Consider the following 115343-nt stretch of genomic DNA (forward strand, 5'->3'; position numbering starts at 1 on the left):
CGCACCTCGGAGGCCGACAGCTTCGCGCCGTCCGTGGCGGCGGCGTTCGCGGGCTTGTCGCCCTCGTCCTTCTTGGCCTCGGAGCCGTAGCCGCAGGCGGTGAGCAGCAGGGGAAGCGTCGCGGTGACGGCGATGGCGCGCAGGGTGGTGAGCGGTCTTGCGGCAGACACGGAGGTGTCCTTTCACGGGAGGGTGTTCAAGGGGGTACGGAGAAGGGCGACGCGAGGCCGTCGACGCACACGGAACCGACGCCCGGCGGTGAGCGGTGGGCGACGGGGTTGCGGTCGCGAGCCCGAGGAACGCAGGGGTGTCGGACACCTCGGGGACGGAAGTCGAGCCCCTACGGCGCGTGCCCGCGCTCGACTCCACGCGGTACGGCGTGGGCGGCCGAGGGGGCCCGTCCGACGGTGCTCAGCGGTGACTACACGGGGAGCGGGGCCCGGCGCATGGTGTCAGCCGGACTGACAGCGGGACTGACAGATGGCGCTGGACGTGCGGAGCAGGTCGATGTGCCGGCGGGAGGTCAGAGGCAGCATCCGGCCTGCGTGATGCAGTGTTCGCACGGCCCGCCTCCTGGATTCCTAGTTTTCCCACCTGGTTGGTAGGCATATTGGCAGAGGCGGACACCCGCCCCAAGAGGGTGACCGAATGCTGGACGTCAGGATCTCGCTATGTGAGAACGTGCAGGTGGGGCAGGGGTCAGGGATTGGTCCAGGCGCCGGGGGTGTCGGCCAGGGCCGACACGTCCGCGGGCAGGTCGGCCGCTGCGACGTCGGCGAGGCTCACGCCGTCGAGGATCTCGCGGACATTGGCGCGCAGCGCGATCCACAGGGGGAGCAGGGCCTGGGCGGGGCCGGTGTAGGACAGGTCCGGTGGGCGGACCCCGCGCACCGAGACGAGCGGTCCGTCCACGACGCGGATCACGTCCGCGATGCTGATGGACCGGGCGGGCTTGGCCAGCCGGTAGCCGCCGTTGCCGCCGCGCTGGCTGAGGACGAGACCACCCCGGCGCATGTCGTTCAGGATGCCCTCGAGGAACTTGTGCGGGATGTCCTGGGCGTCCGCGATGGCCTCCGCCTTCACGGGCCCGTCGTCCTGGGACGCGGCAAGCTGCAGTGCGGCACGTACCGCGTAGTCCGCCCTGGCTGAGATCCGCATACGGACATTATCTTGCATCGATACGGCCGGTGTCCCCTCGCGGGTGGCCGGCGGCCGCCGGGCGGGTGCTCGGGCTCGCGTCAGCGGAACGCCGCCACCACGGGGTGGGAGCCGTTGAGGTAGTGCTCGCCGATGGAACGCAGGCGGTGGGCGGCCGGACGGTGGGCCGTCAGGACGCGGGCGTTGCGCCAGAACCGGTCCAAGCCGGGCGCGTCGGCGAGTTCCAGCACCCGGGCCGTGATGCGCAGGGCCGCCTTCGACGTCACGGTCTCGGCCGTGGCGACCAGGGCCGCGACGCCCGCGGCTCCCTCCGCGTCGAGGTGCGGACCCGTGTCGAGGGCCCGCGCCATCACCTCCGTCGCCCGGTCGACCACGGCGGTGGCCGTCTGGGCGGCCGAGGCGAGCTCCCCGTACGTCAGGAAGAGGTCCGGATCCTCACCGGGCAGCCGGTGCGCGCGGCCGCCCCTGCTGAGGTCGCGCGCCTCGGTGAGGGCGCCCTCCGCGATGCCGAGGCCGACGTGACAGAGGGCGAGCCGGAGCGCGGGCTCCGCGAGCGCGGTGAAGGGCGCGGTCGACTCCTCGTCGTGCGGCAGCCGCCCCAGCACCTGTTCGGGCGTGAGGGCGACCCGGTCCAGGACGACCTCGCCCGCGCCGGCGACGCGCTGCCCGAGGCGGTCGTGGGCGGACTCGACGCTCACGCCCCGTGCGCCCGGTGGGATCCGTACGACCAGGACGTCACCGGTGGCCGCGCACACCGCGTCGACCACGATCTGGTCGGCCGCGGCCGCCGCCGTGTCCACGGACCGGCGCCCGCTGAGCACGTAGCCGGGGGTGCGCCGCCTCAGCGTGAGCCCCGGCTCGTCGCCGTCGTCGTGGGGTACGGGAGGGCGGACCGCACCGGTCCACAGCCACTGCTCGCCCACCGACTCCTCCTCGAGGGCGGTCGCGTGGTCATGACCGGCGTAGAAGCGTCCGCTCCAGGTGTGTACGTAGTGGCGGGCGAGCACGTCGCCGACGGAGCTGTCCGCCGCGGCGATCTCGCGTATGACGGCGCATCCGGTGCGCCAGTCCGCCCCGCGGTCGGGCCCGGGCGGGGTCAGGGCCGCCGGCAGGCCCGCCTCGCGCAGCCGGGCGGTCTCGTCGGCCGGCGGCTTGCCCGCCTGGTCGCGGGCGATGGCGTCCGCGGCGAGGTCGTCCGCCACGTCGCGGGCGGTGCGCAGGAGCGTGCGGCGCTGCTCGTCGGCGGATCGGCGGCCGGTGGTGCCACGGGGGATGGCGGTGGTCATGTCGGCTACTCCGGAACGTTGTTGGGTGGTGCCGGCCGGCCGCTTCACCGAATCCCCACCTTTCCCATCGGATTGATAGGGATACTCGCCCGAAGCCGCCCGCCCGGCAAGAGCGTGACCGAATGGCGGACGATGTGATCTCGAGATGAGAGACCGCGCAGGTCAGAGCCATTTCCTAGTCAATCGGTAGGGAAGTATTGACGCGCACCCGCCACGCACCTCACGATGTGACCATGTCCCCGTCGCAGCCGTTGCTCGTACGCCGCAGGCACGTTGACCTCCGTCGCGTCGCCAGCGCCGTCTGCCGACCCGTCTAGGGCTTCTTCGACCGGGCATTTCCTCGACGCGTGCCGGTGTTCCGGCCGTCGCTCCTGTCCGTGCGCCGCACTTCCCCGTGACCCCGGCCCCCGAGCCGTGGCCGTACGGGTCTGCCCGACGTGCGGCGGTCCGGCTCTCCCGTCGGATCCGTCACGGAACCCCTGCCCCGTCGTCGCCCAACACCCGGCGTCCGTACCTCGTTTCGAGCAGCCGAAGGGGCTCACCGTGACCACCGCACTTCCCGCACCGGTACCCACCACCGCCGTCCGCCGTCCCCCGGCCCCACGCCTCCAACTGGTCGGAGACCACCCGTCCGCCGCCCCCGCGGGCGGGATCGGCGTCGACCGCGTCGGATACCTCGTGTTCCTGCCGGCGGACGTCGACCCGGTCGCGGTGATGACCGCGCACGGCATCCGCCCGGAGATCCTTCCCCTCGACGCCAGGACGCTCCCGGCGCCCGAGCCGGCACCGGCAGCCCCGCACCCCGCCACCGTCCGGCCGGGCGATGCCATCCGGATCGACGGCGCACGTCGGCTCGCCGAGGTCGACGGACGCGAACTCGACCTCACCTACCTGGAGTTCGACCTCCTGGCCCACCTGGTGGCCCATCCGTACACGGTCCACAGGCGTGACGCCCTCATCACGGACATCTGGGGATACGGACACATCGGCGACGGCCGTACGGTCGACGTCCACGTGGCCAGGCTGCGCCGCAAGCTCGGTCCCGCCCACCGGGGCCGCATCACCACCGTGCGCCGCGTCGGCTACAAGTACGTTCCCGACCACCAGTAGCCCCGGAACCGGGCCGGTGCAACAGCCCGAACATTTCACCGGAAGGCGTTGTGTGTACGGCGGATGAAATTGCCGCACGCTTCCGCGGATATCGATATCGGGACCGTTGACAGCCCTTCTCCGGGCTGCCTAGCTTACGCCGCAGAAAACGACATCAGCGGCCTCTTTCTTTCCGGCATGACGGCTGCTTTTCGATTCTTCGACTTGTCGAATGCTGCTGGAGTGTCCTTGACCGAATCGCTTGTCCTCACCGCGCCCCCGGGACCGCCGGCGCCGGTCGAGCGGGTCCTCCCGCTCCGCCGGCCCGGGCGGTGGGTCGCCACCGCCCTCGTGCTGGTGCTGCTCTCCCAGGCCGCCCACGGGCTGCTGACCAATCCCTTCTACCAATGGGACCGGTTCACCTACTGGTTCGTCCGGCCGGCCGTCCTGGACGGCCTGCTCATCACCCTCCAGGTGGCCGCGTACAGCGCGGTCCTCGGCCTCGCGGGCGGCATCCTGCTCGCCCTCGGCAGGCTTTCCGCGAACCCCGTACTGCGCTCGGTGAGCTGGGCGTACATCTGGCTGCTGCGCTCGGTACCGCTGATCGTGGTCCTGCTCTTCCTCTACAACCTCAGCGCCCTCTACCCCGCCCTCAGCATCGGGGTGCCCTTCGGACCCGCCTTCTTCACCTTCGACGAGTCGAGGCTGGCCACCGACATCGTCGTCGCGGTCGTGGGCCTGAGCCTGAGCGAAGCGGCGTACGCGGCCGAAGTGGTACGGGCCGGTGTGCTCTCCGTCGACCAGGGCCAGCACGAGGCGGCGGCCGCGCTGGGACTGCCCAAGCGCTACCAGTTCGCCCGGATCGTCTTCCCGCAGGCGCTGCGCTCCATCGTCCCCGCCTACGTCAACCAGCTGATCGGGCTGGTCAAGGCCACCTCGCTGGTCTTCTACGTATCGCTGCTCGACCTGTTCGGCACGGTGCAGAGCCTCGGCAGCACCTACTCCGGCGACATCGTGCCGCTGCTGCTGGTGGCCACCTTCTGGTACGTGGTCCTCACCAGCGTCCTCTCGGTCGTCCAGTTCTACGTCGAGCGGTACTACGCGCGCGGCGCGCTGCGCACCATGCCGCCCACCCCCTTGCAGCGGGCCCGGACGGGCCTGCGCGAACTCCGGAACCGCCTCCCGGACCGCCTCCCGGACATCTCCCGGAAGGAGACGGCGCGATGACCACCGCCGCGCGGCCCGCCGCGATCGAGGTCCACGGCGTGCACAAGTCGTTCGGCGGCCGGCAGGTCCTGGACGGGGTGAGCCTGCGGCTCCGGCCGGGCACGGTCACCGCGGTCCTGGGCCGCTCCGGCTCCGGCAAGTCCACCCTGCTGAGGGTCATCAACCACCTGGAGAAGCCCGAGGCCGGATACGTCAGCGTCGGCGGCGAGCTGATCGGCGTACAGCGGCACGGCGGACGGCTGAAGGAGCTGAGCGAGCGGGCGATCCTCGCCCAGCGCGGCCGCATCGGATTCGTCTTCCAGAACTTCAACCTCTTCCCGCACCTGACCGTGCTGGACAACGTCGCGGCCGCCCCGGTGGCCACCGGCAGGCTGCCTCGGCCGCAGGCCCGGGCCCTGGCACGCGAACTCCTCGAACGCGTCGGGCTCGGCGAGCGGACCGGCGCCTATCCGCGGCAGCTGTCCGGCGGCCAGCAGCAGCGCGTGGCCATCGCCCGGGCCCTCGCGCTGCGGCCCGGCGTCATCCTCTTCGACGAACCCACCTCGGCGCTCGACCCCGAACTCGTCGGCGAGGTGCTGTCCGTGATCAAGGACCTCGCCACCGGCGGCACCACGCTCGTCATCGTCACCCACGAGATCGGCTTCGCCCGCGAGGTCGCCGACGAGGTCGTCTTCCTCGACGGCGGCCGCATCGTCGAACAGGGCCCGCCCGAGCAGGTGCTGGACCGGCCCGCCCACCCCCGTACGCGGGAGTTCCTGAGCAAGGTGCTCTGACCCGCCCCTCCCGACCCGAAAGGCAACACCATGCAACGCCGACACTCCCTGCGCGCCAGACTCACCCGCGGCCTCGGAGCCGCCACCGCCACCGTGGCGCTCGCCTCCGGCCTCACCGCGTGCGGCGGTGACGCCGAGGCCACCGGACCGGACTCCGGCAAGGTCACCGTCGGCGCGGTGTCCAACGGCGCCGCCCGGGAGACCGAGCTGTCCGTCCCCGCGGTCGAGTCCCTGCGCGCCCAGCTGCCCGCCGACGTGCGCGAGCGCGGCGAACTCGTCATCGGGGTCGGCGCGCTGCCCGCCGGCTACCCGCCCCTGGCGTACGCGGGCACCGACCAGAAGACCCTGACCGGCGCCGAACCGGACCTCGGCCGCCTGGTGGCCGCGACGCTCGGGCTCAAACCGGTCGTGAAGAACTCCACCTGGGAGAACCTCTTCGTCGGCATCGACAGCGGCAAGGTGGACGTGGCCTTCACGAACGTCACGGTCACGGAGGAGCGCAAGAAGAAGTACGAGTTCGCCTCCTACCGGCAGGACAACCTGGCCTTCGAGACGCTGAAGGACAACCCCTGGAACTACGGCGGCGACTACCGCAACCTCGCGGGCAGGACGGTCGCGGTCGGCTCGGGCACCAACCAGGAGAAGATCCTGCTGGAGTGGCAGAAGAAGCTCCAGGCCGAGGGCAAGGACATCACCGTCAAGTACTTCCCCGATGCCAACAGCACCTACCTGGCCCTCAGCGGCAAGAAGATCGACATCAATTTCGGCCCGAACCCGTCCATCGCCTACCACATCACCCAGACGGCGAGCGGCACCGCCCCCACCCGCAACGCGGGTTCCTTCTCCGGCGCGGGCGAGTCGCTCCAGGGCCTGATCGCCGCGACCGCGAAGAAGGACAGCGGGCTCGCCAAGCCGGTGTCCGAAGCCATCAACCATCTCATCAAGAACGGCCAGTACGCGCAGCTGCTCGCCGCCTGGAACCTGTCCAACGAGGCCGTCACCACCTCGGAGGTTGACCCGCCGGGCCTGCCGGTGACCAACTCCTGAATCCCCGGCCCCCGGGCCGCGCCACGGACGGAGAGCCCGCCGCATGACCACGAACGCAGGCCCCACCACGCACGTCCTCGACAACCCGGCCTGGGCCTCCCTGTCCGGCGCGCACGCCGCCCTCGCCGAGCGGGCCGCCCGTCCCGAGGCCCACCCCTGCGCCGTCCCCCGCGCCGCCCGCTACCCGTCGGACGTCTCGCCCTTCGCCGCCCTCGCGGACCCGGCCGACCCGGACTCCTGGGCCGACCTGCGCAGACTGGTCGGTGACGGCGGGACCGCCGCGCTCGCCGGCGTGTTCACCCCACCCGACGGCTGGGAGACCGTCGGCTCGGTCGCCGGCGTGCAGCTGGTCGACACCTCGCTGCGCGCCGAACCCGCCCCCGAGGCGGTCAGGCTCGGCCCCCGCGACGTACCCGAGATCCTCGGCCTGATCGAGCTCACGAAGCCCGGTCCGTTCCTGCCCCGCACCATCGAGCTGGGCACGTACCTCGGCATCCGGCACCGGGGCCGGCTGATCGCCATGGCCGGAGAGCGGCTGCGGCCACCCGGCTGGACCGAGATCAGCGCGGTGTGCACCCACCCCGACCACCGGGGCGGCGGGCTGGCGACGCGGCTGGTCCGCGCCGTCGCCGCGGGCATCCGGGAGCGCGGCGACGTACCGTTCCTCCACACCGCCGCGAGCAACACGACGGCGATCCGGCTGTACGAGTCGATCGGCTTCACCCTGCGCCGCCGCCCGTCCTTCACGGCGGTCCGCGCGCCCGGCAACACCGCTGCCAACTTCTCTTAATATGCGAGTCATTGTATGGCACCGCTATAGGGCATAGCGTTTCGAAGAGATATTGATGGCGGGCCTCACGGGCCTCTTTTCCGCCCTCTCGTACGCCCTCACATTCGCGACGCACATCGGCCTTTTCCTCGCCCGGCCGATCAGGAAGGCGTAATCCGACGTGTCCTCATCCCCGCCCGCATCCGTATTTCCCCTCGCATCGGAATCCTCCGCACCACTGCACCTGGCCGTCGCGCTCGACGGCGCGGGCCGGCACCCGGCCGCCTGGCGCGAGCCGGGCGCCCGGCCCGGTGAGATCTTCACGGCCCGCTACTGGGCCGACGCCGTGGCCGAGGCCGAAGCCGGACTGCTCGACTTCGTCTCCATCGAGGACTCCCTCACCCTCCAGTCCTCCTCGGCCGACGGGCCCGACGGACGCACGGACCGGGTCCGGGGGCGGCTGGACGCGGTGCTCACCGCCGCCCGCGTCGCACCGCTGACCCGGCACATCGGGCTGGTCCCGGCGGTGACGGCCACCCACACCGAGCCCTTCCACATCTCCAAGGCGATCGCCACCCTCGACCACGTGAGCCGCGGCCGGGCCGGCCTGTGGATCCAGGTGTCCGGACTCCTCCACGAGACACGGCACTTCGGCCGCCGGCCGGTCCCGCTCCCGGAGGCGGAGTCCTACGCCGAGGCCGCCGACCACATCGAGGTCGTCCGGCGGCTGTGGGACAGCTGGGAGGACGACGCGGAGATCCGGGACGTGGCCACGGGCCGGTTCGTCGACCGCGACAAGCTGCACTACATCGACTTCGAGGGCCGGCACTTCAGTGTGCGGGGGCCTTCGATCACCCCGCGCCCGCCGCAGGGACAGCCCGTGGTCGGCGCGTCCGGCGACGGCGAAGCCTCGTACGCGCTCGTCGCCCGGTCCACGGACATCGGGTACGTGGCCGCGCACGACCCGGACGGTACGAGGGCCGCCGTCGAGGCGATCCGGCGGGCCCGGGAGACCACCGGGCTCGCGGCGCAGCCACTGCACCTGTTCGGGGACCTCACCGTGTTCCTGGACGAGGACGCCCCGGCCGCCGTCGCCCGTCTGGAGCGCCTGGACGCGCTCTCGGGTACCTCGTACGCCGACGGGGGCGCGGTCTTCGCCGGGAGCCCCGGGCAGCTGGCGGACCTGCTGCTGGAGCGCCGGGAGGCGGGCCTGTCGGGCTTCCTGCTGCGGCCCGGGGCGATCGCCCACGACCTGCCCGCGATCACCCGCGGCCTGGTACCGGAACTCCAGCGGCGCGGGGTCTTCCGCCGGGCGTACGAGGCGGACACCCTGCGCGGACTGCTGGGCCTGGAACGCCCGGCAAGCCGCTACGCCGCCCACCCCGCCGCCTGATCCCGGACCCGGAAGGCCCCGTCATGAGCAGCAAGCCGCTCAAGCAGATCCATCTCGCAGCCCACTTCCCGGGCGTCAACAACACCACCGTGTGGAGTGACCCGGCGGCCGGCAGCCACATCGACTTCGACTCGTTCGTCCACTTCGCGCGCACCGCCGAACGCGCCAAGTTCGACTTCCTCTTCCTCGCGGAGGGACTGAGACTGAGGGAACAGGGCGGCCAGATCTACGACTTGGACGTCGTCGGCCGCCCCGACACCTTCACGGTGCTGGCCGCGCTCGCGGCGGTCACCTCGCGCCTCGGACTGACCGGCACCATCAACTCCACCTTCAACGAGCCCTACGAGGTGGCCCGCCAGTTCGCCTCGCTCGACCACCTGTCCGAGGGCCGGGCCGCCTGGAACGTCGTCACCTCCTGGGACGCCTTCACCGGCGAGAACTTCCGGCGCGGCGGGTTCCTGCCGCGCGAGGAGCGCTACTCCCGGGCTCAGGAGTTCCTGGCCACCGCCAACGAGCTGTTCGACTCCTGGGACGGCTCCGAGATCCTCGCCGACGCCGGATCGGGCGCCTTCCTGCGGGACGCGCGGGCCGGCTCCTTCGCCCACCGGGGACAGCACTTCGACATCGAGGGCCACTTCAACGTGCCGCGCAGCCCGCAGGGCCGGCCGGTGATCTTCCAGGCGGGCGACTCCGACGAGGGGCGCGAGTTCGCCGCCGCCGGCGCCGACGCGATCTTCGGCCGGTACGGGACGCTCGACGCGGGCCGGGAGTTCTACGCCGACGTCAAGGGCCGCCTCGCCAAGTACGGCCGCACCCCGGACCAGTTGAAGATCCTGCCCGCAGCCACCTTCGTCCTCGGCGACACCGACGCCGAGGCCCGCGAGGCGGCTCACGAGGTGCGCCGCCTCCAGGTCAGCGGGCAGACCGCGATCAAGTTCCTGGAGCACGTCTGGAACCGGGACCTGTCCGGCTACGACCCCGATGGCCCGCTGCCCGACATCGACCCCGAGGTCGGGGAGAACACCATCGCCCTCGGACGGGCGAGCGTACGGGAGTACCGTGACCAGCTCGCCACCGCACGGCAGTGGCGCGCGCTCGCCGAAGCCAAGAACCTGTCGATCCGCGAACTCGTCATCTCCACCACGGCCGACCAGACCTTCGTCGGCTCCGCCGCCACCGTCGCCGCGCAGATCGACACGCTGGTGCAGGCGGACGCCGCCGACGGATTCATCCTCGTCCCCCACATCACCCCGGGCGGCCTGGACGTCTTCGCCGACACCGTCGTCCCGCTGCTCCAGGAGCGGGGGGTCTTCCGCACCGAGTACGCGGGCACCACCCTGCGCGACCACCTCGGGCTCGCGGTGCCGCAGACGGCTTCCGACCCGCTGGCCGCGCGCTCGTGAAGTTCCTGGCCATCACCCTCATCACGGACTCCGCGGATCCGGTGACGGGCGCCCTCACCCCCACCCGTGAGCGGTTCCGCGAGGTGGTCGACGCCGCACTGCTCGCGGAGGAGCTCGGCTTCGACGGCTTCGGGGTCGGCGAGCGCCACGAGCGGCCCTTCCTGTCGTCCTCGCCGCCCGTGGTCCTCAGCCACATCGCCGCCCTGACCCGCCGGATCCGGCTGTTCACGGCCGTGACCACCCTGAGCCTGCTCGACCCGGTGCGGGCGTACGAGGACTACGCGACGCTCGACCACCTCTGCGACGGCCGCCTGGAGCTGATGATCGGCAAGGGCAACGGCACCGCCCAGCGCGAGCTGTTCCACGTGACCCCCGAGGACCAGTGGGAGCGCAACGCCGAGGCCTACGAGCTGTTCCGGCGGATCTGGCGCGAGGACAAGGTGAGCGCCGAGCCGCGCTTCCGCCCCGCCCTGGCCGGCGCCGAGGTGCTGCCGAGGCCCTTCCAGCCGGCCCTGCGGGTCTGGCACGGCAGCGCGACCAGCCGGGAGTCCGTCGATCTCGCGGCGCGCTACGGGGACCCGCTCTTCTCGGCGAACGTCACCCACCCGATCGGCCCGTACGCCGAGCTGGTGCGCCACTACCGCGAGCGCTGGGAGCACTACGGGCACGACCCCGCGCACGCCGTCGTCGGCGCGGGGACGGCCGGCTACCACGCGGCCCCCACCTCGCAGCAGGCGGTGGCGGCGTACCGGCCCGCCTTCGCCCGGTACCTCGCCTTCCACGCACAACAGGGGCTGGCTCCGGCCTTCCCGACGCTGGAGGACTTCGTCGAGCGGAGCTCGGCACTGGTCGGCAGCCCCCAACAGGTGATCGAGAAGGTCCACCGCTACCACGAGGCCCTCGGCCACACCGCCCTGCACCTCCAGGCGGAGCCGGGCGGGCTCACCCCCGCGGAGCACCGGGCCTCCCTCGAGCTCTTCCAGTCGCAGATCGCCCCGGTGCTGCGCCGCGAGATCCCCGACCCTCCCTTTCCCGACCTGTAAGGAGCCCGGCCATGTCCGGCATCCCCCTCGGGGTCCTCGACCTCGTCCCGGTCCCGTCCGGTTCCACGGCGGCCGAGGCCCTGCACCACAGCATCGACCTGGCCCGGCAGACGGAGGCCTTCGGCTACGCCCGCTACTGGTTCGCCGAGCACCACCTCAACCCGGGGGTCGCCGGGACCTCACCGGCGGTCGTACTCGCGCTGACCGCCTCCGCGACCTCGACCATCCGGATCGGCTCCGGCGCCGTCCAGCTCGGGCACCGCACCGCCCTGTCCACGGTCGAGGAGTTCGGCCTGATCGACGCGCTGCACCCCGGGCGCCTCGACCTGGGCCTGGGGCGCTCGGCGGGCCGGCCGCAGCCGGGAGCCGCGCAGGACCCTCCGTTCGAGGGGTACGCCCCGAACGGACTGCGCATCCCCGCCCGGTTCTCCTTCGCGCATCTGCTGGGGCATCCGCGGGTCGCGCTCCAGCAGAAGCTGCTGAACCTGCCCGGTGCCCAGCCCCAGGACTACGCCGAGCAGATCGACGACGTCCTCGCGCTGCTCCGGGGCGATTACCGCTCCCCGGAGGGGGTGGAGGCACATGCCGTCCCCGGGGAGGGGGCCGACGTACAGGTGTGGATCCTGGGCAGCAGCGGGGGAGTCAGTGCGGAGACCGCGGGTCGCAACGGGCTGCGGTTCGCGGCCAATTACCACGTCAGCCCGGCTTCGGTGCTGGAGGCGGCCGAGGGCTACCGGGCCGCCTTCAAGCCCTCGGCCGAGCTGGACCGGCCGTACCTGACGGTCTCCGCCGACGTCGTCGTCGCCGAGGACGACGCGACCGCCCGCGAACTGGCCACCGGGTACGCGCCCTGGGTGCGCAGCATCCGTACCGCCGAGGGCGCCATCCCCTTCCCCACGCCCGCCGAGGCGCGCGCCCTGCCCTGGACGGAGGCGGACCGGGAACTCGTCGCGGACCGGGTGGAGACCCAGTTCGTCGGCTCGGCGCGGACCGTCGCCGATCACCTGGAGCGGCTCCAGGAGGCCACCGGCGCCGACGAGTTGCTGATCACCACCATCACGCACGACCACGCGGACCGGGTCCGTTCCTACCGGCTGCTGGCCGAGGAGTGGCGCAGTCGCTGACGGAGCCCCCGGCGGTCGGCTCAGTGCCCGAAGTCGAACCAGTTGACGTTCACGAAGTCGGCGGGCTGGCCGCTGGTGAAGGTCAGGTAGACGTCGTGCGTGCCCGTGACCGCGGTGATGTTCGCCGGTACCGTGCGCCAGCTCTGCCACCCGCCGGTGCCCGCGATCGAGAAGCTGCCGACCGGCGCCGAGGTACGGCTGTCCAGGCGCACCTCGACGAGCCCGCTGACCCCGCCGGCCGCGCCGCTCGCCACCCGTCCGTGGAACTGCCTCGCCGGGGTGGAGCCGAAGTCGACGCCCCTGAACAGGGCCCAGTCGCCGTTGCCCAGCGACGCGAGGTTCTCGCCGCCGCCGGAGTCCGTGGTGGCCTCCTTGGCGACCCCCGCCTGGCCGTCGTACGACTCGGCCTGGATCGCGGAGTACGCGTCACGGTTGCCGGCCGGCGGGGTGGTCGGGGGAGTGGTGGGCGGGGTCGTGCCCCCGGTCGAGCGGAGGACGGACACGTAGTCGACGACCATGGCGTGACCGGGCTGGGTGCCCGCGTCGGGTCCGCCGCCGAAGGCATCGGGGAAACCGCCGCCCATGGCGACGTTCAGGATGATGAAGTAGCCGTGGTTCGTGGCGTTGGTCCAGGTGGTCGCGTCCACCTGGTTCGCCCGTACGGTGTGGAAGTTGACCCCGTCGACGTAGAAGCGCATCTCCTCGACCGCGGTCGCGCGGTCCCACTCCACGGCGTAGGTGTGGAAGCCGCCCTGGCAGCTCGTACCCGGGCACACGTGCTGGCCGCCGATGCCGGACGTCTCGTTGCACGGTCCGCCGGGGCTCGTGCCGCAGTGCACGGTGGCCCAGACGTTGTTGATGCCCTGGACGTTCTCCAGGATGTCGATCTCACCGATGCCCGGCCAGTTCCACCAGTTGCCGCGGTACGGGGCTCCGAGCATCCAGAAGGCCGGCCAGTAGCCCTTGGCCGCCGGACCCGTGACGTTCGGCATCTGGATGCGCGCCTCGGTGCGGAGCGTGCCGCCGGCCGGAGGCTGGAAGTCGGACCGCTTGGTCTCGATCCGGCCGGACGTCCAGTTGCCCGCCGCGTCGCGCCTCGGCGTGATGCGCAGGTTGCCCGTGCCGTCGAGGGAGACGTTGGAGGGGTCGGCGGTCATCGTCTCGATCTCACCGGTACCGAAGTTGGCGGGTCCGCCGGGATAACTGGTGCCGGTGGTGTACTGCCAGTCGGCGGTGTTCACGCCGGACCCCGCGGGTCCGTCGAAGTCGTCCAGGAACACCCGCGACCAGCCGGTCGGGGTGGGGGGAGCGGCGGCGCTCGCGGGCAGCACCACGCCCGCGGCGGTCGCCGCGACCAGGCCGATCGTGCCGAGCGCGGCCAGGACGGCCCGCCGGACCGTCGGTCGTGTCCTGCCGGATGTCTCACGCATGGGTGCCCTCTCTGAAGCGCGATGAGGCGCGGTGCGGGGGGAAGAGCGTGGCCACCGTTTTGAGAGCGCTCTCAGAACGGCGCCGCTGGACACTGTGCTCCCCGCCCTCACGGCCGTCAAGAGATTGAACCGGGAAAGCGCTTGCGTGCAGAGGGAGTTCAAAGAGTGAACGCATGCCTCGTCGACGGCCGCCGCTGGGCCGCCGGCGGTGCATGCGGCGTACGGAGCTCACCCGTGCGGCTCAACCCGCCCCGCTCAGAAGGGCGGACCGAGCACCTCCTCCGCCCCCGGCAGGTCGTGGACGTCGACCGCCGTCCCGGTCAGGGGCAACAGCCCGGCCAGCGGGCACTCCCCGGGCATCTCGTGGTCGACCTCCCACTGGCCGGCGGTGTTCCCGCCGGAGTGGTCCGTGATGCAGACGGCGTACAGCCGGCCGGCGCAGCCCCGGCACAACAGGGGCCCGTGGCCGGTCACGACCGGCCCCGCGGCGGCGCCGCTGCCGCGCGGGCGGCGCGGGCGGCCGGCCCCGGACGGCACGTGCCCGGACCGCACGTGTCCGGACCGCTCGTGCGCCGACTGCACGCCACCGGACCGCGCGTTCCCGGAGTGCCGGGTCCGCCGCGCGCTTGTAGCGTCGGTCGGGACAGGACTCCTGGTGATCCGGCAGGAGTCCGCAGGCCGGTTCGCACCCGCGGAACACGTCCCGTCAGCGCACCGAGCCACCCGTGTGCCGCCCGTGTCGGCGCCGATCCGGTCCGCCCCTCGTGCCGCGGCCGGGCGCACGCGCAGCCCCCGTGAGAGAGGCCGTGCCGATGTCGAACGATGTCCCGATAGCGAGCCTGCTGCGTGTGGAGAGGGGCGTTGCCGCCCCGGAGGAACTGGCCGCGCTCGCGGTCGTCATCGCGTGTTACGCGCACCGCAACTCCCTTGACCGTGACCGGGACACAGGCCGGGCCCGCGCCCGCGCCCGCGGTGCGGCGGGCGGAGGCATCGGCGCCGAAGCGGGCCGCCGGCGTGGCGTGCGGCCCGACCCCGGCTGCTGGGCGGGTTGCTGGGCCTGCCGCTGAACCCCTTCCGCCGGCCGCGTGCACGGCCGGCGGGAGGGGGGACGAGGTGGTCACGCCCGGCGCAGCACCGTCGAGAGGACCTCGTGCAGCGTCGCCCGGGGGTCGGCGACCGCGCCCTCCGAGCGCCAGGCCACGAACCCGTCCGGCCGTACGAGCACCGCGCCCTCGGCGCTCATCGCGTGGACCTCGCTCCAGTCGGAGCCGCCGCCCTCCTGGATCAGGTCGGCGGCCGGCCCGGAGCCGATGGTGTAGGCGTCCAGCCGTACCGGGAGCTCCGCGGCGACCTGCTCCGCGGCCGTCCGCCACGGCGAGCCGACGCCGCTGAGCAGCACGAAGGAGCGCTCGTAGAGGTCCAGCGTGGAGATCCGCTCACCCGCCCGGGTCAGCCACATGTGCGGGGCCCGGGTCCCGGTGTCCCCGACCATGCGCAACCTCTCGGGGATGACGGGCCGGCCGGGCTCGCCGCCGACGAGCGCGCCGCTCGGGTAGCAGTAGCCCATGGCCGTGGTGAGCACCCCGCTGCCGGGCCCGCCGCCCATGGTGGGCGGCGGCGCGTACCCGGGGTGGCTGTGCTCCGCCGAACGGGCCGAGGCCCGCTCGCTGGTGGCCCTGGCCACCGGCAGCCGCTCGGCCTCGTACGTCTCGAGCAGCCCCATGCCCGCCGAACCGTCCAGCACCGCGGCGATCTTCCACGCCAGGTTGTGCGCGTCCTGGATGCCGGTGTTGGAGCCGAAGGCGCCGGTGGGGGACATCTCGTGGGCCGCGTCGCCGGCGAGGAACACCCGACCGGACGAGTACCGCTCGGCCACCCGTTCGGCGGCATGCCAGGGCGCCTTGCCGCCGATCTCCACGTCCAGGTCGGGTACGCCGATCGCGTCCCGGATCTGGTCCACGCACCGCTCGTCGGTGAAGTCCTCCAGGGTCTCGCCCTGCTCCGGGTGCCACGGGGCGTGGAAGACCCACTGGGTCTGGTTGTCCACCGGCAGCAGGGCCCCGTCCGCCCCCGGGCGCATCAGATAGCAGACGATGAACCGCAGGTCGCCCAGCACCTGGACCAGCCGCTCCGAGCGGAAGGTGACGCTGACGTTGTGGAACAGCTCGCCGTTACCCGTCTGGGGGATCCGCAGCTGTTCCCTCACGGGGCTGCGCGGCCCGTCGGCCGCGATCAAGAAGTCCGCGCGCACGGTGCTGTGCTCGCCCGTCAACCGGTCCTTCACCACGGCGTTCACTCCGGTGGCGTCCTGGTCGAAGCTCATCAGCTCGGTGGAGAACCGCACGTCCGCGCCCTGCGCACGGCTCTGTGCGGCCAGTACCGGCTCGATGTTGTTCTGGCTGCACAGGCACCAGCCGGTCGGGCTGAAACGGGCGATGGCCCCCGACGGATCGATCGACTTGATCAGCCAGTTGTGGTCGCTGCGGTCGGTCAGCGACCGCGCCTGCAGAATGCCCTGAATGCCCTCCAGTACGGACGCCGCCTGGCGGATCGCGCGCTCCGCCCCTGCCGTGCGGAACAGCTCCATCGTCCGGGCGTTGATCCCGCGGCCGCGCGGGTGCGGGGACGTACCGGAGTGCTTCTCGACGAGCAGGTGCCTCACTCCGTGGCGGCTCAGGAAAAGCGAGGTGGACAGGCCCACGAGGGAGCCGCCCACGACGAGAACCGGTACGCGAACATCGGCGTTGTCTTCCATCAGCTGCGGGCTCCTGTTTTCTGTGTGGGGGAGTGGAGTCTTTATGCCCCCGATCCGGGATCAGGCCCAGTTGATTCGCCGGTTGTCACCCGCTTGATCCGGACATGTAGCGGTACGTCGCCACCCGGATGACGATGAGCGACAGCGGCTCCCCCTGAGACGCGCCGGCCTGCCCGTTCCCCACGGGGGCGGCCGCCGGCCCGGGCGGACGCCACCGGTGACGGACGAGGAATCCGTACGCGATGGATCTCCACCCCCTCATGAAGGAGTGAGTAGATGACAACCACCCTGTCCGAACGGGTGTCGCAGTCAGCCTTCGACGGCTCCATGCTCCGGGTCGTCCTGCTGATGGATCTCCACGAGGGGACCCAGCAGCAGTTCTTCGAGGCGTACGAACAGCTCCGCCACGACATCGCGTCGGTCCCGGGCCACATCAGCGACCAGCTGTGCCAATCCTTCGAGGACCCCTCGCAATGGCTCATCACCAGTGAGTGGGAGAGCGCCCCGCAGTACCTCGCATGGGTCAACAGCGAGCACCACGCCGAACAGGTCAAGCCGCTCGGCGCCTGCGCGCGCAACATGCGCCCGCTCAAGTTCACCGTCCTGCGGGAGACCGGCCGCGGCTACGACCAGGCGGCCCGCCCGACCACGGCGCGCCTGCAGACCACACCCCGGCTGGGCGCCGGAATCGTGCGCCACGCCCTCACCTTCACCGTCAAGCCGGGCAGCGAGAAGGAGGTCGCGGCCATCCTCGCCAGCTACGCCTCCCCGGCGGCCCGCGTCGACGCCCACACCCGCCTGTGCCGCACCTCGCTCTTCATGCACGGCAACCGGGTCGTCCGCACGGTGGAGGTCCAAGGCGACCTGGTCACGGCCCTGCGCCACGTCTCGGAGCAGCCCGAGGTGCGCGCCGTGGAGGAGGCGATCAACCCCTACCTCGAACAGGACCGGAACCTGAACGACCCGGAATCCGCGCGCATGTTCTTCATGCGCGCGGCGCTCCCGGCGGTCCACCACATCGCCGCGACGGAGGCCGACCCCGCCGACGTACAGCGGCACGCGCTGTTCTACCCGGCCAAGCCCGGCTGCGGCGCGGCGCTCGCCAAGTTCCTCGCCCGGCAGGACGAGGCGGCCGCGCACCACCCCGAGAGCCCCGTACGGAGCAGCAGCATCTTCCAGCGTGACGACATCGTCGTCCGCCTCATCGACGTGCGCGGCCCGCTCGACGCCCAGCCCGACATCACCTCCGGCGTCTCGGGCCCGCGCAAGGCGGCCGTGCTCGCCCGGCTGACGGCCGCGCCCGGCGGGCGCGTTCGCCCCACGCACCACACCATGAACCTGATCACCGACCGCCGGGCACCCGCGCAGTCCTGATCCCCGCCGGGGAATCCATCCGGAGCACCACCCCTCACCACCCCTCGCTCCACCCCCGTCTCGACCCCCATCCCCGTCCAGGCTCTCCCCACACGCCAGGAGGCACCCGCCATGACCAGACAGCGCCCACGCATCGTGGACCTCAGCGAGACGCCGCCCAACCGCCGGCGCGGCGGCGACCTGAGGGCCGTGCTCACCCCGACGTCGGTGGGCTCCACCAGCGGCTTCATGGGTATGGCGATCATGGCCCCCGGGGAGTCCATCGCCGAGCACTACCACCCGTACTCCGAGGAGTTCGTGTACGTGGTCGCCGGCCGCCTGGAGGTCGACCTCGACGGCGAGGCCCACCCCCTGCGCACCGACCAGGGCCTGCTCGTCCCCCTCAACGTGCGCCACCGGTTCCGCAACGTCGGGGACGTCGAGGCCCGCATGGTCTTCCACCTCGGCCCGCTCGCCCCGCGTCCCGAACTGGGCCACGTCGACACCGAGGAGGCCCCGCACCCGGAGAGCACCGCCTGGGAGCAGCCTCCGGACCGATCGGGAGTGGTCTCGTGACCCCCCGGCGGGTGGCCGTCACCGGAGTCGGCGTCGTCGCGCCCGGCGGGATCGGCGTCCGCGACTTCTGGGACCTGCTGTCCAACGGCCGGACGGCGACACGGGGCATCAGCCTTTTCGACCCGACCGGGTTCCGCTCCCGGATAGCCGCCGAGGTCGACTTCGACCCCGCCGCGCACGGCCTCGGGGAGGATGAAACGGCCCGGGCGGACCGGTACATCCAGTTCGCCCTGGTCGCCGCCCGCGAGGCCGTACGCGACGCGGCACTCGACCTGGACACGGACGAGGCCTGGCGCACCGGCGTCTCCCTCGGCACGGCCGTCGGAGGCACCACCCGGCTGGAGCACGACTACGTCGCCGTGAGCCAGTCCGGCTCCTGGTGGGACGTGGACCACAAGCTGTCCGGCCCGTACCTCCACCGCGCGTTCACCCCCGCCACCCTCGCCTCCGCCGTCGCGGAGGAGGTCGGGGCGCGGGGCCCGGTGCAGACGGTCTCCACCGGCTGCACCTCGGGACTCGACGCCATCGGGTACGCCGTCCACTCCATCGCGGAGGGCCGGATGGACGTCTGCATCGCAGGCGCCTCCGACTCGCCCATATCGCCCATCACCGTGGCCTGCTTCGACGCCATCAAGGCCACCTCGCCGAACAACGACGACCCGGCCCACGCCTCCCGGCCGTTCGACGCCGACCGGGACGGGTTCGTGCTCGGCGAAGGCGGCGCCGTCCTCGTGCTCGAAGAGCTGGAACACGCCCGCGCCCGCGGTGCGACCGTCTACTGCGAGATCGGCGGCTACGCCACCTTCGGCAACGCCCACCACATGACGGGCCTGACCGCCGAGGGCCTGGAGATGGCCCGGGCCATCGAAACCGCCCTGGCCCAGGCCGGAGTCGCCGCCGACGAGATCGACTACGTCAACGCGCACGGCTCCGGGACCAAGCAGAACGACCGCCACGAGACCGCGGCGGTCAAGCGGGTCCTGGGCGACCACGCCTACAAGACGCCGATGACCTCCATCAAATCCATGGTGGGTCACTCCCTCGGAGCCATCGGCGCCATCGAACTCGCGGCCTGCGTACTCGCCATGACCCACCAGGTGGTACCGCCGACCGCGAACTACGAGACGCCCGACCCCGAGTGCGACCTGGACTACGTGCCCAAGGTCGCCCGAGGCCGGAAACTGCGCAACGTGCTCTCCGTGGGCAGCGGCTTCGGCGGCTTCCAGTCCGCCGTCGTCATGACCCGGCCGAAGGAGGAAGTCTCGTGACCAGCCGTACGGTCATCACGGGCATCGGGGTCATCGCCCCCAACGGCGTGGGCGCGGCCGCCTTCTGGAAGGCGACCCAGTCCGGACTCAGCGTGCTCGACCGCGTCACCCGGGCCGGCTGCGAGCACCTGCCGCTGCGCGTGGCGGGCGAGGTCCGGGGCTTCGACCCCGGCGCCATGGTCGAGGACCGCTTCCTCGTCCAGACCGACCGCTTCACCCACCACGCCCTGGCCGCCGCCGACCTCGCCCTGGAGGACGCCCGGCTCGGCCGGGCCGACTACGAGGGCGATCCCTTCTCCGTCGGCGTCGTCACCGCCGCCGGCTCCGGCGGCGGCGAGTTCGGCCAGCGCGAGCTCCAGCACCTCTGGGAGCAGGGGCCGCGGTTCGTGGGCCCGTACCAGTCGATCGCCTGGTTCTACGCCGCCAGCACCGGCCAGATCTCCATCCGCCGAGGGCTGAAGGGCCCCTGCGGGGTCGTGTGCAGCGACGAGGCGGGCGGGCTGGACGCCTTCGCGCACGCCGCCCGCGCGATCCGCCAGGGCAGCCGGGCCATGCTGGTCGGGGCGACGGAGGCGCCGCTGGCGCCGTACTCCATCGTCTGCCAGCTGGAGTACGAGGGGCTGAGCACCTCGGACGACCCCGAGCGCGCCTACCGGCCGTTCACCGACAAGGCCTGCGGATTCGTCCCCGCCGAGGGCGGCGCGATGTTCGTCGTCGAGGACGAGGAGGAGGCCGGCCGCCGCGGCGCCACCGTCCGGGCCGTTCTGGCCGGTCACGCCGCCACCTTCACCGGCACCCGGCGGCGGGACGACTCCGGCGAGGGACTGGCCCACGCCATCCGGGGCGCGCTCCGGGAGGCCGACTGCGCGCCGGAGGAGATCGACGTGGTCTTCGCCGACGCCCTGGGCACCGCGGAGGCGGACGCGGCCGAGGCCGCGGCCCTCACCGCCGCCCTCGGCGCGTACGGCCGGAAGGTGCCGGTCACGGCCCCCAAGTCCGGTACGGGCCGGGCGTACTGCGCCGCCCCCGCCCTCGACACCGCGGCCGCGGTGCTGGCCCTGGAGCACGACGTCGTCCCGCCGACCCCGAACGTCTACGACGTGTGCCACGACCTCGACGTGGTGACCGGCAGCGCCCGCCCCGCGGAGCTGCGCACCGCGCTCGTGCTGAGCCGCGGCCGGATGGGGTCGAACTCCGCGCTCGTCCTGCGCAAGGGCGCGTCGGCGACCGCGTAGCCGCCTCGTAGGAAGAGAGAACCGAGATGTCCGACCGACTGACCATGGAGGAGCTGGCGGTGCTGATGAAGACCGCCGGAATCACCGTCGATCCCGCCGAGATGGCACGCCGTCCGGACTCCGCCTTCGACGAGTACGGCCTCGATTCGCTGGGCCTGCTCGGCATCGTCGGCGAACTGGAGAACCGGCGCGGGCGGGCCCTGCCCGCCGACGCCGACCGCTGCAAGACCCCCGGGGAATTCCTCGACCTCGTCAACAACAGCCTGATGACCGGAGCCTGATATGCCAGGACACACCGAGAACGAGATCACCGTCAACGCGCCCGTGGACGTCGTGTGGGAGATGACCAACGACCTCCCGAACTGGCCGCAGCTGTTCAGCGAGTACGCCTCGCTGGAGATCCTCGACCAGCAGGGCGACACCACGCGGTTCCGCCTGACCATGCACCCCGACGAGAACGGCAAGGTCTGGAGCTGGGTCTCGGAGCGCACCGTCGACCGCAAGAACCTCACGGTCCGGGCCCGACGCGTGGAAACGGGTCCCTTCGCGCACATGGACATCCACTGGCAGTACTTCAAGGTGCCCGGCGGCACCCGGATGAAGTGGACCCAGGACTTCGCGATGAAGCCGGACGCACCCGTCGACGACGCGTGGATGACCGACAACATCAACCGCAACTCCCCGATCCAGATGGCCCTCATCCGGGACAAGATCGAGCAGCGCGAGCGCGAGAACCGCACTCCTGCCGTCAGCCGTCTCTGAAACGAAAGGCAGGCACCCGGATGAACCAGCCGCACCGCGCCCTCATCGTGGCCCGCATGGCACCGGGGTCGGCGCCCGACATCGCCGAGCTCTTCGCGGGCTCCGACGCGGGCGAACTGCCGCACCTCGTAGGGGTCACGCGCCGCAGCCTCTTCCAGTTCGGCGACGTCTACCTGCACCTGATCGAGTCGGACCGGCCGCCCGGCCCGGCCATCGCGAAGGTCACCGACCACCCCGAGTTCCGGGACCTCAGCGACCGGCTCACGGCCTACATCAGCCCGCACAACCCGGAGACCTGGCGCAGCCCGAAGGACGCGATGGCCCACGAGTTCTACCGCTGGGAGAACCCCCGCGCGAAGTGACCCGGCGGTCCGGACGGGACCCGCACACCCGTGTGTGCGGGTCCCGCCGCGCGTGGCCGGTCCACGCGTCCGTTCCGGCGTCGGAGCAGCCGACCGCGCCGACAGAGCCGACAACGCCGACAACAGGGAGAGGGCATGAACCCGACAGACACCGACCGCTTCCCGGCGGACCCGGCCCGCCCGCACGAGGACGCGTTCTCCCGTTCCTCACTGCGCGTGCTCGTGCTGTCCGGGTCGTCTCGCACCGGCTCGGTCAACGCCCGGCTCGCGTCCCTGGCCGCCGCCCTCGTGACCAGGGCCGGCGCCGTCGCGGACGCCGCCACGCTCGCCGACTTCCCCATGCCGCTGTACGACGGCGACGTGGAGGCCGACGAGGGCGTGCCGCCGGGCGCCCTGGCCCTGTGCGATCGGCTCGACGCCGCGCAGGCGCTGGTGATCGCCTCGCCCGAGTACAACGCCTCCTTCCCGGGCACGCTGAAGAACGCCGTCGACTGGGTCTCGCGCCGCCGCCCGCAGCCCTTCAAGGACAAGCAGACCCTGCTCCTCTCGGCCTCACCCTCGATGGTCGGCGGCAACCGCGGGCTGTGGGCCCTGCGGGTCCCGCTGGAGCACCTCGGCGCCCGCGTCTACCCCGACATGTTCAGCCTGGCAGGCGCCCACCACGCGTTCTCCGAGAACGGCGCCCTCGCCGACCGGGACCTCGCCGAGCGGCTGACCTCGACGATCGGCTCCTTCCTCGCCCTCACCGAGGCGGACACCCGCTACGTGCACCTGCGGCACTGCTGGTACGAGTTCCTCGGCGACCGCACCGACGCCCCGGTCACCGCCCGGGCCGAGGACTGATCATCTACGGCCACGGGGCGTGAGCTATGTTGGAACGCGAGTGACGTGAGAAGGAGGCCCTCCGGTGTCATCGGGGCAGCAGGCACGGGCGCAGGCGGCCGCAATCAAGCCGAGCGGCCAGTCGTCGGAAGAGGTCCGCCCGCCGGCCGACCGGCTCCTCGCCCTGTTCGACGGCCGGCGCCTCTCGCCGGGCCAGCGCCGCATCGCCCAGTACCTGATCGACCACCTCACCGAGGCCGCGTTCCTGTCGATCACCGAGCTCGCCGAGCGGGTGGGCGTGAGCCAGCCCTCCGTGACCCGCTTCGCCTCCTCCCTCGGCTTCAGCGGCTACCCCGCCCTGCGCGACGTGCTCCAGCCGATCGCGCTCAGCGCGGTCGCCGGCGTCACGGACACCCGCGAGCAGATCCGCCGCAACGAACTGCAGGCGGCCGTGGACGCCGAGATCGAGAACCTGGAGAACGTGCGCCGGCTGCTCGCCGACACCAACCAGGTGCTGGACATCGGCCGTGAGCTGGCCGCCTCGGTGCCGCTGACCGTCCTCGGGCTGCGCATCTCGGTCTCCCTGGCGGAGTACTTCGCGTACGCGGCCCGGCGCATCCACCCCGACGTCCGGCTGGTGACCCGAGGCGGCAGCGTCGCCTTCGACGCGCTGCTCCAGTCCAGGGCGGCCGGCGGCACCTGGGTCCTCGCCTTCGCCATGCCGCGGCACGCCAAGGAGACCCTGGCTGCCATCCGGGCCGCCCGCAGTACGGGGCTGCGCGTGGTCCTGATCACGGACCCCACCCTGGGGCCGCTGGTGGACGAGGCGGACGTGGCCCTGACCGCCGGGACCGGCTCCCGCCTGGTCTTCGACTCGTACGCGGCGCCCGGCATGCTCTCGGCGGCCCTGCTGCAGTCGATGGCCGACGCGGACCCCGAGCGGACGCAGGCGCGTCTGGAGGACTACGAGCAGGTCGCCCACCACCACGGTTTCTTCCTGTAGGGCGGTTCGTCCCGATTGGGTGCCCGCTGGCCCGCTCCACCAGGGGATATTCAGCCTTGGGCATGCATGAAATTTTTCATACTCTTGCTTACTCGACGGTATATATGTTTACTGACGACGGCGCTCCGGATCCACCAGATGCCAAGGAGGGCGACCCCACGTCCTCTCGAACGCACGCACGGCACGACGAACCTCCTCACGTCGCGGCCGCGCGGTCGAGTCCAGGCTTTCGGATCCCGCAGAGCGCCCATGGCGGCCTCGGTCAACCCCTGGGCCGAGGCCGCCCCCAGAACGTCTCGATCAGAGCTTCGACACCATTCGGAAGTGACGAGAATGCCCCAGACGGCCACGTTTACGCTCAGCCCGGACTGGCCCTTGCAGGTCAAGGCGCCCGGAACGCACGACTGGGAGCGCACGGCCACGCGCTGGCTGCGGGACCTGCTTCCGGCCCGCTACGGCGGATACCTCACGCTCACCCGCCACCACGCGCTCCTCGCCCGCCACGTCCAGCTCCAGCTGCAGCACGAGATGCGCGCCGTACGCGCGGCCCTGCAGACCAGCCGGGCCGAGCTGCCCACGATGGGCATAGCCGAGACGGTCATCGAGAACTCGATCAGGATGTACGCCCTGGAGCTCGAGCAGCTGAGCCGGCTCGCCCGCGGCGCGCGCCTGGTCTCCGACGCCCTCCTCGTGGGCACGCCCGCCCAGCGCAGGCGCTGACGGCCCCGCCCGGGGTCAGGCGGGCTGCCAGGACCTCAGCCGCGCCGCCACGTCGTAGACGCTCACCCGGAGCGTGCGGATGTCGGTGATCAGGTCGCGCCACTGCTCGTAGGAGGCCTCCACGGCCTTGCCGGAGGCCTCGATGTACGCGACGGCGACCCCGTAGGCGAAGTACTCGTTGGAGTCGGGCAGCGGCCGGAGCAGGACGATCGCGTCGAGCAGCGCGGCCGCGCGCCAGTAGGCGTCGGGGTCGTCCACTTCCAGGCTGGGCGTGTTCACCCGGTGCCGGGCGACGGCGGCGACCAGGGCGGAGTGGTCGGCCACCTCCACGTACTTGAACAGCGCCTCCTGCCGCTCCAGCAGCCAGCGGTGATCGATGTGCAGTTCCACGCGTCCGAGTATCCCCGCCCGGAGCCCGGCCGTGGGGCTTTTCGGGACGGGCGGGGACGTGCTCCGGTTACGGCTTGGGCAGCAGGCAGCCGGGGCGGCTCAGGTCGATCTTGTTGCCGGGGGCGATGCAGGGGACGATGATGTACGTCTCCTGGGCGTAGTTGATGCCCTGGCGGACCGTCACGGTGCCGTTCTCGTCCACCTCGCACGGGTTGTTCACGGTGCAGCGCCCGCCGTCCTCATTGCCCGTGTTGTTGACGGCGACGACCTTGCCGGTCGTCGTGTCGATGACCGGCGAGCCGGAGGTGCCGCCGATGGTGTTGCACGACGAGGTGTAGCGGACCGAGTCCTTCCAGGTCCAGTCGCCCTCCTTGAGGCGGTAGGCGAAGCCGTCCACGTTGCAGCTGTAGATCCGCTTCCAGTAGCCGGAGACCACCTTGATCGCCGAACCCTGCGCCGGGCGCGTGTCGTTCAGGGTCAGCGCGGTGATGCCGTACTGGCTCTGGATCTGGGCGTAGGTCTTGGTGAGCTGGTAGATCGAGACGTCCGTGTCGGTCATCGTCCCGTACGCGATCTTGCTGGCCCGCAGGGTCGCGACCTTCGAACCCGACGCGTTGAGCAGGGAGAAGGAGCGCGAGGACGGCCGGTCCTTGACGACCTCGCCGGCGGCCGGGAACCCGGTCTCCAGGCAGTGCCCGTTGGACAGGACGAGCGCGGGGTCGTTCGGCTGGGAGGCGGGCGCGCGGACGACGGAGCCGGAACAGTTGCTGAGCGCCACGGTGCCGGCGTAGTTGACGGCGACGGCGGTCGCCGGGGGCGCCGCCTGGGTGTTCGGCGCGGCGACGGCCGGGGCGACCGCTGCTCCCATCAGGAACAGCGAGAGTAAGGCGCCGGCGAGAGGCTTCTTCATGTGGGGGTTCCCCTCTGATGACAATGCGACCGAAGATCCTTCGGTTGTCATGTGCATTGTTGAGACACTTGCCTCAAGTCACAAGAGGGCATGGAGAGTTGGAGCCACGGCCGGGGGAGGGGCCCCGAGGGGCTCCGGAGGCTTCCGGATCTGACCGCCGCACGGGTGTTCCGCAGCGGACGCTTTGCCTCCTACGGTCTGTGCACCATGGGTTCCGGATCGGGAGGCAGCGTGAAGCGCGAGATCGACATCGACCAGCTGGTGACGGCGATGAAGGCGGTCGACGAGGCGGGGCGGCTCTTCGAGGAGGCGCGCGCCGTGTACGAGGCGCGCGGCCTCAAGCGGAACAGCGACGACTTCAAGGTCGCGGGCGGCTCCGTGCAGACACTGCAGGGCGCCGAGGAGATGGCCCTCGGCACCCGGAGGTTCCTCACCGAGCTGGCGCTGGTCGTCGGCTACGCGACCGCCGGCTTCGAGGAACGCGTGGGCGGGAGATCGGCGACGGCCCGCACCGGCTTCTCCGGCATCTCCGGCGGCGGTGCCCGGATGGCCCGCCCGCTGCTCGACCCGACCGTGCGGGGGCTGCGGCTGCTGCTGGACGTCGACTTCTTCGAGCCCGTCTTCAGGGCCGAGATAGAAGAGGTCCTCCTGGCCGAAAAGGCGACCTACCCCGATCCCTCGATGTTCCGCATCCCCGCGGCGGCGGACGGCGCCGCCCCGGTCGGCCGTACGTCCTGAGCCCCCGGGGTGCCGGGCCGCCGCCCGGGGGCGAGGCTGGGGGTATGCGTCATGCGCCCGTCGTCGTACACCGGATCTTCCCGTCGGGAGGCCGGCAGGTGACCCTGCGGACCGCGAGCGGAGAGCAGTCCCTCGGGCTGGCCCACTCGGACGAGGACGTCATCGAGTTCCTGAGGCGGGCCGGCATGCCGGACCCCGACGAGGTGGTCCTCGGCGGCACCGAACTGGTGGAGTGGGCCGCGGACACCCCCCACGTCTACGAGGCCGACCCCCCGACGGAGGACCTCCCGTAAGGCAGCCCTCCCCCTTGGCCGCAGCCGCACCGCGCGGCGGAGGCCGAACGGCGCGCCTCAAAGCCCGGGGCTCCGCCCCGCACCCCGCTCCTCAATCGCCGGAGGGGCTGAATGGGTGCGGCGGAGGCCGGATGGTGCGGCGTGCCCAGCTGGAAGGTGCGGCTCAAAGATCGGGGCTCCGCCCCGCACCCCGCTCCTCAATCGCCGGAGGGGCTGAATTTGGCGCGGCGTAGCCGAAGGGTGCGGCTCGGCTGCCGCTGCGGCTCAAGGATCGGGGCTCCGCCCCGGACCCCGCTCCTCAAACGCCGGAGGGGCTGGATTTGTGCGGCGGAGGCTGGATGGTGCGGCACGGCTGGCCGGTGCGGCACGGCTGGCCGGTGCGGCGTAGCCGAAGGGGGCGGGGGTTGGGGGTAGCAGCCGGGTCGGTTGGGGTGGGGGTGGGTGTGTGTCGGGGTGATCCCCGCAGGGTGCCGAACGCACTGCCGCCGAGCTGTCCGACCTCCCGTCACGTTCGGCGCCCGAGGAGACGCCCCGGCGCGCGCCCGCCCCCACCCCAACCGACCCCCACACCCGCTCGGCCGCGCCACGACAGGCCCCCCACACCGCCCCAAGCGGCGCAGCCAACCCGCCCGAGCGGCGCAGCCAATCTCACGCCCCCGGCGGTGAACGGCGTCCAGTGCGGCCACCTCCTCCGGGGCCAAGCGCACCGCGCCCGCCGCCACGTTCGCCTCCAGGTGCGCCCGGTTGCCCGTGCCGGGGATGGTCAGGACGTGGGGCCCCTGCCGCAGGGTCCATGCCAGCCGCACCTGCGCCGGGCTCGCGCCGTGCGCCCGGGCGACGGCGCGTACCTCCTCGTGCTCGGTGCCGCTCGCGCCCGCCTCCCGCCCGTCGCCGGCGATGGAGTAGAAGGGGACGAAGGCGACCCCCAGTTCGCCGCAGGTGCGCAGGAACGCGTCGTGGTCGGGCCGCACCCCGATGCCATACATGTTCTGCACGCAGACGACCGGCGCGATGGCCCGCGCCTCCTCCAGGTGTTCGGGGGTGACGTTGGAGATGCCCAGGTGGCGGATGAGCCCCGCCTCGCGCAGCTCGGCGAGTGCTCCGAACCGCTCGGCGATGGAATCGCTCCCGACGACCCGCAGGTTCACCACGTCGAGGTGGTCGCGGCCCAGCTGGCGCAGGTTCTCCTCGACCTGGCCGCGCAGCTGCCGGGCCGTGGCATGGGGGATCCACGCCCCGGACGGATCCCGGCCGGGACCGACCTTGGTGGTGATGACGAGGTCTTCCGGGTAGGGGGCCAGCGCCCGGTTGATCAGTTCGTTGGCGGAGCGCAGCGGCGAGAAGTAGAACGCGGCGGTGTCTATGTGGTTCACCCCGAGCTCGACGGCCCGGCGCAGCACGCCGATCGCCCGGCCCCGGTCGCTGGGCACGGCACCGTCCGCGAACGCCTCCCCGCTCTGCGTCAGCCGCATCGCGCCGAAACCGATCCGGTTGATCTCCAGGTCGCCGAGTGTCCAGGTTCCCGCGGCCGCCGCCGTGATCGTCTGTGAGGTCATGGCCGGATGCTCTCCGCTGTGTATGCTGCCGGGCCATTGATTAAGGCATGTGTGAATCCTCGGGGGAGGCCGGCCGTGCGGGCGGAGCTGACGTTCTCGGTGGGCGATCTGGCGCAGATGCGGTTCGCCGTCTCGCCGATGTGGGAGGTCGGCCCGAGCTTCCGGTTGCTGCGCTCCGGCGCCGCGTCCCCCGTGCACGGGCCGTGGGCCGCGCAGGTGAGGCCGCGACTGGCGGCCGCCGGTCTCGACCGGGGCTGGCTGGCCGAACTGATCCCACCCTCGGGATACGTACCCGACTTCCTCAATCCGGCGCCGAGCGGCCCGGCTCCCGCCCTGACGGAGGAACTGGCCGGGATCCGGGCCTCTCCCGCCGACCGGGTCCGCCGGGACCTCGACCGCCTGCGGCACGAACAAGGGGGCCTCGGCCCCCGGACGCGGAGCCTGTACGCCGAACCGCGGGCCCGGCTGGAGCGGGTCGCGGAGGAGATCGAGACCTACTGGGAGCTGGCGCTGGCGCCGTACTGGGCGCGGATCCGCGCCGTACTCGACGCCGATGTGTTCCACCGGGCCCGGCACGTCGCCGAGCACGGCGCGGGCCGGCTCTTCAACGATCTGCACCCGTCGGTGAGCTGGGACGACAACGCGCTCCGGCTGGCGCGCCGGCACCGGCCCCTGTCCCGCCGAACCGCGGGCGCGGGGCTGCTGCTGATCCCCTCGGTCTTCACCGGGCCGGTCCCGTTCACCCGTGTCACGCCTCCGGAACCGCCGCAGCTCGCCTATCCGGCGCGCGGCACGGGTGCGCTGTGGGAATCCCGGCCCGTCCCCCGGAGCGAGGCCCTGGCCGCCGTGCTCGGCCGCTCCCGGACGCTGCTGCTGACCGAACTGGACTCACCGGCCTCCACCACCGAACTGGCCCGGCGCACCGGCCTCTCGGCCGCCGGGGTGTCCCAGAACCTGACCGCCCTGCGCGCCGCGGGTCTGGTCAGCGCCCACCGGGCCGGCCGCTCGGTGCTGTACGCCCGCACCGCGGTCGCCGACTCCGTCCTCCGCGCACCCTCCGAGCAGGGGCCTCCGCGGGCGTGCCCACCCCACTCGTCCGGGTGATCACCTTTCGCCACCCTCGATCCGTGCGGGGACATGTCGCTATAAAGGGGGCCGTCATGTTGATCAACTGATGGGCACTCACCATGCTGAAGGCCGCCCTGCGGGTCCTCGCCGCCGCTTCGCTCGCCTCCGCCGCCGCCATCTCCCCGGCCGCCGCCGCACCTACCCTCCCCGCGCCCGCCCCGGACACCGGCCCCTGCGGGCCCGTTTCCGAGTTCGACTCGTGGGACTGGTTCAGCACCACCACCAACCCCTTCATCGCCTACGCCGTGGAGGCCGCCGCGAAGGCCGAGAACTGGCACTGGCGCGTCGACGACAACACCCTGTGGCGCGGCGACACCCGCGAGAACGTCGAGGAGCTCTTCCAGACGGGCTTCACTCCGCGCGGAGACCAACTGACCCCGCTGGCCGAGTACATCGTCAAGGGCGGCGGGCAGACCAGCGCCCACCTCAGCACCAGCTGCGAGAAGTGGGTGGCCGAGAAGTTCGCCACCTACGGCGCGGCCAAGACGGGATGGGTCTACGAGATCGAGGCGCCGGGCGGCATCGACGTGAACTCCACCGCCTGGGCCAACAACTACGAGTCCCCCTACCTGTGGAACAAGGAGATCGACTTCCCCGGCGGGGTCGAGGGGCGGTTCATCAAGCAGGCCTGCAAGATCCGCCTGGTCGGCACCGACCCGGTGACCAAGGTCAACACCTACGAGAACCTCGGCTGCAAGGACAACCGGCGGTTCGCACCCTTCCGCACCGTCGAGGAACCGGCGCTCAGCCGCTGACGCCCGGCGTCCGGCGTCCGGCGTCCGGGAGTTCGTGACGGTGGTGGGACCACCTCGGGTGGTCCCACCGACGACCGGCCACCGACCGCGCTCGCGGTCAGAGCGGGCCGTCCTTGAGGGAGCGGCCGAACTGCTCGTCCAGGACGGACAGTCGCCGCCAGTACTCGTCCTCGTCGATCTCGCCCGACGCGAAGCGTCGCCCCAGGACGGCGATCGGCGAGTGTTCGCCGTACGCCGCGGCCCGGTTCTGCCACGGCGCACGGCGGCCGCGCCACACGGTGCGGCGCAGGACGGTCACGACGCCGATGACGACCGCCGCCCAGATCAGCGGGAAGAACAGGACCCAGGGTCCCGGCCCGTCGTAGGCGAGGGTGGTGAAGGTGTTCATCTCGGTTCAGCTCCTCGGGATCGTGGACTTTTCGTCTCGCTCCGAGGGTGGCTCCGGGAGGGGTGCCGGGTCGTCGTACGGCCGGCTGCACCGTGGGTACTTCAGCGGGAGTACGGCCCCGGGCGCACGGCCGGACCGGCTCAGCCGAGCCAGCCGGGCCGGACCAGCCCCGACTCGTAGGCCAGGACGACGAGCTGCGCGCGGTCCCGGGCGCCGAGCTTGACCATGGTCCGGCTGACGTGCGTCTTCGCGGTGAGCGGGCTGACGACGAGCCGACGGGCGATCTCCTCATTGGACAGGCCCAGGCCGACCAGCGCCATCACCTCCCGCTCCCGCTCGGTGAGCCGGCCCAGGTCCGCCGCCGCGGCGGGCTGCTTCGAACGCACCGCGAACTCCGCGATCAGGCGGCGCGTGACCCCGGGAGACAGCAGGGCGTCGCCCCCGACCACGGCCCGCACCGCACGCAGCAGTTCCTCCGGCTCGGTGTCCTTGACCAGGAAGCCGGAGGCACCGGACCGGATCGCCTCGAAGACGTACTCGTCAAGCTCGAAGGTGGTCAGCATGACCACCCGCACGGCCGTCAGGCCCCCGTCCTCGGTGATCCTGCGGGTGGCCTCGAGCCCGTCCAGCACCGGCATCCGGATGTCCATGAGCACGACGTCGGGCCGCAGCTCCCGCGCCAGCCGCACGGCCTCCTCGCCGTTCGCGGCCTCGCCCGCCACCTCGATGTCGGGCTGGGCGTCGAGCAGCGCCCGGAACCCGGCCCGGACGAGCAGCTGGTCGTCGGCCAGCAGCACCCGGATCACGGATCCCCCTCGGCGGCCGCGGCCGTCAGCGGGAGCCGCGCGACCACCCGGAAACCACCGTCAGCACGTGGTCCGGCCTCGATGCCGCCGCCCAGGGCCGAGGCCCGCTCCCGCATCCCGACGAGACCCTTGCCACTGCCGTCCGAGGCTCCGCCCGTGGCCGGGCCGTCGTCGTCCACCCGGAGCTCCAGGGCGCCCGGAAGCCAGGCCAGCCGGATACGGGCCGTGCGCGCACCGGAGTGCCGTACGACATTGGTCAGCGCCTCCTGCAGGATCCGGAAGGCGGCCAGGTCCACTCCGGGCGCCAGCGCCCGGGCCTCTCCCTCGTCCGTGACCTCCACGGTGAGCCCCGCGGCCGCCGCCTGCTCCACGAGCTCGCCGAGCCGGTCGAGGCCCGGAGCCGGGGTGCGCGGCGCCTCGCCGGGGGCGCGCAGGGTGTCGAGGACCTGCCGGACCTCGCCCAGGGCCTCCTTGCTCGCCGCCTTGATGGTGGTCAGCGCCGTACGCGCCTGCTCGGGGTCGGAGTCGAGCAGGGCCAGCCCCACCCCCGCCTGGACATTGATCACCGAGATGCTGTGGGCGAGGACGTCGTGCAGCTCGCGGGCGATCCGCAGCCGCTCCTCGTCCACCCGGCGTCTCTCCGCCGCCCTGCGCTCGTCCCGCTCACGGGCCCACTGCTCCCGGCGCATCCGGACCAGCTCGGAGACGGCGAGGATCGCGAGGACCCACGCGGTGACGGCCAGCTCCTGTGACCAGGGCGCAGGCCCGTCCCCGGCGGGCGGGAGCCATCGGTACAGCCAGTGACCGATCAGCAGGTGCCCGGCCCAGAGCAGGCCGACGGCCCCCCACGCGGCCCGCCGGCGGCCCGCGACCACGGCGGCGAAGCACGCCACCGCCAGGCTGAGGAAGACGGGGCCGTAGGGGTACCCGGCGCCGACGTAGACCAGGGTCACCGCACTGACCGCGTACACCACGGCCACCGGATGGCGGTGCCGCGCCACGAGGAGCGCGGGCCCGAGCAGCAGCAGGAGCCGCGCGAAGCCGTCCAGGGCCACCCGCCCGCTCTGCGCGTGCGCGGCCCATCCGGCGCCGACCTGCGCGAAGACGGCGACGAGCAGCGCGGAGCGCCAGGCCGGGCCCCGCCCGGTCCGCTCCACCCATCTGCGCCACGGGGGACCCGGGCGCTCGCGCAGCTCGTCCATACGGCCACGCTAGACGGCGCCCGCTCTCACCCGCGTCACCCCGGCGTAGCGTCTCCGGCGTACTCCCCAGGTAGTACGCCGACCAGGCCCTCGCGGTGCCCCCGCAGCCGGTACGCGCACCGCACCCCCGCCCCGTCCGCCTCCCGGCCCTGCGGATGCGAGGCTCGCCCGGATGGGGGAAGCTGGGCATGATCTCGGCGCCGAAGCCGGGACCGACGGGCGAGGAGGACGTCGTGGACGCATCAGGAGACGGCCGGCGCGTCCGAGGCCCCTGGGCCAGGATGCGGACCGCCACTCTGCTCTGTGCGGCCGCGGCGCTTGCGGCGGGCACCGTACCGGCCTCGGCGCAGCCCCGGGCCGTGCCGGTTCCCGCGCCGGATCCGGTGGTGGTCGTCGACTGCTTCTCGAAGCCCCAGGTGCGCCCCGAGGAGTACCTGCTGGCCTGCGGCGACGGCAACAACCGTCTCGTGAGGCTCCGATGGGACACGTGGGGCCCGCGGACCGCGACGGCCACGGGCACCGACATGGTGAACGACTGCAAGCCCTACTGCGCGGCGGGCCGTTTCCGGTCCTACCCGGTGACGGTGACCCTGAGCAGCCCGGAACCCTGGCCGGACCGTCCCGACGTCCAGCGCTTCACGATGATCAGGCTCCTCTACACGGACACCGCCCCGGCGCCGGTTGCCAAGGACGTGAGCTACAAGCTCGTGTACTGACGCGGTCAGCCCGGTCAGCCCGGTCAGCCCGGTCCCCGGCCCCCGGTCAGCCCAGGCAGTCCGCGACGAGCTCGGCGAAGGCCTCCGGGGTGAGGACCGTGACCCCCAGCTCCGCCGCCTTCACCGCCTTGGAGCTCGGCTTCCCGTTCGCGGACGGCGCGCAGACCAGGTAGGTGGTCTTGGAGTTGACGCTGCTGCCCGCCCGGCCGCCGGCCTTCTCGACCAGCGCGTTCATCTCCGAGCGCCCCATGTCCGCCAGCGGGCCGCTCATCTTGCCGGTGACGACGACCGTCCGGCCCGCCAGCGGGCCCTGCGCGGCAGCCTGGGGCTGCCGCGGCTCCGTCATCCCGACCCCGGCGGCCGCCAGTTTGTCGATGACCCGGGCCAGCGAGGCCACCTGCTCCACGATCACCGGGGCCTTCTCCGGCCCGATGCCCTCGACTTCCTGCATCGCGGAGGCGTCGGCCCGCCGGATGGCGTCCATGGTCCCGAAGTGCGCCGCGATGCGGCGGGACATGCTGCGCCCCGTGCCGAGCACGCCCAGGGCGCAGAAGACGCGGCTGAGCGGGCGGGACCTGGCGGCGGCGATCTGCTCGGCCAGCTTCGCCCCCCGCTTGGCACTGCCGGAGGCGGCGGTGAGCTGCTCCTCGGTGAGGGTGAACAGATCGGCGACGTCGGTGACGTCACCGGACTCGATCAGGGCGTTGACGTACGTCCTGCCCAGGCCGTCGATGTCGAGCATGTCGCGGCCGGCGGCGTACTCGATCAGCGCGGGCAGCGCGCACCCGGTGCCCTTCGCGCAGCGCCACCGCTCCTGGTCCTTGTTGATCTCCCCGCCGCAGTTCGGACACGCCGTGGGCAGTGGCACCTCCTGCGCCCCGGCCGGCCGGAGCCCGATGACCGCGGCCTGGACGCGGGGGATGATGTCGCCCGCCTTGTAGACGGTCACGGTGTCGCCGATGTGGAGGTCGCGGCGGCGGATGTCCGCGGGGTTGTGCAGCGTGGCCCTGGTGACCGTGGATCCGTCGATGTCCACCGGTTCGAGTACGGCCGTCGGGGCCAGTACGCCGGTCCGGCCCACGTCCCAGACCACCTCCTTCAGCACCGTCTGCCGCTCGACCGCCGGGAGCTTGAAGGCGATCGCCCAGTACGGGAACCTGCTGCCGAATCCGGCCGCGGCCTGCTCGGCCGCGTCGTTCGCCTTGATCACCACCCCGTCGATGCCGAACGGCAGGGCGGGCCGCAGCGCGGCGATCGCGTCGACCTTCCGCTGCGCCTCGGCGAGGGTCGCGACCACGTGCAGACCGGCGGGGGTGCCGGCCGTCGTCTGGACTCCGGCCTCTTCGACCGCGGCCAGGACCTCGGCGTGCGTGGCCCCCGAGGGGACGAAGGCGACCCCGTCGAGCTCGACCGCCCCGTACGCCCAGAACGACATCGCGAGCCGGTACGGACGGTCCTTCGCGCGCAGGGTGCCGGCCGTGCCGTTGCGCGGGTTCGCGAAGACCTGCGCGCCGTGCGCACTGCGGACCTCGTTCGCGGTCTCGAACTGCGCCTGGGTGAACAGGACTTCGCCGCGCACCTCGAACGTGGCCGGCACGGGCAGCCGCTCGGGCAGGCCCTCGATGGTGCCGATGACGTGGCTGACGTCCTCGCCGTGCGTGCCGTTGCCGCGGGTGATGATCTGCTTCAGCCGCCCGGCGCGGTACCGGGCGGCGACGGCCGCTCCGTCCATCTTCGGCTCGACCGTGAACCCGCCGGCGGCCGGACGCCCCAGGCGGCGCTGGAGCGAGGCCTCCCAGGCCACCAGGCCGGCCGGGTCGAAGACGTTGTCGAGGCTGAGCAGCCGGGTGGTGTGCGCGATGTCGCCGACCGGGGCGGCGCCGTCACCGACCAGACCCGTCGGGGATTCCTGGTCGGCCTCGTCCGGGTGCTCCGCCTCCCACGCGAGCACGGACAGCCGCAGCCGGTCGTAAGCGGCGTCGTCCAGCGGGGTGTTCTCGCCGCCGTAGTAGGCGTGGGACGCCTCGCGCAACTGCCGTATCGCGGCACGGTAGCCGGCATGGCCGGACAGGCCGGACACATCGGAGATACCGGGCGTGCTGGGCACGTTGGGCATGCTGGACAACGCCTCGTCGGCGGGAAGGATCGTCATGAGAATGATCCTCTCGCAGGGGTCTGACAACGCCCCTCGGCCGGGACCGCGGGCCTTGCAAGGGCGGGCGAAGCCGCCCGAAACCGACGGGCCGACGACGGAATCAACGGGTCCGCCTCTGGGGTGACGGCGCGGACAGGCTAGATTGCACCGGGCCGGGAGCCGCCCCGGACGTCCGCCGCCGGCGGCGACAGGACGGCGCCCTGCCGTGGATTGCCCCACGCTCGCAGGACCGAGCCGGGCAAATGGGACGAGAACGGGCAGGAGTGGGCTGGACATGGCGCGACGCGAACGCGCGGAAACGGGCCGGGGTGTCACCTCCGCCACGCCCGCGGTTCCGGGCTCCGAGATAGCCGCGGCGGCCGACGGCGGGCTCGCGGCCCGGAACTGGCTCCGCCTCGGGCGGGACGGCCGGCTGACCGCCTACGCGAGCTGCGCCGAGGGCCTGGTGCGCTGGACCGAGTCGGCCCCCGGCTCGGACGAATGGCACGGGCCCGACCTGTTCCCCGTGGAGGGATGGGCCGGCCGGCTCACGCTGGCCCAGGACGCGGGCGGTTTCGTCTGGTTCGCCGGCACCCGCTACCGCGACGACGCGCCGGGCGGCCGCGAACTGGTCATCGCCGCCCAGTACCAGACCGGCCGCCCGCTCAGCGACTGGCGCGGTCTGGGCAATCCGTTCCCGGAGCGGGAGCGGGAGGGCGAGCCCCCGGCGCCGACGGGAGACCCGATGGTGCTGCCGGACGGCGCCGGATCGCTCCACGTCGTCGCCACCCGGTTCGGGGTCGGTGTACGGGGCCGCACCCGGGGCGCCGACGGCAAATGGGGCACTTGGGCGGACTATCAGGGCAAATGGGCACGAGGTGCCGTCGTCCCCCTGGTCACGGCCCAGGGAAGGGCCGAGTTCCTGGCGCCCTTCCGGGGCGGGGCCTCGTACTGGGGTCAGGACGGGCCCGGCCACGGCTTCCGGTGGCTCGGGCGCATGCAGGCCGATGCCATCGAAGGGACGTTCAGCGCTCACGAGACGGGCCCCGGCACCGGCACGTACTTCTGGCGCCATCCGGCGGACGGCGGCGTGATCGCCTACCGCCCGATGGCCCCCGCCGGAGCGTCCCGCGTGCCGATGTCGCTGGGCGGGGCGGGCGGCGCCGGCCCGGTGGGCATCGCCCGTACGCGCATCAACGGCTACGACTGCACCGTACTGCTGCAGCGGGGTGCCGAGGGATGCCCCGAGATCGCCGCCTATCCCACGGAGGGTGAGCAGTACGGCGCCTGGTGGGCCCCCGTGGGAGACCGGTGTGCCGGGTTGCCGGCCATCGCCCTCGACGCCCGTGGTGCGGTCACGATCGCGATGATCGACACGAACGGCGCGCTGCGGATCGCCCGCCAGGACCTCATGGACGCGGGTCTCGCCTTCCATTCCTGGTGTCGCGTGGGGTGACCTAGCTCACCGGGCGCGCGGGCGTTCCGGCCGGTAACGATCCGCGTCTCCACGCGTCGCCCCGAACCGGAGGGGAGTTGGCCCGTTCGGCGCGCTTTGCGTACCGCTGCTCCTTCGCAAGCGTGAAGCTTCGGACGGCTTGCGCGCTTGTGAATACTTGCTCGCCGTTGCGCAGTTGCCCTACGCTGCGCACACCCTGTGAGGGTCGCATAAGTGTGCGGGTCGAGGGGTGGGGAGGGCGAGTGCGTGGGGAGCGGTGGGTGACCAGATTCAGGGGCGGGTCTGGCAGCGCGCCGTTGCGATTCCCGGCGCGCTGTGAGAAGTGTGTCTACCGAGGAGTTTTCTGAGTGGCAGGTATGCCCCGCCTGAGCGTCGTCGTGCCCTTCCAGGACGTCGAGATCTACCTCGAGGAGTGCCTCGAGTCGATAGCCAGGCAGACGTTCCGCGACCTTGAAGTGATCATGGTCGACGACGGCTCGACCGACTCCTCGACCGCGATCGCCGCGGACTTCGCCCGCCGGGACCCGCGGTTCCGGCTGCTGCGGCAGGAGTCGATGGGACCGGGCCACGCCAGGAACGTCGGCATCCGCGCCGCCCACCCCCAGGCGGAGTTCCTCGCGTTCGTCGACGGTGACGACGTGATACCCGAGTACGCCTACGAGTTGCTCGTGCGGACCCTCGAATCCTCCGGCTCCGACTTCGTCTCCGGCAACGTGCAGATGATGAACTCCACCAAGAGGTGGCAGTCCCCGCTGCACAAGGCGCCCATGCGCAGCAGCAAGCGCGGCACGCACATCACCAAGCTGCCCGACCTCATCTATGACCGCACGGTGTGGAACAAGGTGTTCCGGCGGTCTTTCTGGGACTACCACTACATCGCGTTCCCCGAGGGCGTGATGTACGAGGACTCCTGGGTCAACATGTTCGCCCACTTCCGGGCCGCCAAGGTCGACATCCTCACGGACATCGTCTACTTCTGGCGCCGGCGCGAGGGTGGCGCCGCGCCCTCCATCACCCAGCGGCACACGGAGTTCAGCAACCTCCAAGACCGTGTCGCCGCGGTGCAGTCGGTCAGCCGCTTCCTCGCCGGACACCGTGCCCGCTCCTACTCCGACCACAAGCGCAAGTACGATCTCGCCTGTCTGAAGTCGGACTTGATGCTGCATCTGAAAGTGCTGCCGGACGCCGACGAGGAGTACCGCGAGGCCTTCATGCAGTGGGCGAACGAGTTCCTGGACGAGGCCGACGCCGACATCATCCACGAACTGCCCGCCGACGCCCGCGTGAAGTGGCTCCTGGTACGCGAGGGGCGGCTCAAAGAGCTGCTCGACGTCGTCGAGTTCGAGCGCAAGGGCGGCCCCCTGCCCGTGCAGCGGCGCTTCCACCGTTACCTCAACTATCCCTACCTCGGCGACCGTTCGATCGGGATAGACAAGAGCGCCTATCGGCTCGACAAGGAACTCTCGCTGCACGGCTCGCTGTCGTCCGCGCGCTGGGACGACTCCGACCACCTGACCCTCGAAGGGTCCGCGTACGTCCGATTCATCAACGTGCACAAGCGGCACATGTCGATGAAGGCGATCGCGCTGCGGAACAAGAAGCAGGGCCGGGTGGTCGTCGCCAAGGCGAAGAGCACCTACTACCCGCAGGCCACGGAGTACTCCCAGCAGAACCGCTACTGCTACGACTGGTCCGGATTCCAGGTCCGCTTCGACGTGTCCCGCCTCAAGCGCAAGGGCGAGTGGGTGGAGGGGACGTGGGATGTCGCGGCCGGCGTCCTGAGCCGCGGACTCTTCCGCTACAAGGGCATAGCCCGGGGCGGGGCGGGCAGTGCGGCCAATCCGCCCTATCGGTATGTGGACAAGAACATCCGGGTGGTTCCGCTCTTCCTGCAGGGAAAGCTCAAGCTCCGCGTGGAGACCGTGCGTTGCCGCATCACCCGGCACCGCATGGTCGGCGACAACCTGGAACTCGGAGGGGTCTACCTCGGTCCGAAGCTCCCCGAGTGGGGCAAGTTCCGGGTCACCAGCCTGGCCGGCGCCGGCCGGCACGACGCGTGGGTCAACTTTCAGCCGGGCGGCGAGGGCTGGTACACCTTTGTCACCCGCATTCCGGCCAAGGCGCTCGTTCCCGGCCACCGCACCAACGGTTCGGAGGGAGTGCCGGAGTCCTGGAACACCGGCGCAAACGGCTGGAAGACCACCCTGCACGTCGAGGGGCGCAAGGCGGCCATCTACCCCGTCATGGCGGAGGACGCCACCGACGGCCACTACCGGATGCCGGCCGGACTGCAGACCGAGCGCGGGGACCGCGAGGTCTTCGTGCACCGCAACGGCTCCGGCTACGTCGTGCTGTTCGAGCGCGACACCCTGCCGCTGGCCAAGTCCGCCACCTGGCGCCCCGACGGCTCCCTGGAGGTCGTCGTCGGCTACGCCGCGCAGGACAGGCTCGACTCCGCCGAGTTCGCCGCCGCGCACATCGTCGTACGCTCCCGGGCCCACGGCGCGGAGCGAACGGTCCCCATCACCTGGTCCGGCGAGGAGTTCCGTTTCGTCGTCACCCCCGCGGCGATGCGCAACCTGGCCGGAGAGGTTCCGCTGGCCGCCGGCCGCTGGGACTTCTTCTTGCGTCGCCAGGACCCGTCCGCCGTCACCGCGGAGAACCGTTCCAACGACCTCATGGTCAAGATGACACAGGAGCTGATCCCCGCCCTCCCCAGTGAGATGACCAGCAACGAGCGGCGCTACGAGCTCCAGGCGGAGGCCTACGACAGGCTCTCGCTCCTGGTCCACTCGGCGATGCCGGAGGAGGCCCGCGGCCCGTACCGGCAGAAGCTGATGCGCACCAAGACGTACCCGGAGGCTCGCCGCAAGTCCGTAAGGCCGGCGGTGCTGTTCGACGCCTTCAAGGGGACCCAGTACTCCGACAGCCCCCGCGCCCTGCACGAGGAGATGGTCCGCCGCGGCGTGGACCTCGAGCACCTGTGGGTGGTGCGCGACGACCAGGTGGCCGTACCGCCCACCGCACGCCCCGTCCGCATGTGGTCCCCCGACTGGTACGAGGCCCTGGGCCGCGCTCGGTACATCGTCGCCAACAACCACCTGCCCGACTGGTTCCAGAAGCGTGACGGCCAGATCGTCGTGCAGACCTGGCACGGCACCCCGCTCAAGCGCATCGGCCACGACATCGAAGCCGTGCACTTCGCGGACAAGCGGTACCTGGAACGCGTGGAGAAGGAGGTGCAGAACTGGGACATGCTGGTGTCCCCGAACAGCTTCAGCACCCCGATCCTCAAGCGGGCCTTCCAGTTCCCGGGCGAGATGGTCGAGAGCGGCTATCCGCGCAACGACGTCCTGCGCCGGGCGGACTCCGGCCACCGGGCGGCGGAGGTGCGCCGCCGCATCGGGCTCCCGCCGGGCAAGAAGGTCATCATGTACGCGCCGACCTGGCGCGACGACCAGTTCTACGCACCCGGAAAGTACAAGCTCGACTTCCGCATCGACCTCGACGATGCCAAGGCGCAGCTGAGCCACGACCACGTCCTGCTCGTGCGGCGCCACCCCAACGTGGTGGACCCGGTGCCCGGCGCCGGCGACGGCTTCGTCTACGACGTGTCCGACTACCCGGACATGGCGGACCTCTCGCTCATCACCGACGTGATGATCACGGACTACTCCTCCCTGATGTTCGACTTCGTCAACACCGGGCGGCCGATCCTCTTCTTCACGTACGACCTGGACCACTACCGGGACACCCTGCGCGGCTTCTACTTCGACTTCGAGCAGTCCGCACCCGGCCCGCTCGTGTACACCTCCCCGGAGCTGATCGGGGCGATCCGCAACATCGACCGCATCCAGCACGGCTACGCCGCCCGCTACCGCTGGTTCCAGCAGGAGTTCTGCGATCTGGACGACGGCTACGCCTCGGCCAGGCTGACCGACCGCATCCTGATCGCCGGAGGAGACCTCGACCCCGCGCGGGCCCAGGCACCGGCCGTCGGCGCGGCGGGCGGCCGGGCCGCAGGCGCGGCGGGCCATGCGGGTCAGCCAGGCCCTTGGAACGGAGGCACCCTCGGCCAGGTGCCGCGCCAGCCGGTGAGAAGAATGGATTCCGAGCATGTCTAAGGCAGCAGCCCAGAACGCGCGCCGCGTCTTCACCGGCGTGGACACCTCCGGGGCGGTGCCCATCGAGTACAAGTTCTCCCACGCCCGGAAGGGCAACCGTCACCTGGTCGTGGTCTTCGCGAACCGTTACGCGCCCGGTGAGTGGGGCTGGGCGACCGGAAAGCTCGACCTGCTCCGGTCGAACATCCTGTGGGTCCGCGACCTCTTCGACGGCGCGAACACCTACTACCTCTGCAAGGGGATGGACTTCTCCCTGGAGCAGTCCGTCGCGGGGCTCATCTCCCGTGTCATGCACGCCCTCTCCCTCTCGCCGAACGAAGTGACCATGTTCGGCAGCTCGAAGGGCGGCAGCGCGGCCCTCTTCTTCGGGCTGAAGTACGGCTTCAGGAACATCGTGGCCAGCGTGCCGCAGTTCCAGATCGGAACCCGCGTCAAAGAGGGCAACCCCGACGCGGTCCGGGTGATGATGGGTGAGGCGACGGAGCAGAACGTCCACATCCTCGACTCGATCCTCCCGGACCTGGTGCGCAGCGGCGCCAATCCCTCGGCGAACATCTACGTGATCACCTCGCCCCAGGACGAGCAATACGCACGTCAAGTGGAACCGTTCATCCCGTTGTTCCAGGGGCGCGAGAGCTTCAACTTCGTCTACAACGACTCTCCCCTCATCACCGACCACGGGAAGGTCACGCTGCGCAACCTCCCCACCCTGATCGGCCTGCTGAACCTCCTGGTCGAGGGGATCGCCCCACGGTTCGGCATGGTCCGCAACGGCTACGAACAGCCGGAGCGCGATACGTCGGCCATCGACGCGTACCTCGCGCAGACCTCCCTGGTCCAGAGCAGCGACGCCTTCCCCAAGCCGGTGGTGCTGTCGCCGAGGTCGGAGGACCGGGTCCCCGCGAACGCCGTTCGCTTCTCCGGAACCGCCGCGGGCGCCGTCCGCGTCAGCTTCTGGCAGGACGGCAAGCACAAGGGCTCCGCGCCCGTCGCCGCCGACGGCACCTGGGTCTGGGAGCGCACCAGCCCGTGGCCCAAGGGCCGGCACGTCGTCAGGCTCTTCGGCGCGGACGCGAACAACTACCAGACCGAGCGCACCGAAGTGGTCTTCACCGCCGTGGAGCACGCTTCCGAGCCCCTGCCCGAGTACGTACCGGCGCCTGCGCCGCCGCCGAGGCCCGCCCAGCCCCTCGCGCTCACGGTGACGGCCCCGGCCGCGCACCAGCAGGTGCAGGGCCCCGCCGTCGGCTTCGCAGGCTACGCCCCCGGCGCCGTGCGCGTGGACTTCCAGGAGGGCGGCGTGACCCTGGGCACCTGCGAGGTGCGGGCCGACGGCAGCTGGGTGTGGGAGTCGGGCTGGGCCTGGAACGAGGGCGACCACTTCGTCGAGGCCATCGCGGTGGACGCCGTCGGCAACGCCTCCCCGTGGACGGCCGTCCCCTTCACCTCGGTGAACGGCTACTCCGTCCCCGCGCAGCAGGGCAACTACTTCAACTCGCGCTACTGACGCCGGGACCGGCCGAGGGAGCGGAGGGCGTGGGCGACTGATCGGCGGCGGGGCGGCTCACCCGCATCACCAGCGGCCGGTGGTCGGAGGCCTTGGTCTCCACCACCTCGCAGCCGGTGCGGGGCAGCTGCGTGAAGAGGTAGTCGATCTTCGTGCCGTCCTTGTGCGTGGCGCGCCCCTTGCGGGAGTCGCCCTTCTGATCGCACTCCCGGTAGGTGTCGTAGGCCTCCGACGGCCAGATCCAGGCGGAGGTGTTCCGGCCGCCCACCGGCGGCGGAGCGTTGAAGTCCCCGCCGAAGACCGTACGGACGTCGGTCGCCGCGGTGGCGACCAGCGAGCTCAGCTGGTCGTCGCGGAAGTCCCAGTCGGGGTGCTCGCCGTCGCTCTCCCGCAGCGAGAGGTGCGCGTTGCACACCCGCAGCCCCTGGGCGGGCACCCGCGCGCACAGGATCCCGCGGTGCAGGCCCACCGTCGGCTGCTCGGTCGGGACGACCTCCACATCGGTGAGCCGGGAGGCGGCCAGCAGCCCGTAGCCGGCCTGTCCGCGCCCCTGCCCGGTGCAGTCGACGGAGGTGCGCCGGCCCGCCGCGTCCACGTCGGCGTACGGTTCGAAGACCGAGTGCCACTCCGGGCCCAGGCGCACGGCCGAGGACAGCAGGTCCTCCGAGCACACCTCCTGCAGGAGCAGGACGCGTACGCCGGAGTCGCCGACCAGGTCGCGCAGCTGCTGGAACTTGTCCTTCGGGCTGCCGGTCTCCTCGCAGCTCCACTGCCGCACCCCGCACATGTTCCAGGTGGCCACGGAGACCTGGTCCCCGCTCGCGGCGCCCGGAACCGGAGCCGGAGCCTGCGCGGACGTGCACGCCACCGCCGAGGTCAGCAGGCTCAGGGTCGCCACCGCGCGGCCGAACCGGCGGCCGGACGACCGCCCGGTCTCCATATGTCTTTCCATGCGGACATCATTGAGTATCCGCCGGTCAGACCGTGCATCGGCCCGGGTGTGAAGGGCTCCGGGGCGCGGAGAGCTCGCGCACCGTGGACATGTCGCTGAAGGGGAGCAGCTCCTCGCCCACGATCTGGTACGGCTCGCTGCCCTTCCCGGCGATCAGGACGACGTCGTCGGGACCCGCGGCCGACAGGGCGAACTCGATCGCCCGGCGGCGGTCGGCGAAGCGCTCGAAGGGGGTGCCGGTCGCCACGAGGCCCGGGGCGACCTCGTCAAGGATGGCCTCGGGGTCTTCGTTGCGGGGGTTGTCCGAGGTGAGGACGCACAGGTCGGAGTGGGTTCCGGCGATCCTCCCCATGTCGGCCCGCTTGGTGGTGTCGCGGTCCCCGCCACAGCCGAAGACGGTGACGACCCGGCCCCGCGCGAAGCCGCGGATGGTGGTCAGGACCTTGTCCAGGGAATCCGGCGAGTGGGCGTAGTCCACGATCACGGAGGTGCCGAGCGGGGTCCGGAAGCGTTCGAACCGGCCTGGTACGGGAGGCATCCGGTCGAGCGCGTCGACCAGGGCGCCCAGGTCGTGGCCCAGGACGTGACAGGCGGCCACGGTGGCCAGCGCGTTGGCCACCGAGAACTTCCCGGGAACGGGGATCGACGCCGGATACGCCCGCCCGCCGTGGTGGAGGGTGAACCGCGTGCCGGAAGCGCTCACGGCCAGTCCGGTGGCCCGGTAGTCCGCCGGGGCGTCGATCGCGTAGGTGGTCACGGCCCCGGGCATCATCGACCGGATGCCGGCGCCCACGGGATCGTCCGCATTGACGACCGCGTGCCGGCACAGGCCCTGGAACAGGCGGAGCTTGGCGTCCCGGTAGTTCTCCATCGTGCCGTGGTCGTCGAGATGGTCCTGCGTCAGGTTGGTGAAGACGCCGACGTCGATGAAGGTCTGGTCGACGCGATGGGTCAGCAGGGCCATCGAGGTGGCCTCCAGCACCACGCTGCCGGCGCCGCGGTCGCGCATGCACCCCAGCAGGTACTGGAGGTCCGGCGACTCCGGAGTGGTCAGCACCGAACGCGGCATCGGGATCAGCTCGTCGCCGATGCGGCTGCCGGCGGTCCCGATGACCCCCACCTTCGCGCCCTCGGAGATCCGCAGGGCGGACTCGACCATGTACGACACGGACGTCTTGCCGTTGGTACCGGTGATCGCGACCATGTCCATCTGCCGTCCGGGCTCGCCGAAGTAGCGCGAGGTCACGACCGCGGCCGCCGTCCGGGTGTCGGGGACCCTGACGGCGCAGGCGCCCGGCGGCCACACCGACGGCGGAAGGGCCGGTTCCCGGCCGTCGACGAGCACCGCGGCCGCGCCGCGGGCGAGTGCGGGCGACACGGCGTCCGGCCCGCCCTCCCGGTGCCCCGGGACGGCGATGAACAGCGAGCCCGGCATCACCCGATCCGCGTCGAACGTCGTCGCCGCGGTGATCGACGTCGTCTCCGGGTCACCCCGGAGTACGTGGTGCTCCTGCCCGGCCAGCAACTCGCTCAGCTTCACAATGATCCCTTCGAGGGGGCTCGGCCCGGGCGTGCGGCCGTAGCCAGGCGGCAGCGCCGGCGGCATGCCGGAAAGCTGCGGTGGTGACGTGGAGCGGGGCGGGCGATCGTCCGACGACCACAGGACGACGAGGTGGCTCGGCCCGGCAGGAGAGCCACGGCCACCGCGTGGAGCAGTGGCACGCCGGGCGGAGGAGGGTGGAAGGGAGGCGAGCGCTAGCCGTGGCCGTGCAGGGCGACCCGAAGGGGCTCGGGCGCCTCGACGCCGGCCGCGGCGGCGGTGTGCCGTGCGCACCGCCCCGTCGAACCCGTGTGACCCATGGCCCGAGTGTACGGCCGATCGGACGGCGCGAAGCCCACGTAGGACACGCCTGGACGAGGGCCTAGGGTGGGGGAGTGGTGACGGACGGGAGTGCGGGCGTGAGCGGTGACCGGGTGCTGTACGGGTGCATGGGCCTCGGCGGGAGCTGGGAGCCGGGTGCGTACGGGCCCGGCGACATCGACGCCGCCGAGGCGGCGATCTCCGCCGCGCTCGACAGCGGGATCACCGCCTTCGACCACGCCGACATCTACCGGCACGGCAAGGCCGAGGCCGTCTTCGGCGAGGTGCTCGCCCGCACGCCGGGCCTGCGCGAACGCATCACGCTCCAGACCAAGTGCGGGATCCGGCTCGGCGACGCGGACCGCCCGGGGATCTACGACCTCCGCGGGGAGAGCATCACGCGGCGGGTCGAGGAGAGCCTGACCCGGCTGCGCACCGACGTGCTCGACGTCCTGCTGCTGCACCGTCCCGATCCGCTGGCGGACGTGGACTCGATCGCGTCGGCGCTGACGTCCCTGCACCGGCAGGGCCTCGTACGGGGCTTCGGCGTGTCCAACATGGGGGCCGCGCAGATCGCCCGTCTCCAGGCGCGCCTCGACGTGCCCCTGGTGGCCAACCAGCTGGAGATGAGCCTGCACAGCCGCGACTGGGTCGAGGCCGGGGTCCTGCTCAACACGCCCGGGTCCGCGGCCAACGGCTTCCCGTTCGGCACGCTGGAGCACTGCCACGACCACGGCATCCGCCTCCAGGCCTGGGGCGCGCTGGCGCAGGGCCGGTTCACGGGCCGCGAGCAGACGCCCGCCGAACGGGCGACCGCGGAGCTGCTGGCCGAGCTGGCCCGGCGCAAGGGCACGACGCCGGAGACGGTGCTGCTGTGGTGGCTGATCCGGCACCCCGCCGGGATCGCGCCCGTCATCGGCACCGCCCGGCCCGACCGGATCCGCGCCTGCCGCGACGCGGCCGTACGGGAGCCCGACCTCACGCACGAGGAGTGGTACGAGCTCTGGATCGCGGCCCGCGGGGTCCCGCTGCCCTGATCTCCGTACGCCGGCGCGGGGGTTATCCCCACCGGGGGCCGACATGCCCGCTGGATGGGACGCCGACGCGAGAGCAACAAGGCTTGCGTCATGACGACTTACCCGAAGAAGGCCCTGCTCCTCACCCTCGCCGCGGCCTCCGTGGCCGCCGGCCTGACCACCGCGGGCGCCGCGAGCGCCGCGCCGGGAGCCAACCGGGCCACGCCGGCCGCCCCGCGGCTGCGCTGGCACGCCTGCCCCGATCCGGCGGTCCCCGCCGGCCAGGAGTGCGCCGAGCTGCCGGTACCGCTCGACTACGAGGACCCCGACGGCCCGCAGCTCACCGTCGCCGTCTCCCGCATCCGCAGCGACCGCCCCGAGGCCCGCCGCGGCACGCTCGTCGTGTTGCCCGGCGGCCCGGGCGGATCCGGCGTACAGCGCCTGAAGCAGAAGGGAGACGCGCTGCGCCGGGAGCTGGGCGGGGCGTACGACCTCGTCGCCTTCGATCCGCGCGGCGTGGGCGCCAGCACCACCGCGACCTGCGGCCTCGCCCCCGAGGACCGGTACCTCACCAGCCTGCGGTCCTGGCCGGGCCCGAACGGCGAGATCACCGAGAACGTCGCCCGCTCCCGGCGCATCGCCGAGGCCTGCGCCCGCAACGGCGGTCCCGAGCTGCGCAGTTTCACCACCGCCAACCAGGTGAGCGACATGGACCGCTTCCGCGAGGCGCTCGACGAGCGCAAGCTCTCCGCCTGGGGCACCTCGTACGGGACCTACGTGGGGGCCGTGTACGCGCAGAAGTACCCGCAGCGCACCGACCGCTGGGTCCTCGACAGCAGCGGCGACCCCGACCCGAAGCGGGTCGCCCGCGGCTGGCTGGCGAACATGTCGCGGGGCGCCGAGGACCGCTTCCCCGACTTCGCGGCCTGGGCGGCCCACCCGGACCGGGACCGGGACGGCCTGCGACTGGCCGCGCGGCCGGAGGAGGTCGAGCCGCTCGTCGTCTCCCTCGCAGCCGCGCTGGACCGCGCGCCGAGGGAGTCGACCACCCCGGGCGTGCCCCTGACCGGCAACGGCCTGCGGCAGGCCCTGCAGAACGCCCTCTACAGCGACTCCGCCTTCGGCCCCTTCGCCCGGCTGGTCAAGGAGGCCGCGGACCCGGCGAAGCAGCCCGTCCTCCCGCGCGAGCTCGCCCAGCCGATCCCGGACCCGGACGCCGCGCTCATGGTCGCCGTCATCTGCAACGACGTGGCGTGGCCGCAGGCGTCCACGGCCTCGTACCAGCGCGCGGTCGACGCGGACCGCGCCCGCCACCCGCTCACGGCCGGCATGCCGGTGAACGTGCTGCCCTGCTCCTTCTGGAAGGACGCACCGGCACAGAAGCCGACCCGGATCACCGACGAGGGACCGTCCGACATCCTGATGCTCCAGAGCCGCCGCGATCCGGCGACCCCGCTCTTCGGAGGCCTGAGGATGCGCGAGGCCCTGGGCGACCGAGCCCGGCTCGTCACCGTCGAGCAGGGCGGCCACGGGCTGTACCTCGGCAACGGCAACGCGTGCGGCGACCGCGCCGTCACGGTGTTCCTCACCACCGGCAGGCGTCCTGCCCGGGACACGGACTGCGCGAACTGAGGGCGGCGGTCCGGCACGGCTACCGCCTCCCGCGCGCGGTCGCAACCCGACGGCGCCACGATGGAGGAAGAGCCCGTACGCAGGGGGGTGGAGGCCGCCATGACGACGCACAAGCTGGGACCCGACATCACCGTTCTCGCGGACAGCCTGGAGGTTCCGGGCATCGGCTTCCTTCCCGTCAACTCCTTCGTCCTGCACTCCGAGCAACCGGTGGTCGTCGACACCGGCCTCGGACTGCCGGACCGGGACTTCGTCGACGCCCTGGGTTCCGTGGTCGATCCCGCCGACGTGCGGTGGATCTGGCTGACCCACCCCGACCGCGACCACACGGGAGGCCTCTTCGCCCTGCTCGAAGCCGCTCCCCGGGCGCGGCTGGTCACCACGTTCCTGGCCGCCGGGATCATGTCCACGGAGCGGCCGCTGCCCCTGGACCGGGTGTACTTCCTCAATCCGGGCCAGACCCTGGACGTGGGCGACCGGACGCTGCACGCGTTCCGGCCGCCGCTGTTCGACAACCCGGCCACCGTCGGCTTCTACGAGGACCGTTCGCGGACCTGCTTCAGTTCCGACTGCTTCGGCGGCCCGATGCCGTCCGCTGACGTGGCCACGGGCACCGACGTCGGGGCGGTGCCGGCCGAGGACGTGCGGGCGTCCCAGCGGCTCTGGGCGAGCGTGGACAGCCCCTGGGTCCAAGTGGTGGATCCGGACCGGTTCCTCGCCACCGTCGAGCCGCTGCGGGCGATGGACCCGCAGACCATCCTGTGTACGCACCTGCCGCCGGCGGTGGGACAGACCGCGCAGTTCATCGACACCCTCGCCGCGCTGCCCGGCATCGATGCCTTCACCGGGCCGGACCAGGCCGCGCTGGAACAGATGCTCGCCAACTTCGAACCCGGAGGTCATGGATAGCCTTTGAATCGTAGGGATATGGACGGCTGCACCCCGCTGACCATCAGCTGAACATCTGTTACTGTGCCCGCGCTTGGTGTTCATCCATCGATCCGTCCTCCCCTCGCGCGCCACGCGTCCGAGGATGCTGCGAGGTGTCGCGTCCGTGCACAGCACTCCGTTCTCCCCGACCGAGGCCAGGTCCGCACGAGCCCGCATGGGCCTGTCCCCGACCCAGGTGGCCCACTTCATGGCCACCTGCGGCGCACCCGTCCACCCGCAGCTGGTCCTGGCCTGGGAGCACGGCTCCGAGATTCCCACCGACCGTCAGCTCTTCGCCCTGGCGGACGTCTTGTGGTGCGAGGCGACGACGCTGATGGGCATCGAACCGCGCACCCTCGCCGAGCACCGGCTGGCCCGCCGGCTCACCGTGGAGCGGCTGGCGTACCGCATAGGCATGGACCCGACTGAGTACCGTGCGGCCGAAGCGGCGCAGCAGTGGCACGGCGACGCGTGGCAGACCAGGGCGCTCGTGGACGCCCTGGATCTGTCGCTGCGCAAGCTCATCGGGATCATGGGCCGGGTGGACGAGCTGGCGGACCACCTGAGATCGGCCGTCTCCGGGCGGTGGAAGGCGTACGTGGACCCGGTGGCGGAGATCGTCGTGGTGGACGCCACCAGCGTGGGGGACGCGCTGCGCACGATGCACGGGGAGTTCTCGCGGTTCTCGGAGCGGTACATGGGACACCTCGTGGCGCGCAACGACGACGCCCGGCTGAAGGAGATCGCGGCCGAGCGCGCCGCCTACCTGCGCCGACTCGTCGACCACTTCTGGGAGTTGATCGGCGAGGAGGGCGAGGCCCCGCCGTTCCCGCTGGGCGGCCGCTGACGGACCGCCCGCCGGCCGCAGGCAGGCCGGAGCGGACGGGGAAGGGCGCACTCGTCCCCTCCCCGTCCCCGCCGTGCCCGGTGCCGGGAGCCCGCCTCAGCGGGCCGGGTACGCCCCGAACTCCGCCTCAGGCGCCTCGTGTTCCCCCACGCCGTCCCAGTCGATCTCCGTCGTGGTGCGGCGCGTGAAGACGTTGAAGAGCAGGTTCAGCGCGATGGCGGTGAGGGCGCCCAGCGTGATCCCGCTGTCGAGGACCGCCCGGAGGCCGTCCGGCATCCGGGCGAAGAACGGCGCGACCGTGGTGGGCAGCAGGGCGGCGCCCAGACTGACCGCCAGGATCAGGGTGTTGCGCTCCTCGCGCAGATCGGCCTTCCCCAGGATCTGCACCCCGACCGCGGCGACGATGCCGAACATGGAGACCGCCGCTCCGCCCAGCACCGGGTGCGGAACCGAGGCGACGAGGCTGCCCGCCTTCGGCAGCAGCCCCAGCACGACCATGAACGCGCCGGCCGCGACGACCACGTACCGGCTCATCACCTTGGACATGCGCACGAGCCCGATGTTCTCGGCGAACGCCACGTACGGGAACGAGTTGAGGACGCCGCCGAGGACCGTCGCCGCACCGTCGGCGCGCAGCGCCCGGGCCACCGTGTCGGCGTCGACCCTCTTGCGGGTGATCTCGCCGATCGCGTAGACGTCCCCGGTGGTCTCCACCATGGTGATCAGGACGACGACGAGCATGGCGACGATCGGGAGCAGCTCGAACCGCGGCATCCCGTAGTGGAAGGGGGCGGTGACCCCGAACCAGTCGCTCTCCCGCACCGCCGCGAAATCGGCGTCGCCGAAGAGCCAGGCGACCGCCGTGCCGACGACGAGCCCGAGCAGGACCGCCAGGCTGCTCAGGAACGGCTTGCCGATCCGGACCACGGCCAGGATGAACAGCAGGGTGCCCAGTGCGTAGGCGAGGTTCTTGGGGGCCCCGTACGCGGGAGTGCCGATGAGGTGCGCGCCGCCGGCGGCGTCCTGGAGGGCCACCGGGATCAGCGTGATGCCGATGATCGTGAGGATCGTGCCGATGACGAGCGGCGGGAAGTACTTCACGAGCTTGCCGAAGAGCGGCGCGAAGAGGAAGGTCGCCATGCCCGCCGTGATCACCGCCCCGTAGACGACGAGGAGGCCGGCGGTGCCGCCGCCCGCGCCGGTGCCTATGGCGATCATGGGGGAGACCGCGGTGAAGGTGACGCCCTGGACCAGGGGCAGCCGGGCGCCGACCTTCCAGAAGCCGAGGGCCTGGATGATCGAGGCCACGCCGCAGGTCAGGAGGTCCGCGTTGATGAGGTGGACGAGTTCCTGGCGGGAGAGGCCCAGCGCGTTGCCGAGCAGGACCGGGACGATGACGGCCGCGGCGTAGAACGCGAGGACGTGCTGGAAGCCGTACAGGGCGAGCCGGGGGATCGGGAGCAGTTCGTCGACCGGGTGCGTGTGCGTACGCGTCTGCGCGTGCGGTCGGCGGGGGGACTGACGGGGCATTCGTGCCATCTCTGCCTTGCCTTCGCGAGGTAGGTGAATGAGAAGACAGCCGCCCTCCAGTCCTGGGTGACAGGACGAGGGCAGGCCGGCTCGTACCGATCCGACGCCGGGCGGTGTTACCGACGCCGCGTCGCTCAGCACTGCGTATTCATGTCCCGGGTGGGGGAGTGTCCTTCGATCGACGCATCGGATCCGTCTTTGATCTTTGGATCCGAAGGGGGGATCGACCGAGGGCGCTCACCATAGCCAAAGGCGGTGTTTCCTCGCGAGTAACCTCCGGCCGGTCGGGAGGAGTAGATCCGCGGGCCCGCTGCGTCATCGCCGTGGCGCTGCGCAACCCTTATGGCGTCGTGCGACTTCCCGAGGTGACGGCGAGCCTGCCCGCTGCTCGGGGAGCGACACCGAACTCCGGGCCGCAGCCCGGGTTCTCGCCGGCGCGGCAGCCGCCCGGGGACGACCCCCGGTCGCCGTTCCACCGCTCTTCCCGCTCGGTCACGGCCTCCAATACCCATCCGTACTTGTGGGTACTGGGGCCGAATGGCGCCGGATTTGATAGTTCTGGACTGGTCCGGTGTGAGAATGCTGCGGGAAGGACACGGCATGTTCGATCTACTGCGCCCGGAGACCGTCGTGTGCCCCTTCTGTAAGGCCACCGCCGCCGACGGCGCGGTGCGGACCCTGCGGACCGGTGCCTGTTCGCTCTCGGTGACCTGGCACGCCGGCAACTGCCCGCACTACGCGGCCGACCGGATCCTCGCCGAGAAGGAGAGCTGAGCCCCGGCGGGCGTCAGGCCGCCGCCCGCCTCGGTTCCGCCTCCGCCTCCCGTGCCGCCCGCCGGCGCAGGGCGTCCTCGTCCGTGTCGGCGTCGTAGGAGACCAGCTTCGGCAGCAGCGCGGCCAGCACCGCCACCGAGGCCACGCAGGCCAGACCGCCGCTCCAGAAGGCCGGCCGGGTACCGGTCCATCCGGCCATCGTGCCCGCCCGGACCTGGCCCAGCTGCGGGCCCACGCTGTACGAGAGCACCTCGATCCCCGCGAGCCGGCCGCGCAGTTCCTCGGGGATCGTCTGGTTCCAGATCGTGGCGCGCGCCAGCCCGCTCAGCATGTCTCCGGCGCCCGCCACGGCGAGGCACAGCAGGACGACCCAGATGCCGCCGGACGCGCCCGCGCCCGCGATCGCCAGCCCCCAGACCGCCGCCCCGGACACCACCAGCAGCCCGTGCCGCCGGATCCGGGACACCCAGCCGCTGGTAAGCCCCAGCACCAGGGAACCCACCGCCCCCGCCGCGTACATCAGCCCCAGCGCCCACACCGCGTCCAGCTCGTCCGCCAGGAAGGGGAAGATCGCGTTCGGGAAGGCGAAGAGCATCGCCGCCAGGTCGACGGCGTACGTCCCCAGCAGCACGGGCCGGCTCCACGCGTACCGCGCGCCCTCGGCGATCCCGCGCAGCGACGGGCGCTCGGCACCCCGGACCGGCGGCGCCGGACTGAGCCGCAGACACAGCAGCACGGAGACGAGGAAGCCCACGACGGTGACGGAGTAGGCCGAGGCGTACCCGGCGTACGCGACGACCAGACCGGCCAGCGCCGGACCCGCGATCGCGCCGAACTGGTAGCGCAGCCCGTTGAGCGCGGCGGCCGCGGTCAGCTGGTCGTGCGGCACGATCCGCGCCATCAGCGAGTCCAGGGCCGGCCGCTGGAGCCCGGCCAGCGCGGACACCCCCGCCGCGACCACGTACAGCGGCCACAGCAGCGGATCCGGCAGGGCCGCGTTCACCAGCAGCACCAGCGCGAGCACTCCGAGCCCGGCCTCGGTCAGCAGGATGATCCGCCGCCGGTCGACCGCGTCGGCGAGCGCGCCCCCGTACAGCCCGCAGACCACCAGCGGAACCAGCTCCACCGCACCCATCGCGCCGACGGCCAGCGGCGAGTCCGTCAGGTGCTTGATCTGCAGCGGCAGCGCGATCATGGCCATGAAGGAGCCGAAGAACGTCACCGTCCCCTGGTAGAACAGCAGCCGGAAATCACGGCCGGACCGGAACGGGGCGAGGTCGGGCAAAAGGGCGGCCAGGCGGGAGGTGCTCACGAGAGGTCATCGTCGACGGGCGCCCGCACCCGCGCAAAGGGTTTTCCCCGCTCGGGCGCCGGAAATCGGCCGCCGCAGAGCCCGCGGACCGCCCCGGACGGGCGAATCCGAGGCCCCGCCCGTGGCAAGGCCGGCCCGCGGTGGCATCCATGGACCATGCCGCCGGTGTCACCGTTCCTGCGTACGGCCGCGTCGTACGCCTGGCGCCTGCTGGTCGTCGGCGCCGCCGTCTACGCGGTCTTCGCCGTGCTGGGCCGCTTCCACGAGATCGCCGTGGCCCTCTTCCTCGGTCTCGTCGTCGCGGCCCTGCTGTGGTCGCCCACCGGGCGCCTCGCCCGCAGGGTCCCCCGCACGCTCGCCGTCGCCGTGACCCTCGTCGGCAGCGCGCTGCTGGTCCTGGGAGTGCTGACGTTCGTCGGCGAGGCCGTGGCGGGGGAGAGCACGACCTTGGCCCGGGAGTTCCGCCAGGGACTCGCCGGCATCGAGGCGTGGCTGGAGCGGCCGCCCTTCCGGCTGAACCCGCGCGCGCTCTCCGACGTACAGTCGCGCATCGGTGCCTTCCTCTCCAGCCACCGCTCCACGGTGCTCAGCCAGGCGGTCAGCGGCGCCGGGCGGCTGGTGCACGTCCTGACCGTCCTCGCCCTCGGCGTCTTCTGCTCGGTCTTCTTCCTGCACGGCGGCGACCGGCAGTGGTCGTGGTTCTGCGCGCAGCTGCCCGAGCCGGCGCGCGAGCGGGTGGCGATCGGCGGGCGGGCGGCCTGGCGCACCTTCACCGGCTACACCCACGGCATCCTGCTGGTCGCGGCGACGAACGCCGTCCTCGTCGGGGTGGCGCTGTATTTCCTCGGGGTCCCGCTGGCCGTTCCGCTGGCGGTACTGGAGTTCTTCGCGGCCTTCATCCCCCTCATCGGCTCGCCGGTCGCGCTGGCGGTCGCCGCGGTGGTCGCGCTGGCCGCGCAGGGGCCGCTCGTCGCGGCGATCGTGGTGGCGCTGATCGTGGTCATCGGCCAGATCGAGGGCCATGTGCTGCACCCGCTGGTGATGAGCCGGGCGGTGCGGCTGCACCCCCTCGTGGTGGCCATCTCGGTGGTCGCGGGGGCCATCGCCGCCGGAGTGGTCGGCGCGGTGGTCGCGGTCCCGCTGGTCTCGGTGGTCTGGTCGGTGCACTCGGCCCTGCGCACGGCCCGTCTTCCTGCACAATCGCCTGATGAGCCATGAAGACCCCTACCTGTGGTTGGAAGACGTATCCGGCGAGGCCGCCCTCGACTGGGTCCGGGAGCGCAACGCCGAGACCGTGGAGGCGCTGACCGGCGCCCCCGGGTTCAAAGTGCTCGAACAGGAGATGCGGGAGGTGCTGGACGACGACGGCCGGATCCCGTACGTCGTCCGCCGGGGCCGCCACCTCTACAACTTCTGGCAGGACGCCGATCACGTACGCGGCCTGTGGCGGCGGACCACGCTCGAGGAGTACCGCACGCAGCGGCCGGCCTGGGAGGTGCTCCTGGACCTGGACGCACTGGCCGGGGCCGAGGACGAGAAGTGGGCCTGGGCGGGCAGCAGCGTCCTCGCCCCCGAACACCGGCACGCCCTCGTCATGCTGTCACGGGACGGCGCCGACGCCTGCGTCGTGCGCGAGTTCGACCTGGAGACCCTGGCCTTCGTCGAGGACGGGTTCACCGTCGAGGAGGCCAAGACCCGGGTCGGATGGATCGACCACGACCGGATCTGGATCGGGACCGACTTCGGCCCCGGCTCGATGTCCGCGTCCGGCTATCCGCTCCAGGTCCGCCGCTGGCGCCGCGGCACCCCCCTCGAAGACGCGGAGCAGGTCTACGAGGGCCGGCCCTCGGACCTGTCCGCCACCGGATGGCACGACGACACCCCCGGCTTCGCACGTGACTTCGTCCACCGCCAGATCGACTTCTGGAACAAGGAGCTCTTCCTCCTCCCCGAGGACCCCGCAGACCCGCCGGTGAAGATCGACGTGCCGGACGACGCGGGCGCCTCCGTCCACCGGGAGTGGCTGACCGTCACCACGAAAACGCCGTGGCTCGGCCACCCCGCGGGAAGCCTGCTCGCCTTCGACTTCGATGCCTTCCAGGCGGGGGAACGGGACGCCGAGGTGCTGTTCACCCCGGACGAGCGCACCGCGCTCGCCGGATACAGCTGGACCCGCAACCACCTCATCCTCAGCACCCGCGCCGACGTCTCCTCGCGGATGGAGCTCCTCACCCCCGCGCCCGGCGGCTGGCAGCGGGCCCCGCTGCCGGGCGTACCGCCGCTGTCCACCGCCTCGGTCACCTCCACCGACCCGGACGTGAGCGACGAGTACTTCCATCTCGTCTCCGGCTTCCTCCAGCCGTCCACCCTCTACCGGGGCACGGCCGGCGGCGACGGCGAGAGCGTCAAGCAGAGCCCGGCGCTCTTCGACACCACCGGACTCGGCGTGCGCCAGTACTTCGCGACCTCCGCGGACGGCACGCGGGTCCCGTACTTCGTGGTGGGACCCGAGGACCGGCCCGGCCCGGGCCCCACCCTGCTCTACGGGTACGGCGGCTTCGAGATCTCCATGGTCCCGCAGTACAGCGCGCTCACCGGACGGGCCTGGCTCGCGCGGGGCGGCACCTACGTCGTCGCGGGCATCCGGGGCGGCCACGAGTACGGGCCGGACTGGCACCGGGCCGCCCTCGGCGCGAACCGGGTCCGGGCGTACGAGGACTTCGCCGCCGTCGCCCGGGACCTCGCCGCCCGGGACATCACCACCCCCGCCCAGCTGGGCATCGAGGGCGGCAGCAACGGCGGACTGCTGATGGGCGCGATGCTCACCCGGGACCCGGAACTGTTCGGCGCGGTCGTCGCCCACGTGCCGCTGCTGGACATGCTCCGCTTCCACAAGCTGCTCGCCGGCGCCAGCTGGATCGCCGAGTACGGGGACCCCGACAGCCCGGCGGACCGGCCCCACCTGGAGCGGATCTCCCCGTACCACCAGGTCCGGGAGGGCGGGCCGGCGTACCCGCCGCTGCTCCTGCTCACCTCCACCCGCGACGACCGCGTCCACCCGGGCCACGCCCGCAAGATGGCCGCCCGGCTGCGCGAGTTCGGGCATCCGGTCCTCTTCCACGAGCACCTCGGCGGGGGCCACGCGGGCGCCACCGACCACCGGCAGACCGCCTTCAACGAGGCACTCGTCCACACGTTCCTGTGGGAGCGGCTGACCCCGTCGAGCTGATGCGGGGCCGTCGCCGGGGCCGTGCCGGAAAACGCCGTACGGCGCCCCGGGGGCCGGACCACTGGGGTCCGCGCGCGGGGCGCCGTACGACGGTTCAGCCGACAGGTCCTGCCGGTGGGCCGGGCGTCAGTTCTTGGCGTAGAAGCCGAAGGTGTCGACGAGCAGGTCCGTGGACTGCCAGCCCATGTTCCAGAAGTCGATCACGTTGTTGACGCCGGAGCTCGCCTGGACCAGGTTCGGGACGGTCTTGCGATAGGTCCAGTTGAGGTTGGAGGAGTTCGGCGGCGTAGGCCAGGTCTCCCAACCACCCTCGTAGGCGGCCCACGAGTTGGGGTCCGGGGAGACCGTCAGGAAGCCGGTGCCCTCGGGGTTGGTGACGGTGGCGTTGGTGACGAGCGCGGTGACGTTCGTGTCCCCGCCCGCGACCCGGCCGTAGATGTAGGAGCGACCGTCGAGCGGGTTGCCCCACTCACGGGTGTCGAACCAGCGGCTCGGGGCGGTGCGGATCAGCGCGCTCTCGCTCTCGGGGCTGTAGTAGCCCACGACGTCGACGATCACGTGGGTCCCGGCTCCGGCGCCGTTGCGGATGCTGATCTTGCCGTCGGGGCCGATCGGGACGATGACCGAGTTGGCGATGGTCTGGCCCTGGCCGAAGTTCAGGTTCGACGAGGTGGGGGCCGCGCCGCCGGGGTAGACGGTCAGGTGGCCTTCCATGTTCGGCTCGTGGACGGTCACGTTGAGCGCGACGGCCTTGGCGCTCGCCGGGACGCCACCGCGGCCGTGCACCTGGGTGCTGAAGCTGCCGTAGCCCGGGACCTTGCCGGTGCCGGTGCCGAGGCCCTCGCGGGTGTCGACGATACGGCTCGGGGTGAGCGAGGTGTAGCCGCTGGCGGCGGACTTGGAGAAGTAGCCGGTGACGTCGGCGATGAGGTCGAGCTCGCCCGCGCCGTGGTTGTAGATGTCCACGTAGCCGTTTTGGCCGACCGACGCGATCACCATGTTCGGAACGGTCTGCCCCGGGGTGTAGTTGACGTTCGACGTGGTGGGCACCTCGCCGCCGTCGGCGTACACGCGGACGTGTCCGTCCTTCGAGGGGTTGGTGACGGTGACGTTCAGGGCCACGGCGGTCACACCGGCCGGGATCTGCGCGGCGCCGCCGACCTTGATACGGGCGGTCCCGAAGGCGGGCACCTTCTTCGCGGGCGCGCCGATGCCCGCGCGGGTGTCGAGCAGACGGGTCGGGGCGTGCGGGGTGAACTCGTTGCCCGCGGTCGGCAGGACGATCTGGTTGGTGCCGCGGACTCCGCTGCCGTCGACCAGGGAGACCTTCACGGTGTAGACGCCGGCCTTGGCGTACACGTGGTTCTCGGTCAGGTTGGTGGGGCCGTTGGCGCCCACCTGGATCTGGCTGCCATCGCCCCATTCGACGAGCACGCCGAGCGCGGTGCCCGGGTCGCTCGTGACGGCGAGCCTCAGCTCCACGCCGTGCGCGCTGATGGTGTCGGCCTCCAGGGAGACCGTCGGCTCGGCGGCGGCGTCCGCGGCCTTCTGGCCGGCCTTGGCGGCCGGGTGGACCGTCTTGGCGGCAGGGCTGGAGACGGTCCCTTCCTTGTACGCCTTGGCCGCGATCTTGCTCAGATCGAGATCGGGAACGGACACCCCCCGGTGGTCCGTCCCCTTGGCCCCGTCCTGGCCCGTCGCGTTGGCGACACCAGGGACGAGACCGACACCGGCCGCGACGATTGCGGCGGTGGAAAGCACGAGTCGGCGATTACGCACCGGCCCCCCCATTTTTGTATTTTTGAACGCGCTCAGGTTTGACGCGTGCTCAGAGTACATATGTGCGATGTTTCTGGCCAGCGCTTTCCGGCGTGAGGTGATCAAGGCGGGTGGTGCGCCTTCCGACGGCTTGGGCCGTTCGCGCGTCCTCGCGCGGGGCCCCGATACTTCCGAACGCCGCGCCCGGGCAGTCCTATCGGGCGCGGAGGTCCTCCACCCGCTTCTCGATCGCCGTGATCAGCGCCTCCACCCTGGCCAGGAAGATCTGCTCGTCCGTCACCTCGGCGAGCTGCGTGCTCAGCCGGGTGATGTTCGGGAACCCCTCCGCGTCGACCAGGCGGTACTCCCGGCTCCAGGAGGACTCGTCGGCCGCCCTGACCTCCGGGTCGAACAGCAGGTAGGCGGCGCGCTGGCCGACGTACGCGAGGAGCGAGTCGCCGACCATCCGGTAGTGGACGGCCGCCTCCGCGCCGTCGAGCCCGGCCTCCATGACGGCGCCCAGGATGAGCTCGACCACCCGGAGCTCGTTGGGCCGCCGCGTGGTCCGGCTGGCCATGGTCGAACCGACCACCGGGTACTTCAGCGCCACTTCCAGCGAGCCGTCGGCGAGCGCCCGCAGTCGGCCCTTCCAGTCGAGCCCGTCGGGGATGCTGTCGAGCACCTCGCCGAGCGTGCGGTCGGCGACGGACAGCAGCAGCTCGTCCTTGTCGCGGAAGTGCCGGTAGATCGCGGTCGGGTCGGCGCCTAGCTCCTCGCCGAGGCGCCGGACGGTGAACGCGTCCGCGCTGCCGCGAGCCGCGATGCGAAGGCTCGCCTCGATGATCGCGTCGGGTGTGAGCTGGCTGCCCGCGCGCTTGGACCGGGCGGGTGCGTCGGATGACTTCGGCATGGTGGGGCCAGTGTAACGATGTGGAACAGAGGCCGCGCAACACCGTTGACAACAATGTTGCGCTCCCGTTCACTCCTCCTCAACAAACAAGCCGTGCGGGTCCGCCCGCCGAGCCGGAGGATGCGTCGATGTCCAACAACAGGCAGCGGGCCGAGACCGTATTCGTGGGCGGGAAGGTCTTCACCGCGACCGGGCCGGCCCCGATCGACGCCGCGGTCGCCATCGGCGGCGGACGGATCCTCGCCGTCGCCGACGAGGCCACCGTCCGCTCCCTCGCGGACGCGGACACCGAGGTGGTCGACCTCGCGGGCGGCCTCCTCGTCCCGGGGTTCCAGGACGCCCACGTCCACCCCGCCGTGGCCGGCGTCCAGATGCTCAGCTGTGACCTGAGCGAGGAGCGCTCCATCGAGGGCTACCTCGCGGTCGTCGCCGCGTACGCCCAGGAACACCCCGAGGCGGCCTGGATCCGCGGCGGCGGCTGGTCCATGGACGTCTTCCCCGGGGGCACGCCGACCCGCGCCATGCTCGACGCGGTGGTGCCGGACCGGCCCGTCATGCTCACCAACCGGGACGGCCACGGAGCCTGGGTCAACACCCGCGCGCTCGAACTCTCGGGCGTCGACCGCACCACCCCCGACCCGGTGGACGGCCGGATCGAGCGGGAGACCGACGGCACCCCGGCCGGCACCCTCCAGGAGGGCGCGGTGGACCTGGTGGCCCGCCACGTGCCCCTCGCGACTCCGGACGAGGCGCACGCCGGCCTGCTCGCCGCACAGGAGCACCTCTTCTCCCTCGGTGTCACCAGCTGGCAGGACGCCATGATCGGGGCCTTCCCCAGCAACCCCGACAACTACGGCGTCTACCTGCGGGCGGCACGGGAGGGGTCCCTGCGCGCACGCGTCGTCGGCGCCCTGTGGTGGGACCGCGAACGCGGCCTGGAGCAGATACCCGAACTGGAGGAGCGCCGCCGCACCGGCCAGGTGGGCCGCTTCCACGCCACCAGCATCAAGATCATGCAGGACGGCATCGCGGAGAACTTCACGGCCGGCCTGCTGGAGCCCTACCTCGACGGCTGCGGCTGCGCCACCGCGAACTCCGGACTCAGCTTCATCGACCCGGAACTGCTCACCGAGGCGGTGACCCGGCTCGACCGCTCCGGTTTCCAGCTCCACTTCCACGCGCTCGGGGACCGCGCCGTACGCGAGGTGCTCGACGCACTCACCGCGGCCCGGGCGGCCAACGGCGCCAACGACAACCGCCACCACCTCGCCCACCTGCAGATCGTCCACCCCGACGACATCGGACGCTTCGCGGACCTGGGAGCGGCCGCGAACATCCAGGCACTGTGGGCCGCGCACGAACCGCAGATGGACGAGCTGACCATCCCCTTCCTGGGACCCGAACGGGCCGCCCTCCAGTACCCCTTCGGCGACCTCCAGCGGGCCGGCACCCGCCTCGTCGCCGGCAGCGACTGGTCGGTGAGCAGCCCCAACCCGCTGTGGGGCATCCACGTCGCCGTCAACCGCGCGGTACCCGACGAGGCCCCCCACCCGTCCGGGACCTTCGAACCCCTGCCGGCCTTCTTCCCCGAGCAGGCCCTGACCCTCGCCCAGGCCCTCACCGCCTACACCGCGGGCAGCGCCTGGGTGAACCACCTCGACGAGGTCACCGGAACCGTCGAGGCGGGCAAGTACGCGGACCTCGTCGTCCTCGACCGGGATCCCTTCGCCCACCCCGACGAGGAGATCGCCGACACCCGGGTGCTCCGGACCTACCTCGACGGCGAACTCGTCTTCGCCGCGACGCACTGAGCCGGCACACCGCTCACGCACTGAGCCGGCACAGAGACCGCCGACTGGGCCGGCCCAGCGATCACGGACTGCCGGCGGACCGGGCAGTCACCGGCCGGGCCGCCACCGGCCGAGCAGCACGAACCCCACCACGCTCACCCCTCAGGGAGCCAGACGATGTCCTCAGCCACATCGGGATCGCCGCACCACCGAAGCAGCCGGATCCGCCACCTCCTCGCGACCGCCCTCGCGGCAGGCGCGTTGCTCGTCACCACCGCGTGCAGCGGCACCACGGGCGGACAGGAGGACGGAGCCACCGCCTTCGAGCTCACCGACGCGACGCCGGCCGCCGCCGGCACCGTCGACTCCTTCACCTGGTCGATCTTCGCGGAGCCGACCACCATCGACTACGCCTACTCCTTCGACTACCCGCCCAACCAGATCCTCGCCAACGTCTGCGAGAGCCTGCTCCGCTGGAACCCCGATCTGACGACCTCGCCGAACCTGGCCTCCTCGTACATCAACCCCACGCCCACCACCTGGGTCTACCAGATCCGCCCCGGCGTGCGCTTCCACGACGGGACGCCGCTCACCGCCGACGACGTCGTGGCCTCGCTGCGCCGCAACCTCGACCCCGAGACGGCCAGCGTCTGGGCCAACACCTTCCGGAACGTGAAGTCGGTCGACCGCACCGGGCCGATGGAGGTCACCGTCACGCTGGCGCGGCCCGACTCCACCTTCAACAAGTACCTCGCCGCCAGCCCGGGCACCGTGGAGTCCGCCGCCACCCTCGCCAAGTCCGGCAAGGACTACGGCAATCCGCAGACCGGCGTGAACTGCACCGGCCCGTTCTCCTTCGGCTCCTGGACCTCGGGCCAGTCCCTCACCCTCAAGCGGTTCGACGACTACTGGAACCCCGCCCTCAAGGCCAAGTCCGGGCAGGTGAAGTTCGTCTTCCTGGCCGACGCGACCACCCGCGTCAACGCCTTCCAGAGCGGTGAGGTCGACGGCGGCTGGATGGTCCCGCCGAACGCCTACTCCCAACTGCGCGACACCCGGGCCGGAACGCTCTACTTCGGCCGCAACACCACCGTCGCCGACGAGGTGGTCGGCAACCTCAAGGGCCCGCTCGGCGACGCCCGGGTCCGTCGGGCCCTGTTGATGGCCATCGACCGCGAGGGCATCGTCAAGGCCGGCGCCGGCGGGGTCGGCGAGGTCGCCGACTCGCTCATCACCGAGAACCTCTGGAACGAGGGGCCCGTCGCGTCCCGCGACGCCATCCTCAAGGAACTCCCCGCGTACCCCTACGACCCGGCCAAGGCCAAGGCGCTCGCCGCCGAGGCCGGAGTGAACGGCCAGAAGGTCGTGATCGCGACCAGCCCGCTGGACTCCCAGACGACCATCATCACGCAGGCCGTCGCCCAGGCCGCCACCGCCATCGGACTGAAACCGCAGATCGACTCCGTCTCCGCGGAGAAGTACACGACGCTCTTCACCGACCCGGCCGCGCGCGAGGGCATCGACCTCTTCCTCACCTTCTGGTACACCTCCATCACCGACCCGCTGGACATGTACGGCTCCCTGCAGACCGGCGCGTTCGGCAACTACGGCAACTGGTCCGACCCCGCCTTCGACCGGGCCGTCGACAAGGCGATCGCGAGCCACGACCCCGTCGAGCACATGGCCGCCAACGCCGACGCCCAGCGGATCGCGATGCGCGAACTGCCCTGGCTGCCCCTCTACACCCAGCCCGTGAGCGTGTTCCTCGGCAAGCGGATCACCGGCGTCAAGCCGTCCATCGCCTACCTCTACCACCCGTGGGCGGCCGAGATCGGGGCGAAGGGATGACCGTCGCGCCGGCACCGGCCGGACGCGTGCTGCGCAAGCTGGCCGGCATGGCGGCGACCCTCCTCGTCACCTCGTTCCTCGTCTTCTCCTCGCTGTTCCTGGCGCCCGGCGACCCCGCCGCCTTCCTCGTCAAGGGGCGCAGCCCGAGCCCGCAGGAACTCGCCGAGATCCGCCGCCAGTACGGCTTCGACGAGCCGTTCCTGGTCCGCTACTGGAACTGGCTGGAGGGCGTCCTGCACGGCGACCTCGGCCGCTCCCACCTCTTCCACCAGGACGTCTCCTCGGTCATCTGGTCGCGGCTGCCCGCGTCCCTGCTGCTCATCGGCGTAGCGGCCCTGATGATCGCGGTCGTGGGCATCGGATCCGGTGTGGTGGGCGCGCTGCGCCGGGGCACGCGGACCGACCGCACCCTGATGCTCCTGGTCACCGTGGGCGCCGCGGCGCCCGCCTTCGTCGCCGCGCTCCTGCTCAGATCGGTGCTGGGCGTGCAACTGGGCTGGTTCCCGACGATCGGCAACGGCGCCGGTGTCCTCGACCGCCTCCACCACGTGGTGCTCCCGGCCGCCGCCCTGTCCGTGACCTTCGTGGCGCTGGTGACCCGCGTGACCCGCTCGGCCATGCTCGACGAACTGCGCCGCGAGCACGTCGAAGTGGCCCTCAGCCGGGGGACACCCCGCCGGACCGTCATCCGGCGGCACGTCCTGCGCAACGCCCTGGGACCGATCGTGACCGTCTCCGGGCTCCTGGTCTCGGGAATGCTGGTCAGCACCGCGATCGTGGAGACCGCCTTCGGGATGTCCGGGGTGGGCTCCCTGCTGGTGCAGGCGGTGGACCAGCTGGACTTCCAGGTCGTCCAGGCGGTCGTCCTGTTGGTGGTGGCCGCGTTCGTCGTGGTCAACGCACTCGTCGACCTGGTGCACCCGCTGATCGATCCGCGGATGGCGGCGGGGAGCGCACGATGACCCCACCCACCACGAACCCCGGACCGGCCGCACCGACCGCCCGGCCCGCCACGGCGACGCCGGCGGCCGAGGGCCGTCGCGCGCTGACCCGGCTCCGCAGCCTCGGCGGCAGCCGGCTCCAGCGGACCTGCCTGCTGCTCCTCGTCGTCTTCGTCCTGGTGGCGCTGCTCGCGCCCTGGCTCGCCCCCCAGGACCCGACCTTCGGCCGCCTCGGCGACACCCTCCTGGGGCCGGGCGCCGACCACTGGCTGGGCACCGACCAGGGCGGCCACGACACCTTCTCGGCCCTGATCGCCGGTACCCGCACCAGCCTCGCCGGACCCCTCGCCGTGGTGCTCTTCTCCACCCTCCTCGGCACGGCGGTCGGCCTGGTCACCGCCTGGCGCGGCGGCTGGACCGACGCCGTCACCGGACGGGTCCTCGACGTCGTCTTCGCCTTCCCCGCGCTGCTCCTGGCGATCCTCGCGGTGGCCCTCTTCGGCAAGGGGATGACGGCGCCGGTCCTCGCCATGGCGATCGCCTACACGCCGTACACCGCCCGCCTCGTCCGCGGACTCGCCGTCCAGGAAAAGGCCCGCCCCTACATCGCCGCCTACCAAGTGCAGGGCCACTCCGCCCTGTTCGTGACGGTCCGCAGGATGCTGCCCAACATCGCCCCGACCCTGCTCGCCCAGTCGACGGTCAACTTCGGCTACGCCCTGCTCGACCTCGCCGCCCTCTCGTTCCTGGGGCTCGGCGTACAGCCGCCGACACCCGACTGGGGCGCCATGATCAACCAGGGGCAGGCGGCCGTCCTCGAAGGACGGCCACTGTCCGCGATCGCGCCGGCCGTGGCGGTCGTCCTGGTGGTCGTCGCCTTCAACGTGGTCGGGGAAAACCTCGGCGACCGGCTCGCGGGGAGGGACTCCTGATGACACTGCTCGCCTACGAAGGCCTCAGCGTCACCCTGCCCGCCATGGCCCGCCCCCTCCTCGACGGCGTCGACCTGCGGGTCCGCGCAGGGGAGGTCGTCGCCCTGGTCGGCGAATCCGGCTCGGGCAAGTCCGTCACCGCCCGCGCCGCCCTCGGCCTGTTCCCGGCGGGCGCCGAAGTCGGCGGTCGGGTACGGGTCGACGGGACCGACCTCGTCGGCGCCGACGCCGCCGCCCTGCGCGACGTACGGACCAACAAGGCGGCGATGATCTACCAGGACCCGCGGGCCGCCATCAACCCGGTACGCCGCGTCGGGGACTTCCTCACCGAACCGCTGCGCCAGGTCCACGGCTGGTCCAAGGCCCAAGCCGACGCCAGGGCCGCCGAACTCCTCGACGCGGTGGGCCTGCCCGACCCCGCCCGGCACCTGAACCAGTACCCGCACGAGCTCTCCGGCGGAATGCTCCAGCGCGTCGTGATCGCCGCCGCCCTCACCACCGAACCGCGGCTGCTGCTCTGCGACGAGCCGACCACCGCACTCGACGTCAGCACCCAGGCCGAGATCCTCGCCATCCTGGGACGCCTCCAGCGCGAACGCGGCCTCGGCCTCCTCCTGATCACGCACGACATCGAACTCGCGGCCGCGGTCAGCGACCGGATCTACGTCATGTACGCGGGCCGGATCGTCGAGACCGCGCCCGTGGGGGAGCTCTTCACCTCACCCCGCCACCCCTACACCGCAGGCCTGCTCGGCTCCTCACCGCCGCTCCACGGCCCGCTCGCCCGGCTCACCCCCATCCCGGGCGCCCCGATGGGCCTGCTGGAGTCCGCTCCCGGCTGCGCCTTCGCACCCCGGTGCCGCTTCGCCGAACCCGGCCGCTGCGACCAGTCCGCGCCCCTGCTCGGGCGGCACGGCCCGGCCGAGGTCGCGTGCCACCGCACGGCCGAACTGGCCGCGGCCCCGCCCGCGCCTTCCCCCGCACCCTGCACGGAGGACAGTTGACCACCGCCCCCACCGCCCCGCTCCTCCAGGTGAGCGGCCTGCGCAAGACCTACCGGACCGGCGGCGCCGAGGTCGTCGCGGTCGACGACCTGTCGTTCACCCTCCGGGCGGGCGGGGCCCTCGGCATCGTCGGAGAGTCCGGTTCCGGGAAGACCACCACGGCCCGGATGCTGATCGGCCTCGAACGCCCCGACGCGGGCCGGATCCTCGTCCAGGGCGAGCCGCTGGCCGCGTCCGTACGGGGCAGACCGGCGCGGCTGGCCCGGGCCAAGGCCGTACAGATCGTCTTCCAGGACCCCTACCTCTCGCTGGACGCCCGGATCAGCATCGGCGCGACGATCGACGACGTGCTCCGCCTGCACGGAACCCTTGACCGTGCGGCGCGGGCGGGCCGGGTCCGGGAGCTGCTGGCCCAGGTCGGCCTCGGCGACCGCGAGGCAGCCGCCCTGCCCCGCCGCCTCTCGGGCGGGCAGCGCCAACGCGCGGCGATCGCCCGGGCGCTGGCGGTGGAACCCGCCGTCCTGGTGCTCGACGAGGCGGTGTCGGCCCTGGACGTCTCCGTGCAGGCGCAGGTGCTCAACCTGCTGTCGGACATCCGGCGCGACACCGGCATCGGGCTGGTCTTCGTCAGCCACGACCTGGCCGTCGTCCGCTACGTCTGCGACGAGGCCCTGGTCATGTACCGGGGGCGGACCATGGAACACCGCCCGGTTTCCGAGCTCCTCACCTCGCCCCGGGATCCCTACACCAAGCTGTTGCTGGCCTCCGTACCCCGGCCGGGCTGGGACCCGGATTCGATCAGCCGGCGCCGCCGCCGCCTCGATCCGTTCACGAACGGAGGCCACCGGCCGGCCGCGGCGGGGTAGCCGAACCGTTCGGCAGGGGCGGCCGGGGAATCCGTACGGGGGATTTCCGGTGCCGGTCGCCGCCGGAGGCCGGGTTGTGCCCCACCATCGGCGGATCGACCCCGGCCCGGGAGGACCTCATGAGCACCCCGTACGCGTCCGCAGCTCCGTACTACGCCCGCTACCGGCCCCCGTACCCGGCGGAGTTCCACGAGCTGCTCGCGGACCGGTTCGCGCTCGACGGGTCGCAGACCGTACTGGACCTCGGCGCCGGGCCCGGCCCGATCACCCTGGCCCTGGCACCGCTGGCCGACCAGGTCTACGCCGTCGACCCGGATCCGGCCATGCTCGCCGAGGGATCCCGGCTCGCCGAGGAGCGGGGCCTCGCGAACACCTCCTGGCTGGTGGGTGACGCCGCCGGCATCGGCCGGCTCTGCCTGCCCCGGATCGACCTGTGCGTCATCGGCGGGGCCTTCCACCTGATGGACCGGGAACGGGTGCCGGCCGATCTGGACGCCGTGCTCGCGCCCCGGGGCGGGATCGTCCTCGTCGACTCCGTGCCCCGGCCCGGCGCCCCGCGGCCGCCCTGGGCGGCGGTCGTCGAGGAGGTGTCCGCGCGGTACCTCGGAGCCGGTCCCGGCGGGGCGGACGAGTGGGACGACGCGGACCGGTCGGGCGGGCCGCAGGACACCGAGGACCTGCTCGCCAAGTCGCCCTTCTCCCGCGTCGAGACGGTCACGTGGGACCAGACGCTGCGTCACACCGTGGACGAGGTGATCGGCCTCCGGTACTCATGCCCCTCCTCCTGCCCGGCCCTCTTCGGCGACCGCAGGGCCGCCTTCGAGTCCGAGCTGCGGCAGGCCCTGCTGGACCACGACCCCGGTGGTCTCCACAGCCGGACCGTCCGCGTCCGGGCCGTCATCGCGACGAGGCGCCGGCCGTGACCGCGGGGCCGGCTCACGGGGAGGGCCGGCGCTGCCCTGGCAGCGCGTCTCGACGGGGCGACGCCCCTTCCCGTTGGCGAGAACAGGCTGGTCAGAGCGGGTACCGGTGCAGCGGACAGGAGCGAGAGGCCGTTCTGCTCACCTTTCTGTAACGCTTGATCAGATCCGGGTGCGTCATGCGTTGTTCTGTCCGTTTTGGAATCGAAGACTCCAGTTAGGTTCTGATCCGCACCGGCCACTTTCGGCCATGTGTCTCGTGGTTCTCTCTCTGGAGAAGCAGTGAAATTCAGTAGTAGACCGGGCTCCCGCTGGTGGGGTGGCCGGGCATTGACAGGTGGTCCCGCGCGGCTGGGGGCCACTGCGGCGACCATGGCCCTGGTGGTGGCGGCCTCGGCGCTTCAGGGCTCCGGGACCGCCTTCGCCGCGGGCGCCCCGCAGGTGCCCGTCGGCCGGCCGGGGACCGCCGCGGCGACCGCCGCCGCCGACATACCCTCGGCCCGCGTGGCCGCACGCCTTTCGGGCCAACGGGTCGAAGCGCTTTCGGAGCGTTCGGAAACGTCGACGACGTGGGTCAACAAGGACGGCTCGCTGACCTCCGAGGTTGCGGCCGGCCCGATCCGCCTCAAGGACGCGGCGGGCCAGTGGCGTGATGTGGACGTCGACCTCACCACGGCGCCCGACGGCTCCGTGACGTCGAAGGCGCACCCGCAGGGGCTGCGGCTCTCCGGTAAGAAGGGGTCGAAGGCCCAGTCGCTCGACGCCGCCCAGTCCATGCCGGGCACCGACCTGGTGACGCTGGGCCAGGGAGACGAGGCCATCACCCTCCAGTGGCGCGGTGGACTGCCCGCCCCGGTGCTGGACGGCACCCGCGCGACCTACCGGGACGCGGTGCCGGGTGCGGACGTGGTGGTCGAGGCGACGCGTACCGGCTTCGAGCAGTTCGTCGAGGTCAAGACGAAGCCCGCGGCCGGCTTCTCCTACACGCTGCCACTGAGGTCCAAGGGCCTCAAGGTCGAGCAGCAGCCCGACGGCAGCGTGCTCTTCACCGACAAGAAGTCGAAGAAGACCGCGACGATGCCCGCCCCCGTCATGTGGGACTCGGCGGTCGACGCGGCCTCGGGTGAGCACACCCGCCGCGCGAAGGTCGGCCTCAAGGTCGTCAAGAACAAGGACGGCGCGGACCTCGTCGTCACCCCCGACGCGGGCTTCCTCGCCGATCCGGCCACCAAGTACCCCGTGACGGTCGATCCTTCGACGTCCACGCTGGGCAACCTGTTCGACACCTACGTCCAGCAGGGCGAGACGGTCGACTGGTCAGGCGACACCGAACTGGACCTCGGCAACCCGGGCACCAAGAACGCCGACGGCACCTTCCGTACGGCCCGTTCCTTCATCACCTGGAACACCGCACCGGTCGCGGACGCGCTGATCTCCGACGCCAAGCTGTCGCTGTGGAACTTCCACTCCGGGAACACCGACTGCTCGGCCCAGCCCTGGGAGGTGTGGACCTCCAACGGGCCCACCACGGCCTCCCGCTGGACCAACCAGCCGGCCATGGTCACCAAGATGGCCACCTCCACCGAGACCAAGGGCAACCCGGGCTGTGCCTCCCAGCCCGACGGCTGGGTCACCGCGGACGTCAAGAACCTGGTCCAGCACTGGGCCAACAACAAGTGGACGTTCTCCAGCATGGGCCTGCGCGCCACGGACGAGAACAACACCAAACAGTGGAAGCGCGTCAACTCCGCCAACGCCTCCGCCAACGTCCCGAAGCTGACCGTCACCTACAACTACCGGCCGCGTACGGGCACGAACCAGGAGGCGGGACCGCCGTTCTTCTCCTACGGCGGCGCCTACACCGTCAACACGGTGACGCCGGTCCTGCGTGACACCTTCGTCGACGCGAACGGGGACAAGGTCAACGGCAGCTTCCAGATCTTCGACGCGGCCACCGACACCCAGGTCGGCAACGTGATCGTCTCCCCGTTCGTCCCGTCCGGCCAGGTCGCCTCGGTGACCGTCCCGGCCGGCGTGCTGACCGACGGCAAGACGTACAAATTCCGCACCTCCCCCTACGACGGCACCCACTACAACCTGGGCTGGTCGGCCTGGAAGACCTTCACGGTCGACACCACGGTCCCGCAGCCCCCGGCCCGCGTGGTCTCCACGGACTACCCGACGAGCGGCTGGGTCAAGGGAGCCGGACAGGCCGGCACCTTCACCGTCACACCGCCGTCGGGCTCCGACCACCAGTGGATGGAGTGGTCCCTGGACGGCGTGACGTGGACGAAGGCCGCGACCAACGGCGGCTCCGCCGACGTGGCCCTGTCCGTCATCCCGCCCAACAACGGCACGCACGTCATCGAGGTGCGCTCCGTGGACAAGGCCGACAACAAGTCCCCGGCCATCGATTACACCTTCCACGCCGGGCCGGGCGGTTTCCTGCAGCCCGCGGACGACGAGAGCACCGCGCGCCGCGTCACCCTCGCTGCCGAGGGTGACGCCGCCCGCTACGACAAGGTCTCCTTCTCCTGGCGCCGTTCCGAGGCGGATGCCTGGACGCAGATCCCGGTCGCCCACGTCACGTCGGGCGGAGCACCGCTGGCCGCATGGCCCGTACCGCTGACGGGGGGCAAGAACGCGCCCCTCGTATGGGAGGCCACGAGCACGGTCGACCCCGACGGCAGCATCCAGATCAAGGCGGACTACACCGGTCCCGCCTCCGCATCCGGCAGCACCGCGCCCCTCTCCGTCATCGTCGACCGGGACGGCGAAGGAGCCGCGGCGACCCCGGTCGGCCCCGGTTCGCTGAACCTCCTCACCGGGGACCACCGCCTCTCCCAGACGGACGCCGCGTACTTCGGCATCACCGTCGGCCGCACCTCCTCCTCGCGCAACCCGCAGGCGGGAGGACAGGCCGGCCAGGCGCCCGTCTTCGGCAACGAGTGGATCTCCGGCGTCAAGGCGGACGCGGCCGCCTCCGCGTTCAGCCACGTCCGGCGGATCTCGGACACCGCCGTCGCGGCGGTCGGCTCCGACGGTGGCGAAACCCACTTCACCGCCAACGCGGCACGCAACGGGTGGATACCCCAGGCCGGAGCCCAGCAGCTCAGCCTCCAGGGATCGGTCACCACCGACTTCACGCTGTCGGAGCCCGACGGCACCATCACGAAGTTCACCAAGCCCACCCCCGCTTCACCGACCTGGCAGGTCTCCAGCACCCAGATCGAGGGGATCTCGGACTCGACCACCACGGTCGTCTCCGAGACGATCACCGTCGGCACGGACCAGCTCGCCCGGCCGGCGAAGGTCATCGCACCGACCTCGGCGGTCACCGCGAGCACCTGCAACGCCACCCCCTCCACCAAGGGCTGCCGCGTCGTCGAGTTCGTCTACGCCACGAGCACCACGGCGACCACGCTGGCCCTCGGTGACTTCACCGGCCGGGTCAAGGAGCTCCGGCTCTGGTCGACCGTCCCGGGTGCGGCGGGGGCCACCGCCAAGACCGTCGCGACCTACCGGTACGACAACGGCGGCCGTCTGCGCCAGGAATGGAACCCGAACCTGCCGGAGACCGCCAAGACGCAGTACGCCTACGACGCGGCCGGCCGCGTCACCTCACTCACGCCGGGCTCCGACCTGCCCTGGACCCTCACCTACGGCAAGGCCGGCACGGGGAGCGCGGCCAGCGACGGCATGCTCCTCAAGGCGTCTCGACCCGCCCTCAAGCAGGGCACCGCGGACGTGCAGGAGGGCACGGCGACCACCTCGGCCGTCTACGAGGTGCCCCTCACGGGCGGCTCCGCACCCCACAAGATGGGCGCGAACGACGTCAAGGCCTGGGGCCAGTCCGAGGGGCCGACCGACGCGACCGCGGTCTTCCAGGCCGACGCCGTCCCGGCCTCACACGTGGGCACCGGCCTCGGCGCCGGCGACTACGGCCGCGCCACCGTCCACTACCTGGACGCATCGGCCCGCAAGGTGAACACCGCCCAGCCGGGCGGCCACATCGAATCCACCGAGTTCGACCGGTTCGGCAACACCGTGCGCGAGCTGTCCGCGGGCAACCGCGCCATCGCGCTCGGCATCGGATCCCAGGCCGCCGCCGTCAACGTCGACCTCGGCATCGGATCGCTCCCCACCGCGGAGCGCGCCGAACTGCTCTCCACCCGCACGGTCCGCAACAGCGCCGGAACCCGTGAACTTGCCGGCTTCGGACCGCTGCACCGAGCAACCCTCGCGCAGGACCTGAAGAGCGGCGCCACCACGCTGGTCGCGGCGGGCACATCGGTCATCGCCCGCGCCTGGACCGTGTCCGAATACGACGAGGGACGCCCCACCGACGGGTCCGCGGTCGTCTCGGACCGGATCACCCGGCGCACGGCCGGCGCTCAGGTGCGTGAACACCCGTCGGTGCACGCCGACACGCGCGTCTCGCGGACCGTCTACGACTGGACTCGCGGTCTGGCCGTCCAGGAGATCCAGGACCCCTCTGGTCTCGCGATCACCACGACCACCGAATACGACGCGCAGGGACGGGTGACCAAGAAGATCGCTCCCGGTGGCACCGGGAACGACGCGGCCACCACGGTGACCACCTACTGGTCCGCCTCCGGCGCCGGCTCCTGCCAGGGCCGTCCCGAGTGGGCTGACCTGGTGTGCTCCACCGGCCCCGGCGGCGCCATCACCGGTGGTGGTTCCAACCCCACCGCGCGGGCCACCCGTACGAGCGAGTACAACTGGTGGGGCAACACGGCCAAGATCACGGAGAGTGCGAACGGCGCCACGCGCACCATCACCACCGCGCACGACGCCGCCGGCAGGCCCACCACGGTGACGGTCACCGGAAACGGCGGTCAGGCCGTGCCCGACGTGACCACCGAGTACGACGCCGTGTCCGGCCGTGCAACCAGGACCACGTCGCCCACCGGCGGCACCGTCACCAAGACGTACGACAAGCTGGGCCGCCAGATCTCGTACGCGGACGCCGACGGCGGCACCACGAGCGTCTCCTACGACGTCCTCGGCCGTCCCGTCCAGGTCTCCGACAGCGTTCCCAGTACGCGGACCTTCACCTACGACCACGCCGCCGAGCCGCGCGGCCTGGCCACCAAGGTCGTCGACTCCGTGGCGGGCGCCTTCACGGCGACCTACACCCCCGACGGCAGCGTGGACGGCGAGACGCTGCCCGGCGGCTACCGGGTGAAGACCGTGGAGGACCCCTCGGGCGGCCGCACCCAGCGGACGTACACCCGCGACAGTGACGGTGAGATCGTCTACTCCGACACCGTGACCAACACCGTGCACGGACAGGCTGCGACCCGCTCTGGCTGGTCCGAGCAGGAGTACGGTTACGACGCGGTCGGGCGGCTCACCGCCGTGGCGGACACCGCCGAGACCGTCTGCACGACGCGGTCGTACACCTTCGACGCGCGCAGCAACCGCACGGCACTGGCCACCGCCTCCGCCCCGCCGGGCGCGGCCTGCCCCACATCGGGCGGGACCGTGCAGAGCCAGTCGTACGACACCGCGGACCGTCTCGTCTCCGGCGGCCGCACCTACGACGCCTTCGGCCGCATCACCACGCAGCCCGGCGGCACGGGCGTCGAATACCACGCCAACGACCTGGTCTACCGCGAGACCGTGCCCGGCAAGCGCCAGACCTGGCAGCTGGACGCCGCGCACCGCTTCCGGTCCTGGACGGTCGAGTCGGGCAGCGGGTCGACGTGGGTGCAGAACTCCGCCCGCGTCAACCACTACGCCGGCGACTCCGACAGCCCGAGCTGGATCGTCGAGGACGCGGCCACGGGCCAGGTGACCCGCAACGTGGACTCGCTCGGCGGCGGCCTCGCGGCGACCACGGGCAAGACCGGTCAGGTCGTGCTCCAGCTGTCCTCGCTCCACGGGGACGTCGCGCTCCAGCTCCCGCTGGACGCCGCGGTCGCCCCGGTGGCCCTCGACACGGACGAGTACGGGCAGCGCCGGGCCGGGATCCCGGCGGCCCGCTACGGCTGGGTCGGCACCGACCAGCGCTCGGCTGAGACGCAGTCCGGCCTGGTCCTGATGGGGGCGCGGCTCTATGATCCGGTCACCGGACGGTTCACCTCGGTCGACCCGGTCGAAGGCGGCAACGCCAATGCCTACGACTACTGCTCCGGCGATCCGGTCGGCTGCAAGGACGTCAGCGGGAATTTCGGCATCAACGACATCTGGCACGAGGGCAAGGCGTGTGCCAGGTACTGGTGGGCCTGCTGGGGTGTGGCGGACGTGAGCTGGTGGGCGTCCCAGACGGCCAAGGCCGCCTACAAGGACTCCAACAAGCAGAACGCCTACCGGCACTGCATCTGGCAGGCGATGCTGGTGTGGGACCTCGGCTACACGATCGCCAAGGCGTTCGGCGACGCCCACGAGGTCAAGCACCGGTACACCAAGAACAAGTATGACCGGGCCGACTCCATGGCGGACTTCCACAACAACAGGGTGGGACGCAGCATCGGTTCGCAGATCACGGCGTGGACGCGCTGGGGTGCCCAGAGTGCCGCCTGCAGCCGCTGCCAGCGGGCATGGAACACGGGGAGGATGGCCAACCGCGGCGATTACATGTGACCGACCGCGGGGGGGGGGGGGGGGGGGGGGGGGGGGGGGGGGGGGGGGGGGGGGGGGGGGGAGAAGAGGGGGGGGGGGTGGGGGGGGGGGGTGGGGGGGGTCCTCCCCCCCCCCCCCCCCCCCCCCCCCCCCCCGCGCCCACCTCGTCCTCACGGAGAAACGCATGCCGGTGAACCAGATGCCGCGCCCGTCCCGTCGACTGCCCGTCGGCTGGGCCATCACCCTTGCCTTCGATTTCCTGGCCACGATCCTGGCATCCCTCGTGCTGTGTGCCGTAGGCCTGCTGCTGCCCGGGATCACGGAGGACTACGGCCCCACCACCGAGCCCACCTCACCCAAGGCCCTGGCCTTCTTCCTGACCGCCCTCCTGCTGGTCCTGTCCCTGCCTGCGACGGCGGTCCTCCGCTCGCGGGCCGGGACCGAGCGCCTGCGCGCCCTCGCCCTGTGGCTCTCGGCCGTTCGTCTCGCGCTTGTCGTGCTCCCGGCCGCCGCCTTCGTCGTGTACGGCATCGTCACCATCGAGCTCGCCTGACGCGACCCCGGTACCACAGCGCCGGTGCCCGGTAGCGGGCGCCGGCGCCGCCGTGGGGGCGACGAGGATCAGCCCAGCGAGAGCGCCCGCACCCGCTCCTAGCGTCTGGCCGGCAACCCTCTGGCCGCCGGGCCGCTGACCGCCTTCGAACTCGTCCGGCCGCGTCCCCGATTGCGGCGGTGGGGGGTGGACGTGTCGGCTATGCACCCTGACCGGGGGAGCGTGGTGGAGCCATGACGACCGCCGTCCGCGCAAGCACTGTGCCGGTACGGGGCGGAGTGGACCGCGACCCAGCCCCGTTGGTGCCGCGCGGTGGATGAGCTGACCGGGTAGGACTCGGAACGTACCGCCATCACGTTCCGCAATTATCGCATCATCCTATGTAACTTCATGGTTGCTCCCATTCCCCCGCCGCGGCAGCCCTCGCCGAGGCATGCCCGGAGAGAGGTGCCCGATGAGGCGCGTCCCGCGAAGCGAACACGAGGCATCCCCGCCCGCCCGACGCAAACGCTCGCTCTGGCGCCGGCTCGCCGTCATGTCGCTCGCCCCGACGCTGGCGTTGGCGGCCACCGCGGCCACCGCCCAGGGCGTGTGGGTGACGCTCCCGGACATGCCGGGGCCGTTTTACAGCGTCGTGTCGAGTGCGGCTGCGAAATGTCCGGAAGGGCTCCACGGCACCTGCGTCTACGCCGTCAGCGCCGTCGACGTGGGCGACCGACAGAAGCTCGAGGCGTACAGCCCCGCCTCCGGAGCTTGGGTCACGCTGCCGGCCCACAGGTTCCCCCGCTACGACCCCGCGACCACGACGGCGCCGTGTCCCGGTGGGGTGAAGGGCGACTGCGTCTACGTCATCGGCGGCGTCGGCGGGGGCGGCGCGACCCTGGACACCGTGGAGGCCTACAGCACGGAGACCAACGTGTGGCTGACCGTGCGGTCCATGCCCACCGGGCGCGCGGAGACCGCTGCCGCCACCGCCCCCTGCCCCGTCGAACTGGGCCTGCGGGGAACCTGCGTGTACGTCTTCGGAGGCCGCGCCGGCACCCCGCTCGCCACGGTCGAGGCGTTCAGCCCGACCACCAACACCTGGGCCACCCTGCCACCCCTCCAGGTCGCCCGCCAAACCCACGGCGGCGCGGCCGCGCCCTGCCCCGGCGACCTGAAACTTCACGGCACCTGCGTGTACGCCATCAGCGGTACCGGCGTCGCCGGCCTGCTCCCCTCGGTGGAGGTGTTCAGCCCCGCCCTCGGCCAATGGCAGTACGCGGCCGACATCCCGACCCCCCGCGTCAACTTCGGCGCGGCGGCGGCCCCCTGCCCCGTGGGCATGAGCAACGGCTGCGTCTACACCGTGGGCGGCAGCACGGCCGGCGACCCCGTTGTGAACACCTTCGAGGCCTACACCCCGGCCACGAACGCCTGGGCGACTCTGCCCCCGCTCCCCACGGCGCGCGTCAACCTGGGCGCGGCCACGGCTCCCTGCCTCAGGAACAAGCACAGCCACTGCGTCTACGCTCTCGGCGGCACCAGCGCGACGGCTAGCTCGGCGATCGCCGAGGCCTTCGCGATCGAAGGCCGCCACTCCGAGCCCAAGCCGAAGGCCGACCCCAAGCACGACCCCAAGCCCGGGGAGAGGCCGAACCCGGAGGTCAAGACCGGCGACGAGCACCCCACCCACCCCGGAACCCAGCCCGGCCACCAGCCCGCGCCTCCGCACGCCTCGCCCGACGACCCGCCGCTCGACCCGCAGGCCGATGCCCCGCTGGAGCCGCTGCGGCCCCAGGGGCCGCCGCACCAGCGGGAGCAGGAGCACCGACAGGAACCGCAGACCGCCCCCGCGCCCTGAGACGCACATGGCACCCGCCCGAGCGCGCGCCGAAGGGGGCGGACGATGCCGCCGCGAAGGCCTGCTCCTGGCCGTTCTGATGGAGGGCGAACTGGACGACAGGCCGCCGTTACGGGGACGTCGACGACTAGTCGGAAGTGGGGACAGCGCGGGGCTGCGTCTCCTTCTGGAAGCCTTTCGCACCAGGACCGTCGTTCGCAAGCCTTGCGGAAGGCCCTCGGCGTACCTCGCTCGGGCAAAGACCAGGAAGGCAGTCGGTCCTCGAAGCCAGGGGCTTCTCGCGTTCCATGGTTCCCGCGGTCAGAAGAGGGATGGAGCGTTCGGATTTCGGTAGGGAGAGATCGGCTTCCCAGGCCCCCGTCTGCCTGTCCACATCCGCGTAGGCGAAAGCGTATCGGCCTGAGGCGGACGTCCGTTTCGTCGCGACAACGACGACAGTGCGGTCCTGCGCCAGATTGACCACCTTGCCCTTGACCGAAACGAGAAGACCGCTGTCAGGGGAATCGGGATCAGACTGCGGCGCTGAGATCGAGGTGATGCCTACAACGGTCTCTTGAGTCGAGTTCGGCGTTTCTGGAAGCACTTGTTCCGACCGTTCGGGTTCGCCGCCTTCGTCGTTAGGGCCGGAGAGGACCGCTACGACGATCGCGGCGGCAGCAGCGATCAGCGCGGCCCAAAGTGTCTGCCAGCGATACGCCCCAGACATCCACCGGGTCGCACGGCTGCGGGCGCCTGCTCGGGAATCGCTCCTATCCCGTGCGGACGGTTCTTGGTGGCCGCCGCTTGGGCTGTCGTCTGGTGGCTCTGATGGCAGTGTGGGCATTCCATGACCATCCCGCATGAATACGCCAAACATACGTTGGCCTGAAGCGGATGTCTGCGAACCGAGCTGATTGACGCCCCAAGGTTCAGCCGTTGGGCGAGCCAGTATCACCACAGCAGCAAAGACGTCGCCTGCCCCGTCACACATCGGCTCGCCCTGCGCTGGCCTGGTCACAGATATGGAAGGCGTCGAAAGCCGATCGCTGCGGTCGTCCATCAAGTGCGGCGCCAGAATCCGGCCGGCTCTACCCAGAGCGGGGCGGGCAAGGCCTACTGCGAGCACAAGACCGACAAGCCCGCCCTGGCCCCGAGACCACCACGTCCGAGGGCGCTGAGGTGGAACCCGTGTCCGCCCTATCGGGGTCCGTGAAGCAAGAACGAGGGGGCACTGGGCCCGGCTGGTGGCGCGTTCGCCGACGACGCGGTGGTGGTCGGTCTGCGCCCCGGCGACCCGGCGGGCCCTTCGCGTGTGCCGGGCCGGGAACTGCCGGTCCGTTGTGCTTCTAGAATTGCGAGGGTGACGGCAAGTACCAGTGACATCGAGAAGGCGGCCGGTGTGTTGCGCGCGGGCGGCTTGGTGGCTCTCCCGACCGAGACCGTCTACGGTCTGGGCGCCAACGCCGAGGATCCCGCTGCCGTAGCGCGCATCTTCAAGGTCAAAGGACGCCCGCCTTCCCACCCGCTGATCGTGCACATCGGCAGCGCGGAGCTGTTGGACGACTGGGTCCAGGACGTGCCCGAGACGGCTCGCCTGCTGGCTGAACATTTCTGGCCGGGGCCGCTCACACTGGTCCTGCGGCGTGGTTCCCGGGTGCCGTTGGAAGCGACCGGTGGCCTGGAGACGGTGGCTGTGCGGGTGCCCGACCACCCTGTCGCACTCGAACTGCTGTCGACCTTCGGCGGAGGTGTTACGGCCCCGTCCGCCAATCGTTTCGGCTCGGTCAGCCCGACAACTGCGGACCACGTGCGTGCGGAGCTCGGGGATGCCGTCGACTTCGTGTTGGACGGCGGCTCCTGTGCCGTTGGCGTCGAGTCGACCATCGTGGACGCCACGGGCGATGCCCCGACCATCCTTCGGCCTGGCGGAGTGACCCGTGAGGACCTCGAAGCGTTACTGGGTGGTCCGCTGGCGGCCCCTTCGACAAGCCGGGTCAGGGTGCCTGGCCAGCATCCTTCCCACTATGCACCGCGTGCGAGGGTCGTCCTCGTCGAACCGGAGAAGGTCGTCGCCGAAGCGGAAATCGCTCAGGAGTCGGGGTATCGGGTGGGCGTCCTGTTGCCTGCCTGCGTTGCCGACCCTCAGGTGAAGGCGCACGCCGTGGTGGCAGTCCCCGACTCGATGACCGCGTACGCGCACGGGCTGTACGGGGTCCTGCGCGAACTTGACCAGCAGGGCTGCGACCTCATCATCGCGTCCCTGCCCTCGGAGGAGGGTCTGGGACTGGCGATCGCCAACCGGCTCCGCCGCGCTGCGGGGCCTCGCCCCACTGTGTGACCAGCCCCGACGTCGCCCTGCACTTCTTCGGCTTGTTCGGTCTGTGCCGTCCGGGCCGGGGCGCTGCACTTCGGCAGGCACAGGGGCCTGCGGGAACCACTCGGATGCAACGCCTTCGCGAAAACCCCGCGGCGGCAACCCGGGTGGGCAGGACGCACCCGCGGCGGGGCAAAACGATCGGCGGCGCGAGGGTGTCCCGCCCCGCACGCGATGATCGTGGAACGTGATGGTTGCACGTTCCAAGTCCTACCCGGCCAGCCGACCCGCTCCGGCGCGTCGCAGCGCCGACAGGGCGAGGCATCTCGCCGACGGCAGCCGTGTGCGGTCGCGCCACTTGTGACCTGATCATCCGGCTGTCTCTCGACCACGTGGGCAGCGCCCGCCCGGTCACTCGTCCGGGGCGCTCAGTGGCGCGGACGTGATGTGTGCCATGGGGGCACAGCGGATCTGGTAGCGGCCGTTGCGGACATGCTCGGCCGCGGTGAGCCGCACGGTGAGCAGCCCGGCCCATTCGTAGCCTTCGCGCTCGCCGTGGCGCTCCAACCGGTCCGTCAGCTCCTGCCCCACCTCGGTGAGGTGTGGTCCGATCTCGGCGTACACGGGCGGAGGCAGCTCGACGGTGTACATGTTCGGCACCACGGTGCGGTGAGCGCTGCACACGACGGCCTGCTCGTCGCAGGTTCGGAGCAGCGCCTCGAGGACTTCTGTCTTCACCGCATCAGTGCCGAACAGCTTCTCCGCAAGAGCTTGCTCGGCCTGCTCGATCGCCCGTTCCCAGTCCTTTAGTGTGCCCATGAACCGCGCCTGCCCGGGTTCCGCGATGTCACACGACGGCGAACTGCGGGGTGCCCGTGCAGCGCTTCAACGAGGAACATGCCGGGACGCCGGTCGATGGTCGTCGCAGATCTGGCGTTCCGATGCTCGCCGCGGACCACGAACTGGAGCGGACGAACGCCCGGGTCATCGCCGCGCAGATCACCGCAACCGGCTTCGTGGGGCCACCTGTCGGGGCCGCGTTGTGGGCGGTGTGGCACCCCTTGCCGTTCCTCCTGGACGGCGTGCCGTTCCTGGCCTCGGCGCTGCTGCTCATGGGCTACCGGGCTCGACGCCCCCTGGGCCCTGGCAGGCCTGCTCCTGCTGGCCCGCCTTCCCCTCCTGCGCAAAGTGCCGTCCGTGAGGCCGGGATCGGCATCGGGGCCGGGGAACGCGGACACCGCCCTCAGGCCGCCCGCAGGCCCCGCCGTTCCATGACGGCCGCCTGCGCCCGGAGCAGCGCTCCCCGCCGGCTGAGCAGACGCAATGGTCCGCAACTGCCGCCTCCCCTAGGAGCAAGTCCGACAAGGGCCAGACGGAGTGGCCGCCGTCGGACGGTTCCTACCGCTGCACGTACGCCGCGACGCATGGCGCGCCGCCGGCGCGGTGTCGGCCCGCGGGCTCAGGCGATGGCGGCGGCCAGCAGCGCGAAGGCGGCGATGATGACGGCGACGCGGACGTAGTGGAAGCGGTCCCAGCGGTTCATCTGCTCCTTCCAGTCGGCGGGCCGGTTCTCGGGGGTCCACGTCTTGCTCCGGTTGTTGATCGGGACGAGCAGCAGGATCGACATGATCACGCTGAGGATCAGCAGCGCGCCGGCGGTGACGACGAGGGCGGCGCCGGGGCGGTGCCACCCGGCGATGGCCCAGACGGCGGTGAGGACGAGCGAGGTGATGTACCAGAGCGGCATCGCGGCGCCGAGCATCCGGCCCCCGTGGGCGCGGCCGAGTTGGCCACTGTCCTCGGGAAGGGCGTTGAGGATCGGGTTGATGACGAAGGCGACGGAGAACTCCACCCCCACCATCACGCCGACGACCACGGTGGTGAACACCTCGAGTGCGTTGAGCATGATGCCCCCTCCAGGGATCTAGCGTTGCTAGCTGATGAGGCAATGCTAGATCTGCTGCCGCTCGAATGTCTAGCGATGCTAGGATCGCGTCATGTCGGTACAGGAACGCAAGCAGCGCGAACGGGCGGACCGTGAGCGCCTCATCGTGGCGACGGCCCGCGAACTCGCCGAGCGGCAAGGGTGGGACGCGGTCACCACCCGTCGGCTCGCCGAGCGCATCGAATACAGTCAGCCCGTCCTCTACAGCCACTTCCGCGGCAAGCGCGAGATCATCGGCGCCGTCGCCCTCGAGGGCGCCGCCGAGATGGCCGCGGAGCTGCGGGCCACGGCCTCCGCGGCAGACGGCCTCCGCCCCCGGGTCACCGCTCTCGCCCGCACCTACCTCGACTTCGCCGAGCGCAACCCGGCGGTCTACGACGCCATGTTCCAGCTCGACGGCGGCCTGGCGTTCGCGAGCGAGGACACCCCGGAGCCGCTGAAGGACGCCTTCGCCGCCCTGTTGGAGACTCTCGGCGAGGTCGCCGGGGAAGGCGTCGACCCGGGGCTGTTCACCGAGGTGTTCTGGGCGGCCCTGCACGGGCTGGCCACCTTGACCCGGGCGGGACGGTTGCCGCCGGGAGACGCCGAGCGGAGGGTGGAACTCCTGGTGGACCGGCTGGCCGTGCTCTGACACGCCGTCCCGGTGGCCACGCCGACGCCGGCGGCAGCCGCCTCCAGTTCATGGTGGCCGTCGAGGAGGAAGTGGGTACCGGCGTGGATACCGCCACCGCCGTGGGGACCGTTCCCTGCCTCATGTGCGCGACGTAGTCCTCGCGCGGGGGCCTGTGCCCAAGACGCGTCGAGTGCTCACCACAACAGTCGCCTCCGCCAGCCGTAGGGGCAATTGGCAAGGGCCGCCTCGCGCACGGCCAACGGTTTCTCGCGCTGGTACCGGGGGCCTCCTGGGTGCGCATACAGGCCACACCCCCTGCCCGTCGATGCGGGGGTTGCGCCGCTCACCCATGGCTCCCGCACTGCGGCGTCAGCCCCTCACCGGGGTTCGCGGACTGCAACTTCCGGACGGCGTGCAGCGCCGTGTTCGGTCGGACGTTCGCGTCCACATCGCCTGCCCTCAGTGAACGCAGTTCGAGACCTTCCCGCACGTCACCGACGAGGCGGACAGGATCACGCCGACTGCCTCCAGCGCGCTGAGGCAGTAGTGGCGTCCGAGCATGGGCAAGCCGCCACCGGTGAGACCAACGCCCAGTTCGCCGCGACGCTCGCGCAATAGACTGGCCGGCGAGAGATGGAGCCCCCACCCAGGCCGGAAGGAATCCACATGACCCGCACCGGCAGCGACTCCGACGGGGCTGGCCGGCCGCGCTCCTCCTGGGCGGTCGCACCCGACGGAGGACGCCCTGAGGGGCGCACCTGCTCCCACTTGACGGCGCTGCCCGAAAGTCCCAGCACGCCAAGCCAGGTCTGCGAGCACTGCCGAAACCGCGGTTGGACCTGGACCCGGCTGAGGTGGTGCTCCACGTGCGGGCACGTCGGCTGCTGCGACAGCTCCCCAGGCCGGCACGCCTACGCCCATCATGCGCGGACAGGACACCCTGTGGTGGTCTCGCTGGCCCCGGACGAGTCCTGGGCCTGGTGCTACGTCGATGAGGTCTTCCTCCTCCGGGAGGCAGCCGAGTCGAGCACACCCCGCTGAAGACTTCGGCCCTCACACCGCCCTCCACTCGCCCGGGCTGGGGACTGCATCCGCCGGCGCTGCACACCGGGAAGAGCAGGGGGAGGTGAGTGCGATGACTGAGTTTTGGTCCGCGGACGGTCCACTGCCCCCCGAGTCGGTCTGGGACTATCCGCGACCCCCGCGGGTGGAGCCTGATGCGCGGCGCGTGGTGATCGTGTATCGCGGAGTGGTGCTAGCCGATTCACGGGCTTGCCGACGTGTGCTGGAGACCAGTCACCCGCCGGTCTTCTACGTACCGCCCGGCGACGTCCGCACCGACCTGTTGTCGAAGTCGCAGGTGGGGACCTTCTGCGAATGGAAGGGACGCGCCACCCACTGGAACCTGGCCGTCGGCGGGTGGACCGTCTCAGACGCGGCCTGGAGCTATGAGGTTCCGTCTCCGGCCTACGCGAGCATCGCCGGCCACCTGGCCTTCTACGCGGGAAAAGTTGATCTCTGTACCGTGGCCGGCGAGCGAGTGCTGGCCCAGCCCGGTGACTTCTACGGCGGCTGGATCACCGCCGAGATCCGGGGCCCCTTCAAGGGCGGTGTGGGAACCGCAGGCTGGTGAGGCGCGGTAGCCAGGGGAGTGGCGTCCGTCAGGGCGTGCCGGTGCCTTTGAGGTCGGTGATCACCTCGCGGGCCGCCCTCGCTCCCGAGGCGAGTGCTCCCTGCAGCGAGCCCGTTGCCCGGTGGTCCCCGCAGACGTAGCGGCCCGGGGCGAAACGGGTGGTGCGGGTCAAGAGCAGGGGCGGGGGCATGACAGGCAGGGCGTTCCGTACGGTCACACGGTGCACCGGTTCCCAGGTTCTGGTGTCCGCTCCATACGCCTCGGCGAGGGCAGTGAGCACAGCCGCCTCTTCCACCGGGCCCGGCGTGCCGAGCACGGAGGTCGACACCAGAGCCCTGCCGTCGCTGGAGTAGCCGGGCTGGACCTCGGTGAGGACACACGTGTTCAGGAATCTGCGGCGGGCGTCGACCAGAAGGGTGGGCTCGGGCAGGGGCGAGCTGCCGACAGCGTGGTAAAGCGTCGTAACGGTCCGGCCCGCAGACGGCGCGAGGCCGGGCAGCAGGCGTGCCGCAGCGCCGGCACCGGTGGCCACTACGACGGTCCGCGCACGCACCTCCTCGCCGGCGAGCACCACTCCCGTCTGCGTCAGCTCCGTCACCGGCGACGACGTACGCAGCAGCCCCGAGGGCAGCCCGCCGGCGAGTTGTTCCGGCACGGCGCCGATGCCGTCGCGCGGCAGACAGAGCGTGCCGCGCAGCATGCTGCGCCAGACCAGGTGGAAGAAGCGGGCTGAGGTCTCCAGCGAGTCCTCCAGGAAAACCCCTGACAGGAACGGCCGGAAGAACGTCTCGACGAAGTCCTCGGAGAACCCCGCATCGGCCAGGGCCGCCCGGGTGGTGACATCAGGCCGGGCCCGGACACGGGAGGCGGGTTCTAGTACGGCGCGTGCCGACAGGACACCGAAGGCCAGCAGATCGCGTGGTTTGACCTGCCCGCCCGTGAGCAGAGTGATGCCGTCGCGCGGGCGCCGCGTGGGATCAGCGAGGCGGATCCGCCCCCGGTCGGTGTGGATCAACACCCCGGGAGTGAACGCCCGCAGGAAAAGGGCGGGCAGGTCGAGGCGGCGCCTGACCTGAGGGTAGGAGGTGTTGAAGACCTGGAACCCGCGGTCGGTGGTGAAGCCCGCGACGCGGTCGGTGCGGATGCGGCCACCCACTGTGTCCTCCGCCTCCACCAGGCGCACCCGCAGGCCGGCCTTGGCGAGGTCGGATGCGCATGCCAGCCCGGCGGCCCCCGCACCGATGACCACCACGTCGTGCCCGTCGTCCTGCGTCTTGGCCATGAATGTCCTCACATTCCTTGCCCGACTGGGGTTCTGGCGGCTGCCGCCAGGCTACGCGCGGACGCGTGAGCGACGCGTCGGACGCGCCGCCGTGTGCCGGAGCAGGCGCAACCCGTCGAGCGCTCGCCGAACCGCGTGGTCGCGGCCCAAGCCCTGTCGGTAGCGCACCGTCCGCCGGATTCAATGCACAAACATTGCGAGTTTCCGCCAGGGCGGGCCCTGGTCATGCTGGTCTCCTCGGGACGAGACCTCGCGATCGTGGGAGGGCCCATGCGCCTTCGAGACGAATTGCCCGTGGACCACAGGCTCAACCAGGTGTATCGGGTCGGTTCCGCACTGTGCGGGTTGCTGCTTCTGGTATTCGGCTGTCTCGGCTTCGCCGACGGCCTGTCCTCTTTCGGTACGGATGGGCAGCACATCGCAGGTCTGTCCACGAACGGCCTGCTGAGCGGCATCTCTGTGGTTTTCGGGCTGCTTCTGGTCGTCGCTTCGGCAGTGGGAGGCAACGTCGCCTCGACGGTCAACATCACTGTCGGCGTCCTCTTCGTGGTGAGCGGATTCGTCCACCTGTTCCTCATCGGGCATGGGGGCAACATTCTGGACTTCGGCCTGTCGAACGTCGTCTTCAGCTTCCTGATGGGCCTGCTGGTCATGACCTTCGGGATGTACGGCCGGGTCAGCGGCGGGCTGACCCGGGACAATCCGTACTGGCGGCGCCGACACCCTGAGCTCGCGGCGCGCGAGGCGGCACTCTCCCTCCCTCAGACCGGCCCCGCGGCTGCCGCTCACGACAGGCTCGTGGAGCGCCGAGATGACCACGTGTGAGTCCGCGGCACGAGTACTGGTGGTCGGTGCGACGGGGGAGGTGGGCCGTCTCGCGGCAATGGAGCTGATCGGTCGCGGCGCCCACCTCGCTCTGGCCGGGCGCAACGAGCGGAGGCTGGCCGAGCTGGCCGCGAGCTCAGGCTGTCCCACCCGTCGGCTGGACGCCTACGACCTGGATGGCTGCGCCGATGCGGGACCGTGGGCGCGGGCGAAGCTGGGCGGCCTTGACGGTGTCCTCGTGACGATCGGGGTCGCGGGCTTCGGATCGGCCGCGGAGGTCCCGAACGCCGCCGCCGAGCACCTCATGACCGTCAACGCCCTGTGCCCGATGGCCGTGCTGAGAGGTGCGGTGCCCGCAGTACGCGACGGCGGTTTCCTGGCCGCCGTGAGCGGGGCGATCGTCAACGCCCCGCTCACCGGCACTGCGGACTACGCGGCGTCGAAAGCCGCCTTGGCCTGCTGGCTCGGCGTCCTGGCGCGAGAGGAGCGCAGGCGGCGCATCGTTGTGGTGGACGCCCGGCTTCGCCACCTGGACACCGGCTTCGCCTCACGCGCGGTGGTGGGAAGCCCGCCGCCCCTTCGGAGGGGCAGGGATCCCGGTCCTGAGGTGCGGGCGTTGGTCGACGATCTCATGGCGCACCTCGAGGATCTCGCCCCCCGAGGGCCCGCGACCCAACCACGGCAGGCGGGAACCGAGCCTGCCGGACGCTGATGAGGGCAACAGGAGGAATCATGTCCGCACCGAAGGTCCCGCCGGAGGAGACACCCGAGGTGGAGGGCTCGACGGCATCCGCCCACCAGGAACGTCCGGACGGAGGGCTGTGGGAGCACCCCTGGGCCATCCTGGGCCTCATCGCCGCCGGGGCAGTCCTGGTCGCCGCTTTCTTCGTCGTCCGAATCGCGGGCTGGTGAGAACCAGGCGCGCATGCGAAGGCCGCCGGATGACGGTGATGCGCTGACGGGCGCCGTGCCGGGCGGGACTCAGCCGCCCAGGCGGGCGAGGATGAGGTTGGGGTCCTCGGCGGTGAGGTATGCGGCGCTCATGACGTGGACGGTGTCGCCGCGCAGCGCGATGGAGGTCGGGCCCTGGAGGCCGTCGGCGGCGGTCAGGAGGGTGGTGCGGGTGCCGTCGGGCCGGACCAAGGCGACCTGGTTGACGGTGTTGAGGGCGGCGATGATCTGGTCGCCGTGACCGGTGAAGACGAAGTCGTCGATCCCGGCCAGGCCGGTGGCAGTGACCCTGGCGGTGCCGGACCGCCCGTCGGCGAGGATCGGGATGCGAAGGACGGTGCCCTTGTCGAGGTTGGTGGCCCAGAGAGCTCCGTTGTGGATCTTCAGGCCGTTGGCGCCGAGGAACCCCGCGGGAGCCAGCGCGGGGTCGGTGGACCAGGCGGTGGCTGCGCCGCCGGAGGCGGGCACGCGCCAGACGGTGCCGAGGGTGGAGTCGGTGACGTAAAGGGTTCGGGTACGGGTGTCCAGGGCGAGGCCGTTGGGCAGGCCCGAGGCAGGCAACGCGGAGATGCGCTGCGGCCGGCCGCCCGGGCGCAGGCGCCATACGCCCGTCAGGTCCGCGGTGCCGGTCGCGTAGAGGAAGAACAGGGTGCCGTCGTCGGCGCGGACGATTCCGGTGGTCAGAGGGAAGCCAAGGGCCGGGGTGTGGACGCCCCCGTCGGCGGGTTCGGGCAGGGTGGCCAGGATGCGTACGCTGCCGCCGCGGGAGACGGCGGCGACCTGGCGGGCCCGGGCGAAGGTGACGTACGCGGTGCCGCCCGGGGCCAGGGCGATGTTCTCCGGCGTTTGGCCCTCGGCCAGGTCGAAGTGCACGGCGGTGCGTGCGCACCTGAGCGGGGCGGAGGCGGCCGACGCGGGAGCCGAGGTGGCCATCGTGACCGCGGCGGCGGCCAGGGCGGCTGCGGACACGGCGGTCTTGGAGAGCTTGGTGAACACGCTGTTCCTTCACTGGTTTCGGGCATGCGGCAGCGACACGCCGACGCATGAGGGTGGAGGGATGCACGGCCGGTACACGCGCGGGTGCGGGCCGACAGGGGGGAAGGGAGACGGACGTTACCGGGATCAGCCTGTGGCGAGCCGGTTGTCCGAACGAGCAGGGAGGGACCGGGTGATGGCCTGGGCGAGGAGGTCCAGGGCGGCGCGCGAGGTCGAGCCCGCCGAGGTGGTGGCGACCACGATGCTGGGGCCCAACCCCTGGCTCAGGGTCTGCTGCATGACGGTCAGTGGACCGACCAACGGGTGCCGCATCTCGTAACTGGCGGCCGTGCAGGCCTGGACCCGGTGGTCGGCCCACATGGACGCGAAGTCCTCACTCCTCGCGCTCAGTTCACCCAGCAGTGTGTGCAGGGCGGCGTCCTGCGGGTACTGGCCCGCCACCAGGCGCAGATTTCCCACCACCGCCCTGGCCTTGCTCGGCCAGTTCTCGTACAGGTCGCGGGTATGGGCATCGAGGAACACCAGGCGGGCCATGTTGGGGCGCTCCGCCGGGACATCCGGGGCGCCGAGGTCGAGGTGTCGGCGAACAGCGCGTGGCCCATCCGGTTCCAGGCCAGAACGTCACTGCGCCGGCCGATCACGATCGCGGGGACGTCCCCGAGCGCGGCCAGCAGCTGGGCATTCGGCTCCGTCACCCGCTCTGGCGCGGGGCCCCTTCGGCCGCGGGGCTTGGCCGATCGGGCCAGGTCGTGCAGGTGCCGACGCTCGGACTCGTCCAGCCGCAGGGCCTGGGCGATCGCGTCCAGCACCTCGGGTGAGGCGCCCAGCGAGTGCCCCTGTTCCAGGCGGGTGTAGTAGGAGGCGCTCACCCCCGCCAGCAGCGCCAGCTCCTCGCGGCGAAGACCCGGCACGCGCCGGCGTTCCCCGTAGGTGGGTACCCCGGCCGCATCGGGTCGCAGCTGGGAGCGCCGCGTCCGCAGGAAGTCCCCGAGCTGTGATGTCCCGTTCATGACTCCGAGTATGGGTCGGTCCGCGACGCACAGCCTCTCCCTGCCCGGGATACGCACCAGCGGGTCTGGCACCCGGGGCCGGGCGGCGATGAGCTGTGCCCTATCGCATCCCGCACTCTTCATCCAGGAGGACGCCTTGAGCACCGCCCCTCGCGAGCACGACCCCTTCGACACCCTGAACGCAGCGGACTTCGCCTTCACCAGGGGCGCATGGGTCGACTCCAGCCCCCTGCGGGTCTACGGCCTGATCAGCGACGTGTCCGCGATCGGCCGGTGGAGCCCCGACGCCACCGACGTCGTATTCGACCGCGATGCCGGCCCCCGAGTCGGCGCGTGGTTCAGCGGCCGCAACCACAGGGACGGCAGACAGTGGACCACCCGGTCCCAGATCACGCAGGCAGAACCCGGCACCGCCTTCACCTTCGTCGTCGGCGGCGCCGAGGACGGCATCGTGCGATGGAGCTGGAGCTTGCGCCCCAAGGGACGCGGAACGGTCGTACGGCAGTCCTGGCAACTCCTGCGCCTCGACCCGGTGCTGGGCACCAGCCGCGGCGACCTCGACGCACTGCGCGCCTACATGGCGGACAGCGCCGAAACCACCCTGACCTCCCTCGCGCAATGGGTCGCCGAATCCGAAGTGCCCCACCCCGCACCACCCTCAGCCAGCGCCTGATCTCCGGCTGATCCGCGGGTGCGGCCGTGGAGAGCAGACCGACGCCGAGGCCGGCACGGTGCTCGCGCTCGCGCCCCACGGAGCCGGTGGTTACGCGTAGGTCCGACCTGCGCACGATCAAAAAATCCGAACGTTTGGAAACCCTGGCGTGGTGCAAACGGTGTTTGACACCAAGTTCATACATCGAGGTAGGAGAAGCGCATGGGCATCATTGCCTGGATCTTGATCGGATTGCTCGCGGGCTTCATTGCCAAGGCGCTGATGCCGGGCAAGGACCCGGGCGGCATCATCATCACGATGCTGATCGGCATCGCCGGCGGCCTGCTCGGTGGCTTCCTCGGCAAGGTCATCTTCGGCGTCGACTCCATCGACGGGTTCTTCGACCTGTCCACCTGGATCGCCGCCATCATCGGCTCGGTCATCCTCCTCGCCCTCTACCGACTGGTCACCGGCAACAAGCGCCACCACAGCCACGCCTGAACGACGTCGTCACACGTGGACGGAAACGGCTCCCCCTCTCTGCTGAGGGCGGAGCCGTTCCGCTGCTACGAGCGCAGCCCGGGCCGCGCCTCGCTCAGTTGAGGCACTTCCGGCAGGCCATGGGTGACCTGACGGCCGGCAGTGGGGCTGTGCGTACCGGTGCGGGCTGCCGGAGACGAGGCGTAGGGCGAGCCCCAAGGGGTAGGCGCGCGGCACTGCCCGCGAGTGGAGGAGGACTCCGTATGCCGACCCGGTCCGTCCCCGAGCAGGGAGCAGCGCCTGAACGCGACGCCATCCTGGGCGGTCGCTACCGGCTCCAGGGCCTCATAGGGTCCGGCGGTACGGCGGATGTCTTCCGCGGCATCGACGAGACGCTGGGCCGCGAGGTCGCCGTCAAGGTGTTCCGCGCGGGCACCGACACGGTCACTGCCGACCGTTTCTGCGACGAAGCCCGCACACTGGCCCGCCTGTCGCACCGTGCCCTCGTCACCGTCTACGACGCCGGCCGACACGGCCAAGGCGCGTACATGGTGACGGAGTTGATCCGTGGCGTCACCTTGCGCACCTGGATGGACGCCGGCCCCCTCGGCGCCCTCCAGGTCACGCGGATCGGCGCCGACATCTCCTCAGCCCTTGACCACGTTCACGCCCACGGCGTCATCCACCACGACGTGAAACCCTCCAACATCCTCCTGGGCGAGGAGGGCTCCCCACACCTGGCCGACTTCGGGCTCTCCCGTACCGTCCACGAGGACTCCCACAGCGCCCCCGACACCCTGGTCGGCACCCTCGCCTACATGGCCCCGGAACAGTTCCTCGGCCAAGGCGCGAGCACCGCCAGCGACATATACGCCCTGGGAATGACCCTCCTCGAAGCACTCACCGGCCACCGCGAATACCAGGGCACGCCCGTGGAAATCGGCACCGCCCACCTCCTGCGCCAACCCCGGATACCCGAAGGGCTGCCGGACGACCTGGACCGCCTCCTCAGGACGATGACCGCCCCGGCCCCCTCGGCTCGCCCCGACGCCGCCACCGTCCACCAGCGCCTGCAGGACATGGCACAGGCGCCCCGGCCTCGCACCACAGCCCGGGCGCCGCTCACCAGTACCTCCACCCACCGCTCAGCTCCGCCACCCCCTGCCGCTCACCCCATGCGAACGCCCGCACGAACGCAGAGCAGGGCCATCAGCCGCCGACAGGCGGCCGCATGGAGCCTTGCGGCCGCGAGTGTCGCGGCCGGCTGCGCGTTGGTGGTGGGCGGCATCACAGCAGGGAAGAGCACACCGAACACAGCTCCCTCGCCCGAGCGACCCTCGGCGTCGGAGAACACCGAGATGGCCGGCCCGGCAGGCTCCCACCCGCTGCCCGCGTCGCCTCCCGCCGCCCCGGCATCAGCCCCGCAGCTGCCTGCCGCGGCACCTTCCCTCACAGGACCCGAGGCGTCCCCCAGCCCGACCGATTCATCCTCTGCTCCAACCGGCAGAGACCGTCCGACGAAGGCTCCGGAGGCAACGAAGATCCCCGGGAAGGCCAAGGGAAAGAAGGACAAGGGACGGTGAACGAACCACGCCGGCCTGGTAGAGGGCGTTGCGGAAGCGCGTCTTACTGCATGCGCCGCGTGAGGCGGCCGTTTCGTCTCCTCCTCGGGGGCCCGGGCGCCGGGGCAGCCGCGACGCGGTCGGCCTGAGCCTTGGTGTGAGCGGGGCGGTGAGGCCCGGTTCCGGTCCCGCTCCGCGGTGTGCCTCTGCTTCGGCGGCGCTTCCGGATCCGCCTCGAGGAAGCCGTCGATGTTCCGCTGGTACGGGTCCAGCCGGGTGGTCCGCGGACGGTGCTTCTCGCGCGGCTCCGGCTCCTGGGCATCCAGGGCCCTGCGAACGGTCCGCCGGGTCGCGCCGTACTTGTGCTCCGGCGCACGCATCGCGATGCCGCCCTGACGGTGGTCTCGGCGGATCACCGCGTACGGCTCGACCTTCGACTTCGGCACTCGGCCCTCGGCATAGCCACGGGCTCGACGGATACGGCGACCAGGGCGCGGTTCCGGGGCGTGGCGTTGGGCGGCGAGCCGGGCGAGGTGTGCGTCGCGCAGCTCTTCCCAGGGCGTGCCTCCCTCGACCGATGGCATGCCGTTGGTGGAGACGGCCAGTGGGGCGCACCCCGCGGCAGCCGAGCAGAGGAGCAAGTCAGCACCAAGTCCACGGCAAGGCCCGGGGGACACCGTGTCGTATCCGCTGTCGGCATTCGATCCTGGAGTAAGCGAGCGTGTCACCCAGCAGTTCCTCCGAGCGGCCCCGCCCCCACGAGATGATCGCGGCCTACCGCGTCTTCTCCCGCGAGCGGACGCCCCTGTCACCCCTGATTCAAGCCGTCCCACACGGCGCGACGGGTCGGGCGGCCGCGGCCGCGGCCGCGGACCGTTCGACCGCACACAGGTTGTCGCACCGCCACCCCAACGGTGCCGACGAGTCCATCCGGCCGCCGCTTCGCGACCGCACCGCGGAGCGGATGCCGCCCGTACCGGGGGATCGCTCCCTCCGTACCCCGTTCGTCTGCGGAGCGACGCGATGACGGTACTCGACTCGGCTCCCCACGACGTCCTGGACGCCTACCGCACCTGCGAGTTCGTCACCCTCGGCAAGAACGGAACCCCGTTGGCCTGGCCGACGGCCGTAGCCCGGCGCGAGGACGGGACTCTCCTGCTGACCACGTCCCTCGCCTTCGCGCAGAAGGCGCTGAACGTACGCCGCGACGGCCGGGTCGCACTGCTCTTCTCCGACCCGACGGGCAGCGGGATGGACCGGGCCCCGCAGGTGTTCGTCAGCGGCCGCGCCCGCTGCCCTGACACGATCATGGCGAGCCCGGAAGGGGCCGAGGAATACTGGCGCAGGCTGTTCGAACGCCAGCCGCACAGCCGCTCCTACCTCAAGCGCCCCTTGAGGCCCATGATGTCCTGGTACTACCTGCGCCTCCTCATCACCGTCGAGCCCGAGCGGGTGAGCGTTCGGCCGAGTCTGGCGGAACTGCTCCAGGAAGGGGCACCGGCTCCCGCAACGACCACGCAGACGCTGCCCGGAGCCGCGCAACTCGGCGGCCACCCCACGGCGGTACTCGCCGGCCGGGACGCCTCGGGTGCTCCGCTGCTCGCCCGTACCCGCCCGAGGCCGACACCGCTGGGCTACCTCGTCGAGGTGCCTTCGGACTGTCCTGTCGAGCCGGGCCCGGCCAGTCTGCTGGTGCACCGGCACGACGAACAGCTCAACCACATGTACAACGCACTCGTACGCGGAGACCTGCGACGGTCCGACTCGGGCTGGCTCCTCACGCCGTCCACCGTGATCGAACCCATGGGGTCGGGCCGGGTCAGTGACGCCCTGCGGGTGCTGCGCCAGACGAAGCGGTCCACCGACCGCTACCTCGAGCGGCGCGGTCTGCACCGCCCGAAGGTGCAATGGGATCAGTTCCGTGCCCTGGCCGCGCCCGCGCACACAGGGCGCGCCGTCATGAAGTCTCCACACCATTGACCACCGGTCCGGATCATCGGGTCACGAGGCTGGACGGCGCGGCCGGGGAAACGGAAAAGACGACGTTCTCCCCGCTCCCGGCACCGCCGCCGGAGATCTTCCACGGCGCTGCGCCGTCTACGATGTGGTTGTCATGGTCACTTTGAAGGTGCTCGGCCCGTTCCGGGTAGAGGTCGGCGGCCGCCCGGTTGACACGCCGGGCCGGCTCGCTCGGATGGTTCTGGCTCAACTGGTCCTCGCACGTGGAGAGTTCGTCCCCACCGAGCGGATCATCGAGAGGCTGTGGCCCACCCGCGTCCCCTCGAGCGCGCCGGCGTCGCTGCACGCCTACATCGCACGCCTGCGGCGCGTCCTCGAACCGGAACGAGCACCGCGCAGCCCCGCCCGGCTCCTGCTCAGCGCGCGCTACGGCTACGCCCTCGCCCTGGAGCGGGACGCGGTGGACGCCTGGATGTTCGAGGACCGGGTCACGGCCTACTCGGCCGTGGGTCTGCCGTCCCACGCAGCGGCCGAGGGCTTGGCCGAAGCGCTCGCCTCGTGGGGCGGCCAGCCGTACGCCGAATTCGGCGACGAGCCGTGGACGGCCGGTGAACGTACCCGCCTGGAGGAACTGCACCGCGCTGCCCGTGAACGGCTCGCCGCCGTGCGGCTGCGCCACGGGCAGGCGGCGCAGGCTCTCGCCGACGCGGGCGCGCTGACCCGTGAACAGCCTTTGCACGAGGAGGGATGGCGGCTGCTGGCGCTGGCACTGTGGGCCCGCGACCGCCAAGGCGACGCCCTGGCCGCACTGCGGCAGGCCCGGCACGTCCTCGCGGAAGAACTCGGCGTCGAACCCGGGCCGGCCCTGCTGGAGCTGGAACAGGCCCTGCTGCACCAGCGCCTCGACGTCCTCCACCAGGCAACCGGGACACCCGTCACGGCCACCGCCGGAGCCGGGGCAGCCAGCACCCCCACGGCGGTACGCGGTTTCATCGCTGCTGCCGGACATACGGCACCGGCGGCGCAGACCGGACCGACGGCGTCCACGGTGCTGACGGCGTCGACGGTGCTGACGGCCGGCCCCCTCGTGGGCCGTGACGAGGAGCTGGCAGCGATCGCCGCCGCTGCGGACCGGGCACGCGACGGCCGAGCACAGGTGGTCCTGGTCTCCGGCGAAGCCGGAATCGGCAAGTCCACCATCCTGCAAGCCACCCTGCGCCAACTGCCGGCCCAGGGCTGGCTGGTCGGCTCAGGACACTGCCCGGAGACCGAGGGCGCCCCGCCCGGCCGGGCCTGGTTCGACCTCCTCCCCGACCTCGCCGAGAACGCCCCACCGGGACCGTACGCCGACGAGCTGGCCCCCCTGCTCACCCCGGGCACGGCAAGCGGGTCCGCCCAGCCGGACGGCAGCCCGGCCCGGCGTTTTCGCCTGCACCGGGCGCTGCTCGGCTGGCTCCGCGACACAGCCGCGCGGCAGCCGCTGACGATCATGCTGGACGACTTGCACCGGGCCGATCAGGAGAGCGTCGAGCTGTTCCTGCTGTGCGCCGAGCACCTGCGCGACGTACCACTGGTCCTGATCGGCTCGTACCGCACCGGCGAGGGCGACCTGACCGGCGCACTGGCACGCCTGGCCGCCTGCTCGCCCGTACGAATCAACCTCGCCGGCCTGTCGGACGCCCAGGCGAGGGAACTCCTGCGCCGCTCCGCGACCGACATCAGCGACCAGGCGGCGACGGCCCTGGCCGAACGGGCCGGAGGCAATCCCTTCTACCTCCGGGAAAGCTCCCTCCTGCTGGCCGGCGAGGGCGAACAGCAGGCACTGGCCCGCATCCCCCAAGGTGTCCAGGACGTACTGCGGCGCAGGCTCGCCCTGCTCGCACCGACCGTCACCGCAGGACTGCGGCTCGCCGCCGTCGCCGGACGGGAGGCTCCGGTCGCCCTCCTCGTGCACGCCGCGGACAGCGACCCCGACCAACTCCTCGACGCCCTGGACACCGGCATCACCGCCGGACTGCTCACCGAACCGCGCCCGGGTACCGTGCGCTTCAGCCACGCCCTCGTCCGCGACGCCCTGGAGGCGGACCTCACCCGTCTGCGGCTGGCCCGGATGCACTCCCGACTCGGCAGGAGCCTGATCGCCCTCGGCTCGGACGACGTCGCCGCCACCGCCCATCACCTCCTGCGGGCAGCCGCGGTCGTGACCGCCGACGCCGGCCCCGCCGTCCACCATGCCCGGCTCGCATGCGAACAAGCCGTGCGCCGCTACGCCCCGCAGAACGCCGAAGCCCTGCTGAACACGGCCCTCGGCCTCCTGGACGACCAACCGGCAGCCTTCGCCGACCAGGACGCGGCCCTGCTGCGGGTCATGCTGCTGGGCCAGCTCGTCGACTGCCGGATCCGTATGGGAGCCGTCGTACCGGCCCGCGACGCACAGCAGCAGGCCGTCCGGGTGGCCCGTGCCGAGGGCCGGGCAGACCTGCTGACCGCCGCCTACACGACATGGACCGAACCGACACCCTGGCGCGTCCGCCCGTACGCGGCCTGCGACCCCGAAGCCGTCGCGGAGCTCACGAACCTGCTGGAGAACCACCACCCGGACGACCGGCAGCGGTGCCTGCTCCTCGACCAGCTCGCCGACGCACTCGACGACACCGACCCCCGCGCCGTGACCGCGGCACGCCAGGCCCTGGAGATCGCCAGGACCTTGGGCGATCCCCGGCTACACGGCCTGGCCCTCACCTCCCTGCTGCGCCGCATCGACGGCGAACTGGAACCCGCCGCCTACCGCGAACTCCACGAGGAGCTCACCGAGGTCGCCGCCTCCCAGGACAGCCCCGAGTACTCCTGGATGAGTTCCTACATCGCCGCCCGGATCGCCGCCGCCGACAACGACCCGGCGCAGATGGAGCGGTGTCTCGTACGCGCCGACGAGATCGCCCGCACCTACGAGCTGAGCGGCGCCTTCGCGATCGCCCAGCTGCGCCGCCCCATGGCCGCCATGGCCCAGGGCCGGTTCGGCGAGGCGGAGCGGGACCTGGCGTCCGCAGTGGCGGAACTGCGCGCGCGTGGGGCGGTGGACCTCAGCGGACTGGCAGCCCTCGCGGCCGGATGCATCCGCCTGCAGCAGAACCGGCTCGCCGAAATCCTGCCGGTGGTGCTCGCGGTGTGGGAGCAGTACCAGCCGCTCAACGAAGCCCTCACCGCCCTCGCCCTGCTGGCCGCGGACCGCGCCGAAGAGGCCCGCGAGGTCTTCGCCCGCAGGGTGCCGATCCGCCGCGACTTCGTCTACTCCATCCTCACCGCCCTGCGCGGCATCGCCGCCATCGCCTTCGAAGACGGGCAAGCGGCCGCCGAGGTCTACCGCGATCTCCTTCCCTTTCAGGGGCTGGCAGGCGGAGCGAGCAGCCTCAGCCTCGTCTTCCGGCCCGTCGCGCAGACCTTGGGCGAACTCGCCCAGTTCCTGGGCCGAGCGCAGGACGCGCAGCGCCACTACCAGGAGGCCGCCCGCGTGGCAGCCGCATGGGACTCCCCGCACTGGTCGGAAGCCGCCCGGGCGGCCCTGGCCCGCCTCGGGCCGGCGTGTGAGGAGAACGCGACGGTCACGGCGGCGGAGCCGGGACCGTCGCGTCACTGAAGGTCGTTTCACAAGGCAGACCGGTCCTGCATCGAGTCCGCTATGTGGCGGTTCAGGCCAGCTCGGCCATGAACTCCGCCGCCAGCTCGAGGAACCGGCCCGGCGCGTCCGTCGTCAACTGGAGGTCCACGAGCACCTCGTCGGTCTCCGCCGTGCACATCGTGCGCAGGTGGTCGCAGATCTGGCGCACGGTCCCACGGTGGTGGCCTTCCGCCAGGTCGGCCGAGGACGTGGTGACGTCGGGGTTCACCCGCAGCACCCGCCGCAGTCCTGCGGGGTCCCGTCCCGCCCGTTCGGCCGCCGCGGAAGCCACGGTCCACAGACCGTGGAGGTACTCCAGCGGCATCGAGGCCGCGAGCCAGCCGTCGGCACGCCGGCCCACCCGCTCCAGGGCAGGTGGGGTGAATCCGCCCAGCAGCAGCGGTGGCCGCGGCTTCTGGAGGGGCTTGGGCAGGACGGTCGACTCGGGGATCGTCCACAGCGGGCCGGTGTGGACCACCGACCCGGGCCGCCATACGGCGTCGAGGATGTCAAGCGTCTCCTCCAACCGGGCGCCGCGGCCTTCCCAAGGCACTCCGGCAGCCTCGTACTCCTCCCGCATCCAGCCCAGCCCGAGGCCCACGTCCAGACGCCCGCGGCTGAGCAGGTCCAGTGTCGTCAGCGCCCGGGCGAGCACGAGGGGCGGCTGCCACAGGGCGTTGAGCGTACTGCTGCCCAGCCGTACCCGTTCGGTCGCCATGGCCGCCACGCCCAGCGCGAGCAGCGGGTCGAGGTGGGTGCCGTACCGGACGGGCATCTTCCCGCCCGGGTACCCCTCGGGCGGGGTGAGCGGGGCCAGGAGACGGTCGGCCACCCAGAGACTGTGGCAGCCCAGCGCCTCCAGCGCCGTGCACATGCCGGCGGACAGGCGGGGGTCGGCGAACGGACCGAACTGGGGGACGGCGAATCCGATGCGCATTGGCGAGATTCCTCGATCGGTGAGGGGTGGACAACGGGGCCGGACGCACGGGCGCGCATCCGGCCCGGTCGGCGGGGGCGGCGGTCACGCGGTCGTACGCCGCCCCCGGATCCGGTCGGTCTCGCGCCGGTACTGCCGCTGCCCGAGCAGCTTCCACAGCACCCGCGCCGGAACGGGCAGCCGGGCGAGGAACTCCGTGCGCTCCTCGGGAGAGGTGTCCTCCAGGATGGCGCCCAGCGCGATCATCAGCCGGTTGCGGGGCGTCTCGGCGAGGCCCCGCTCCCCGACCGCGTGCCAGTCCTTCTCGTTGACGTGGAGGGCGACAAGAGGCATGACCTGCCGCTCCTCCTCGTCGAGGTGGGCGCACAGCTGCCGGTGATGCCGGCGCAGCGCCTCGGCCAGCTCGTCACGGTCCTCGGACAGGGCCTTCGCCTGCCACCGGTCCATGAGCACCTGGACCTCGCCGATCCCGTCGGAGAGCTCCCGGTGCTGCGCCTCCATCGCCGGCACCTGCTCGGCATCGAGGTCCAGGTGGGGCAGCAGGACCGGCCAGAGCATCTCGTCCTCCCCGGTGTGGTGGGCGTGCAGGCCGATCGAGTAGAGCCGCCAGTGCTCGGCGAGGATCCGGGACCGCGCGGTGTCGGCGGGCTGAACGTCCTGAACGAGTTCGGCCAGCAGCCGCGACTCGCGGCGGAACACCTGGTGAATCATCGCCATCTCGCGGGTGTAGGGGTGAACGGCGGAGTCCGAAGCGTTGCTCGTAGTCATGCCCCCCAGTCTTCGCACCCCGATTGCCAGGCACTTGCACCCGACTTGCCGTCCGCAGCCCAGGCGGACCTGACCCGACGCCTGAGCTCATACGCCCGAACCCGGCCACGGCACCTCAAGCCCCGCGCCGACCACTGCGGGAAGGGCTTGCCGAACGGTGCCCCGGCGGATCGCCCGCACCACGAACGGGGCCGAGTCGGTGAACCTCCCAACGCTGGCGGGCCGTTGGGCTCCGCAGCCGTGTCTCCGGTTGGAACTGCGGCATGTGCGGCCGATTCCCTCGGCGCAGGAGACACCTGAGCCAAGGCGTCCACCGCTCGGGTCCGCCGAGTTCCGCCCGAAGGGGGCCGCACCTGCGGTGCGTCGGCCCCCCGACCGACGCACCGCTTCCCGCTCGACGGCAGGTGGGCTCCCCACTCAAACGCTCACCTGCCCGGGACCGTCCACGGCGGCTGCGGCCGTCGACGTCCCTATATTTGCACTTCGAGTGCAGTTATAAATCGCCAACGAATCGGGCGTCCACAGACAATCACGATGAAAGGCTCAAACGCGCCCGGCGGTCACTCCTCGTCGGGGAGCGCCCGGTGAATCCCTGTGTCGAAAGGGAGTTGGCGGGTGGGGGTCGGGTCGGCGGCGCGGCGGCGGCACTCCTGACCCTGGGTGCACTTTGTCTATCTTTTACCTTCACGTTTCCCAGGCGACCCGGGGAGCCGTGTGGCCGAATGGCTCGAAATCGCCGGTGGGTCGCCCCGGGCCCCGGGCTACGGTGCTCACCGCTGATCGGCCGCCGTGCGTGAACGCGGCCGGCGCGCCCCCGTCCGTGCGGCCCCCGAATGGAGTCCCCATGTCGTTTCAGGCGCCCAGAGCGAGCACGCGTCGTCCCTGGGGCCCACCCGCCCTCGCCGTACTCCTCGCGGCATGGATGGCGTGCGGCCCACAGCAGGCATCGGCCGCCACTCCGGGTGCCGAGGACCTGAAGCTCGACCGGATCACCCTCTCCGGCAATCACAACGCGTACGAGAAGGCCACGTACGGGCGGCTGACCGATGGGCTCGACGCCGGGTCGAGGCTCTTGGAGATCGACGTGTACACCGCCCCGGTCTCCGGGTGGGTCGTCAGCCACAGCAACCCCTTCTCCAGCGACAGCAACTGCACGCGCAAGAACATCTTCGGCAAGCAGGTCAGGAACGGCGACCTCGCCGACTGCCTCACGGACATGCGGCGCTGGAGCGAGGCGCACCCCGGCCACGACCCGGTCTACGTGAAGCTGGAGATGAAGTGGGGCTTCTACGGCCGCTCGGGCATGGCTCCGGGGGATCTGGACCGGCTGATCGCGAATCGGCTCGGTTCCTCCCGGGTGTTCAAGCCCGGGGATCTGACGGGCTCCGTGTACTCCGACGCGGACGCCGCCGCCCGGGCCGGGGCCTGGCCCACCCTGGCCCAGGCGCGGGACAAGTTCCTGTTCTACGTGTGGCCCGGGACCGTCGAGGGCGAGGTCTTCGAGGACAACGTGCCGACCGACGTGGAGTACGGCCGCCACGTTCGCGACCGCGCCGCCGCGGGCAGGTTGCCGGAGGTGATGGCCTGGCCGGCCACTCGGTCGCTGGGCACCCGCGCCGCGTACGAGACTTCGATCGCGCCGTGGTTCGTCCTCTTCAACGACTCGGCGGGCACCTGGCTGAACGGCGATCCGCTCGCGTACTGCCGCAGTCACTACCTGCTGGCCGCCACCGGCGCCCAGAGCGTGGCGCCGCCCGGCCATACGGATCCCACGCCCGGCCAACGGCTCGACTACCTCGGCGAGCGCGTGCAACCCTCCGTCATGACCCACGACTGGACGGGCGGCGCCGGGGTCTTCGGTACCCGGGCCCGCAGCTGCTGACGAGGGGTCCGATCGGCAGGCACTTCGGTCATTCGTCGTCCACGAGCGTGAAGCTACAGCTGGAGCGTGCGGTGCAGTCCATCTCGGACTGCTCCTGCTCCTGCTCCTGCGAAAGCAGCTCCAGGGCGTTGTTCTCAGTCATTTCCTAGGGCCGTCTCGTCGGTTTTCTCGGGTCATTACGACTCGATACGAGGTAGATACCCACTCAAACCGCCCAGATGTGCGGCTTGGCGAAGTCTTTGCACTTGGAGTGCAAGAACGCGCTCCGGGTGTCCGCCCTCGCTCCCGACAGGGAAGTCCTGCTCCCACCCCACATGTTCCTCGGACCGCACGCTTCTCCATTGCTACCAGGCTGTCGCGTTCTTGGAAGTAGACGCTCCCCGCCAGTCGGGGCGTCGGCACGGACCGCGGCGCGGCGGGAGGCATACGCGAACGACCAGGGCAGCCGCCCTCCCCGGTCGCGGTGACGGCCGCATCACTGCTGCCTGCGGCGGCACTGACGTGGAGTTCATCCCCGCCCCGTAGGAGGGCCGGCCGGCATCGCGTGCCGTGGGCTGAACCGGGCGGGGGAGTCAGGCTGTCACGGTGTCCGCGTGCCGGTGCGCCACTCTCCAGGTGCCGCCTTCCTTGCGGTACACCTGGGTGACCCGCAGGGTGTAGGTGCGGGGCTGCCCGTCCACAGAGGCGGACGTGTGCTCCAGTCCGACCGTGTACGCCATGTCGACGCTGACGTCGTAAGCCAGTAGCTCGTACGCGTACGAGGTGCAGTTGCTGAACGTCTTCGCCAGGCCGGTGAAGAGGGCGTCGAGCTCATCGTGGCCAACCGCGCTGCGCCAGGCACCGAGGACACTCACGGGCTCGGTGTGCGACCAGAGGGCACGTCGGGGCGCCGCGTCGCCGTTGTGCAGCGCGACCTCCGCCTCGTACAGAGTGGTGCGGATCCACGCCAGGAAGTCGTCTCGATCAGTCATGCTTTCATCATCGCCCTGCCCACCGGTTGTGGCCCGCACCAGGTGGCGGGCCGCGCTGGGTGCGCTGGATCGGGTGCTCCTTATGCTGACGAGCCGTTCGACCATGCGTACGTCTGGTTCGGGCCGTATGGGTCAGTGGCTGAGGTGCCGGTTGCGTCCGTGAAGCGGTCACGCTTAGCGATCAGTGGGTGTGTCCAGACCTGTCGCACCTGACCTGAGCCTCGCCTACTCACACTGGTCAAGGTCTGCGACAGGGCCAGGCCGTTGTCATCGCGCTCGAACGGCGGTCTTCAGGCCAGGTGGGCGGTGATGAGCTCTTCCCAGGAGCGGATGAAGGACGGGTACTCGGCGGCGAACTCGTCGAGAGCCTTGGCTGCGGCCGGGGTGAGGGGCGTCATGTCGTAGGTGACCGTCGCCTCGCTGCCGGCCTCGGTCGCTTTCAGGGTGACGGTGACCGTCCCCGCCCGGACGCCCGGGGTGATCCGGGCGTAGGAGACCGACTGGGGGAAGTCTCGGGAGGCGACCAGCCATGTCGTCTCCTCATCGTGCGAGGCGGTGAGCCAGACGGTTCCCGGCGCGGTGTCGTCTGGCGTGTCGACAGGAAAGACGGGTTCTCAGCCCGGCACCCAGTCGCGCTCACCCCGGGCGGTGAAGAGCCGGAAGGCAGCTTCAGGGGGAAGCGGGACGTTCAGCGCGGCGCTCAAGATGCGACGGTTCATTGAGTCTCCAGTGCGTGGGTGTCAGCGACGGCCGCGTACGCTCTGCCGGCCACGACGTGGCGGGCCGGCTGCGTTTCACCGACTCCTACGACGAGGCCGCGGCGCACGTGCGAGGTGTTCTTCCGCGCGGTGCCGACGCCGCAGCGCCAGGGTGCCAAGAGTAGCTGGGGGAGGGCTGGAGCCCGGGCTTCCTGCGCGAGGCGCTGTCCATGGAGACCACGCAGCACCCCGCACGACTCGTCCTGGGATCGTCATCCGCAGCGTGTGGCCGAACCGAACCGAACAGACTGACACCCGCCCGCGTCCACAGGACTTCAGAAACCAGCACGCGAAGAACCGCCGCCAAGCCACACGTCAGACGTGGGCAGAGTCCTCGCCGCCGGCGAGGCATACAGCCGACCCGCCCACCCCAAGGTCGACACCAAACCTCGCAGGACAGGCTGACAAGCGACTTCGAGGATCAGCGCATTGAGCGGCCATCCTCGTCGCCTCGCCAGTGCTGTTGCTAGCCGGAGCGTCGGTCCGTCGCCTATACCTCCGCTACGTCTACCGGGATGAAGCCCTACCGATCCTGGACAAGAAGCAGGGCCGAATCAGTGGAGGTCTGGAGGTCGGCCTTCTGCCCTTTCGGCGCCCGCGCTTCGGTGAACAGCTCCAGGCCGCCGACTTAGGCGCGTCCGGCCACCCGGCGATCGACGGGGTCCGCCAGCAGCACCTGGACCCCGTCGCGCAGCCGCAGACGCAGCCGCATCGTGCGACCGAGGCGACGTGGGTCGTACGGTTCCGCTGTGGGGGCGACGTCCTCCCTGGCCGAGAAACTGCCGACCGTTCGGGGCCCCCGTGAACAAGCGTGTGTTCCACCTCGACCGGCCTTTCGACCATGCCGTGCCTGCTGCAGCCGGGCGGGTCGAGTTCGGGGCCGGCTCCCCACAGGTGCAGGTGCGCGGCGGCCGCCGTGACGGCGGTGGCCTCCTCGACGAGCACCAAAGTCCAACTCGCCGCGGACGGCTGGGCACGCCCCAGCGCCCTGTCCGCTAGCCGGTGACCGCCGCGGCGGCGAACAGCAGGGCCAAAGCGCCGCAGGCGTCGAAGACGCCGCACCATTCGGACCACTGCCGGGGCGCGACCCGGGCCCTTGCGTAATGGACGGCGTCCCAAACGGCGTGGCCCAGCCAGCCAGCCGGCCGCGAGGACGAGCAGGGCGAGGGTGCCGTTCAGGAAAACGGTCGACAGGGCGACGGCGGCGAAGCCGACGAAGCCGGTGAGCTGTCCTGCGAGGACGCCCGGGCGGCGCAGTTCACCCCGAAACACGCCGAAGAGTAGATAGAACAGCGGCATCGCGGCGAGGACTCCCGCGAGGAACTCCGGCGCCGGCTGGCCGTCGAGGAAGGTCAGAGCCGCCAGGGCCAGGGCGATCAAAGTGGGCCAGCGGCGCGCGATCGTATGCATCCGGGTGCCTCCCGCGTGCGGGCGTAGGGACGAATGTGGGCGAGAACCACGGTCCGGGGCGTCCGGGCCGGCGGGAAGCGGCGCCCGGCCACCATGTCCTTTCCCTTGGGGTACCCGTCCTTCCGGCATAGGGTCGGCGCATGGCGGAGAGGCTCATGGTGGTGGTCGGCTACGAGGCGGCCGAGTTGCTGGACATCGCGTGCGTGACCACGACCCTGGCCATGGCCAACGGGATCGGTGCGCCCGAGGTCCCGTACCGGGTGCTCCTCGCCGGTCCGGGCGGCGGTCCCCTCGTCTGCGGCTCGGGGCTCGTCCTGGGCAGTGAGCGGTCGCTGGAGCGGCTGAGCGGCCCCCTCGACACGCTGATCGTCTCCGGCGGTACGGGGTTCGAGCGGGCGGCGTCAGACACGCGGCTCGTCGGGCACGTGCGCCGGCTGGCGCGGGAGAGCCGGCGGGTGGCGTCGGTGTGCACGGGTGCGGGGGTATTGGCGGCCGCCGGGCTCCTAGACGGCCGTCGTGCCACCACCCATTGGCGCTTCGCCCGTTTGCTCGCCGATCGGCACCCGAAGGTGGCAGTGGACCCGGACCCGATCTACGTCCGCGACGGTCACGTTTACACGGCGGCCGGGGTGACGAGCGCGCTGGACCTCACCCTCGCGTTCGTCGAGGAGGACCACGGCCCCGAACTGGCCCGCCAGGTGGCCCGGGACCTCGTGGTGTATCTGCAACGGCCCGGGAACCAGGCGCAGATGAGCCTGTTCACCGCGACCCCGTCAGCCCCTGACGACGGGCTTCGCGCCCTCGTCGAGCACATCGCGGCCCACCCGGACGGCGACCTGAGCACGGCGGCGCTGGCCGCGCGGGCTGGGGTGACGCCCCGCCACCTCACCCGTCTCTTCACGGAGCAGCTGGGCCGGCCGCCGGGCCGTTACGTCCGGCAGGCTCGCACCGAGGCCGCTGCGCACCTGCTCGCCTCGACGACTCTGCCGATGGCGGGCGTGGCGGCGCGCTGCGGCTTCGGCAGCGCCGAGGCGCTGCGGCAGGCGTTCACGGAGCGGTTCGGGATCGCCCCGTCCCGCTACCGGGCGGCGATGCGCCCGGCCTCCGCCGGGCGGGGCGAGCTACAGGACCCAGGGCTTCTCCAGACAGCTCCGCAGCGAGATCAGCAGCCTTCCCGGCCACCCACCCCGACCCCGCCAGAGGTGGCACACATTCCGTGAGGACGATCACCGGCGCTCTGCCACGGTACGTCGCGAATTGCCCTCGCCGGCCGTGCCGGGGCCCGTCTGGCAGCCGTTTTGCAGACGAGGGTGTGCCGGACAACGCGCCGCGGGCAATCTGGGGCGTGCCTGACCCTCTCTGGGCCGTTCGGACGAGCCAGGCTCCCCCCGCTCCGCAGACGCGTCCTTCTCACAGCCGCAGCGAACTGGTGACGCGGAGCCAGGACTGTCAGACCACTGCGGCATGCTCGCCGGCATGAACGAAGACGCCTTCTGGCAGCTCATCGAAGACTGCAGGCCCACGGAACCTGACCCGGACGCCGAACTCCTTGCAGCAATGCTGACCGAGCGGCTTGCCCAGTCCCCGTTGTCACTGGTCATCGGCTTTGCCGAACAACTGTCATGGGCGCTCTACCGGCTGGACCGTAAGGAGTACGGACACGACCTGGGCGGAGATGCCTTCCTCTACACCCGTGCCGCGGTCGTAGCCGCCGGCCGCACCGAATTCGACAGCGTCCTCCAGGACCCTTCGGCCTTCACTCCTTACGCCACCGACCTCATCTGGGCCGAGCCCCTGCTCTACACACCGGACCGGGCATACGAACGCATCACCGGGGAAGAGTGGGACCGCGATACCCGCTACTCCTACGAATCCTGCTCCAACGCCGAGGGCTGGGCTGATTGAGGCATGCCCGCGGGTGGCGAACTGCAGCGCCATTGATCGTCCTCACACGGCCTCACCCCGGTACACGGCGATGGGGGAGTCCTCGCCCTGCCACCAGGTGTCGGTCACTGACCGACCTTCGGCCACGGGCTCGAAGCCGCCGAGGTCCAGGCCTCGATTGCCCTGCCCTTGATCCTTGTGACGGTGGGCGATACAGGGCTGCCGGCCGTCACAGCTGCGCGTCGTCGCCTGCGTGGAGCACAGTCGCTGGGATCTCCCGCACGCGGTCCAGGCTGATTCCTGTGCGCTGCTCGACGGCGACGGGGTGGTCGGTGGGCTCAAGCTCGACGAAGGGGCGCTCACCGACTGGGCGGGTGTGGACGTAGGTCTTCAGGTTGAGGGTCGTGGACGGGTAGACCGGCAGGTCGGTGGTGAGCCAGCCGAAGCACTGCTTCTCGCACTCTCGGCCGGGGGCGTCCCACAGATCCGCAGCCCTGGAGAAGCTAACGCGGCTGAGGGAGACCCAAACGCCCAGGAGAACACGTCTCGGTCAGGCCAGTCACCTGTTCCACTTTTGTCCGGCGCCGCTCTGATCACAGAAGAACCGGCGAACACGGAGACGGACGATCATCTGGCGGCCGCCAGCGGGTAGCCCGTTAACGTGACGCCAGTACCGGCTGTGGACGCGTGCCGCAGGAGCTGACACTGGGGACAGGGCCCTGGCGGTCCGCAGCAAGCCGCATCGACCATCAAGCTTTCCCCTACGACCGTGAACCTGGCGCCCTACGAGATGCAGGCCAGGGAAGAGAACGCCTTCATGTGATTCCGTCTCCAGCCATCACGGAAGCATGGTCAGAGCCAAGTATCGCGCGGCTCAGTCTCAACAGGCGCTCGTTCACACATAGGGCGGTGTCACCGATGCGTTCGGTTCGATTTACGTTCGATATCTTGGAGGGGTGACCAGGCCATCGGGGCTGTCGATTTTCGTTTGTGGGGGGTGGGGCATGGGCTGTGAATGCACCCGCACGTCGCCAGCGGAGCTTCTCCGCCCGCTACGGCGCTTCCCACCCCACGACCTGGTCCGCCGCGAGGCCGAGCGCGGTGTCGACACGCTCGCGCTGACCGACCGCGACACCGTGACCGGCGCCGTGCGCTTCGCGAAGGCGGCTATCGACGGGGGGATCCGGCCCAGTCTTCGGCGTCGACGTCGCCGTTGCCCCTCGCGCTCCGGCCCCCGCCGGGGCCCGCGCCGGGGCCGGGATGAGGATCGAGCACGCACGTCGGCCCGGAGTCTTGTACCCGCTCTGGACGGTGCCGGACGCCGAAGGGAGCGCCCGATTCCGCGGAGCGAGGGCAAGCCGGCCGGTAGCAGACCCCGACGATATGAACGAAGCGGGTGAGGTTCTACACCGGGAGCCGGATGAGCGGCCGGTTACGAAGCCGGCCGGCCGGCGCCGCCGGTCGACAGGGGCAGGCGCTGTGCCGCGAGGGCGGCGTGGGGCCCGTACCCGCGAGGTACTCAACGGCGGGGAGCGAACGCAAGTTCACGTGTGGTTCTGAGGGTGCGGGCACATGTGATGGACTGGGGCATGGGACGCTCGAGGGTTGGGGGCGTGCCGTGGGCAGAATGAGAGATGGGGACAGACTGCGATGGCCAAGACGGCTGCTTCGTCACGCGCGGAGGCAACAGGGGCAGGGGCGGTCGGTGAGCCGGAGCTGCGGCAGCTGCTGGCCGGGCTGACGGCCGTACGCGACGGCGACTTCGGTACTCGGCTGCCCGACGAGGCCGACGGCCTTCTGGGGGAGATCGCGACGGTCTTCAACGGGATGGTAGACCAGCTGTCGCTGTTCACGTCCGAGGTGACCCGGGTCGCCCGCGAGGTCGGCACCGAGGGAACGCTGGGCGGCCAGGCCGAGGTCCCGGGGGTGTCCGGTACGTGGGCGGATCTCACGGACTCCGTGAACGCGATGGCCGGCAACCTCACCACCCAGGTCCGCGACATCGCCCAGGTGGCCACCGCAGTGGCGCGCGGCGACCTGTCGCAGAAGATCGACGTCGCAGCCCGCGGCGAAATCCTGGAGCTGAAGGACACCGTCAACACGATGGTGGACCAGCTGTCCTCGTTCGCCGCCGAGGTCACCCGCGTGGCACGTGAGGTGGGTAGCGAGGGACGCCTGGGGGGCCAGGCCGAGGTGCCCGGAGTGGGCGGCGTGTGGCGTGACCTCACCGATTCGGTGAACTTCATGGCCGGTAACCTCACCGACCAAGTCCGCAACATCGCGCAGGTGACCACCGCCGTCGCGAAGGGCGACCTCTCCCAGAAGATCGCTGTTGACGCCCGGGGCGAGATCCTCGAGCTGAAGAACACCATCAACACGATGGTCGACCAGCTGTCCGCGTTCGCGGGCGAGGTCACCCGCATGGCCCGCGAGGTGGGCACGGAGGGCATCCTCGGCGGCCAGGCGGACGTGAAGGGGGTCTCCGGCACGTGGCGTGACCTGACCGACTCGGTGAACTTCATGGCCGGGAACCTGACCTCCCAGGTCCGCTCCATCGCCCAGGTCGCCACCGCCGTGGCCCAGGGCGACCTCTCGCAAAAGGTCCGCGTCGACGCCCGGGGCGAGATCCTGGAACTCAAGACCACGATCAACACGATGGTCGACCAGCTCTCCGCGTTCGCCGACGAGGTCACCCGCGTCGCCCGCGAGGTGGGCACGGACGGACGGCTCGGCGGCCAGGCGGACGTCAAGGGGGTCTCCGGCACGTGGCGTGACCTGACCGACTCCGTGAACTTCATGGCCGACAACCTGACCGCTCAGGTCCGCTCCATCGCCGAGGTCACCACCGCCGTGGCCCAGGGCGATCTGACGCAGAAGATCCGGGTGGACGCGCGCGGGGAGATCCTGGAGCTGAAGGAGACCATCAACACGATGGTCGACCAGCTGTCCGCGTTCGCCGACGAGGTGACCCGGGTGGCCCGCGAGGTCGGTACGGAAGGCAATCTCGGCGGCCAGGCCACCGTCCGTGGCGTGTCGGGCACCTGGAAGGACCTCACCGACAACGTCAACGTCATGGCGTCCAACCTGACCGGTCAGGTGCGGTCGATCGCCCAGGTCGCCACCGCCGTCGCCCGCGGCGACCTGTCACAGAAGATCACGGTGGAGGCGAAGGGCGAGGTCGCCGCGCTGGCCGGCGTCATCAACACGATGGTCGACACGCTGTCCGCCTTCGCCGACGAGGTCACGCGCGTGGCCCGCGAAGTGGGCACCGAGGGCCGGCTCGGTGGCCAGGCCCGGGTCCCCAACGTGGCGGGAACGTGGAAGGACCTCACGGACAACGTCAACTCCATGGCCAACAACCTCACCGGCCAGGTCCGCAACATCGCCCTCGTCACGACCGCCGTCGCCAACGGCGACCTGTCCAAGAAGATCGACGTGGACGCCCGCGGCGAGATCCTGGAGCTGAAGACCACCATCAACACGATGGTCGACCAGCTGTCCTCCTTCGCCGCCGAGGTCACCCGCGTCGCCCGAGAGGTCGGCAGCGAGGGCCGGCTCGGCGGCCAGGCCGAGGTCGAAGGCGTCTCCGGCACCTGGAAGCGGCTCACCGAGAACGTCAACGAGCTGGCCGGGAACCTCACCCGCCAGGTCCGGGCCATCGCCGAGGTCGCCAGCGCGGTCGCCGAGGGCGACCTGACCCGCTCGATCACCGTCGACGCCTCCGGCGAGGTCGCCGAACTCAAGGACAACATCAACTCCATGGTCGGCTCGCTGCGCGAGACCACCCGGGCCAACCAGGAGCAGGACTGGCTCAAGTCCAACCTCGCCCAGATCTCCAGCCTGATGCAGGGCCACCGCGACCTCGCCGTCGTCGCCGAACTCGTCATGGACGAACTCACCCCCCTCGTCGATGCCAGCTACGGAGCCTTCTACCTCGGCGAGGAGATCGACGGCCAGGCGGGGCTCACCCTGATCGGCTCCTTCGGGCGCCCGGTCGAAAGTCCGGCCGCCACCCGGGTGCGGCATGGAGAAACCTTGGTGGGGCAGGCGGCGCGCAGCCGCCGCATCCTCACCACCGACAACGTGCCGGCCGGGTACCTGATCTCCTCCGGCCTCGGGCAAGCGGCGCCGGCTCACCTGATCGTCCTGCCCATCGTCGTCGAGGACCAGGTCCTCGGCGTCATCGAACTTGCCTCCTTCGCCCCCTTCACCGCGGTGCACCGCGACTTCCTGGGCCGGCTGATGGAGACGATCGGCGTCAACGTCAACACGATCGTCGCCAACGCGCGGACCGACGAGCTCCTCGGCGAGTCCCAGCGGCTCACGACGGAGCTGCAGGCCCGATCGGAGGAACTCCAGGTCCAGCAGGAGGAACTCCAGCGCTCCAACGCCGAGTTGGAGGAGAAGGCCGCCCTCCTCGCCAGCCAGAACAGCGACATCGAGGCCAAGAACCTGGAGATCGAACAGGCCCGGCAGGAACTGGAGGACCGGGCGCAGCAGCTGTCGCTGGCCTCCAAGTACAAGTCGGAGTTCCTGGCGAACATGAGCCACGAGCTGCGCACCCCGCTCAACAGCCTCCTGATCCTCGCCCAGCTGCTCGCCCAGAACCCCACCCGCAACCTCACCCCCAAGCAGGTCGAGTACGCGGGCATCATCCACTCCGCCGGCTCCGACCTGCTCCAGCTGATCAACGACATCCTCGACCTCTCCAAGGTTGAGGCGGGCAAGATGGACGTGAACCTGGAGCGGGTCTCCCTCAAGCAGCTCCTCACCTACCTGGAGGCTTCCTTCCGGCCGCTGACGAGCCAGAAGGGCCTGGAATTCGACATCACGACGGCCCCTGGTGTGCCGGTGGACCTTCTCACCGACGATGCCCGCCTGCAGCAGATCCTGCGCAACCTGCTGTCCAACGCGGTGAAGTTCACCGAGCACGGCCGGGTCCACGTCAAGATCGAACCCGCCACGTCGGCAGAGCTCCCCGACGAGCTGGCCCAGGCCGGATCGGTGGTCGCCTTCCGCGTCATCGACAGCGGCATCGGGATCGCCGAGCAGCATCTGGAAGCCATCTTCGCCGCGTTCCAGCAGGCCGACGGCACCACCAGCCGCAAGTACGGCGGCACCGGCCTCGGCCTCTCCATCACCCGCGAGATCGCCCGACTCCTCGGCGGCGCCGTCACCGCAGAGAGCAGCCCGGGCCAGGGCAGCACCTTCACCCTCTACCTCCCCGTCTCGGGAATCGCCGAAGGCGGTACGGCCGCCCTCGAGAGCGCGGAGTCCGCCGGCGCGGAGTCGGCCCAGTCGGACGCCGCTGCCCAGCCGGTCCTCGAAGAGGAGCGGCACCCCCGGCGCATTCTGGTCATCGAGCAGCGCAGCAACGGTCTGCTCAGCCTCGTCGCCGAAAGCGCGGCCGGGGACCTGACCGCAGGACGTGCCGTTACCGTGCCGGCAGACCGTGCCGAGGTCGTCACCGCCGTCACAGCCGCCGACGCAGCGGCTGTCCTGGCGCAGGCACCCTTGCACTGCGTGGTCCTCGAACTCGGATCCGATGGGGAAGGACTGCGCTTCCTCCAGGCCCTCGAAGGGGACAGTGCGCTGGCCTCCCTGCCGGTCCTCGCCCACGACAACCGGCGCATGACCCGGGAGCAGCAGGCGGAGGTCGCCTCGCGCGCCGCCGTCCTGCCGCTGGAAGTGCTCTCCAGCCTGGACGAGCTCCGCGAACGGATCGCCCTGCACCTGTCGGCGGAGCGCCCGGGCGACGTCCCGACCCTCGTGCACGCCGCCGACCACCCCGCCGTCTCCGAGCACGCCGTCGTCGATGCGAGCCTCGCCGGCCGATCGGTCCTCGTCGTCGACGACGACCCGCGCAACCTCTACGCCATCAGCGGGATCCTGGAACTGCACGGGATGCACGTCCTGCATGCCGAGAACGGCCGCAGGGGCATCGAAACCCTGACCGCAACGCCGGGAATCGACTTGATCCTGATGGACGTGATGATGCCGGAACTCGACGGCTACGCGGCCACCACCGAGATCAGGCGCATGCCCGAATACAGCACGCTTCCGATCATCTCGGTCACGGCGAAGGCCATGCCCGGCGACCGCGAGAAGAGCCTGGCCTCCGGCGCGAACGACTACGTCACCAAGCCCGTCGACGCCAACGACCTCATCGCCCGCCTCCGCCGGTGGCTACCGGCCCAGAACACCTCAGGCACCACTTCCGCCTGATACCCCTGGCCACCTACGGAGGAATAGCGACACACACGGTGAACACCACTCCTGACGAAAACCAAGCGACTGCGCCCCACGCCACACCCGCCCCTGCCTCGGCCCCGGCGGCAGTCCATGCCCCAGTCGAGTCAGCCATGGCAGCCGTACAGGGCGACCTCCAGCCGGACCGACGCCCCGGGCCGAGCACTCCCTCTGCCCAGGAGGCCGGCCGGCTCGCGGCGACCGTGGAGCGACTGCGCGAGGAGGCGTTGGAAGCCCAGTCAGCCGCCGATGGCCGTGCTCTCGTGGAACTCGCGAAGGGCATTCTCGTCGGACAACTCGGCTGCGGGCCCGCCGAGGCATCACGGCAGCTGGCCAAGCTCGCCGAACAGTCCGGCACCACCCTGCTCGCTCTCGCCGTCGACGTCATCAACCAAGCCGCCCGTGACCGTGTCAGCGAAGTCGCGCAGCAGTTCCTCGCCACCGCTGTCGCCGAGCCGGCTTCCGCCGCGGCGCCGGCCGTCCGGTTGCGGGCAGCGGAAAGCCGGGTTCTGGCGGCGGGGGACACGCAGGCCGTCGCTGCGGCGCTCCTCGACAACGCGCTCGCCCCTCTCGGTGCTCACGGCGTCGCGATCTGGGTCACCGGAGCCGATTCCTCGCTCACCCTGGCCGGACAGGCGGGCTTCACCCAGGAGGACGCCGACCGCTGGCGCTACGTCCCACCCGAGGTCGCCACCTGCGCCCGGCTCGCCCTCACCCACCGCGAGCTCTCCATCGTCACCAGCCTCTCGCAAGCCAGTCTGCCGACCATCGGCCGACGCCGGCACCCCGACGGCGGCCGCGTCGTCATCCCGGCAGGGACCGGCGGCCGCATCCACGGCGTCCTGGAAATCGGCTGGCCCCAGCCCCTGCCCCCACAGCCCGTACAGATCATCCGCCAGCTCGAGGCGCTCGCCGAACTCTGCGCTCACACCCTCGAAGAGCAGTACCCTCACAGCACCCCGGGCACTCCAGGCGCCGCGCACCATGCGGCCCTGGCGGAACTCACCGACCTCGCCGGGCACCTTGACGACACGGCTCTCGTCCTCGCCCCCGTCCTGGACACCGACGGCCGCCTCGCCGACTTCCGCATCCACCACGTCAACAACAGCTTCATCGACCCTGCCGGCCGGCCCCGCTCCATGGTCACCGGCCGCCACTTCCTCGAGATCTACCCGGCAGCGGGTGAGGGCGGGGGACTCTTCGACAAACTGGAGAGGACCTTCGCCACCGGCGAAGCCTGCCAGGCCCTGCGCACCGTACTGACCACCTTCGTGGGAGAAGTCCCCCTCACCACCGTCGCCGACGTGCGCATCAGCCGGCACGGTTCCGCCCTCCTCCTCATCTGGAAGATCGAGGACGAGAAGGCCCGGCTCGCCAACCTGCTGCAGCACGCCCAGCGCCTCGGCCGGGTCGGCGGCTTCGAACAGAACATGCACACCGGGGCGATCAGCTGGAACGAGCAGCTGTTCACCTTGTTCGGGCTGCCGCTGACCGCCACCCCCGTCCCCCTCGAGGACCTCGCCGCTTACGTACACGCCCACGACGTCAACTCCATCGGACGGTTCCTGCGCACCCTCCTGCACAGCCAGCGCGAATCATCCGTGGAGTTCCGCCTCCAACGGCCCGACGGCATCACCCGGCACATCCGCATGGTTGCCGAACCCGTACTCGATGACCACGGCCGCCTCTACTCGGTGCGCGGTGCCTGCCAGGACGTCTCGTCCCAGCACTGGACCGAGGTCGCGCTCGCCGCTACCCGCGACCAGCTCGCCGACACCGAGGCCGAATCAGCCGACCGCAGCCGCCTCGCCCTCCAACTGCAGCACGCCATCATGCCGCCGGCCCCCGCAGCACTTGAGGTACCCGGCATCCGGATCGCGGTGCGCTACCGACCGGCCGAATCCGAGTCGCTCGTCGGCGGCGACTGGTACGACTCCGTCGTCCTCCCCAACGGCAGGATCCTTCTGAGCGTCGGCGACGTCGCCGGACACGGCATCCAGGCCGCCACCGGCATGGTCGTCCTACGCAACGCCCTCCGCGGACTGGCCGTCACCGGCGCAGGCCCCGCACAACTCCTCGCCTGGCTCAACAGCGTCGCCTTCCACCTCACCAGTAACCTCACGGCCACCGCCGTGTGCGCCGTCTACGACCCCCAGACCCGCACCCTGCGTTGGGCCCGAGCCGGCCACCTGCCCCCGGTCCTCGTGCGCGGAGCGGACGCCCAGCCCTTCCCGCTCACCTCAGGACTCCTGCTCGGAGCACTGCCCGACGCGACCTTCGCGGAGGAAGAGGTGCAACTCGAAGCGGAGGACATCCTCCTCATGTACACCGACGGACTCGTCGAGCGTCGTGACATCGCGGTCACCGACTCCCTCGCCCAGCTGCTCACTGTCGCGTCGCGGTCCGCTGAGACGCTGGAGAAGCGACTGGACACAGTACTGACGTACAGCGCGTCCGACACCGATGACGACACCTGCCTCATCGGAATCGAGGTCCGCTGAGGGGAGTCGGCGGGGAGCGCCGTACGGCCGCACCGCGGAACTGACGCGGCAAGGCTGCGCGACACCAGCATCCGCAACCCTGCCGCAGGGCCGCGCGCAGGCGGTGATCCGGATCGGCGCAGCTGTTCCCGGTCGAGGCTGAGGAGGGCGTGATCGGGGTGGGGGCCCAGGCGCAGCCACAGCCGGCCGTCGCAGCCTCGTGGGCGCCATCGACGTCACCCTGGCCACAGGCCCACGATTTCGGCAACATCGCCGCGGATGATCGAGAGCGAGTCACCCTGGATCAGCACCCCCGGGAAGCGACGTGGAGGCAGACGGACGACCGCGTCGTTGCCCGGGTCCGTGTCACGGAAGCGCGGGCACAGCCAAAATTCGAGAGCCGCATTAGAGAAACAGTCACTTACGCCGCGGCTCCTCATGAGGGAGGTCGAGAAGTACTAGCCGGGGTGGGTGGGGAGGGTGGCGACGATGGTTTTTCCGGTGCGGTGGAAGCGGGTGAAGGTGCTGGGGGCGAGGGTTTTCACGACCCGCCATCCGAAGCCGCCGGGGGTGTTCGGGGAGGGCGGGCGCAGGTGTGGTTGGGCGGCCGAGCCGTCGGAGACCTCGATGGTGACCTGCCCGGCCCGGACGGTGATGTGGAAGCCGGTGACGCCGCCTGCGTGGCGGATCGCGTTGGAGACGAGTTCGCTGACCACGGTCAGCACGTCGGCGACCAGGGCATCGGAAGCGTGGTGTTCGGCGAGGACATGGCGGGCGGACTCCCGTGCCTGCGCGCAGTTCATCTTCGCCGGCAGACCGGTCCTGCCTGATCGGGGCTTCATGCGAAGCGCCTGCCCCAGGCGGTGCCAGAGATGCCGGCTGCCCGCTGCCAGCGGCTCACCCGGCATGGCCGGGAGTCTCGCGGATCTCGAACAGCGCCAGGGTTCCGGTCATCTCCATCATCCTGCGCAGCTGGGAGGGGAGCGGGCCCTGGAGGCAGTCCGGCGGTGTCGAGGTCGAACTCGCCGGAGCAGACGACCACGCGCACACCGTCGGCCTCGGGCTTGACTGTCACCTGGGGCGCCTTCACGCGTCCTCCCGGAGATACGAGCGGATGGGCACCCGGTGACGGTAGTGGATGTCTCTCGCGCCCCGGTACTCAGCCCGGGGAAGCGGAGCAGGACTCGGCGCGGAGGGTGAAGAGGTCGCGGGTGCCGGTGAGGTCCAGCAAGTTGCAGGGCCTGCTCGCAGGGACCGAGGAGTTCCAGCGTTCCACCCGCCAGGCTGACGCGGTGGCGCAGGGCCAGCCGCATCACCAACCTGCCCGGACGACACACGATCCGGAAGAGACGACCTGGTGCACGCTCTGACGCCGATGTTCCTCAGGCCCCTACCCGAACCGTGCGCG

General features: G+C 71.4%; 91 protein-coding genes and 3 pseudogenes. 63 read left to right on the top strand and 31 right to left on the bottom strand.

What is annotated here, in order from left to right:
- Positions 1–452: 452 nt before the first annotated feature.
- The 3 genes from ACZ6JT_RS29810 to ACZ6JT_RS29820 all read right to left on the bottom strand — a co-directional run bounded on the left by ACZ6JT_RS29810 (position 453) and on the right by ACZ6JT_RS29820 (position 2444).
- Positions 453–536, bottom strand: a complete 84-nt coding sequence (locus ACZ6JT_RS29810; RefSeq protein ID WP_469214985.1) for a putative leader peptide — start codon at positions 534–536, stop codon at positions 453–455.
- Positions 537–699: 163 nt separating this feature from the next.
- The gene (locus tag ACZ6JT_RS29815) at positions 700–1158 is read right to left on the bottom strand and encodes an RrF2 family transcriptional regulator (protein WP_469214462.1); all 459 of its coding nucleotides are present in this window, start codon (positions 1156–1158) and stop codon (positions 700–702) included.
- A gap of 80 nt (positions 1159–1238) precedes the next feature.
- Complete coding sequence (locus tag ACZ6JT_RS29820; protein WP_469214463.1) at positions 1239–2444, bottom strand: acyl-CoA dehydrogenase family protein; 1206 nt, start codon at positions 2442–2444, stop codon at positions 1239–1241.
- Positions 2445–2677: 233 nt separating this feature from the next.
- Between ACZ6JT_RS29820 and ACZ6JT_RS29825 the strand changes: the two genes are divergently transcribed.
- The 10 genes from ACZ6JT_RS29825 (at position 2678) to ACZ6JT_RS29870 (ending at position 12312) form a co-directional block, all read left to right on the top strand.
- Entirely contained in the window at positions 2678–2761 is an 84-nt protein-coding gene (locus tag ACZ6JT_RS29825) for a putative leader peptide (RefSeq protein ID WP_324617234.1), read from the top strand.
- A 226-nt stretch (positions 2762–2987) separates the two neighbouring features.
- Positions 2988–3554 carry a winged helix-turn-helix domain-containing protein gene (locus ACZ6JT_RS29830; protein ID WP_469214465.1) on the top strand — a complete coding sequence of 189 codons (567 nt, stop codon included), beginning with the start codon at positions 2988–2990 and terminating at the stop codon, positions 3552–3554.
- A gap of 177 nt (positions 3555–3731) precedes the next feature.
- On the top strand, positions 3732–4760 hold the full coding sequence (locus tag ACZ6JT_RS29835) for an amino acid ABC transporter permease (RefSeq protein WP_469214467.1): 1029 nt from the start codon (positions 3732–3734) through the stop codon (positions 4758–4760).
- The gene (locus ACZ6JT_RS29840; protein WP_469214469.1) at positions 4757–5533 is read left to right on the top strand and encodes an amino acid ABC transporter ATP-binding protein; all 777 of its coding nucleotides are present in this window, start codon (positions 4757–4759) and stop codon (positions 5531–5533) included. Before ACZ6JT_RS29835 ends, ACZ6JT_RS29840 begins: the two co-directional genes overlap by 4 nt.
- 30 nt (positions 5534–5563) lie before the next feature.
- On the top strand, positions 5564–6580 hold the full coding sequence (locus ACZ6JT_RS29845) for an ABC transporter substrate-binding protein (RefSeq protein ID WP_469214471.1): 1017 nt from the start codon (positions 5564–5566) through the stop codon (positions 6578–6580).
- Positions 6581–6623: 43 nt separating this feature from the next.
- Positions 6624–7370: a GNAT family N-acetyltransferase gene (locus tag ACZ6JT_RS29850; RefSeq protein WP_469214473.1), complete on the top strand. Its 747-nt coding sequence runs from the start codon at positions 6624–6626 to the stop codon at positions 7368–7370.
- Between the two features lie 160 nt (positions 7371–7530).
- A complete protein-coding gene (locus ACZ6JT_RS29855; RefSeq protein WP_469214475.1) occupies positions 7531–8742 on the top strand; it encodes an LLM class flavin-dependent oxidoreductase in 1212 nt (403 codons plus the stop codon).
- A gap of 23 nt (positions 8743–8765) precedes the next feature.
- Positions 8766–10145, top strand: coding sequence for an NtaA/DmoA family FMN-dependent monooxygenase (locus tag ACZ6JT_RS29860; RefSeq protein WP_469214477.1), 1380 nt, complete (start codon positions 8766–8768; stop codon positions 10143–10145).
- Positions 10142–11188 (top strand): LLM class flavin-dependent oxidoreductase, encoded by a 1047-nt coding sequence (locus ACZ6JT_RS29865; protein ID WP_469214478.1) that lies wholly within the window; start codon positions 10142–10144, stop codon positions 11186–11188. Before ACZ6JT_RS29860 ends, ACZ6JT_RS29865 begins: the two co-directional genes overlap by 4 nt.
- Positions 11189–11199: 11 nt before the next feature.
- Positions 11200–12312, top strand: a complete 1113-nt coding sequence (locus ACZ6JT_RS29870) for an LLM class flavin-dependent oxidoreductase (protein ID WP_469214480.1) — start codon at positions 11200–11202, stop codon at positions 12310–12312.
- A gap of 20 nt (positions 12313–12332) precedes the next feature.
- Here ACZ6JT_RS29870 and ACZ6JT_RS29875 read toward each other — a convergent pair whose 3' ends face one another.
- From ACZ6JT_RS29875 to ACZ6JT_RS29885, 3 genes are all read right to left on the bottom strand, one after another.
- On the bottom strand, positions 12333–13742 hold the full coding sequence (locus tag ACZ6JT_RS29875; RefSeq protein ID WP_469214482.1) for a glycoside hydrolase family 16 protein: 1410 nt from the start codon (positions 13740–13742) through the stop codon (positions 12333–12335).
- 255 nt (positions 13743–13997) lie between these two features.
- Positions 13998–14216, bottom strand: a complete 219-nt coding sequence (locus ACZ6JT_RS29880; RefSeq protein ID WP_365479182.1) for a hypothetical protein — start codon at positions 14214–14216, stop codon at positions 13998–14000.
- 643 nt (positions 14217–14859) lie between these two features.
- Positions 14860–16497 (bottom strand): FAD-dependent oxidoreductase, encoded by a 1638-nt coding sequence (locus ACZ6JT_RS29885; RefSeq protein WP_469214484.1) that lies wholly within the window; start codon positions 16495–16497, stop codon positions 14860–14862.
- 276 nt (positions 16498–16773) lie between these two features.
- On the opposite strand from ACZ6JT_RS29885, the gene ACZ6JT_RS29890 reads away from it, so the two are divergent.
- From ACZ6JT_RS29890 to ACZ6JT_RS29935, 10 genes are all read left to right on the top strand, one after another.
- Positions 16774–17871: a SchA/CurD-like domain-containing protein gene (locus ACZ6JT_RS29890; RefSeq protein ID WP_469214486.1), complete on the top strand. Its 1098-nt coding sequence runs from the start codon at positions 16774–16776 to the stop codon at positions 17869–17871.
- 111 nt (positions 17872–17982) lie between these two features.
- Positions 17983–18426: a cupin domain-containing protein gene (locus ACZ6JT_RS29895; protein ID WP_469214488.1), complete on the top strand. Its 444-nt coding sequence runs from the start codon at positions 17983–17985 to the stop codon at positions 18424–18426.
- Positions 18423–19694 (top strand): beta-ketoacyl-[acyl-carrier-protein] synthase family protein, encoded by a 1272-nt coding sequence (locus ACZ6JT_RS29900; RefSeq protein ID WP_469214490.1) that lies wholly within the window; start codon positions 18423–18425, stop codon positions 19692–19694. The genes ACZ6JT_RS29895 and ACZ6JT_RS29900 overlap by 4 nt, the downstream gene beginning before the upstream one ends.
- Positions 19691–20929, top strand: coding sequence for a beta-ketoacyl synthase N-terminal-like domain-containing protein (locus tag ACZ6JT_RS29905; RefSeq protein ID WP_469214492.1), 1239 nt, complete (start codon positions 19691–19693; stop codon positions 20927–20929). Before ACZ6JT_RS29900 ends, ACZ6JT_RS29905 begins: the two co-directional genes overlap by 4 nt.
- A 26-nt stretch (positions 20930–20955) precedes the next feature.
- Positions 20956–21210: an acyl carrier protein gene (locus tag ACZ6JT_RS29910; RefSeq protein ID WP_469214494.1), complete on the top strand. Its 255-nt coding sequence runs from the start codon at positions 20956–20958 to the stop codon at positions 21208–21210.
- A gap of 1 nt (position 21211) precedes the next feature.
- Positions 21212–21691: an SRPBCC family protein gene (locus ACZ6JT_RS29915; protein WP_469214495.1), complete on the top strand. Its 480-nt coding sequence runs from the start codon at positions 21212–21214 to the stop codon at positions 21689–21691.
- Positions 21692–21711: 20 nt separating this feature from the next.
- Positions 21712–22053, top strand: a complete 342-nt coding sequence (locus ACZ6JT_RS29920; protein ID WP_365479202.1) for a TcmI family type II polyketide cyclase — start codon at positions 21712–21714, stop codon at positions 22051–22053.
- 210 nt (positions 22054–22263) lie between these two features.
- Complete coding sequence (locus ACZ6JT_RS29925) at positions 22264–22896, top strand: NADPH-dependent FMN reductase (RefSeq protein ID WP_469214987.1); 633 nt, start codon at positions 22264–22266, stop codon at positions 22894–22896.
- A gap of 64 nt (positions 22897–22960) precedes the next feature.
- Positions 22961–23878 (top strand): MurR/RpiR family transcriptional regulator, encoded by a 918-nt coding sequence (locus tag ACZ6JT_RS29930; RefSeq protein ID WP_469214498.1) that lies wholly within the window; start codon positions 22961–22963, stop codon positions 23876–23878.
- A 333-nt stretch (positions 23879–24211) separates the two neighbouring features.
- Complete coding sequence (locus ACZ6JT_RS29935) at positions 24212–24598, top strand: hypothetical protein (RefSeq protein ID WP_030723417.1); 387 nt, start codon at positions 24212–24214, stop codon at positions 24596–24598.
- Between the two features lie 15 nt (positions 24599–24613).
- On the opposite strand, the gene ACZ6JT_RS29940 is transcribed toward ACZ6JT_RS29935, so the two are convergent.
- Both ACZ6JT_RS29940 and ACZ6JT_RS29945 read right to left on the bottom strand, forming a co-directional pair.
- Complete coding sequence (locus ACZ6JT_RS29940; RefSeq protein ID WP_469214499.1) at positions 24614–24988, bottom strand: toxin Doc; 375 nt, start codon at positions 24986–24988, stop codon at positions 24614–24616.
- Positions 24989–25055: 67 nt separating this feature from the next.
- Positions 25056–25898, bottom strand: a complete 843-nt coding sequence (locus ACZ6JT_RS29945) for a S1 family peptidase (protein ID WP_469214501.1) — start codon at positions 25896–25898, stop codon at positions 25056–25058.
- Positions 25899–26129: 231 nt separating this feature from the next.
- On the opposite strand from ACZ6JT_RS29945, the gene ACZ6JT_RS29950 reads away from it, so the two are divergent.
- Positions 26130–26636: a hypothetical protein gene (locus tag ACZ6JT_RS29950; RefSeq protein WP_469214503.1), complete on the top strand. Its 507-nt coding sequence runs from the start codon at positions 26130–26132 to the stop codon at positions 26634–26636.
- A 44-nt stretch (positions 26637–26680) separates the two neighbouring features.
- Positions 26681–26929: a hypothetical protein gene (locus ACZ6JT_RS29955; RefSeq protein WP_365479219.1), complete on the top strand. Its 249-nt coding sequence runs from the start codon at positions 26681–26683 to the stop codon at positions 26927–26929.
- Positions 26930–27585: 656 nt separating this feature from the next.
- Here the strand turns inward: ACZ6JT_RS29955 and ACZ6JT_RS29960 are convergent.
- Positions 27586–28485, bottom strand: a pseudogene (locus tag ACZ6JT_RS29960) (aldo/keto reductase); the annotation flags it as partial.
- A gap of 75 nt (positions 28486–28560) precedes the next feature.
- Here ACZ6JT_RS29960 and ACZ6JT_RS29965 point away from each other — a divergent pair.
- Both ACZ6JT_RS29965 and ACZ6JT_RS29970 read left to right on the top strand, forming a co-directional pair.
- Positions 28561–29589 (top strand): ArsR family transcriptional regulator, encoded by a 1029-nt coding sequence (locus ACZ6JT_RS29965; protein ID WP_469214506.1) that lies wholly within the window; start codon positions 28561–28563, stop codon positions 29587–29589.
- An 83-nt stretch (positions 29590–29672) separates the two neighbouring features.
- On the top strand, positions 29673–30368 hold the full coding sequence (locus ACZ6JT_RS29970) for a scabin-related ADP-ribosyltransferase (RefSeq protein WP_469214508.1): 696 nt from the start codon (positions 29673–29675) through the stop codon (positions 30366–30368).
- A 97-nt stretch (positions 30369–30465) separates the two neighbouring features.
- On the opposite strand, the gene ACZ6JT_RS29975 is transcribed toward ACZ6JT_RS29970, so the two are convergent.
- The 3 genes from ACZ6JT_RS29975 to ACZ6JT_RS29985 all read right to left on the bottom strand — a co-directional run bounded on the left by ACZ6JT_RS29975 (position 30466) and on the right by ACZ6JT_RS29985 (position 32764).
- A complete protein-coding gene (locus ACZ6JT_RS29975; RefSeq protein WP_469214510.1) occupies positions 30466–30756 on the bottom strand; it encodes an SHOCT domain-containing protein in 291 nt (96 codons plus the stop codon).
- Between the two features lie 140 nt (positions 30757–30896).
- A complete protein-coding gene (locus tag ACZ6JT_RS29980) occupies positions 30897–31562 on the bottom strand; it encodes a response regulator (RefSeq protein ID WP_469214511.1) in 666 nt (221 codons plus the stop codon).
- Positions 31559–32764 (bottom strand): sensor histidine kinase, encoded by a 1206-nt coding sequence (locus ACZ6JT_RS29985; RefSeq protein ID WP_469214513.1) that lies wholly within the window; start codon positions 32762–32764, stop codon positions 31559–31561. Before ACZ6JT_RS29985 ends, ACZ6JT_RS29980 begins: the two co-directional genes overlap by 4 nt.
- Before the next feature lie 233 nt (positions 32765–32997).
- Here ACZ6JT_RS29985 and ACZ6JT_RS29990 point away from each other — a divergent pair, with 233 nt between their 5' ends.
- The gene (locus tag ACZ6JT_RS29990; protein WP_469214515.1) at positions 32998–33480 is read left to right on the top strand and encodes a hypothetical protein; all 483 of its coding nucleotides are present in this window, start codon (positions 32998–33000) and stop codon (positions 33478–33480) included.
- A 46-nt stretch (positions 33481–33526) separates the two neighbouring features.
- On the opposite strand, the gene ligA is transcribed toward ACZ6JT_RS29990, so the two are convergent.
- Positions 33527–35596 (bottom strand): NAD-dependent DNA ligase LigA, encoded by a 2070-nt coding sequence (gene ligA, locus ACZ6JT_RS29995; RefSeq protein WP_469214989.1) that lies wholly within the window; start codon positions 35594–35596, stop codon positions 33527–33529.
- 313 nt (positions 35597–35909) lie between these two features.
- Here ligA and ACZ6JT_RS30000 point away from each other — a divergent pair, with 313 nt between their 5' ends.
- The 3 genes from ACZ6JT_RS30000 (at position 35910) to ACZ6JT_RS30010 (ending at position 42701) form a co-directional block, all read left to right on the top strand.
- Complete coding sequence (locus ACZ6JT_RS30000) at positions 35910–37070, top strand: hypothetical protein (RefSeq protein WP_469214517.1); 1161 nt, start codon at positions 35910–35912, stop codon at positions 37068–37070.
- A gap of 356 nt (positions 37071–37426) precedes the next feature.
- Positions 37427–41194, top strand: coding sequence for a bifunctional glycosyltransferase/CDP-glycerol:glycerophosphate glycerophosphotransferase (locus tag ACZ6JT_RS30005; RefSeq protein ID WP_469215001.1), 3768 nt, complete (start codon positions 37427–37429; stop codon positions 41192–41194).
- Positions 41187–42701: an Ig-like domain-containing protein gene (locus tag ACZ6JT_RS30010; protein WP_469214519.1), complete on the top strand. Its 1515-nt coding sequence runs from the start codon at positions 41187–41189 to the stop codon at positions 42699–42701. Before ACZ6JT_RS30005 ends, ACZ6JT_RS30010 begins: the two co-directional genes overlap by 8 nt.
- Here the strand turns inward: ACZ6JT_RS30010 and ACZ6JT_RS30015 are convergent.
- Complete coding sequence (locus tag ACZ6JT_RS30015; RefSeq protein WP_469214521.1) at positions 42685–43653, bottom strand: endonuclease/exonuclease/phosphatase family protein; 969 nt, start codon at positions 43651–43653, stop codon at positions 42685–42687. The two genes, ACZ6JT_RS30010 and ACZ6JT_RS30015, sit on opposite strands and share 17 nt — an antisense overlap.
- A 25-nt stretch (positions 43654–43678) precedes the next feature.
- Complete coding sequence (locus ACZ6JT_RS30020) at positions 43679–45193, bottom strand: UDP-N-acetylmuramoyl-L-alanyl-D-glutamate--2,6-diaminopimelate ligase (protein ID WP_469214523.1); 1515 nt, start codon at positions 45191–45193, stop codon at positions 43679–43681.
- A 395-nt stretch (positions 45194–45588) separates the two neighbouring features.
- Between ACZ6JT_RS30020 and ACZ6JT_RS30025 the strand changes: the two genes are divergently transcribed.
- The 4 genes from ACZ6JT_RS30025 (at position 45589) to ACZ6JT_RS30040 (ending at position 49939) form a co-directional block, all read left to right on the top strand.
- Entirely contained in the window at positions 45589–46551 is a 963-nt protein-coding gene (locus tag ACZ6JT_RS30025; RefSeq protein WP_469214525.1) for an aldo/keto reductase, read from the top strand.
- 90 nt (positions 46552–46641) lie between these two features.
- Positions 46642–48162: an alpha/beta hydrolase gene (locus ACZ6JT_RS30030; RefSeq protein WP_469214527.1), complete on the top strand. Its 1521-nt coding sequence runs from the start codon at positions 46642–46644 to the stop codon at positions 48160–48162.
- Between the two features lie 99 nt (positions 48163–48261).
- Positions 48262–49071 carry an MBL fold metallo-hydrolase gene (locus ACZ6JT_RS30035; RefSeq protein ID WP_469214529.1) on the top strand — a complete coding sequence of 270 codons (810 nt, stop codon included), beginning with the start codon at positions 48262–48264 and terminating at the stop codon, positions 49069–49071.
- A gap of 145 nt (positions 49072–49216) precedes the next feature.
- On the top strand, positions 49217–49939 hold the full coding sequence (locus ACZ6JT_RS30040; RefSeq protein ID WP_376611057.1) for a transcriptional regulator: 723 nt from the start codon (positions 49217–49219) through the stop codon (positions 49937–49939).
- A 96-nt stretch (positions 49940–50035) separates the two neighbouring features.
- Here the strand turns inward: ACZ6JT_RS30040 and ACZ6JT_RS30045 are convergent, their stop codons facing one another.
- Positions 50036–51478 carry a nucleobase:cation symporter-2 family protein gene (locus tag ACZ6JT_RS30045; RefSeq protein ID WP_469214533.1) on the bottom strand — a complete coding sequence of 481 codons (1443 nt, stop codon included), beginning with the start codon at positions 51476–51478 and terminating at the stop codon, positions 50036–50038.
- Positions 51479–52069: 591 nt separating this feature from the next.
- Between ACZ6JT_RS30045 and ACZ6JT_RS30050 the strand changes: the two genes are divergently transcribed.
- Complete coding sequence (locus ACZ6JT_RS30050; protein WP_158754571.1) at positions 52070–52243, top strand: hypothetical protein; 174 nt, start codon at positions 52070–52072, stop codon at positions 52241–52243.
- Positions 52244–52256: 13 nt separating this feature from the next.
- On the opposite strand, the gene ACZ6JT_RS30055 is transcribed toward ACZ6JT_RS30050, so the two are convergent.
- Positions 52257–53555 carry an MFS transporter gene (locus tag ACZ6JT_RS30055; RefSeq protein WP_469214534.1) on the bottom strand — a complete coding sequence of 433 codons (1299 nt, stop codon included), beginning with the start codon at positions 53553–53555 and terminating at the stop codon, positions 52257–52259.
- Positions 53556–53711: 156 nt separating this feature from the next.
- Between ACZ6JT_RS30055 and ACZ6JT_RS30060 the strand changes: the two genes are divergently transcribed.
- Both ACZ6JT_RS30060 and ACZ6JT_RS30065 read left to right on the top strand, forming a co-directional pair.
- Positions 53712–54773, top strand: coding sequence for an AI-2E family transporter (locus ACZ6JT_RS30060; RefSeq protein WP_469214536.1), 1062 nt, complete (start codon positions 53712–53714; stop codon positions 54771–54773).
- Positions 54763–56784, top strand: a complete 2022-nt coding sequence (locus ACZ6JT_RS30065) for a prolyl oligopeptidase family serine peptidase (RefSeq protein WP_469214538.1) — start codon at positions 54763–54765, stop codon at positions 56782–56784. Before ACZ6JT_RS30060 ends, ACZ6JT_RS30065 begins: the two co-directional genes overlap by 11 nt.
- Positions 56785–56910: 126 nt before the next feature.
- On the opposite strand, the gene ACZ6JT_RS30070 is transcribed toward ACZ6JT_RS30065, so the two are convergent.
- The gene (locus ACZ6JT_RS30070; RefSeq protein ID WP_469214540.1) at positions 56911–58545 is read right to left on the bottom strand and encodes a PKD domain-containing protein; all 1635 of its coding nucleotides are present in this window, start codon (positions 58543–58545) and stop codon (positions 56911–56913) included.
- Between the two features lie 211 nt (positions 58546–58756).
- Positions 58757–59452 carry a TetR/AcrR family transcriptional regulator gene (locus tag ACZ6JT_RS30075; protein WP_469214541.1) on the bottom strand — a complete coding sequence of 232 codons (696 nt, stop codon included), beginning with the start codon at positions 59450–59452 and terminating at the stop codon, positions 58757–58759.
- A gap of 128 nt (positions 59453–59580) precedes the next feature.
- On the opposite strand from ACZ6JT_RS30075, the gene ACZ6JT_RS30080 reads away from it, so the two are divergent.
- The 11 genes from ACZ6JT_RS30080 to ACZ6JT_RS30130 all read left to right on the top strand — a co-directional run bounded on the left by ACZ6JT_RS30080 (position 59581) and on the right by ACZ6JT_RS30130 (position 79054).
- Positions 59581–61263, top strand: a complete 1683-nt coding sequence (locus ACZ6JT_RS30080; protein ID WP_469214543.1) for an amidohydrolase — start codon at positions 59581–59583, stop codon at positions 61261–61263.
- Positions 61264–61419: 156 nt separating this feature from the next.
- Positions 61420–63090, top strand: a complete 1671-nt coding sequence (locus ACZ6JT_RS30085) for an ABC transporter substrate-binding protein (RefSeq protein ID WP_469214545.1) — start codon at positions 61420–61422, stop codon at positions 63088–63090.
- Positions 63087–64052 carry an ABC transporter permease gene (locus ACZ6JT_RS30090; protein ID WP_469214546.1) on the top strand — a complete coding sequence of 322 codons (966 nt, stop codon included), beginning with the start codon at positions 63087–63089 and terminating at the stop codon, positions 64050–64052. The genes ACZ6JT_RS30085 and ACZ6JT_RS30090 overlap by 4 nt, the downstream gene beginning before the upstream one ends.
- A complete protein-coding gene (locus tag ACZ6JT_RS30095) occupies positions 64049–64963 on the top strand; it encodes an ABC transporter permease (protein ID WP_469214548.1) in 915 nt (304 codons plus the stop codon). The genes ACZ6JT_RS30090 and ACZ6JT_RS30095 overlap by 4 nt, the downstream gene beginning before the upstream one ends.
- Positions 64963–65967: an ABC transporter ATP-binding protein gene (locus tag ACZ6JT_RS30100; RefSeq protein WP_469214550.1), complete on the top strand. Its 1005-nt coding sequence runs from the start codon at positions 64963–64965 to the stop codon at positions 65965–65967. Before ACZ6JT_RS30095 ends, ACZ6JT_RS30100 begins: the two co-directional genes overlap by 1 nt.
- A complete protein-coding gene (locus tag ACZ6JT_RS30105; RefSeq protein WP_469214552.1) occupies positions 65964–66833 on the top strand; it encodes an ATP-binding cassette domain-containing protein in 870 nt (289 codons plus the stop codon). The genes ACZ6JT_RS30100 and ACZ6JT_RS30105 overlap by 4 nt, the downstream gene beginning before the upstream one ends.
- 119 nt (positions 66834–66952) lie before the next feature.
- On the top strand, positions 66953–67756 hold the full coding sequence (locus ACZ6JT_RS30110) for a class I SAM-dependent methyltransferase (RefSeq protein ID WP_469214554.1): 804 nt from the start codon (positions 66953–66955) through the stop codon (positions 67754–67756).
- A 369-nt stretch (positions 67757–68125) separates the two neighbouring features.
- The gene (locus tag ACZ6JT_RS30115) at positions 68126–74362 is read left to right on the top strand and encodes a DNRLRE domain-containing protein (protein WP_469215003.1); all 6237 of its coding nucleotides are present in this window, start codon (positions 68126–68128) and stop codon (positions 74360–74362) included.
- Between the two features lie 163 nt (positions 74363–74525).
- Complete coding sequence (locus ACZ6JT_RS30120) at positions 74526–74894, top strand: hypothetical protein (protein ID WP_469214556.1); 369 nt, start codon at positions 74526–74528, stop codon at positions 74892–74894.
- Positions 74895–75429: 535 nt separating this feature from the next.
- Complete coding sequence (locus tag ACZ6JT_RS30125) at positions 75430–76737, top strand: Kelch repeat-containing protein (RefSeq protein ID WP_469214558.1); 1308 nt, start codon at positions 75430–75432, stop codon at positions 76735–76737.
- A 1339-nt stretch (positions 76738–78076) separates the two neighbouring features.
- The gene (locus ACZ6JT_RS30130; RefSeq protein ID WP_469214560.1) at positions 78077–79054 is read left to right on the top strand and encodes an L-threonylcarbamoyladenylate synthase; all 978 of its coding nucleotides are present in this window, start codon (positions 78077–78079) and stop codon (positions 79052–79054) included.
- Positions 79055–79441: 387 nt separating this feature from the next.
- Here ACZ6JT_RS30130 and ACZ6JT_RS30135 read toward each other — a convergent pair whose 3' ends face one another.
- The gene (locus ACZ6JT_RS30135) at positions 79442–79849 is read right to left on the bottom strand and encodes a DUF3662 domain-containing protein (protein WP_469214562.1); all 408 of its coding nucleotides are present in this window, start codon (positions 79847–79849) and stop codon (positions 79442–79444) included.
- Between the two features lie 640 nt (positions 79850–80489).
- The gene (locus tag ACZ6JT_RS30140) at positions 80490–80936 is read right to left on the bottom strand and encodes an anthrone oxygenase family protein (RefSeq protein ID WP_469214564.1); all 447 of its coding nucleotides are present in this window, start codon (positions 80934–80936) and stop codon (positions 80490–80492) included.
- Positions 80937–81027: 91 nt separating this feature from the next.
- On the opposite strand from ACZ6JT_RS30140, the gene ACZ6JT_RS30145 reads away from it, so the two are divergent.
- The 3 genes from ACZ6JT_RS30145 to ACZ6JT_RS30155 all read left to right on the top strand — a co-directional run bounded on the left by ACZ6JT_RS30145 (position 81028) and on the right by ACZ6JT_RS30155 (position 83221).
- Positions 81028–81606 (top strand): TetR/AcrR family transcriptional regulator, encoded by a 579-nt coding sequence (locus ACZ6JT_RS30145; RefSeq protein WP_469214566.1) that lies wholly within the window; start codon positions 81028–81030, stop codon positions 81604–81606.
- A gap of 648 nt (positions 81607–82254) precedes the next feature.
- Complete coding sequence (locus tag ACZ6JT_RS30150) at positions 82255–82629, top strand: UBP-type zinc finger domain-containing protein (protein WP_469214567.1); 375 nt, start codon at positions 82255–82257, stop codon at positions 82627–82629.
- A 94-nt stretch (positions 82630–82723) separates the two neighbouring features.
- A complete protein-coding gene (locus ACZ6JT_RS30155; protein ID WP_469214568.1) occupies positions 82724–83221 on the top strand; it encodes a DUF427 domain-containing protein in 498 nt (165 codons plus the stop codon).
- 28 nt (positions 83222–83249) lie between these two features.
- Here ACZ6JT_RS30155 and ACZ6JT_RS30160 read toward each other — a convergent pair whose 3' ends face one another.
- Positions 83250–84503, bottom strand: coding sequence for an NAD(P)/FAD-dependent oxidoreductase (locus tag ACZ6JT_RS30160; protein ID WP_469214571.1), 1254 nt, complete (start codon positions 84501–84503; stop codon positions 83250–83252).
- Between the two features lie 270 nt (positions 84504–84773).
- Between ACZ6JT_RS30160 and ACZ6JT_RS30165 the strand changes: the two genes are divergently transcribed.
- Genes ACZ6JT_RS30165 through ACZ6JT_RS30175 form a run of 3 tightly spaced genes read left to right on the top strand, consistent with a single transcriptional unit; the run spans position 84774 to position 86240 of the window.
- Entirely contained in the window at positions 84774–85328 is a 555-nt protein-coding gene (locus ACZ6JT_RS30165; RefSeq protein ID WP_469214573.1) for a DUF4383 domain-containing protein, read from the top strand.
- Positions 85315–86040 carry an SDR family NAD(P)-dependent oxidoreductase gene (locus ACZ6JT_RS30170; protein ID WP_469214575.1) on the top strand — a complete coding sequence of 242 codons (726 nt, stop codon included), beginning with the start codon at positions 85315–85317 and terminating at the stop codon, positions 86038–86040. Before ACZ6JT_RS30165 ends, ACZ6JT_RS30170 begins: the two co-directional genes overlap by 14 nt.
- A 20-nt stretch (positions 86041–86060) precedes the next feature.
- Positions 86061–86240: a DUF6480 family protein gene (locus tag ACZ6JT_RS30175; protein ID WP_469214577.1), complete on the top strand. Its 180-nt coding sequence runs from the start codon at positions 86061–86063 to the stop codon at positions 86238–86240.
- Between the two features lie 69 nt (positions 86241–86309).
- On the opposite strand, the gene ACZ6JT_RS30180 is transcribed toward ACZ6JT_RS30175, so the two are convergent.
- Together ACZ6JT_RS30180 and ACZ6JT_RS30185 are read right to left on the bottom strand one after the other, a co-directional pair.
- Entirely contained in the window at positions 86310–87275 is a 966-nt protein-coding gene (locus ACZ6JT_RS30180) for an SMP-30/gluconolactonase/LRE family protein (protein WP_469214579.1), read from the bottom strand.
- Positions 87276–87401: 126 nt separating this feature from the next.
- Positions 87402–88285: pseudogene (locus ACZ6JT_RS30185) on the bottom strand (helix-turn-helix domain-containing protein).
- Between the two features lie 136 nt (positions 88286–88421).
- Here ACZ6JT_RS30185 and ACZ6JT_RS30190 point away from each other — a divergent pair.
- The 5 genes from ACZ6JT_RS30190 to ACZ6JT_RS30210 all read left to right on the top strand — a co-directional run bounded on the left by ACZ6JT_RS30190 (position 88422) and on the right by ACZ6JT_RS30210 (position 96575).
- Complete coding sequence (locus ACZ6JT_RS30190) at positions 88422–88958, top strand: SRPBCC family protein (RefSeq protein WP_469214581.1); 537 nt, start codon at positions 88422–88424, stop codon at positions 88956–88958.
- 201 nt (positions 88959–89159) lie between these two features.
- Positions 89160–89438, top strand: a complete 279-nt coding sequence (locus tag ACZ6JT_RS30195; RefSeq protein ID WP_469214583.1) for a GlsB/YeaQ/YmgE family stress response membrane protein — start codon at positions 89160–89162, stop codon at positions 89436–89438.
- A gap of 242 nt (positions 89439–89680) precedes the next feature.
- A complete protein-coding gene (locus tag ACZ6JT_RS30200) occupies positions 89681–91000 on the top strand; it encodes a serine/threonine-protein kinase (RefSeq protein ID WP_469214585.1) in 1320 nt (439 codons plus the stop codon).
- 1002 nt (positions 91001–92002) lie between these two features.
- Positions 92003–92959 carry a pyridoxamine 5'-phosphate oxidase family protein gene (locus ACZ6JT_RS30205; RefSeq protein WP_469214587.1) on the top strand — a complete coding sequence of 319 codons (957 nt, stop codon included), beginning with the start codon at positions 92003–92005 and terminating at the stop codon, positions 92957–92959.
- Positions 92960–93173: 214 nt separating this feature from the next.
- Entirely contained in the window at positions 93174–96575 is a 3402-nt protein-coding gene (locus ACZ6JT_RS30210; protein WP_469214588.1) for an ATP-binding protein, read from the top strand.
- Positions 96576–96627: 52 nt separating this feature from the next.
- Here the strand turns inward: ACZ6JT_RS30210 and ACZ6JT_RS30215 are convergent, their stop codons facing one another.
- Together ACZ6JT_RS30215 and ACZ6JT_RS30220 are read right to left on the bottom strand one after the other, a co-directional pair.
- On the bottom strand, positions 96628–97533 hold the full coding sequence (locus tag ACZ6JT_RS30215) for a TIGR03619 family F420-dependent LLM class oxidoreductase (protein WP_469214590.1): 906 nt from the start codon (positions 97531–97533) through the stop codon (positions 96628–96630).
- Positions 97534–97617: 84 nt separating this feature from the next.
- On the bottom strand, positions 97618–98301 hold the full coding sequence (locus ACZ6JT_RS30220; protein WP_469214592.1) for a hemerythrin domain-containing protein: 684 nt from the start codon (positions 98299–98301) through the stop codon (positions 97618–97620).
- Positions 98302–99145: 844 nt separating this feature from the next.
- Here ACZ6JT_RS30220 and ACZ6JT_RS30225 point away from each other — a divergent pair.
- Positions 99146–100183 (top strand): Ca2+-dependent phosphoinositide-specific phospholipase C, encoded by a 1038-nt coding sequence (locus tag ACZ6JT_RS30225; RefSeq protein WP_469214594.1) that lies wholly within the window; start codon positions 99146–99148, stop codon positions 100181–100183.
- Positions 100184–100755: 572 nt separating this feature from the next.
- On the opposite strand, the gene ACZ6JT_RS30230 is transcribed toward ACZ6JT_RS30225, so the two are convergent.
- Positions 100756–101154: a YybH family protein gene (locus ACZ6JT_RS30230; RefSeq protein WP_469214595.1), complete on the bottom strand. Its 399-nt coding sequence runs from the start codon at positions 101152–101154 to the stop codon at positions 100756–100758.
- Positions 101155–103462: 2308 nt separating this feature from the next.
- On the opposite strand from ACZ6JT_RS30230, the gene ACZ6JT_RS30235 reads away from it, so the two are divergent.
- Positions 103463–104542, top strand: a complete 1080-nt coding sequence (locus ACZ6JT_RS30235; RefSeq protein ID WP_469214597.1) for a GlxA family transcriptional regulator — start codon at positions 103463–103465, stop codon at positions 104540–104542.
- Between the two features lie 256 nt (positions 104543–104798).
- Complete coding sequence (locus ACZ6JT_RS30240) at positions 104799–105227, top strand: DUF4240 domain-containing protein (RefSeq protein ID WP_469214599.1); 429 nt, start codon at positions 104799–104801, stop codon at positions 105225–105227.
- Between the two features lie 208 nt (positions 105228–105435).
- Here ACZ6JT_RS30240 and ACZ6JT_RS30245 read toward each other — a convergent pair whose 3' ends face one another.
- Positions 105436–105741 carry a DUF2199 domain-containing protein gene (locus ACZ6JT_RS30245; protein ID WP_469215005.1) on the bottom strand — a complete coding sequence of 102 codons (306 nt, stop codon included), beginning with the start codon at positions 105739–105741 and terminating at the stop codon, positions 105436–105438.
- Between the two features lie 24 nt (positions 105742–105765).
- Positions 105766–105912, bottom strand: coding sequence for a transposase family protein (locus ACZ6JT_RS30250; protein ID WP_469214601.1), 147 nt, complete (start codon positions 105910–105912; stop codon positions 105766–105768).
- Between the two features lie 309 nt (positions 105913–106221).
- On the opposite strand from ACZ6JT_RS30250, the pseudogene ACZ6JT_RS30255 reads away from it, so the two are divergent.
- The 3 genes and pseudogenes from ACZ6JT_RS30255 to ACZ6JT_RS30265 form a co-directional block, all read left to right on the top strand.
- Positions 106222–106454 (top strand): annotated as a pseudogene (locus ACZ6JT_RS30255) (PHP domain-containing protein); the annotation flags it as partial.
- 402 nt (positions 106455–106856) lie between these two features.
- Positions 106857–111431, top strand: coding sequence for a HAMP domain-containing protein (locus tag ACZ6JT_RS30260; protein ID WP_469214603.1), 4575 nt, complete (start codon positions 106857–106859; stop codon positions 111429–111431).
- A gap of 137 nt (positions 111432–111568) precedes the next feature.
- Entirely contained in the window at positions 111569–113956 is a 2388-nt protein-coding gene (locus ACZ6JT_RS30265) for a SpoIIE family protein phosphatase (protein WP_469214605.1), read from the top strand.
- Positions 113957–114171: 215 nt separating this feature from the next.
- Here the strand turns inward: ACZ6JT_RS30265 and ACZ6JT_RS30270 are convergent, their stop codons facing one another.
- Positions 114172–114375 (bottom strand): DUF6959 family protein, encoded by a 204-nt coding sequence (locus ACZ6JT_RS30270; protein WP_469214607.1) that lies wholly within the window; start codon positions 114373–114375, stop codon positions 114172–114174.
- Positions 114376–114393: 18 nt separating this feature from the next.
- Positions 114394–114777: an ATP-binding protein gene (locus ACZ6JT_RS30275; protein WP_469214609.1), complete on the bottom strand. Its 384-nt coding sequence runs from the start codon at positions 114775–114777 to the stop codon at positions 114394–114396.
- Between the last annotated feature and the right edge of the window lie 566 nt (positions 114778–115343).

This window comes from Streptomyces sp. NPDC046308 (assembly GCF_055588065.1).

Coding starts and splice junctions, on each gene's coding strand:
- ACZ6JT_RS29840 (WP_469214469.1), top strand. CDS start 4,757: ATGACCACCGCCGCGCGGCCCGCCGCGATCGAGGTCCACGGCGTGCAC.
- ACZ6JT_RS29920 (WP_365479202.1), top strand. CDS start 21,712: ATGAACCAGCCGCACCGCGCCCTCATCGTGGCCCGCATGGCACCGGGG.
- ACZ6JT_RS30210 (WP_469214588.1), top strand. CDS start 93,174: ATGGTTCTGGCTCAACTGGTCCTCGCACGTGGAGAGTTCGTCCCCACC.
- ACZ6JT_RS30260 (WP_469214603.1), top strand. CDS start 106,857: ATGGCCAAGACGGCTGCTTCGTCACGCGCGGAGGCAACAGGGGCAGGG.
- ACZ6JT_RS30075 (WP_469214541.1), bottom strand. CDS start 59,452: ATGCCGAAGTCATCCGACGCACCCGCCCGGTCCAAGCGCGCGGGCAGC.
- ACZ6JT_RS30165 (WP_469214573.1), top strand. CDS start 84,774: ATGCGCCTTCGAGACGAATTGCCCGTGGACCACAGGCTCAACCAGGTG.
- ACZ6JT_RS30160 (WP_469214571.1), bottom strand. CDS start 84,503: ATGGCCAAGACGCAGGACGACGGGCACGACGTGGTGGTCATCGGTGCG.
- ACZ6JT_RS30015 (WP_469214521.1), bottom strand. CDS start 43,653: ATGGAAAGACATATGGAGACCGGGCGGTCGTCCGGCCGCCGGTTCGGC.
- ACZ6JT_RS30010 (WP_469214519.1), top strand. CDS start 41,187: ATGTCTAAGGCAGCAGCCCAGAACGCGCGCCGCGTCTTCACCGGCGTG.
- ACZ6JT_RS29985 (WP_469214513.1), bottom strand. CDS start 32,764: ATGGACGAGCTGCGCGAGCGCCCGGGTCCCCCGTGGCGCAGATGGGTG.
- ACZ6JT_RS30275 (WP_469214609.1), bottom strand. CDS start 114,777: ATGAAGCCCCGATCAGGCAGGACCGGTCTGCCGGCGAAGATGAACTGC.
- ACZ6JT_RS29860 (WP_469214477.1), top strand. CDS start 8,766: ATGAGCAGCAAGCCGCTCAAGCAGATCCATCTCGCAGCCCACTTCCCG.
- ACZ6JT_RS29820 (WP_469214463.1), bottom strand. CDS start 2,444: ATGACCACCGCCATCCCCCGTGGCACCACCGGCCGCCGATCCGCCGAC.
- ACZ6JT_RS30230 (WP_469214595.1), bottom strand. CDS start 101,154: ATGACTGATCGAGACGACTTCCTGGCGTGGATCCGCACCACTCTGTAC.
- ACZ6JT_RS30000 (WP_469214517.1), top strand. CDS start 35,910: ATGGCGCGACGCGAACGCGCGGAAACGGGCCGGGGTGTCACCTCCGCC.
- ACZ6JT_RS29975 (WP_469214510.1), bottom strand. CDS start 30,756: ATGAACACCTTCACCACCCTCGCCTACGACGGGCCGGGACCCTGGGTC.
- ACZ6JT_RS30145 (WP_469214566.1), top strand. CDS start 81,028: ATGTCGGTACAGGAACGCAAGCAGCGCGAACGGGCGGACCGTGAGCGC.
- ACZ6JT_RS30220 (WP_469214592.1), bottom strand. CDS start 98,301: ATGACTACGAGCAACGCTTCGGACTCCGCCGTTCACCCCTACACCCGC.
- ACZ6JT_RS30045 (WP_469214533.1), bottom strand. CDS start 51,478: ATGGCACGAATGCCCCGTCAGTCCCCCCGCCGACCGCACGCGCAGACG.
- ACZ6JT_RS29815 (WP_469214462.1), bottom strand. CDS start 1,158: ATGCGGATCTCAGCCAGGGCGGACTACGCGGTACGTGCCGCACTGCAG.
- ACZ6JT_RS30100 (WP_469214550.1), top strand. CDS start 64,963: ATGACACTGCTCGCCTACGAAGGCCTCAGCGTCACCCTGCCCGCCATG.
- ACZ6JT_RS30080 (WP_469214543.1), top strand. CDS start 59,581: ATGTCCAACAACAGGCAGCGGGCCGAGACCGTATTCGTGGGCGGGAAG.
- ACZ6JT_RS30235 (WP_469214597.1), top strand. CDS start 103,463: ATGGCGGAGAGGCTCATGGTGGTGGTCGGCTACGAGGCGGCCGAGTTG.
- ACZ6JT_RS30090 (WP_469214546.1), top strand. CDS start 63,087: ATGACCGTCGCGCCGGCACCGGCCGGACGCGTGCTGCGCAAGCTGGCC.
- ACZ6JT_RS30175 (WP_469214577.1), top strand. CDS start 86,061: ATGTCCGCACCGAAGGTCCCGCCGGAGGAGACACCCGAGGTGGAGGGC.
- ACZ6JT_RS30195 (WP_469214583.1), top strand. CDS start 89,160: ATGGGCATCATTGCCTGGATCTTGATCGGATTGCTCGCGGGCTTCATT.
- ACZ6JT_RS29810 (WP_469214985.1), bottom strand. CDS start 536: ATGCTGCCTCTGACCTCCCGCCGGCACATCGACCTGCTCCGCACGTCC.
- ACZ6JT_RS30140 (WP_469214564.1), bottom strand. CDS start 80,936: ATGCTCAACGCACTCGAGGTGTTCACCACCGTGGTCGTCGGCGTGATG.
- ACZ6JT_RS30135 (WP_469214562.1), bottom strand. CDS start 79,849: ATGGGCACACTAAAGGACTGGGAACGGGCGATCGAGCAGGCCGAGCAA.
- ACZ6JT_RS30240 (WP_469214599.1), top strand. CDS start 104,799: ATGAACGAAGACGCCTTCTGGCAGCTCATCGAAGACTGCAGGCCCACG.
- ACZ6JT_RS29875 (WP_469214482.1), bottom strand. CDS start 13,742: ATGCGTGAGACATCCGGCAGGACACGACCGACGGTCCGGCGGGCCGTC.
- ACZ6JT_RS29845 (WP_469214471.1), top strand. CDS start 5,564: ATGCAACGCCGACACTCCCTGCGCGCCAGACTCACCCGCGGCCTCGGA.
- ACZ6JT_RS30120 (WP_469214556.1), top strand. CDS start 74,526: ATGCCGGTGAACCAGATGCCGCGCCCGTCCCGTCGACTGCCCGTCGGC.
- ACZ6JT_RS29945 (WP_469214501.1), bottom strand. CDS start 25,898: ATGAAGAAGCCTCTCGCCGGCGCCTTACTCTCGCTGTTCCTGATGGGA.
- ACZ6JT_RS30225 (WP_469214594.1), top strand. CDS start 99,146: ATGTCGTTTCAGGCGCCCAGAGCGAGCACGCGTCGTCCCTGGGGCCCA.
- ACZ6JT_RS30215 (WP_469214590.1), bottom strand. CDS start 97,533: ATGCGCATCGGATTCGCCGTCCCCCAGTTCGGTCCGTTCGCCGACCCC.
- ACZ6JT_RS30095 (WP_469214548.1), top strand. CDS start 64,049: ATGACCCCACCCACCACGAACCCCGGACCGGCCGCACCGACCGCCCGG.
- ACZ6JT_RS30265 (WP_469214605.1), top strand. CDS start 111,569: ATGGCAGCCGTACAGGGCGACCTCCAGCCGGACCGACGCCCCGGGCCG.
- ACZ6JT_RS30205 (WP_469214587.1), top strand. CDS start 92,003: ATGACGGTACTCGACTCGGCTCCCCACGACGTCCTGGACGCCTACCGC.
- ACZ6JT_RS30170 (WP_469214575.1), top strand. CDS start 85,315: ATGACCACGTGTGAGTCCGCGGCACGAGTACTGGTGGTCGGTGCGACG.
- ACZ6JT_RS29970 (WP_469214508.1), top strand. CDS start 29,673: ATGCTGAAGGCCGCCCTGCGGGTCCTCGCCGCCGCTTCGCTCGCCTCC.
- ACZ6JT_RS29935 (WP_030723417.1), top strand. CDS start 24,212: ATGCCCCAGACGGCCACGTTTACGCTCAGCCCGGACTGGCCCTTGCAG.
- ACZ6JT_RS30060 (WP_469214536.1), top strand. CDS start 53,712: ATGCCGCCGGTGTCACCGTTCCTGCGTACGGCCGCGTCGTACGCCTGG.
- ACZ6JT_RS29835 (WP_469214467.1), top strand. CDS start 3,732: ATGACGGCTGCTTTTCGATTCTTCGACTTGTCGAATGCTGCTGGAGTG.
- ACZ6JT_RS29895 (WP_469214488.1), top strand. CDS start 17,983: ATGACCAGACAGCGCCCACGCATCGTGGACCTCAGCGAGACGCCGCCC.
- ACZ6JT_RS30200 (WP_469214585.1), top strand. CDS start 89,681: ATGCCGACCCGGTCCGTCCCCGAGCAGGGAGCAGCGCCTGAACGCGAC.
- ACZ6JT_RS30005 (WP_469215001.1), top strand. CDS start 37,427: ATGCCCCGCCTGAGCGTCGTCGTGCCCTTCCAGGACGTCGAGATCTAC.
- ACZ6JT_RS30050 (WP_158754571.1), top strand. CDS start 52,070: ATGTTCGATCTACTGCGCCCGGAGACCGTCGTGTGCCCCTTCTGTAAG.
- ACZ6JT_RS30030 (WP_469214527.1), top strand. CDS start 46,642: ATGACGACTTACCCGAAGAAGGCCCTGCTCCTCACCCTCGCCGCGGCC.
- ACZ6JT_RS29910 (WP_469214494.1), top strand. CDS start 20,956: ATGTCCGACCGACTGACCATGGAGGAGCTGGCGGTGCTGATGAAGACC.
- ACZ6JT_RS30270 (WP_469214607.1), bottom strand. CDS start 114,375: ATGAGGAGCCGCGGCGTAAGTGACTGTTTCTCTAATGCGGCTCTCGAA.
- ACZ6JT_RS30065 (WP_469214538.1), top strand. CDS start 54,763: ATGAGCCATGAAGACCCCTACCTGTGGTTGGAAGACGTATCCGGCGAG.
- ACZ6JT_RS29870 (WP_469214480.1), top strand. CDS start 11,200: ATGTCCGGCATCCCCCTCGGGGTCCTCGACCTCGTCCCGGTCCCGTCC.
- ACZ6JT_RS29915 (WP_469214495.1), top strand. CDS start 21,212: ATGCCAGGACACACCGAGAACGAGATCACCGTCAACGCGCCCGTGGAC.
- ACZ6JT_RS30115 (WP_469215003.1), top strand. CDS start 68,126: ATGGCCCTGGTGGTGGCGGCCTCGGCGCTTCAGGGCTCCGGGACCGCC.
- ACZ6JT_RS30125 (WP_469214558.1), top strand. CDS start 75,430: ATGTCGCTCGCCCCGACGCTGGCGTTGGCGGCCACCGCGGCCACCGCC.
- ACZ6JT_RS29850 (WP_469214473.1), top strand. CDS start 6,624: ATGACCACGAACGCAGGCCCCACCACGCACGTCCTCGACAACCCGGCC.
- ACZ6JT_RS30035 (WP_469214529.1), top strand. CDS start 48,262: ATGACGACGCACAAGCTGGGACCCGACATCACCGTTCTCGCGGACAGC.
- ACZ6JT_RS29890 (WP_469214486.1), top strand. CDS start 16,774: ATGACAACCACCCTGTCCGAACGGGTGTCGCAGTCAGCCTTCGACGGC.
- ACZ6JT_RS30155 (WP_469214568.1), top strand. CDS start 82,724: ATGACTGAGTTTTGGTCCGCGGACGGTCCACTGCCCCCCGAGTCGGTC.
- ACZ6JT_RS30150 (WP_469214567.1), top strand. CDS start 82,255: ATGACCCGCACCGGCAGCGACTCCGACGGGGCTGGCCGGCCGCGCTCC.
- ACZ6JT_RS29885 (WP_469214484.1), bottom strand. CDS start 16,497: ATGGAAGACAACGCCGATGTTCGCGTACCGGTTCTCGTCGTGGGCGGC.
- ACZ6JT_RS29955 (WP_365479219.1), top strand. CDS start 26,681: ATGCGTCATGCGCCCGTCGTCGTACACCGGATCTTCCCGTCGGGAGGC.
- ACZ6JT_RS30110 (WP_469214554.1), top strand. CDS start 66,953: ATGAGCACCCCGTACGCGTCCGCAGCTCCGTACTACGCCCGCTACCGG.
- ACZ6JT_RS30085 (WP_469214545.1), top strand. CDS start 61,420: ATGTCCTCAGCCACATCGGGATCGCCGCACCACCGAAGCAGCCGGATC.
- ACZ6JT_RS29825 (WP_324617234.1), top strand. CDS start 2,678: ATGTCCCCGTCGCAGCCGTTGCTCGTACGCCGCAGGCACGTTGACCTC.
- ligA (WP_469214989.1), bottom strand. CDS start 35,596: ATGCCCAACGTGCCCAGCACGCCCGGTATCTCCGATGTGTCCGGCCTG.